Origin of the sequence: Oribacterium asaccharolyticum ACB7 (assembly GCF_000238075.1) — a bacterium.
Lineage (GTDB): Bacteria > Bacillota > Clostridia > Lachnospirales > Lachnospiraceae > Oribacterium > Oribacterium asaccharolyticum.
Genome location: NZ_JH414504.1, coordinates 955,190 through 1,070,532, shown reverse-complemented (window position 1 = coordinate 1,070,532; position 115,343 = coordinate 955,190). Strand labels below are relative to the sequence as shown.

Below are 115,343 nucleotides of genomic sequence, written 5' to 3'. Positions count from 1 at the left end.
CCGGGTTTGAGCCAAAGTATTTTGGCGTCAAAGGAAGAAGATTTATCAGAATGTACAAGTTACGATCCTAATGAGGAGTGGTAATGTATTTGATAAAGTTCAGTAAAAATGCAGATAAAGACAAAAAGCTCCTTAAGGGTGCAGGCCTGGAGAAAAAGACAAAATTTTTACTTGATATCATTGCAGAAGATCCATTTAAAAATCCCCCAGCTTACGAGAGTTTGCTGGGGAATTTAAGCGGATTTTATTCCAGAAGAATTAATATTCAGCATAGGTTAGTCTATACAGTATACGCAGAACAACTCATGGAAAATAATGTATCTTATGAAGGCATTGTACAGGTTGCCCGGATGTGGACGCATTATGAGGGAATCAGGTAATAGAATATTGCTTTGCATAAAAATCAATTAGCTTTAAAGGAAAAAGAAATTTCCTATCAATAGTCGTTTAAATGTATAGGAGAAATCATGAAACAATCATTAGAAGAAAAACAATCACTAGCTATGGAAGGCTTAGCGTCTGGAAAGAATTGCGGACAGCTGGTGCTTCTTGCCTATCAAGAGGAATTAAATCTGCCCGAGGAGCTTCTGCTTTCTCTCTCTGCGGGACTCATTGAGGGCTTAGGAACCTTAGAGGGGACTTGCGGTGCCTTAATAGGGGCAAATCTAGTTTTGGCGATGAAAAATAAGGGAAATCCAATGGTACAAGTGGAAGCTGCCCATCTTTTTCAGGACTTTGAGAAGTGTTGCGGAGCCAGTATCTGCAAAGACTTAAGAGGCATAGGTAAAGAAAAGCCTCTTTGCAGCTGTGAAGATTGCATCAAAGAGGCAATTGCCTTACTGTATTAGAAAGTTTTAGAAATCAAGAAATCCTTTCTTCCACCTCCTGATAAGGATAAGCCTTACGGAGTGCCTGATAACAGGGACAGTCTTCTTCGTGGTCGTTAATTATGCCACAGGCTTGTAAAAAAGAATAGACGATGACGGGGCCGGTATACTGAAAGCCCCGTTTTTTTAAATCCTTACTGATTTCTTCGGAGAGCATATTTTTAGCCGGCATTTCCCCCTTTTCATGTCCCCGGTAGCAAAGGCTCTTTCCACCGGAAAACTTCCAAAGATAAGCATCAAAACTTCCTTCTTCTTTTTGCAGGGCTAAAAATGCTTTGGCGTTTTGAATCATAGCTCTGATTTTCCGCTCCGACTTAATCATATTTTCCGTATGCATGATTCTTGTGATATCTTCTTCCGTAAATGCTGCGACTTTTTCCGGGGAGAAGCCGGCAAAAGAACTTCGAAAAGTTTCTCTTTTTCGAAGAATTAGGGCCCAGCTAAGTCCTGCCTGCATGGATTCCAAAAGTAAGTATTCAAAGAGCTTTTGATCCTCATGGGTGGGCACGCCCCATTCTTTATCGTGATAGGATATCATTTCCGCACTGCTGTTTTTCCATTGACAAGCCATAGCACCTCCTTTTTTAGTATTATAGCAGAAATTGTTTAGCAGAAAAAAATTTTTATCTCTGTGACCATTCCTTTCTTTTCTCCGTCTTAACAGAGGAAGGCGAAAGAAAAAGAAGCGAAAAAGAAAAGGGAGTAAAGAAGAGGAATAAAAGGAATATTCCAAGAAGAACAGAAAACAAGGAATTCGCCGGAAGAAAGGATAAGGAGAGAGATTATGATGAAGAAAATGAGGAAGAGCATGATAAACAAGAAGCTTTTAGCAGTGGTCTTAGGGCTGTCTATGGCTTTAGTGGCTTGCAATGGAGGGAAGGCTAGTACAAAGTCTTCTACTACAGCAGAATCTATAGTAGATGGTAAGGCCACAGAGATTGATTCGGAAAAGGACGGTACTGCGGCAGCAAAGGAAAATACGGAAGGGACTACAGTGGCTATGGAAGAGCAGTCTATTACAGGAGGCTGGAGTATGCATGAAGGACATTTTTCTCCAAAGGATAATCAGGAAGCAATGAAGGCCTTTCGGAAAGCAACGGAGGGAATGACGGGATATCGTTATGAAGTGCTTTCCGTTTTGGGTTCTCAGGCAGTTTCAGGAACGAATTATGCCTATCTTTGCAAGGGGGAGGTTGTTGTACCTGATGCAAGTCCTGTTTATCTTCTACTGTACGTTTATGAGGATCTTAGCGGCAATGCAGAGGTTCTTGGCAAAAAAGACATTTTCTCAGGAAGCGAAGAAGGAATGACCGGAGGCTTTACTCTAAATACAGGAAAGACGGAGCTTAAAGATAATGAAGAGGTAAATGTGGCTTTTAAAAAGGCTTTGGGAGGCATTACCGGTGTAAGCTATGAGCCGATTGCCTACCTTGGCTCTCAGGTGGTTTCTGGAACAAACTATGCAGTTTTATGTTTTGAAAAGGCAAGTACAGCATCTTCAGAAACGAAATTAAGTATTGTTACCGTCTATGAAGATCTTGAAGGACATGCGGAAATTTTAAGTACAGAAGAAGTGGAATTTGGCGTATAATAAGGAGGTATCGCGCCTTTGCCCTATCAGCGGCAAAGCAAAAGGAAATTTAGGAAAATAGAAGTAGGGAAAAATGCAGGTAAGTAAGAAGCTTAGTGACGATGCTACATGGATTAATATTGATTCTCAAGAAATTACAGAGAAGTTTAAAATCTACGAAGAGTATGATATTGATCCGAAAATTATTGACTATGCTTTGGATGAAAATGAGCATGCTCACATGGATTATGATCGGGAGGACGGAACTGTAACCTTTATTTACAGCGTTCTGGAGTCAAAAAAAGACAAGGAATACTATGAAACGGTTCCGATGACTTTTATTGTACAGAAAAATCGTCTGCTGACCATCAGTAACGAGGATAATGACTATATTATTCAGAAAATGTGTTCCTATGTGGATACGAACGAAGAGCTTTCTATTTACACCCTGCTTTTTGCAGGTTTGGAAATGATTTCCAATGCCTATTACCCCGTAATTGAGCGACTGGATAAGCAAAAGGATGAGATAAATCATTTGCTTCGGAAGAAAACAACGAAGCGGAATCTTTATGCCCTTTCCGATTTGGAGGTGGGGATGATTTACTTACATTCTGCGGCTACACAAAATCGCTTGCTTTTGGAACATATACAGGCTCATGCCATATACCGTAGCTTTAACGAAGAGGAGATAGCACAGTTTGATGATGCCATGGTGGAAGCCAGACAGCTGGTTTCCATGACGGAGCTTCTCTCTACCGTGGCTCGCCAGCTTTTGGATTCCTACAACAATATTTTGAATAATGACTTGAATAACAACCTGAGCACCTTAACGATTTTTGAAATTTTACTGAGTGTGCTTGCGGTAATTACCGGCTTCTTCGGAATGAATGTACCACTTCCCCTTATGAATGATCGAAAGGCTTGGATGCTGATTTGCGGGGTGAGTGCACTCATTTGGATAGCCCTAACTTGGATTATGCGCTGGATTATTAAACGAAGATAAAGGATGGGATTCAGAAGGATGGAAGACCAAAAAATTATCGCCTTGTATTTTCAAAGGGCGGAGACTGCGATTACGGAAAGCAAAAATAAATACAGCCGCTTACTCCTTTCCATTTCTTATGGCATTCTAAAAATCATGGCGGATGCGGAGGAGTGTGAGAATGACACGTATTTGAAGACCTGGAATGCTATTCCACCGAAACAGCCGGAAAATCTGCAAGCTTTTTTGTCGAAGATTGTTCGGAATCTTTCTTTAGATCGTTATGACAGCTTACATGCAGAAAAGCGTGGAGGTGGAGAAGTTCCTGTGGTACTGGAAGAACTGTCGGAAGTCCTTCCGGATAAGGGGGCAATTCCGGGAGAGAGTAATTAGATTTCGGAGCTGATAGACTCATTTTTATCAACCTTGAAACCGGAGAGCAGAAATATATTCATGAGAAGATATTGGTTTATGGATTCCGTATCGGAGATTGCAGAGGAATCCGGTTTTGGTCTTAGCAAGGTGAAAATGAGTTTAAGTCGTACCAGAGAGCAGCTTAAGCTTTTCTTAGAGCAGGAGGGATATCGTTTATGAAAGAAGACAGCAAACGACTGCTTCGAGGAATGACAGAGGTAAGTGAGCAATATATTTTGGAAGCGGAGGCATTTTACCAAAAGAAAGAGGAGCAGGACTTGGTAGGTAAAAACCGGGAAAGCCTCGAAAGAGAAGCTATAGAAAAAGATAGTAAAAACATAGAAAGAAATCTCGAAGAAAAAGGGAAAATTATCGTGCTTCCCCGGATTCTGGGCTTTACGGCTTCTATAGCGGCTGCTTGCTTTGTTCTTTTTGTCGGAGTGGGCATGCTTGCTCCCAAATCAAGCAGTCCTGATTCCTTGGCATTACAGGGGACACAGGGGGCGGATTTTGGCGACATAAAAGCGGGAGGGTGGAATGCGGAAGAAGTAGATTCTTTGCAGAAAGCTACAATACTTACAGGCTTTGCTATGCGTATCCCGGAAGGAAAAGAGCCTTTCACGAAAAAAATATTCACGGTTATAGGTGCAGATATGATTGAAGTACAATATCTGCAAGAAGAAAGCTCTGCCCCGGGATATTCTATCCGAAAGGCTAGAGGTGAAGGGGATATCAGTGGAGATTTTACGGAGTATGAGGAAGTAAAGGAAGTGAACTCCGAAGGAAGAAAAGTTACATTAAAGGGCGAAGCCGGAAGATATTCTTTAGCATTATGGGAAGAAAATGGCTTCAGTTATTCGATAGGCGCATTGGAGAAGCCAATGACGAAGGAGGAGATTCTGGAGTTGGTCAGTGCGGTGGAGTAAGAGATGGAGAGAAGAGTATAAGTCTGTTTTAATCGCGAAACTCCGTTAAATCCACAATTTCCGTTGCCACCTCCTGTAAATTTTTATTTGAATAGAATTTATAAATATAATATTAGCTTTATATAACTTTTAGACATTTCCCGTGGGGTTTTGCTATACTTGTAGCAGAGCATGAAATGCTTAGCGGGGTAAGCATTTTTGAATACGGATAGTCAGTTTTTTTAAGGAGGAAATAAGATGTTTGAACAAGTAAAATTAGACTACAGTTTTGATGCGTTGGAACCGCACATTGATACTTTGACGATGGAAACCCACTATGGGAAGCATCATGCCACCTATACGAAGAACTTTAACGATGCCGTAGAAAAGGCGGGCTTAAGCGGGAAATCGGTAGAAGAAATTCTTTCGTCTTTATCTTCCGTTTCAGATGAAGCGGTGCGGAATGCTTTACAGAATAATGGAGGCGGATATTATAACCATAATCTGTATTTCTCCACGATGAGCCCGAAGGAAAATACGAAACCGAGTTCGGAACTGGAGGAGGCCATCAAGAGGGACTTCGGATCACTCGAGAAGCTGCAAGAGATTTTACAGACTTTGGCACTGGGACAGTTCGGCTCCGGATGGGCATTTTTAGCTGCTGATAAAGAGGGAAAGCTCTATGCCACGAAATCGCCTAATCAAAATAACCCGCTGATGGAAGAGGGACATCACACACCAATCCTCGCGATTGATGTATGGGAGCATGCCTATTACCTAAAGTATAAGAATTTGAGAGGAGAGTACTTGCAAAACTTCTTTGCCGTTTTGGACTGGGAGAAGGTAAGCGAAAATTACAGAAACAGATAATGCATCATATTACAGAAATAGAGCATACTGCATTATATAAAGAAAGTTTTAGAAAACTTAAAATTGGCTATTGTATGATTCACAAGCTTATAAAAAAAGGGGGATTACATTCCCCCTTTTTTAGCGCCTAGATATCTATAGGTTTGAGTTCGTTGATTTTCTTTTCCCTCCAAAGTAAGAGAAGAAACAATAACGACATCATTAACCAATAGATGAATTTCAAAGTTTTCCACATAGTTTTATTCGATTCTTACGTGATGCTTCAATTGGAAATTCTCATCATTGGAACACAAATAGATGATTCCTTCGATGAAACCGATAATCGCAGGGATTCCTGTCCAGCAGAACAGAAGATACAAGATGCCCATGCCGATTTTTCCCAGATAAAACTTGTGTACCCCAAGACCGCCTAATAATAAAGCCAATATGCCGGCTACAACTTTGCTCTTTACAGGCCAAGCGGGATTGATAGCACTATAATATACCGGTTGCGGCGCAACCTGTTGAATCACTACCTGTGGCTGTACCTGTTGCTGATATTGTTGCGATTGTTGTTGAAATTGCTGTGCTGCCTGTTGTACAGCCAATTTTTCACCACAAAACTTGCATTCTGTAGCCTGTGGATCAAGTGGTGCTCCGCATTGTGGACATTTGTTTTCTGCCATTGTGATAATCCTCCTAAAATTTTATCTTCTTCCCATTATATACATAGGAATCGATATTATACAATAAATAAACAATAGAATTAAATGTACCAAGACAAAATAAGCATTTGGCATGGTTACAATAAAGGCGATATTGAGTCCGTCCAGAAGAACGGTATAAGCCACAGTTGTAATCAATAGAGGAATATAAAAACCTGTTTTAATCGGCTTTAGGATGATATTTCCAAGTATAAAATAGAGTAGCAGAATGAAGCCTATGAGCTCAAAAGCCAGAGCGGTTTCAAAATTTTTCAATGTATCAATATGAAGGATAGCAAAGAAAATATACAGAATGATTACAAAATAAAAGATTGTTGCAAAAGCGGATAATCCTATCGTCAAAGCTTTTTTCTGCATTATTCGACCTTCTTTCCGCACTCGGGACAGAACTTTGTCCCCGGTGCAAGCTTATTTCCGCATGAACAGATTATCTCACTGTTGTTGAATCCGCACTCAGGGCAGAATTTGGATTTTATAGGGATTTGCGCTCCGCAAGAAACACAAGTTTTGGTTTCCTCCCGACGTATGGGATTTCCTACGGTTTGTCCCATGGCTGCTCCCATATTCAAGGCTGCTCCAAGACCTATACCCCCGGCTGCAAAAGCACCGGCCACACCGCTTTTATTGTTGGCGGCTCCTTCATAAACATCGAAGGAACGCTTGGTTACGTATCTTCCCTCGCCCATAATCTCAAAAGCGGCCTTATCTTCCAAAATCTTATTGATCTTTTCGAAATCTTCATCAGGGAAATTAATGGATTGAACAAAGAAGTTTATTACCGTAAATCCATATTTTTCAAATTCCGGAGCAATCTGATTTTCTACCTTTAAGGAAATTTCCTCAAGTTTTGCGGAAATTTCGAGTGCGGATATCCCGTTATTAATGATGGTCTCGGCAATGGCCGACTTTGCTTTGATAACCAATAATCCTCTATAGTACTCCTTGATTTTATCAAACTTAACAATATCCGCCTGTTGCATGCCACCGATTAATTCTTTGAACAAACGAACGGCATCTAAAACACGTAAGCCCATTTGCCCAAAAGCGCGTATCCGGAGCTTTACATAGTATTTAGGGTCAATCAATTGAATAGGATCATTGGTTCCCCAGTGAATATCTAAACGCACAGTTGTGTTGACAAAGTATATCTCTGCACTAAAGGGGGTCCTCCCTCCGAAGGGAAGATTGATTAATCCTTTTAAAAGGGGTAAGTTTTCAGTCGCAAGAGTGTAGGTACCCGGATAAAAAACATCCGCGACAATACCGCTTTTTACAAAAATAGCTGCTTGTCCTTCCTGAACAATTAACTGAGTACCAAGCACCAAATCTTCTGATGGATATTTGTAAATCAGCCAATCCCTACTTTTTAAACCGTCAAAACGAACAAGGTTGATGAATGCCATAGCTTAGTCTCCTCGTATAAAGCAAGAATAATGCTCCTAAAAACATAAAAGAAAAACCTAAAATCACAGAAAAAAATAAAAAATAATGTCAAGGTGAATTTAGCAAAAAGAGGCTTTAAAGTCAAGGAGACACTGTTGTTTAGTCCCTTTTTACCGAATTCACTTTTAGCTAGATTCAAGCTTAAAAGGGAATCGATCAGGAAGAAAGAGCTTTCTCTTCTTTTGATTATATGCTACTATTAATTTGCTTGTACGATGCTTATTTCAATAAGCATGGAAAAGTTTGTTTTTCGATTGTTGATTCTGAATCCACATTTCTTTTTCGATTCGATTTTTTATTTTTCCATCATGTTTCAACTTCATTTTTATCTATCTCACAGCTTTATTTTTAAATTTAATTTCAGCTTTTTTCGGCGTTGTTTTTTATGTATTTTCAGTTTTGTTTCAATCTATTTTCAGTTTTGTTTCAATTTATTTTCAACTTTGGATTCCCTCTTTTTATAAATAATTTCAGGTTCATACCAATTAAGGATTATCTTTCTTTAGAAAGGAGCGATTATGGTTTCGAAAGACAAAAAATGGATAAGAAAGGGAAAGTTTTGTATACTCCTTTTTCTTCTCTGCAGCGCACTGTATCTTTTTCTTTCCGTAGAGGAGAGGGGTGCAAAAGTGCTTTATCGGGGAAAGGCAGGAGAACAGAGTGAAACTGCAGAAGCTATGGAGAATGAGACAGATGCCATGGAGAATGAGACAGACGCCATGGAAAATGAGACAGAAACCATGGAAAAGGAGAAAGAAGCCATGGAAAAGGAGACAGAATCTGCGGCTGAGAACCGTTCGCATGCGATACAAGATTCAAAGGATGAAACCGAAAATAGCACAGAAAAAGAGCAGGTGAAAGAACTTGTTTCCGAGAAGAAGAGCGGAAAAATCAATATCAATACTGCAAATTCCGAAGAACTGCAGAGCTTGAAGGGGATAGGGCCTTCCACCGCAAGCAGTATCATTGCCTATCGGGAAGAATATGGCGGCTTCTCCAGTATCGAAGAAATTATGAATGTGAAACGGATAGGAGAGAAAACTTTTGCCAAGATAAAAGATCGGATTTCGGTGGAATGAATCACGGAGATGTCTGAATCGTCTTTTTCTATGTCAATTTAACATAGAATTCGATTTCTATAGAATTCGTTCGCGCCTCTTCTTTGTCATTTCTTCTTTGTCCTTAAATCTATAGAATATTGTAAGCTTTATCTCTTGTGCTTTTTCGGATGGACGATTATCATCTTAAGATATGGTTAGGCTACAAAGAGCAGAGCTATTGCTAATTTGCTTTAAGATAAGATGAAATTGAGGGAACAATGGATAAAGGAAATCAACAAGATATCGCACGCTTTGCGCACGATACTCGTTATGAATTAAACGAAAGCACTTTGCCGGAGAAGAGGACAGGGAAGTCCTTTTTGAAGAGGAAAAGGATAGGGAGGAGTGTCTCTATTCTTCTTAGCTTGTCCCTACTTCTTCCTTTTGCGTCTTTTTCCGAGGAACGGGTTTACGGAATAAGTGATTACGGTCCTGTTTCCGTAAATGGAAACGGAGTAGGTAGGGGCAATGACCCGACTTATCGTTATATAGAGGACATTTTGTATGGAAATGGGAAAACGGCTACCGGAGGAAACGTTTCTCCCGCAGCCAACAACGGAAATGGCAATACCTCGCCTTCTGCAACACAGACACCGACACTTCTTCGCAATCTCGCGCAGCTTTCCAACACGAGTGCAACAAAAAACTTAAGCACGGAGATTGATGCGGCTTATGCTGTCGTATTTGATTTGGATAACGGTAGTATATTGGGAGAGAAAAATGCTTCGCAGGTGATGAATCCCGCTTCCATGACCAAGGTGATGACCTTGCTGCTTTGTGCGGAAAAGCTTTCGGATAAAAACAAGAAATTAACGATTACGCAGGATATAGTCAGTTATATTCAGCAGAGAGGAGCCAGTAATTGCGGATTTGTAGTAGGAGAAGAGGTTCCGGTGAAGGATCTTCTTTACGGCGTGATTCTCCCCTCCGGTGCAGATGCCGTGCTGGCACTTTGCAAAGAAATTGCAGGCTCGGAAGCCGCCTTTGCGGATCTTATGAATAAACGGGCGAAGGAAATGGGCTTATCCAATCAGTGCCATTTCCAAAATGCAACCGGCCTTTATCACAGCACACACCATATGACGGTAAAGGATATGGGACAGATTATGGCGGTTGCCATGCAAAACCCGACGGCGAGAGAAGTTCTTATGACGGAGAATTACCAGATTGCGCCTACGAATAAGCATCCACAGGGACTGAAGTTTACAAACCTTTTCTTACAAAGAATCAAGACCCTGGACAGCGGCGGAGCGAATGTCCAAATGGCCAAAACCGGTTATGTCAGCCAGTCCAAGTTCTGTGTTGTAAGTAGCGGAAAAGGAAAAAACGGGAAGAATTTGCTGGTGGTGACGGGAGGAAGTTCCGCTACCTGGCAGGCAGTACGAGACCAGGCGGCATTATACAAACTTTTTGGATTATAGGATTTAAAGCAGCTAGAACATAGGAGGGAATTATGCCAATTAAGGTTCAAAACAATTTACCGGCAAAGCCTATTTTAGAGGCGGAAAATATTTTTGTCATGGATGAAAATAGGGCGATTTCCCAGAATATTCGTCCTTTAAAAATTGTGATTTTGAACTTGATGCCGTTAAAGGAAGATACGGAGCTGGATTTGCTTCGTGTACTTTCCAATTTCCCGATTCAGACAGAAATCAGCTTTATGAAGGTGTCCACCTATAAATCCACCCATACCAGTTCTACCCATTTAAATGCATTTTATTTGGAGTTTAAGGACGTACAAGAAGATTATTTTGACGGATTCATTATTACCGGAGCGCCTGTGGAGAAAATGGATTTTTCCGAGGTGGAGTATTGGAAAGAACTGGAAGAGATCATGGATTGGTCTAAAACACATGTATTTTCCACCTTCCATATCTGCTGGGGGGCACAGGCGGGACTGTTCCATCATTACGGAATTCGGAAGGTCCTGTTAGAGAAGAAGCTTAGCGGGGTATATAAGCATAGAGTCTTGCACCGAAAGAAAATGCTGATGCGAGGAATGGATGACGAGTTTTTTGTACCGCAGTCTCGCTATACCGGGCTGGATGAGGAAGCACTGAAAAACAATAAGGAGCTCTATGTTGTGGCAGACAGTGAGGAGTGCGGGAGTTACATCATTTTAGCTTGCTCCTCCAGACAGATTTTTGTCACGGGACACTCGGAGTATGATCGCTATGACCTCGATAAAGAATACAAGAGGGATCTCGGAAGAGGATTAAATCCGGATGTGCCCGTAAATTATTATCCGGATAATGATCCGGAAAAGAAGCCGATTTTATCCTGGCGTTCAGGCTCAAACTGTATTTATAGCAATTGGCTGAACTTTGTTTATCAGGAAACCCCCTATGTTTTGGAAGATTTACGCCCGGTTTCCGAGGACAGTTATTTAAGAGAGGATCATTGGAGTGAAAGAGACGGTACTGTAAGCAGTACTTAAGTCTTTCACTATTTGCAGAAGGGAGAAAATATGGATGCAGTAGAACGTTTGATTTCGTATTTAAAAATTGATACGGAGTCTGTACCGGACAGGGATGTGATTCCCTCCAGTGAAAAGCAATTTGACCTTGCCAAAGTTTTGGAAAAGGAATTAAGGGAAATGGGAGTTTCCGATGTTCGTCTGGATGAGCATTGCTATGTCTACGGAAAATTACCTTCCAATCTGAGTGGAGAAGAAAAGGCGAAAACTCCCGCCTTGGGGCTTATTGCCCATATGGATACTTCTCCGTCAGCAAGAGGGAAAAATGTCAATCCCCGTATTGTAAAGAACTATGACGGAACGGATATTGTACTAAATGAGGAAGAAAAGCTTTCTCCGAAGATTTTTCCAAGGCTTTTGGAGCAGGTCGGAGATGATTTACTGGTAACAGACGGAACAACACTTCTCGGCGCGGATGATAAGGCCGGTGTTGCTGAAATTATGGCGCTTGTAGAGTATTTGCAGAATCATAAGGAGATTCCACACGGAGACATTTGTATCGGCTTTACACCGGATGAGGAGGTAGGTTGCGGAGCGGATATCTTTGATGTAAAAGGTTTTGGTGCGGATGTTGCCTATACGGTTGACGGTGGAAAGCTTGGCGGCGTAGAGTACGAAAACTTTAACGGGGCTTCCGGAAAGCTGAAGATTCACGGTGTCAATGTACATCCCGGTTCCGCAAAGGATAAGATGTTGAATTCCTTACTCCTGGCTATGGAGTTTAACAGCATGCTTCCGCAATTTACTCCTGCGAATACAGAGGGCTATGAGGGCTTTTTCCATTTGTGCGATATGGCAGGGGACGAGAGTCTTACGGAGATGAATTACATTATCCGTGATCATGATAGAGAAAAATTTGAAGAGAAGAAGAGGATTTTTCTGGATGTAGCGGAAAAATTAAATCAAAAATATAATGCAAAGGGGGCTTTTTTTGAGCCGGAGGTAAAGGACAGTTATTTCAATATGGCTGAGAAGGTAAAAGACCATATGTACCTTATCGATGTTGCGAAGACCGCTTTTGAAAAAGAAGGGGTTACCCCAATCGTCAGTCCGATTCGCGGAGGGACGGACGGAGCAAGTCTTTCCTACAAGGGGCTTCCTTGTCCGAATCTCTCTACCGGAGGAGATAATTTTCATGGAATTTATGAATATCTGAACTTGAATGCTTTTCATAAGATGATTGCCGTACTGATTCGGATTACCCAAGAGATGATTGGGAAGAAAGCTTAATGAGATGTCGTAGCCATTGCGCTACACTCTCGCTTTGCATAAAGAAAGGGGTGTAGCCATTCGGCTACACCCCTCTATCGTTTTTATTATCAAAATTCACTTTGATTTTTTAAGACTCATCTTATGAACTTATTTTCTGATAACTTACTTCTCGATACTCTTTTTTATGAGTTTCTCTCTTTATTGCGAGAGTTGTTCCTAGCGAACTTTGTTTCTCGCTTTTAACTCATTCTATATTCAATTGTTATTCTGTAGCCATTGGTTTGTACCACCTTTTATATTTCAGCCTTTTTATATTTTAAAATGGACTCGCACCATATATTTTCTAAAATACAAATGGTTGATGGGGTATCCTTTTTTCTTTTTGGAGATTTCCCTTTGTCTTTGAAAAATAAGAAGAAAGCCTTCTACAAACCGATAGCACTCAGCTACGCAATAAATTCGTTTTTCTTTAGCTCAGGTTTTCCTCCAAAAAGAAGTACTGTTTTGGCTCCATTGGACCGTACCTCTCTTTCTTATTATCGTTCGCAAGCTTTCCGCTTGCACTTTGCTGAACTTCACTCCTTTCTCTTCAGAGTTGAAGCTCTTCGCATCGCTTTTTTCTTTGCTTGTCTGTACTATAGCATAAGAAATTTCTTTTGTAAATAGAAAAATAAAAAAATATTATTTTTATTTTTAATTGTTTTTTTCTAAAAAATGGAAAGATATTTCAGAGTAAAGGAAATGGAATTTTATGCTATAATCAGACAACATCTTTACATTTTTTGGAGGAGGACCGGATGTTTTCCGTTTTTAAAAATAAAGAAGAAAAACAGGCATTGCGTGAACAGGTAAAAGAACTAAGAGCACATTTTACCGGAGAAGAGATGGAAAAGGCTAATGTGGAAATACAAACTCGTCTTCTTCTTTTTCCCTATTTTCAATCTGCTGAAAGTATTTTTTGCTATGTCAGTATGGACAATGAGCCGAGCACCGGGGAAATCTTGTCGACAGCCTTCAGCAGCGGGAAGAGAGTATATGTTCCCCGTTGTATTCCGGGAAAAGAGAGAATCATGGAGGCGGTGGAGATTCATGCTTGGGAGGATTTGGAAAGGGGAACTTTGGGGATTTTAGAGCCGAAGAAAGAAATAAAAGGGACGGATAAAAGAGACTTTTCTCTTATGCTGATTCCCTGTCTTGCCGCGGATAAAAGAGGCGGAAGACTTGGACACGGCGCCGGTTATTATGATCGTTTTTTAGAAGGTACTGCGGGAAAGAAGTTGTGTCTATGCTTTGATTCCCTGCTGTTTCCCAAGATTCCCATGGGAAGGCAGGACATTTTCATGGACTATGTGCTAACGGAAAAAGAACTGATTCCCTGCGGGAAAAGATAGTTTTTCGGGCATCAGGATTTTACTCCTTTTCTGCAAGAAAGTCTGCCATGTCTTTTGGGAGCGGGATTTCAAAATGCATTTCTTTTCGGTTTTCGGGATGAAAAAAAGAGATGGATTGAGAGTGCAGAGCCTGTCTATGGAGCGCATTTGTAAAAGCATCCCCGACATTGTTTTTATTCTTGATGAGTATCGTGGACAGAGCGGGCGATATCTCGTTTGGCAAGGCTTCTCCGTAGAGGCTGTCTCCGAGAAGCGGACAGCCGATATAGGAAAGGTGCACTCTGATTTGATGAGTTCTTCCGGTCTCAAGTTCTAATTGCAGTAAGGAAAAATTTCTATCCGGATTGTATTTTACGGAAAGAATATTGGTGACGGCATCCTGCCCGGACTCGAAGTCTACTTTTCTTCGCATTTTTCCTCTTTCAATCCGTTCAATGGGAGCCTCGATTCGGAGAAATGTTCCAACCCGAGTAAGTCCGGGGAGAAAGCTACTTTTTTCTCCAGTGTCTCCTTCCGGAAGATTCTTATCGGGAAAAGCGGACAGGGGATTTCCTTTGCAGAGTGCCGCATAGGTTCTTCTTATTCTTCCGGCTCGCATTTCTTCGTTTAAAAAGGAAGAGGAATACAGATTCTTAGCCACAAGAAGCAGACCGCTTGTGTCCAGATCCAAACGGTGAACCATGCGACAGACAAACGATGCTTGCTTTTTTTCTTCTATATAATAATGGGTAATGGCACCGGCAAGCGTTTTCTCATAGTGTCCCGGAGAAGGATGGGAGGGCAGAAAAGCCGGTTTGTTAAGCAATAAGATGTCTTCATCCTCATAAACAATATCCAGAGGGAGCGGAAAAGCGGGCGCAGAGACTTCGCTTCCTGTCTCTAAAACGGAAATGTCAAGTCGGTCTCCTTCTTCCAGTTTATCAATGGTAAAGGCCCATTTGCCGTTTTTTTCGATTCCGTAATGCTTTTTTCCGACTTCTTCATAGGTGATTTTTTTGAGACCGGTAATGAGACTTTTTGTATAGCCTTCGGCACGTAAAAAAGCTTCTACGGTTTTCCCGTGGAAGCTTTTATCAATTGTATAATGCAGCTTTCGTAAATTGTCTTGCATTTTAAAAGGTAAAGCTTTCTTTTAGAGGAAGCCAGAGTTCATCCTTTTCGGAAAGAAGAAGAGGACTGCCGTCTTCCATAGTGTATCCGGCGCTTCCGGCATTTCCCTTGTAGTCTCCTTTGAGTTCCGGCCATGTGATGGCGATTTCCGGATCATTCCATGCGAGTCCGCCCTCGTCGCCGGGATGATAGAAGTCGGTTACCTTGTAAGCAAACTCCGCCGTATCGGAAAGAACCAGGAAGCCATGGGCAAAGCCCTCCGGAATATAAAACATCTTCTTATTTTCTTCTGTTAAAATGATGCCGAAATGCTTGCCGAAAGTAGCGCTGTGTTTTCTCAGGTCTACAGCTACATCATAAACGCGTCCCTTAAGGACCCGAACCAATTTACCCTGAGGATATTGCTTTTGAAAATGCAGACCGCGTAAAACACCCTTTTGAGACATACTCTGGTTATCCTGTACGAAGCGAAGGTCCAGGCCGGCCTCTTGAAAATCTCTTTCATTATAACTTTCCATAAAATAGCCGCGACTATCCTTATGTACAGTAGGTGTAATAATGCACAGACCCTCAATATTTGTTTTTTCAATTTGTATCTGTCCCATGTCAAACCCTTTCTTATAGACGAAATTATCCGCTAATTGCCTGTATACTATAGCACAGCAAAGAAAAAATAAAAATAATTTAAAAAAGTCTTGACAAAAATAATAAAGATAATTATAGTATGCAATGTTGATAGTGATTATCAATTTTGTTTTAAGAAACTAACTTAGAACAAAGCTAGGTAGAAAGGAAGGTCGATGAACTATTCCAGACAGCGAGCAGAAGTCTTGGATCAGATTCGTGAGCATAAGGATCATCCCACGGCTGATACGATTTTTGCAGAACTAAGGACAAAGGATCCGAGCATCAGCTTGGCAACCGTATACCGTAATTTGAAGCTTTTATCCGAGCTGGGAGAAATCCGGAGATTGACTTTCGTCTCGGGAGCGGATCGCTTTGATCCGACTGTGCAAACACACTACCATTTTGTATGCGAGAGATGCGGAAGAGTGTACGATGTTCCCATGAAAGTTGCGGAAGCGTTGGATTCCGATGCGGAGCAGTATATCCGAGGAACGGTTACAGGGCATGACTTGGTATTCCGAGGAATCTGTGATGAGTGTAGGGCTTTGGAGGGCGCTAAACTTGCCACGGAAACAGAGGTAAAGGAGCACACTGTGTAAAACAGTGATTTTGCTTAGAGCAAGTGTCGATACAGGGTCGACATTAAGTTGAGTGAGCCGAAAGGCAGAAAAGGAGAAGATTATGAAGACTTGGGTTTGTTCAGTATGTGGTTATGTATTTGAGGGCGAGGCTGCTCCGGCACAGTGTCCGGTATGTAAGGCCGGTTCCGATAAGTTTGTAGAGCAGAGCGGAGAGCTTACATGGGCAGCAGAGCATGTAATCGGTATTGCAAAGGACGTTCCGGAGGATATTAAGAAGGATTTAAGAGCAAACTTCGAAGGCGAGTGCAGTGAGGTTGGTATGTACCTTGCTATGAGTAGAGCAGCTTATAGAGAGGGATATCCTGAAGTTGGTGCTTACTACAGACAGGCAGCTTTTGAGGAGGCAGATCACGCTTCTCGTTTCGCTGAACTTCTTGGCGAGGTTGTTTCCGCATCCACAAAGGAAAACTTGGAGGCTCGCGTAAAGGCGGAGAACGGTGCTACTGCAGGTAAGGTAGACCTTGCTAAGAGAGCAAAGGCTCTTAATTTGGATGCTATTCATGACACAGTGCATGAGATGGCCAGAGATGAGGCTAGACACGGTAAGGCTTTCTACGGTTTGTTAAAGAGATACTTCAATAAATAATAACTTGATTTTATAGTTTCTATTTCATAAAATAGTACTGTCGACATCAAGGTTGGTTCTGTGGGAATAGAGGAAGGATGCTTCCTCTATTTCTACTTTACGAGATGTGCCGATTGTGAAAAATTCGGCCTTTCATTCATTTAGGCAGGATAGAAATTCTGTTGATAGGATTTGTTTCTTGACGAGTGTTGCTGCGTTCTTTTTGCAGCATTTCGTTATGGTTGCTGTTTCACAATACCGGATACAGCTTGGTTATAGAGGAGGATTAACTTATGGCAAACTACAAGGGTACAGAAACGGAAAAGAATTTATGGACAGCGTTTGCGGGAGAATCTCAGGCAAGAGCGAAGTATACTTACTACGCTTCTCAGGCAAAGAAGGACGGGTATCAGCAGATTGCGGCCATTTTGGAAGAAACTGCCGCAAATGAAGAATATCACGGAAAGATGTGGTTTAAAGAACTTGCAGGACTTGGTGGCGGAATCGGCAACACAGCGGAAAACTTAAAAGCGGCATCGGAAGGGGAACACTATGAGTGGACCGAGATGTATAAGAATTTCGCGGAAGTAGCGGAAAAGGAAGGCTTTAAGGAGCTTGCGGCAAAGTTCCGTCTGGTAGGGCAGGTTGAGAAGGAGCATGATGCCCGTTTCCAGGAGCTTCTGCAGAGAGTTTTAGACAATACGACCTTCAAAGAAGAGAAGCAGACACTTTGGCATTGCAGAAACTGCGGATTCATTTATGAGGGAGAGGAAGCACCGGAGGTTTGTCCTTGCTGTAATCATCCGAAGGCTTACTTCGAAAGAAAAGCGGACAATTATTAAAAAGAAACGCCGATGGCTCTGCCGGGAGAGTCTTTTCCGAGTGACACGGCATGTGCCATGTGTATGATTGTTAAAATAGGAGATGCTGCATTGTGGATTTCTGCAATGCAGTATTTTTTTCTTAACAAGTATTGTGCGTATAGGTGCGGTATCTCATTAAAAAAAGTGTCATGCATTAGCATACAATATTTCGTTCGTTGAGAGTGTCATTAGCATACAATAATTCATTTAACAAATTATACTCCGAAGAATTGACGTATTCATGAGTTTGGGATAGACTTTTTGAAGGGTTTTATGCCTTGCTTTTTATAGTTGTTTTACCTGAGTAGAGGAGGAGAGATATAGATGAAGAAACCGACTGTATTACTGATTCTGGATGGATACGGAGAAAGAAAAGAGAAGGACGGGAATGCCATTGCCCTTGCGAACACTCCGGTTATGGACAAGTTGAAAAAAGAATTTCCTTATGTGGAGGGACAGGCTTCCGGACTTTTTGTAGGACTTCCGGACGGACAGATGGGAAACTCCGAAGTCGGCCATATGAATATGGGTGCCGGCAGGATTGTGTACCAGGAATTAACACGAATCACCAAGGCAATAGAAGATGGAGATTTTTTTGAAAATAAGGCCTTAAAAGAGGCTGTAGAGCATTGCAAGAAAGAGAACTCCGCATTGCACTTTATGGGGCTCGTTTCCAGTGGAGGAGTACATTCTCACATTGGGCATATTTACGGGCTTTTGGAGCTTGCAAAAAGAGCGGGCTTAAAGAAAGTTTACCTGCATGCTTTTCTGGACGGTAGAGACACTCCTCCCGATTCCGGAAAATCCTTCCTTATGGAAGTGGAAAAGAAGATGCAGGAGCTCGGTGTCGGGGAGATAGCCACGATTTCCGGCAGATACTATGCCATGGATAGAGATAAGAACTATGACAGAGTAGAGAAGGCTTATCGTGCCATGGTAGACGGCACGGGAGAAAAGGCTTCTTCCGTAGAGGAGGCGATAGACGCTTCTTATGCGAAGAAGGTATATGATGAATTTGTGCTTCCGACGGTGATTGAAAAGGACGGGGCAGTGCATACCGTTTCCGACGGCGATGCGATGATTTTCTTTAACTTCCGTCCTGATAGAGCAAGAGAAATCTGCCATGCTTTCTGTGACGATGAGTTCAACTTCTTTAATAGAGGACCGAGAAAGAAGGTATTCTTTGTCTGCTTTACAGACTATGATCCGACGATTCCGAACAAGCGTGTCGCTTTTGAAAAAGAAGAGATTCACAATACCTTGGGAGAAGTGGTTTCGAACTTGGGAAAGAATCAACTTCGTATTGCGGAGACGGAGAAATATGCGCACGTTACCTTCTTCTTTAACGGAGGAAAGGAGGAACCTTATGAAAATGAAGACCGAATTCTGGTTCCCTCTCCGAAGGAAGTTCCGACCTACGATTTAAAGCCGGAAATGAGTTGCTATACGGTTACGGAAAAGCTGACTGAAGCAATCCGGTCCGGAAAATATGATTTGGTGGTGGCTAATTTTGCCAATCCCGACATGGTGGGACACACCGGCGTTCTTTCCGCTGCAATCAAGGCGATTGAGGTAGTGGATGAATGCATGGGAAAGGTTGTTGATGCGGTAGAGTCCATGCATGGTAATCTCTTTATTTTAGCGGATCACGGCAATGCGGATATCATGATTGACGAAAAGACCGGAGAGCCCTATACGGCACATACGACGAATCCCGTGCCTTTTATTCTGGTGAGTGATGAGAAGCACAAGTTAAGAGAAGGAGGATGTCTTGCAGATGTTGCACCGACTCTTTTGGAACTCATGGGGATTCCACAGCCTAAGGAAATGACAGGAAAAAGTCTTTTAGAGAAATAAGTCGGGTATTTTTAAGTAGTGGGAAAGCAGGGGAGGAAAATATCTTCCTTTGGGCAGTAGAGAGGAGTAGGCATGAAGATCGGAATCTGCACCGACTCGGGTTCGGGTATTACCCCGGAAGAGGGAAAGCGCTTAGGAATTACGGTAGTTCCTATGCCCTTTAGGATGGGGGAAGAAGAGTATTTTGAAGACATCAATATGAGTCGCGAGGAGTTTTTTAAAAGACTTCTTTCCGGAGAATCGGTCTCAACTTCTCAACCTGCTATGAAGAGTGTGTTGGAAGCGTGGGATAGGTTACTGGAGGAAAATGAAGAAGTAGTGCATATTCCGCTCAGTTCCGGCTTATCCGGTTCTACCCAGACGGCAATTATGCTTTCTCAAGATGAACCGTATCTTGGAAGAGTATATGTGCCGGACAGCAGGGGAGTTTCTGTAACACAACGGATGCACTGTGTTTTTGCGAAAATGCTCGGGGAAAAAGGATATAATGGACAGCAGATTCGAGATATTTTGAATCGTGCACCCGGAGAAAACGGGATTTACATAGGGGTACAGAACTTAAGCTATTTAAAACGCGGAGGAAGGATTACTCCCGTGGCGGCGGCAATCGGAACCTTGCTGCAGATTAAACCCGTGCTTGCCATCAATGAAGGCGGGAAGCTGGATTCTTATAAGAAGGTCAGGACGGAGCGACAGGTTCGAGAAGCGATTATGGAAGGGTTGCATCAAACTCTTAGCCGTCTGGATGATCCGGAAGCGAGGCAGAGCTATATTGCAGTAGCTTATACGGATAATAGGGAGCAGGCGGAGAATTTCAAAGAACAGTTGATGGCGGAATTCCCGAACCGCTATGATCCGGAAATTGTTGTCAATCCCCTTTCCCTCTTGATTTCTTGCCACATCGGAGAAAATGGGCTGGGTGCCGCAGTCATTAAGAGACCGAAGGAACTCCTGGACTAAGAGAAAAGACTAAGGGGAAAGACTAAGGGGAAAGACTAAGGGGAAAGACTAATAGAAAAAGTCTAATAGAAAAAGAGCAAGAGTAAATAGTAGGAGAAAAGGCGGAGTTTTAGGCTCGGACTATGGTGGAGTGCAGGGGGTAATGATTTGATAGTCTTCTCCATCTGTTCGGATCAGAATCTCACCCAGTTTTGCGGTTTCCAATGGGATAAGTCCGAAAGAATTGCATTTTTCCAAAGTGATTTTATGGGGATGTCCGTAACGATTCTTTTTGCCATAAGAAAAGAGAGCAAACTTTCCTTTTGTTTCCGAAAGAAAGAGCGGAGAAGAGGAAGTTTTGGAGCCGTGATGCGCCAGCTTTACAATATCGACGGAGGGGCTTTGCCCCTCCTTTTTGATGGCATAAAGCATTTCTTTTTCCGCTTCCGCCGGCATGTCGCCGGTAAAGACCATCGAAAAATTCCCATAGCGAAGAATACATCCAATGGAATGCGCATTGGCTTCCTCCATAGGGAGGTCGCTGACCGGATAATAGCAGTGAAGGGAAAGACTTGTTTTTTCCTCTGCTTTATGGTTCATAACATGTAGGCTATGCATAGCCGGTAGAAACTTGCTTGGAGACGAATCTTCCGAGTATACATCTCCATTCTTCCAGTAGAGAAGCTTTGCGCCATGACGTAAGGCGAGTCGTTTTAGAATATCATAGCGATGATCTTCCCGTGCCTGAATCGGGAGGATCAAATTTTCAATATGGAGTCGATTTTCCGAATAAAAAAAATTTGTAGCAGTAGAGGCGGGATTTTCTTCCAAAATGCGTTGAATACCGCTTGTATGGTCGATATCGGAATGCGTAATCAGAGCATAGCGGATGCGACGAATACGCTTTGCCTTGCAGTAAGGAATCAGGGTGTTTTTTCCAAATTGCTTATCGGAGGAAGAACCATTATCTATTGTGAAAACGAAGTTTCCTTTTTGAATGAGAAATCCATCTCCCTGTCCGACATAAAGTGCCGTAATTTCGAGTTTTCGGGAAGGTGTATGGAGAAAAAACGGAACCGATAGGAGAAATAGAAGGTAAGACAGAATCCGGATTTTTCTAAGATTCTTTTTGAAAATCGGCAAATCCAAAATGATGAAAAAGGGGAGGGGATTATTGATCCTCTTAGAACAATCTGTAGCTCGAAAGAATTTTAACCGACGCTTGAAGGGGAATAAAAATAGAACATAATAAAAAAAGAGGTAGAAGAAGAGAGAGGAGAGCTTCATTTTTCCCAATAGAATTGAGGAATAAGGCAGTTGCAAGCTGATTTCTATCAGACGGTGAAAAAAGGTAAGAAGAACAGAGAGGGCATGGGCAAAGAAGCCGGAAAGAAAAGCAACGGAGGGGAGATGAAGAAAAAGAACGGATAGAAAGCCCAGCAGAAAAAAGAAAGGCAGGAGGGGGAGAAGGAGCAGGTTTAAAAGAGGTGCAAAGGTGGGAAAAGAATACTGTAAAATAGCGAAAATAGGGAATAAGCCGAGGTAAAAGAGGAAAAGCGCTTTGGAGGCCTCAAAGCATTTACTTGGAAGAAGGAGAATGAGGGATTGAAATTTCCTTTTTTTCACTGCCTTTTCCCATTTTTTGGAGAGTAATTTTCTCTCCTCTTTTCCCTCTCTCTCGGAAAGTAAAAGGAGAAGAAACAAGGTAAAAAAGGAACATTGAAATCCCGAGGAGTAGAGATAGAGAGGATGAAAGGATAAGAGCAGGAAGATTGCCAGTGAGAGGGAAGATATTCTATCCTGTCCTCTTCCAATGCATTTTCCGAAGAGGGAAATAAAAAGCATAATTGCAGCACGAAGGGTGGAACCTGATGCTCCGGTAAAGAGTGCGTAGGATAAAATGAAGAAAGAGGATAGAAGAGAAGCGCTGCTGATTTCCATGCCTGAAAAACGAAGCAAAGAAAAACAGGCGCCACCGACCAGAGACAGATGTAATCCGGAGACGGCGAGGATGTGACCGATACCTGCTTCCTGATAGAGGTTTCGTTCCTCTTCCGGAAGAGTGCTTTTTTCGCCGAGAAGGAGACTCTTTAGAAAGGCGCTTTTGTTCATAGGTGAAGAAACAGAAGAGCGGTCTGTAGACTCCGGATCGGGATAGAGATGTTCCAGATCTTTCGATATTCGCCACCGAATTTCATAGAGAAGCTTTAAAAAAGGAGAAGAATCGGAAGCAATCGTCTTGCTGCTTTCTGCCAGGAAAATGGCTTCGATTCCCTCTCCTTTTGCATATTGCAAAAAAGAAAATTCTCCCTCATTCATGGCGGAATGGATTTCTAAACATTTTCCATGAAGAAGGATAGTCTCTCCCGGATAGAAGGGGGGCTTCGCCGCAATATCATCCTTTGCCTCTCCTTTTCCTTCGGCAGTTTCCGATTTTTTGAGGTAAACTTGTATCTTTTGAAAGGGAAGATGATTCCGCGCCTTCCACTTTTTGGATTGTTCCTCGTTTAAATTTTTCGGTATCGCTCCAAAAGAGCTGTCTAAAAGACAATTTTCCAGAGAAATTTTGTAGTTTTTCTCATTTTCCGAAATATAAGAAATCGTACCTTTCAGTGCACATCGAAAAGGGAGAAGCTGTTCAATTGCTCTTTGCTGCCGTTCAAAACGGGAAAGTACAAGTTGAAAATGGAGGGATGAAAAGAAGAATAGGAAAAGGGAGAGAAGCAGTAGAATTTGTTTTTTCTTTTGGAGGATTAGTTTTAGATAAAAAAGGTAAGAAAGTAGAAGAATAAAGCGAAGGGAAAGCGGGATTTCGGGACAGAAGAGTAATTCCCCGAATAGAACGGATAAGGCGAGGGAAAATAAGGGACGGGCAGTAAACATGGAGAACTCCTTTGAGAAAAGAAAGAATATGGAATGGAAATTACTGAAGAGTGGAAATTGCTAAAGAATGGAAATTATTAAAGAATGGAAATTACTGAAGAATGAAATCGTTAAAAAGGGAAAATGAACCTGCTATAGGATTGAAATTCTAAAAGGATACAAGAGAAATCATGAAAGAGAATAAATTCTTTATCCAATCATAGTGCAAGCTGTAAAAAAAGACAAGAAAAAACTCCCTCCGTAGAGAGAGTTTTGAAATCTCAATTCTTAACAAGTGGTGCAGGCGAAGCCTGAGACATCTTGTTCATAACGAGTATCGTTCGCAAAGTGTGCGATATCTCGTTTAAAGTATTTTATTCTGTGCTTTATGCCGTTAAAAACAGGATTAAGCCATCTTATTAATTGCGTTGTAAAGCTGAGCAGTCTTACGGGAAGCGTTGTTTGCCTTGTATACACCCTTGCTGCGAGCCATAGCAATCTTCTTCTGTGCCTTTACAAGCATTGTATTCGCTGTTTCCTTGTCTCCGTTTTCACAAGCCACGAAAACCTTCTTCATATAGGTTTTAACCTCGGAACGGATAGCCTTATTTCTCTCGTTTCTCTGTGCTGCAACCTGGATTCTCTTCTTTGCAGATTTGATATTTGCCATTTTTACACCTTTCTTTCCATAAAATCTTCCAGCCGCGGAAATCCGACTTTATGAAACCCTTATTTTATATGCGTTGAGTTATTATCAAAAGCTTGCTTTCAAATACCTGGACACGGACAGTTTGAAAACATACACGGAGATAATAACGGAAATGCCTGCTTCTGTCAAGAAGTTAAGGCTTTTTGCAAGTAGAAATCAGAAATAGAAAATAATTAAATATCACAAAAACTTGCTACAAATTAATAATTATGTTACGCTAATCTAAATAGAAATATCAAAATATTATGCAGTATAGGTGAGGAGAGAGATGAGAAAAAGTATAAAAACAGCATTGGCATTCCTTCTGGCAGTATCTTGCATCTGTTCTACTGTTGTTTCGGCAGCGACTTTGGCAGGAGAGACGGCATTGTCTGAAGGGATAGATCGTAATTTTCCGAAGGGAGAGAGCACAGCATCTTCCGAAAAAGAATTTGCAGAAAAAGAGACCGGAGAGTCTTCTAAGGAAGAGGAGGATTTGCAGAAGAAATTATTGCAGGAGGCAGAGCCTACAGAGGGGAGTGAATCCATACAGGAGGCTGAGCCCGCAGAAGAGGCTGAGTCTACAGAAGAGGCTGAGACTACACAAGAGGATGAGGCTTCAGAAGAAGCCTTTTATGCAGAAAAAGAACTTTCCGGTGTGCTTATTACGGTGCAGGCTGATTCCGGGGTATTTCCAAAGGGCGCGACTTTACGGGTAAGAAAGCTCTCTAAAGTCGAGGAACAGAAAGTGGATTCCACTGTAAAAGAGAAACTTGAGGAGGATAAGCAAAATCTTCTACAGAGCATCATTTTTGATATCAGTGTGCTGGATCAGAACGGAGAAGAAATACAGCCGGATACTGCAAAAGGGGAAGTGAAGGTCAGCTTTTCAAAGCTTCCCTTTCTAGAGGAAAATGCGGAAAAACAGATTTCCGTATTTCATCTGGATAGTGTTGATGCAGCTGCAGAGAAGTTAGAGACGGAAAAAATAGAGGAGAAAGAAAATGCAGTAGAAGTATCGGCAGAGCATTTCTCTTTATTTGCTGTTTCTTTGGTTAAAAAAGAAAATACTTTTTCGGATACGGTAGCGGTGGAGTTAGGAGACACAATCAGTCTTTATAAACTGCTTAGGCGGGATGTTTTGCGTTGTGAAGCGATGAAAGAGACGGATCCCGCTGCTGTTCGCCTAAAGCATGACGGAGATGGGCAGGTCGCTATTGAGGCCTTGCACGAAGGAACAGCCAGATTGCTTATAACCATAAAAGATGACCTGGGGGAGAAAAAAAAGAATACCGGATTATCGTACAGAAAGCATCTCTTAGTGGAAGAGCAGGGAAGGAGATTGAATATAGTTTAACAGGTCCCGAAAATGATATGACTCTGACACTACGTGGAAGAGGGGAAACGGATGCATTTGAACTGGCTCCCTGGGAGCCCTATAGGAATAAGATTCGGAGAGTCATTATAGAAGAAGGGATAGAAAAGTTGCATGTGGAGATGGAAGCCTTTGGCAGCATGGAACATCTGGAGATGGTGAGCCTTCCTTCTACCCTGAAGGAAATACCGGACCATGCCTTTTATCATTCAGAAAACTTAGGAGATGTCACCATTCCTGCTTCCGTACGGAGGATTGGAGAGAAGGCATTTTACAAGTCTAAGGGAAATGAAAAGAAAAATACGATTATCAATCATTCTCCGGTATTTATGAGTGAAAAAGGAAGCATGCAGTATAATCCCAAGTTTACTTCCGTACAGCAAACTGCCGGGGAAGAAAAACAGGAAGTAAAAAAGTGGAACATTTCCATGAAAAATGTGCAGTTTTATACACTTCCGGAAATCCATAAATGTTTCTTTGAGCTGGAGACGGAAGGAAATGAGTATGCAAACTTTTATCTGTATACGACAGAAGATCCGAGCGAAGCGGTTACGGTAAAGAACTTTATAGATAACAGCGGAAGTTTCAAGAGAGACCTGAGACTGATCTTTTTTTCAAGTGGAAACGGATGGCGGCTTCCCGGAACAAATAAGAAATTTACTTCTTATCTATTTGATTTTAGGAATACAGACCTATTTTCCTTTTTACCGGGGCACACCTACTATTGTACATTTTTAATGAATCCGGGAGGCAGCACCAAACCATATAGTGAGACGCAATTGTTGCAAAAAGTGATTACGGTATCAGATGCAGCACGCTTGCCTCGCAGCGACGGGAATTTTAGCTGGCAATTAACAGGAGAAAAGAACCCCTATACGCTTACCATAGAAGGTAGCGGACGGATGCAGGGTCTTACTGCAAACGGAGAACTTCGCTCATGGAATAAGCTCTTGCATGCTCTCGGAAGACAAGCGCATCTGGAATTAAAGGGGAATATTACAGCACTGGATCCCCATGCCTTGGAAGGTATCACTTACATTAAGAAGGGTTTAGTGTTGCCGGATTCTATCGTAGAAATAGGGGATTCTGTTTTTTCTAAGAAATCGATAGTGGGCAATCTTGTCTTCCCGAAGAATTTAAAGAAAATAGGGAATTCCGCTTTTCGTAATCTTTCTTACAAGGGAGATTTATCCTTACCGGACGGACTGGAAAGTATCGGGGAAAGCGCTTTCCGTGACTTAAAAGAAAGCAATACCATCACGATTCCCGCCTCCGTTACGCATATTGGGGCAGGTGCTTTCTATAAAGATAGGATGAGTTATAAGGGAAAGAATCGTATAGAAAATCACTCTTCCGTGAAACTTGGTACACGATATGTAAACCCGCTTTTTACAGAGTACACAACCGATGATTCCGGAGAAGCGCCGATTCCTTCTTATTCCGGAAGTGGCAATGGCGGCTCCGGTAGAGGCGGTAGTTCCGGTGGCAGTGGCGGTTCCGGTGGTGGAAGCAGTTCAGGCGGTAACAGCGGGACGCCGATGGTGTTAGGGGCAGACCGCAATCTGCCATCCAATGTAAACTGGCAAAGAGACACAAAAGGCTGGTGGATTTTAAATCCGGATGGAAGCTACCCGAAATCACAGTGGTTATGGATTAATAATCGTTGGTACTATTTTAATCAAGAAGGCTATATGTTCACCGGCTGGCTTTTCTATAACAATGCCTGGTATTATTTTGAAGAAAAGGAAGGCAGTGATCAGGGAAAGATGTGTCTTGGCTGGAAAGAGCTTCATGGCTTCTGGTATTACTTTAGCGAAGAAGTAGGAGCAGAAAATGGTAAGATGCGTACCGGCTGGCAGGAAGTGAAGGGTAAGTGGTACTATCTGAATCCGAAGTCCGGTGCGGAAAACGGAAAGATGCTTTTCAATACTAAAGTTGAGGGCTATACCCTTGGAGCAGATGGTGCTTGGCAGAAAATATAGAAAAGTTTCTCTTCTTATGGTATAGTTCCGAAAGATTGTTTGCTTGGAAATACCTGTAGGCAGGACTGCTCTTGAATACAGTTTGTTCCATTTTAAGGAGTAGGATATAGGAGCTACGATGGAGAAGATACAGCAGGACAGAATTCGGAACTTTTGCATTATTGCGCATATTGATCACGGGAAGTCCACTTTGGCAGACCGTATTATTGAGAAGACCGGGACACTGACGGAACGGGAGATGCAGGCGCAGGTTCTGGACAATATGGATATCGAACGGGAACGCGGAATCACGATTAAGTCGCAGACTGTCCGCATCGTCTATAAGGCGAAGGACGGGAAGGAGTATATCTTTAATCTGATTGATACACCGGGGCACGTAGACTTTAACTATGAAGTGAGTCGTGCTCTTGCGGCCTGTGATGGAGCCATTCTTGTAGTGGATGCAACGCAGGGGATTCAGGCGCAGACGTTGGCCAATACCTATCTTGCACTGGATCATGACCTCGAAATCATTCCCGTTATTAATAAGGTAGATCTCCCTTCGGCAGACCCGGAACTGGTTGCCCATGAAATTGAAGATGTAATCGGTCTTGAAGCGATGGATGCACCGCAGATTTCCGCAAAAACCGGTTTGAATGTGGAAGAAGTACTGGAAGCGGTGGTGCATCGTCTTCCCGCACCGAAAGGGAGTCCGGAGAATCCCCTTCAGGCATTGGTATTTGACTCCCTCTATGACAGCTACCGCGGAGTTATCATTTTCATGCGCATAAAGGAAGGTCGTGTAAAGAAAGGTGATGCCATCCGCTTTATGGCAACCGGCGCGGAATTCACGGTAACGGAAGTGGGAACCTTTGCCCCCGGGCAGTTTATTCCGGCAGAGGAGCTTTCTAGCGGAATGGTAGGATATCTCACGGCATCCATTAAGAACATTCGGGATGCCAGAGTGGGAGATACGGTGACGTCCGTTATGCACCCTGCAAAGGAAGCCCTTCCCGGCTATAAGAAGGTGCTTTCCATGGTTTACTGCGGAATTTATCCCTCCGACAGTCAGAAATATCCGGATTTACGGGACGCCTTGGAAAAGTTGCAGTTAAATGATGCGGCACTCCAATATGAGCCGGAGACTTCCGCGGCACTCGGCTTCGGCTTCCGCTGCGGTTTTCTGGGACTGCTTCATCTCGATGTGGTGCAGGAAAGACTGGAAAGAGAGTATGACCTGGACTTGGTCACGACGGCGCCCTCCGTTATTTACCATGTCTATAAAACGGACGGCTCGATGATAGAGCTGACGAATCCGTCCAATCTTCCGGATCCGGCGGAGATTCTTCGCATGGAAGAGCCGATTGTAGAAGCGGAAGTAATGGTAACCTCTGAGTTTGTGGGCGCGATTATGACCCTTTGTCAGGAAAGACGCGGAGTGTATAAGAGCACGGAGTATATTGATAAGACAAGGGCGCTTCTGAAATACGATTTGCCCCTAAATGAAATCATCTATGACTTCTTTGACGCCTTAAAGTCCAGGAGTAAAGGTTACGCAAGCTTTGACTATACGCTGAAAGGCTATCAGGAAGGAAAAATGGTGAAGCTGGACATTCTGGTGAATAAGCAGCAGATTGATGCACTGTCCTTTATCGTTCATGCGGATTCGGCTTATGAGCGCGGAAAGAAGATGTGTGAAAAGCTGAAAAATGAGATTCCGAGGCAGCTCTTCGAGATTCCGATTCAGGCAGCCATCGGCGGTCATATTGTGGCAAGAGAAACGATTAAAGCGCTTCGGAAGGATGTGCTTGCGAAGTGCTATGGCGGAGACGTATCCCGTAAAAAGAAGCTTCTTGAAAAACAGAAGGAAGGAAAGAAACGGATGCGTCAGTTCGGAAACGTAGAGATTCCGCAGAGTGCCTTCATGTCCGTGTTGAAACTGGATGAGGACTAAAAAAGAGATTGTAGATAAAAAGAAATAGGAACTTAGTCCTGTCTTTTATCTACAATCTCTTTTTCTATCCTCTTTTTCTTATTCTACTTGTACTTGTAGAAGCCCTCTCCGGCACTGATTCCGGTCTTTCCCTGATCGATTTTTTCTTTCAGTGTTGCAGCAATCTTTCCCTGTACGCTGTTCGGATCCTTTGCAGCAGGGTTTAAGATGACGATGTTGTAAGCGGTCGTTAAGCCTACGATATCCAGAATCTGGAAGGGACCGTAGGGAGAGCCTGTTCCGAGCTTCCAGGTTTTATCGATGGTCTCAAAGTCCGCAACACCGAGTGCCAGTAAGGATTCGGCGGCGGTCAGGAAGGGAACCAGCATGGAATTTAAGATATAGCCGGGCTGTTCCTTTAAAACTTTGAGCGGGACCATGTTGATCTCATCTGCAAAGGAAACGACTGCGTCATAATATTTCTGCTCCGTACCGGCGTGTCCCATGATCTCCGCTGTGTTACTCTTGTAAATATTGTTTGCAAAGTGGAGCGCCAGGAATTTCTCCGGGCGTCCTGTATATTTTGCGAAGGTACTTGGGAGAAGAGTAGAGGAGTTCGTAACAAGTACGGTCTTCTCGGGGAGATGTTTTGCCAGTTCCGTATAGAAGCTCTCTTTCTCTTCTATATTCTCGGCAATGGCTTCAATCACAAGGTCAGTATCCTTTGCCGCTTCTTCATAAGAAGTAGTTAAGATAATATTCTTGTAGGCCTCTTCCACTTTCTTTTTGCAATCTTCAATTTCCGCTTCGGAAAGGGGATATTTCTTTGATAATCCGCGGGCATAAGCTGCCGGATTTCCGCTTTTCATTTCATCCAAGATACTAAGGTAAATGACTCTTAATCTATCGAGTTTCGGCTTACAACGTTCAATGGAAGCCTCCGTTCTTAACCAGATTTTTACCTGAAAACCGCAGTAAGCCGTCTGAAAGGCAATTTGACTGCCCAAAACGCCGCCACCGGCAACCGTTACATTTTTAAACATAATTTCCTCCTTTTTTGAACGAGAAGTATTCATTTTTCTCCGTTTCTCGTTAAGAATAAAGACGGCAGGAAGGAAAAACTTCCCACAATTTCAATTCTAATTTTTTCTAGCTTCTATAAGCTGAATGCATAGTATAGAAATCGATAATTCTTATCGATATTTTTAGTATACTCCTTTTTTTGAGGAATACAAGTAAAATAAATTTTGCACAATCTTTTTGTGAAAAAGAGAGAAAAAAGATAAAAAAGCAGTGAAATTACTGAGGTAGAGAGAAAGGCGGAAATTTAGTTGAAAGGGAAGAGTAGAATTCTTGAGAGAAGACGGGTATACTGTTGAAATCAGTTTTAAGGTTTAATTCTTGTGTAGGGGATTTTAAGCAGGAGGAAATAAAATGGCGGAGAAATTAGATTATTCAAATTTGGGGTTTGCCTATCATACACCGGAAAAGCGCTATGTTTCGAACTATAAAGATGGTTCCTGGGATGAGGGCGGATTGAGTAGCGACAGCAATGTTGTCCTCAATGAGTCGGCAGGCATTTTACAGTATTGCCAACAGGTTTTTGAAGGGCTTAAGGCTTATCGTTGGAAAGATGGATCTGTCGTTTGCTTCCGTCCGGATTTGAATGCGGAAAGAATGTTTCATTCGGCGGCCTTTTTGGAAATGCCGAGCTTCCCTGTAGAACGTTTCCTTTCCGCATTGGATGAGGTGGTGAGAGCCAATGTCGATTCGGTTCCTCCATATGGAACGGGAGGGAGTCTTTATATCCGCCCTTACCTTTTTGCATCCGGAATTGTAATCGGTGTACAGCCTGCAGAGGAGTATCAGTTTCGTATCTTTACAACCCCGGTAGGACCGTATTTTAAGGGAGGTGCAACGCCGATAGCGCTGATGGTATCCGACTTTGACCGTGCTGCACCGCATGGAACGGGAGCAGTGAAAGCCGGTTTAAACTATGCGATGAGTCTTCATTCCCACGAAATTGCAAAGAAAAAAGGTTTCGCGGAAAACATATATCTCGATGCGGCCAAGCGAGAGTTTGTGGAAGAAACCGGTGGAGCCAATATCCTTTTTGTAGATAAGGAAGGAAAACTCGTGATTCCGAAGTCGGATTCCATCCTTCCTTCTATTACAAGACGTTCCTTAATCTATGTAGCGGAGCATATCCTGCATATTCCGGTAGAAGAAAGACAGGTTCGTTTCTCGGAAGTTCCGAACTTTGTGGAGTGCGGTCTCTGTGGAACAGCTGCTGTCATTTCTCCGGTAGGAAAAATCCGGGATCATGAAAGAGAAATTCTTTTCCCGAGCGGTATGGAAAAGCCGGGAGAAGTTACGGCGAAGCTTTATGAAACACTTTCCGGAATTCAGAACGGAGAAATTCCGGCTCCGGAGGGGTGGATTAGAAAGATTTTGTAGAGAAAAATAGCCTTCTACAAAAAACGTACAAGCAATTGATTGGATAAATCCAGTCCTTCTTCGGTAAAATAGTAACGCGAATTCTTATGAATGAGATAGCCTTCTTTTACAAGCTGTGAAAGAACCTCCCCGTAAAGCTGATGCATATCCACGGAAAATCTTGCAACGAAATCCATTTCCGTAATACCCTCCGTGCGGCGGAGTCCTAAAAAGAAGAACTCTTCCATCTGCTCTTTTTTGCTCAAAGCATGCCTGTCTGCCGTGAGTTCTTTTTCAATTTGATTCTGTTTTTCTGGGGAGGATTCGATTTCTTTGCACATTCCTGTGACTGTACTTGAAGTCTGTGTGATTTTAAGCCCTCTATCCTCTTCCGAGGGGAAGGCAATTTCCATGTATTTTCTTAAATTGTTGCAATTCTTCCAACGGGATTTTTGAAAATAGGAAGAGGCGCCGATGCCGAAGCCCAGGTAAGGGACATCCGACCAGTAATTGAAGTTGTGAAGGGAAAAATAGTCCGGTTTTGCAAAATTGCTGATTTCATATCGCTCCATCCCCATTTTTGCCGCCCATTCCAGCGTCAGCTTATCCATATTGACAAGCTCGTCTTCACTTGGGAGAGGAAGCTTTCCTTCCTTTTGCAAGTGATAAAATCTTGTTCCCGGTTCTACAATTAAATTATAGACGGAGAGGTGTTCCGGACGAAGCATATGGATGTTTTTCAAGGTTCTGGTGTAGGATTCAACAGTCTGCAGGGGAATTCCGTTTATCAGGTCTATACTGATGTTGTCAAAGCCCGAAAGGCGTGCATCCTGGTATGCTCTTAGGAAGTCATTATAGCGGTGCGTTCTCCCTAAAAATGCCAGTTCCTCATCATTCGTGCTTTGCAGACCGAAGGAGATGCGGTTGATGCCGGCTCTTTTGTAGGAAAGGAGTGCCAACTTCATCGTGGAGGAGGGATTGCATTCTATCGTGATTTCCGGATTTTCAGCCAAAGGATAATGTTTACGAACCATTTCCATCGTTTTCTCTATTTCGGAAAAAGGAACAATGCTCGGTGTACCTCCACCGAAAAAAATGGAAACAATTTCATACTGTGAATGGAGCAAATATTCCGTATCATCGCTGCAATCCGCTCCCGGCTTTCCGGCACGAAAAAGGAGTTCTCTTCGGAGCTGTTCCATATAGGAACGCATTTTTTCTTCCGTGGAAGGAAAGGAGAGAAAGTCACAGTATCCGCATTTTCTTGCGCAAAAGGGAATGTGTATATATAATGCAAGTGGCTTTTTCCCTCGTTTTTCAAGGGAATCCGTTAATCTTTTGAATTTGTCCATGGGAAAATCCTCTTCGTTTTTTCCCACTTTACCATAGAGTATTTTTTTCGGCAAGGAGAGCAAAATGGATGTAAAACGGGAAGAAAGGGAAGCCTTTGCCAAGGCTCAAAAGACCCTTTTGGAAGAATTGAAAAGCGGTGAATTTCATCCTCTTTATCTTCTCTATGGGGAAGAAAGATATTTGCTGTCCTATTATAAGAAGCTTTTTTTGAAAGCTTTTTCCGAAAATGAGGGCATTAATATTACCCAAATCGAAGAGAATTTGGAAACAAAGAATCTGATTGAAACAGCCGAGACGCTTCCTTTTTTTGCGCCGTATCGTCTAATGCTGTTTGACGGGAAGATAGGAGGAAAGAAAAAACTTTCCGATGATTTTGTGCAATATTTAAAGACCAGTCCCCGGACTACGGTAATGCTTTTTCTGGAAGAAAAAGTGGACAAGCGGAGTTCCTTTTATAAGACTGTAAAGGACAGGGGACTTATTCTTCCCTGTACAGTGCAGGATGCCGATTTTTTGGAGCGCTTTGCTTTTCAATTTTTTAAAAAAGAAAAAAAGCAGATTACCAGACCTCTTTTGCAGAAACTCCTGGAGCGCACAGGCAATAATATGTATCGGATTGAAGCGGAGTGCCAAAAAGTCATTTCCTTTTTAGGAGAGGAGATAGAGGTCACGGAAGAAAGCATAGAGCTTAGTGTAAAAAAGCTTCCGGAAGATAAAATATTTGACCTGATTGAAGCTTTGGGAAGAGGAAATCGGGAGACGCTTTTCCGTTATTATGGAGATCTTCTGCAACTGGAGGAAAGCCCTACTAAAATTCGAAGTATGATTAAAAACAATGTAACGAAGCTTCTGATTGTAAGGGAAATGCTAACTGAGGGAAAAGCTGAACGGGATATTGCGCAAGCACTTTCTATGGAACCCTGGAGAGTAAGACGCTTTTGCAGTGAAGCCAGAAGCTATACTCTGGAAGCGCTGGAGGATTTGATGCATGCCTTACTGCGGCTGGAGGAAGAAATCCGGCAGGGGAAAATTGCGGAGCAATTGGCCTTGGAAGTTCTTCTGTGCGGAGAAGAAAAAGACTATTTTTCATAAATAAATGTTCTGAAAAACGGAAAAATTAGTTTATACAGATGTAAGAGAAATGAAAGATACTTTCTTAAAAATTGTGCTAGAATCCAAAAAATAAGGAGGATATCTATGTTAAAAATAGGAAAAGAAAAGTTGAGCTTGTTCTTTGCTCTGGCTTTTATGCTCTTCTCTTTCCCCATAACCTCATTAGCAGAAGGACAGAGCGCTCCTCAGGGAAAGGGAGAAATCATTGAATATGATTTGAATCCGGAGTCTACTACGGCAAACGAAGCAAGTTCGGAAAGTCAAGGATATACGAAAGGAGCTTCCTTAGGGACGTTCCAGCTTGTAGGATACAGTGGAGACGGAATGACCTATTCCGGAGCACCGACAAAGGCGAACCATACTGTTGCTGCAGATTTGAAGGTTTTACCTTTGGGAACTAAGATTTTTATCGGGGATACCGTTTATACAGTAGAAGATATCGGTTCCGGAGTTAAGGGAAAAATGGTGGATATTTATTTTTCTACTATGGAGGAAGCAAGAGCGCTTACCCGTTCCGGAAGAGTGTACAGTGAAGTCTATGTAGCTGTGCCAAAGAGTGAGTAGAATCAATTTTACCGGTGTTTAACCGGATAAGAAAGAGGGTTTTATTTTGTACATTGAAAAAAGAAAAATGCTTGTGTCTGCTGTCCTTTTCTGTTTATTCACCCTGTGTTCCTTTAAAACGGTGAAGGCGGAAAGCGTTATCGGAAGCTACACAACGGAAAGTTTGGGAGATGTTTTGTATTTTTCCACGGAAGGTACTGAGAAAACGGAAGTGGAAAAGCAGGCTGAGAAGGCTGTGCTTGAAAAGGACAGCGGAACGGACGGAAGCGGTGTAGCCGGTACCGCCTTGACTCCGCTCGGAACCTTTAAAATTACCGGCTACTGCCCCTGCTATAGCTGTTCTGAGGGGTATGGAAGAAGAACGGCTTCCGGAAAGTTGGCTAAGGCGGGCAGAACGGTTGCAGTTGATCCCAGGGTGATTCCGCTGGGAACCAGGCTCTTGATTGATGGACAGGAATACATTGCGGAAGATGTTGGAGGAGCGGTAAAGAACAACCATATCGACATCTTTTTTGATAGCCATAAAGTGGCGCATCAGACCTTGCGTTATACGCAGGTTTATCGAATAGGATAAAGCATTTTAAGAAAAACAGCTATTTCAGGATATGTGGAATAGCTGTTTTTTTTATACTATAATAAGAAAAAATCCATGAAACAAAGAGGAAGGACAGGGAAATGGCATTCACCAAAGAACAGGAAAAAGCAATATCATCTCAGGCAAGAGCTGTTCTTGTTGTTGCGGGACCGGGCTCGGGAAAGACCACGGTACTGACTGAAAGGCTTGTCTATCTTTTAAAAAATGCCACTGATTCCGGGTCCTGTTTGTTGCTTTCCTTTACAAGGGCTTCCAGTAAGGAAATGGCTTTGCGCTTTCGAAAGAGAGGGCTTTCCGGGGTGTCTCCCCATTTTTCAACGATTCATGCTCTTTGCCTGTCACTTTTGAAAGAAGGAAGAGGAGTGGGAAAAGAGAATCTTGTCGACCTCTATGAAAAAATGGATTGGATTAGTCGGTATTTTTTGGAGCAGGGAATCGCAAGGGAAGAGGTGGAGGAACTGCTTCCAAACTACTGCAATCAGATATCCTACTTTAAGTCAATTACAGAAGAAGAAAGACTTGCTTTTCTGCGGGAAGAGAAAAATGAAAACTTTCTTCCATTGTTTCAATATTATGAAATGATGCGAAAAAAGAGAAGTAAGCTGGATTTTGAAGACCTGCTTATAGAAGTTCTGCTGGAACTTCAGAAAAATACCGATTTGGCGGAACTTTGGAAGAGGCGGTATACCCATATTCTGGTTGATGAGTTTCAGGATCTTTCTCTAATCCAATACGCCATTTTAAAGGGGCTTGCCGAGAGGGGAGCATCTTTATTTGTAGTGGGAGATGAAGACCAAAGTATTTATGGATTCAGAGGAGCGAGTCCGGATATTCTCTTTCGTTTCGAAAAAGATTTTCCTTTCTGCGAGAAAATATTTTTACAAGATAATTTTCGCTCTAAAGAAGAGATTGTTGAGCTTTCCTCCAGGCTTATCGGGAAAAATAAGGAACGATTTCGGAAAAACCTGTTTGGAAGACAAGGTAGAGGAGGAAGAGCCAAGTATTATATTGTGGAAAGTACGGCGGAGGAAGGCAGGCTTATTGCAGAGCATGTTGAGACATGCTTAAAGGAAGGATGTCGTCCGGAAGAAATCGCCATTCTGTTCCGGAGTAAGAATCAGATCCCGGCTCTTCTTCCGGAATTTCTGGAGCGAAACATTCCTGTTGTGGTTTATGAAGAGGTCAACAATGTTTTTCAGCATTTTATCGGAAAAGATATTTTAGCTTATCTGCGCCTTGGGATGAATCCGGAGAACGGATCGGATTTGATTCAGATTCTCTCCAAACCTTACAGAGGACTGAGGAGAGAAAAGATTTTACATGAAAATGCAGGATTAAAGGATTTGTGCGATTCGGTAAAAACAGGCAGAGAGCATAGGGCGGTAGCCGCTTTGGAGATGCAGTTACGGACTCTTTCCAAGCTTCCTCCCAAAGAAGCCGTTCTTTTTATTCGAAAGGAAATCGGCTATGAGAAATATCTGGAGGATTTTGCGAAAAAGAAGAACAGAGACTTTACGGAATGGTGGGACAATCTGGAGGAAATTACGTCCATGAGCGAGAATTATCCGGATTTGGAATCTTTTTTCCGCTTTATAACGGAATTTAATCGGAAAGCGCTGGAGAAGAGGAGGAGTGAAGAGGGGAAGGGAGTCCGCTTCATGACCTACCACAGCGCAAAGGGACTGGAATTTGATGAGGTATTTTTACCGGATTGTATAGAGGGTGTCATTCCGGATGGCAGAGCCAAAAAACAAGGGGAATTGGAGGAGGAACGACGAAGCTTTTATGTTGCTCTTACTCGGGCCAGAAAAGGAATTCACATCTATGTCACAAAGACGAGGTACAGTAAAAAAACAGTGCCTTCCAGATTTATTCCGGAATTACTGGAGGGGAGCTAGATTAAGGGGAAAAAGGAACTGCTCAGAGAGAATGAAGCAAGGAGCGGAAGGAAGGCTCCGAAAAACGGAGTTGTTTAATAGGAGAGAAAGAGATGGAAAAACGGAAGATTTTGGTTGTAGATGATGAAGAACGAATGCGAAAGCTGTTACAAGATTTTTTAAAAATGAAAGACTATGAGGTTTTACTTGCCGGAGACGGTGAAGAGGCTATCGATATATTCTTTAAGAAAAAGGATATCGCTCTTGTTATTTTAGATGTGATGATGCCGAAAATGGATGGCTGGGAGGTATTAAAAACCATACGGGAGCACTCCAAGGTTCCGGTGATTATGCTTACTGCCCGTTCGGAGGAGAGTGATGAGCTTAAAGGGTTTGATTACGGTGCGGATGAATACATTTCCAAGCCTTTTTCACCTAAGATTCTGGTAGCGAGAGTGGAAGCGTTACTGCGACGGACAGGGGGAAACAAGGAAGAGGTGCTGGAAATCGGCGGGATACGCATGGATGCCTCCGCGCATAGTGTCAGTGTGGACGGTAAGGAAATTGAACTCAGTTTTAAGGAATATGAACTTTTACAATATTTTATTGAAAACAAGGGGATAGCTCTTTCTCGTGAGAAAATTTTGAACAATGTATGGAATTATGATTATTTCGGGGATGCCAGAACCATCGATACCCATGTAAAAAAGCTTAGGGCTAAGCTTATGGATAAAGGAGATTACATCAAGACCGTATGGGGAATGGGTTATAAATTCGAGGTAGACTAAAAATGAAAAAACACTACTTGAGGGGAAGGTTTGCCCTGCTTTTTGCAGGGGTTTTCTTTGTCTTAATTGTAATCATGCTGGTAGGAGACAACTTCTTTTTAGAGCGTTTTTATGAAAAAAGAAAAGAGAAAGTGCTTCAAAACGCTTATCAGGAGATTGATCGGTATTTGCAACTAAGCGGCGGATTTTCAGCCGCATTTCCGGAAGAGGAAGGAACGAACGGGGAAGCACAGACCTCTGCCATGCGCTATGTTTCCCGTCTGACGGAGACGGAAAATATTTCCGTAATTATCATGGACAACAACAGTTCACGTTCGTACACATCTTCCGCAAATCCGACCATGCTTCTGCAAAGACTTTCCTCCTATATTCTGGGAAAAGACGGAGAAAAAAGAAAATCTCTCTACAAAGGAGATAATTATACCATCATCAAAACACGAGGAAGAGGAGAAGAAGGCGGGTATATGGAGTCCTGGGGGTATTTTTCGGATAACAGCAGCTCCTTCATCATGTCTATGCCTCTTTCCAGTTTGAGTGAGGCAGTCTCCGTATTTAACAGCTTCCTGCTTTTTCTCGGCGGGATGACCATGGCCTTGGGCGTGATTATTGTCTATATCGCAAGCTATGAAGTGACGAAGCCGATACAGGAGCTTGCACAATTGTCCTTAAAGATGAGTCGTTTGGATTTTTCTGCCCGCTTTCAAGGGGATAACACCGACGAGATTAATACCTTGGGAAATTCCATGAACATCCTTTCGGAAAGACTGGAAGAGACCATTTGTGATTTGAAGAAGGCCAACAATGAGCTCCAGAGTGATATTGAAAATAAAACCCTGATTGATAAAAGAAGGCAGGAGTTTGTTGCCAATGTTTCGCATGAGTTAAAGACACCGATTGCACTTATTATGGGGTATGCCGAGGGTCTTTCCGAGGGGCTTTGCGAGGATAGTGAAAGTCGGACCTATTACAGTAACGTCATTCTCGATGAGGCTAAACGGATGAATCATATGGTGAAGGATTTGATGAATCTTTCCGCCATCGAGCAGGGAAAGGATCTTCCGGATTTCACGTTACTGGATTTCCCGAAGCTTTTACAGGGAGTCATTGCGAATATGGATATTCTCTTAAAACAAGAGGGAATACAGCTGGAGGTGGACATTCCGAAGGAGCTCTATTTATACGGAGATGAGTTCAAGATTGAAGAGGTCTTAATGAATTACCTGCAAAATGCGATTCACCATGTGACAGAGCCAAAGCAAATCGGCATTTATACCGAGTATCGCGGAAAAAATCTGGTAGAGGTGCATGTTCGCAATACGGGGAATCCTATCCCGAAAGAAGATCTGCCTCATATTTTTGAAAAGTTTTATAAGGTGGATAAGGCGCATACCAGAGCTTATGGCGGATCCGGTCTCGGTTTAAGCATCGTAAAGGCAATTATGGACAGCCATCACCAGGAATGCGGTGTGAAAAATACCCTCACGGGAGTGGACTTCTGGTTTACCCTCGAGAGGCGAGAAAAATTATTTTAATGAAAAAAATGTAAATATATGATAGAATAAGCAAAATGCTTTTGGATTTGAAAGGAGCGTATAAGATGAACGAATGGAATGAAATGAATAATAGAGAAGAGAACGGAAGCGGCCTTTCCGCATATACACAGGGGACGCTTTCTCCCGCGATGTACAATGTCTCCATCGGCGTACACCTTTTGGTGGGGCTGGTTATTACCTATTTTCTGGCGCTGAGAATGCCCTATGTTTTGCCACAGATTTATTCTGTGCATCCGCTTATTTTTTCCATCGGATTTTTAGTGGTAGGCGTTGTCGGAGGAATGATTGCGGCTAAAGGAAATTATGTTCTATCCCTTATCGGATACGGTCTGAATATTCTGGCTTTCGGTACCTTGTTGTCCTTTGTGGGACTCATCTATCCGGCGCAGTATATTGTTTTGGCTGCAGTTTTAACTACCGTGGTGGTTATAACGATGACCGTTGCGGGCATGCTCTTCCCGAATGCCTTTCTCTCCATGGGAAAGACGCTTTTTATTGCTTTGATCGGTCTGGTGGTTGCTGAATTTGTTACCATGCTCTTGGGAATTTTTTACCCGAATATCTTTGCGATAATCGGCATTTTTATTTTCTCCCTCTATCTCGGATATGACTGGGCAAGAGGGCAGCAGTATCCGAGCACGGCAAGTTATGCCTGCTTTACGGCCTTACAGCTTTACATGGACATTATCAATATTTTCATCAGAATCTTAAGACTCATGGCAAGCAGAAGAAGATGATTTTATAAGGCCCGGCCGGGGATTGATTGCGAATGAAAAAAAGGAGGCTTCGACAGCTCCTTATCATTTTTCTATAAGAGGGGATGCGGAGAAGAGATTTTTTCCCGTCCCCTTTTATGAGGGAAAGAGATGGAAGACTTAAGAATTGCATTACGAAACTTGATGCAGGAAATGCTTTTGAAGAAGAATCTGTCTTCAGACGAAGAGTTTCAGCATTGGTGGATTGACGAGGGAAACGAAAGACGATATTTTGCACTGCAGGGACGCTTGGAAGAGTTGGAGGAAGAAGAGCGAAGACGAAGCTTGCTTTCCTTTTCTTATCTGACAGAGGCATTGGAAGACCTGAATGGGTCTTCCGAGGAGGAAGGAAAGAAAGCATGATTTGTAAGCATTGCGGGCGAGAAATTGAAGATAATTTGGAGAGATGTCCTTACTGTAAGACACCGCTCATTCGTATAAAGGTAAAAAGAATCTGCGCCTATTGCAAGACGGAAATAAAAAAAGGAGATACCGTTTGTCCGGGTTGCGGGAAAAATGTACCGGAAAAAGTTAGAGAACTTCTGGAAAAGGATGAGCTGAACGGAAGTGTTCAGGATGATTTGGAGGAGAAAAAGCACTGGAAAGAAAAGATGGACGCTCTATCTTTTGCGAAAAATGAAGAAAAAGATTGGGATAAGTATATTTTGGATTTTAGACTTCTGATTTTAAGTATTATGCCACCGATTATTGCTATATTCTTTAAAGTCCTTGTTGCGAAAAGCAGTTTTCTTCCTTGGTATTTTACGGTATTGCTCGTCTATTTTGTGATTGCCATGATTGTGTCGTACTTTTTGGATGGAGAAATTCATCGTCTTTGGAGCATAGATAAGAACAGAAAGCTTGGTGAGGCGGAACACCTCGCCTTCTATATCTGTCCCCCCTATACCCTTTACTTCATTTTAAAAAGGAGGAAGGAAAAAAATAATCCGCTACTCTTTTTCATGGCAATGCATCTGGTTTTGTTTGTAACTTGTTTTTTTATTTAAAAAGGGTTTTGGATTTAGTAAGAAAGAAGAATATGGAGAATTGTTCTGCAAACTTAAAGCATGCAATAAAATGGTCGGAACTGTGTTTTCCGGAGGAGATTTCTCTGGAAAAAATAGTTAGGAGCGGGCAATGTTTTCGCCCCAGGGAAATATTTCCTTCCTGCTTTCGCTTTATTACCAAGGATTCTATTCTGTATCTTAAGCAAGTTTCTGCAAAGGAGCTTGCTTTTTATATCAATATCACGGAAGAAGGGGATGGAGAAGCTCGGGAAATTACGGAAAAACAATGGAAGAAGATCTGGCTTCCCTATTTCGACGGAAAGAGAAAGTACGGGAAGATAGAAAGAAAGAGTCGAGAAGATGATTATCTGCAGAAATGCATTGCTTACGGAAAGGGATTAAGAGTGTTGAGGCAGGATCCGTTTGAAACCCTGCTTACTTTTATTTTATCGCAAAGAAAGTCCATTCCGGCAATTCGTTCCTCGGTGGAAAAGCTTTGCGAGCGGTTTGGAGAAAAACAATATAGTAAAGTGGAGGAAAAAGAGGTATATTTGTTTCCCCGTGCAGAGGCTTTACAAGATGCCGATTTTTCCGAATGTTCCTTGGGGTATAGAGCCCCCTTCGTAAGGGACGCGGTAGAACGGGTACTCGAGAAGCGACTGGATCTCTATGCTTTGGATAAAGTGCCCACCGAAGAGCTTCTGTCTAAACTTATGGAAGTGCATGGAGTGGGCATTAAGGTGGCGGCCTGCGTGGCTTTGTTTGCCTATTCCAGGATGGATATTATCCCGGAGGATGTTTGGATGAAGCGAATTTGGGATAAGGCTTATTGCGGCGCAAACCCCTATCTAAACGATCCCGACGGAGGGATTATTCAACAGTATCTTTTTCATTACGCAATTCATCATAAGGAGGAATGGTAGTGTCACATTCATTTTTTGCTTTACTGTCCAGAATGAAATATATTCATCGTTGGGCGTTGATGCGAAATGCCAGAGAGGAAAATCTGTCCGAGCATTGTCTGGAGGTGGGAATTCTTACTCATGCACTGTGTTTGATTGGCAACAAAAAATTAAATAAAAAACTTTCGGTGGATAGGGCGGTTCTTCGGGCGCTTTATCATGATGCTGCGGAAATTCTTACCGGAGATATGCCTACCCCTGTAAAATACCGGAAGGAGGAGTTGAAAACAGCTTATAAAAAAGTGGAGAAGGAAGCAGAGGAACGCCTGCTTTCCACACTCCCCGACTACTTGGAAGAAGAGTACAGAAAGGTATTTTTTCCGGAAGAAGAGGAGAATACGGCTTATGAAAACAAACTGATTAAGGCTGCAGATAAGTTGTCGGCTTTGATTAAGTGTGAAGAAGAGCTCCGTAGCGGAAATCAGGAGTTTGCCACAGCGGCGGCTTCTACCAGAAAAAAAATAGAGGAAATGGCGGAAGAGCTTACGGAATTGAAGATTTTTATGGAGGACTTTCTGCCTGCATATGGAAAGACTTTAGATGAACTTACGGAGTAGAAGATGGCTTTTTTAGTGGAAGAAAAGGAACTGCAGGGAAGAAAGGGGTTTGTAATTACAGGTTATGAGGGCAATGCTCGCGTTCTCCGCATTCCGGAGTACTTGGAAAATGCGTCCGGAGAGAAGCTTCCGGTAGTGGAAATTGCGGCTCATGCCTTTGACGGAAGAGGAGATTTGGAAAGGGTGGAACTTCCGAAATCCATTCGCACACTCAGGGCTTTTTCCTTTTTTAACTGTAAGAATCTCAGAGAATTCCTTCTTTGGGACAGTGTGGAGGACTATTATGACGGTTCTCTTCGTCAGTGTCTTTGTTTATCGCATATCTTTGTTTATTTTGAAAAAGATGGCAATTTCCAAATCGTTCGCGATATCCTGGGAGACAGTGACAGACGCTTGCAGTTTCACTTGTATCTAAATGGCGAGGAAGAGCTTTCCCTGCTTTTTCCCGGTTATGTTGATCGGGTACGAGAAGATACCATGGCCAGGCAAATTCATGACACGATTGACGGTTGCGGCTATAGCTATCGCCAGACAGTGGGGAGAGCCCGCATTGATCTTAGACTTTATGACAAGCTTTTTGAAAGGGTGATTCATGATGCGAAAGGAGCCGCTGTCTATATTGCGCTGGGAAGACTGCGCTATCCGTTGGAACTTTTGGACAAGGCAAAGGAAGACTACCTTCACTTTTTGCGAGAAGAAGACAGCTTTGCGTTGAGGCTGCTTTTATTGGATTGTGAGACGGAGTGGGTGGAATTTTATATGAGCCTGCGGCTTTTTTCCGAAGCGGGAGTAAAGACTGCGCTGGAGCTTCTGGCTCAATATGGGAATGCGGAACTCACGGCAAGATTTTTGGATTACCAGGAGCGATATTTAAAAAAGGAGAGAGAAAAGGTGTTCTTTGACCCGGACAGTTTATAAATCGGAGAAAGATGGAAGAGAGAAGGCAAACGGCGCAAGGGGCACTGAATAACCTTGGGCTTAGGATTTTAAATCAGGCAAAAATAGAACTTAGTTTATCCATGCGTTATCTTAGTAGGGCCTTGGATAAGCTTTCTTTTCAGATGGATTTTAATACAAGACGAATCGGAACGGAGGGGGAGAAAATTCATTTTCATCCCGAGTTTGTTTTTCAACTTTATGTGGAAAGTCCGCAAAAGCTGTATCGATTGTATATGCACAGTCTCTTACATTGCCTTTTTCGCCATATGTTTAAAACGGAGGGAAAGGAAGAAGAGCTGTGGAATCTGGCAACGGATATTCATGTGGAATATGTACTGGATTCTATGGATATAGAGCTTCTTTATTGTCCGGCTTATCCCTTTCGGGAGTCTTACTTTCAAAAACTGGAAAAAGAAGTGAAAAGCTTAAGTGCGGAGCGTATTTATGCCTATCTTTCAGAACAAAATTTAAGCTATTCGGAAAAGGAACGCTTGGAGCAGGAGTTTGTAAAGGATGATCACTGCTTTTGGAAAAAGCTCGGAGAGGAAGAAGGGAAGTCCGGGACAGAAGAAATGGAGAGTTCCGAAGCCGGGGAGAGTAGAGAGAGTACGGAGAACCCCGGGGGAAGAGAGAACAGAAAAGAGACGGAGAGTTCCGAAAGAAGAGGAGATGAAGAAAGGGAGGAGAGCTTCGGAGGGGAAAAGGATGGAGAGAAGAATGATGGCTTAGAAAGCCCAAATAATGAAAATCCGAAATCACAAAGAGAAGGAGACAGCCAATCTGAGAGGGTAAAAGACGAAGAAGGGATTGAGAAAGAGGAGAATGCAGCGCAAGGCTCCGGAGATTCTAAAATTACGGAAGAGGAAAAGCAGAGAAAAAAATCCGAGCGGAAGCCGGGGAATGAGAATCGGACGAAAGAAGAGGAAAGGCGTAAGGAACTGGACAGGGATTGGGAAGATATCGGAAAACGCACGGAAGAGGAGATGAAGGGAGAGAGGAATAAGGAAAAGGGAGAAATACTCTCTTGGTTTCTTCGGTTAGAGCATAAAAGCTATACGCCTTTTCGGGAATTTCTTCGAAAATTTTCCGTGGACAGAGAGGAGCTGAAAACCGATCCGGAATCCTTTGACTACGGCTATTATTGTTTTGGACTTTCTCAGTACGGCAATATGCCGCTTATTGAAGAAAATGAGTATCGCGAGAAGCGAAAGATTCCGGAACTTGTCATCGCAATCGATACTTCTTATTCCACCAAAGGAGAGATGGTAAAGCACTTTTTGGAGGAGACGCTGGCTATCTTAGAGGATAAAGATGCTTTCTTTAGTAAGTGTCGAGTGCATATCCTGGAGTGTGATGATAGAATTCGAGAGGATATCTTGATTGAAAATGCGGAAGAAATGGAGCGATATCGGGAAAGTTTCGAGGTGAACGGCGGCTATGGAACGGATTTTCGTCCAGTTTTTCACTATATAGAGGATTTGCGGAAGAAGGGGGAGTTGAAGGAATTAAAAGCCCTCCTCTACTTTACGGACGGGAGAGGAAGATATCCTAAATATGCGCCAAACTATACGGCTGCTTTTGTTTTTCCGAAAGGGGAAGATATTGACGATGAAAATGCCCCGTTCTGGGTGATGAAACTATATATTTAGACTAAGCATTTTGCGCGGGAAGAATAAGGCGCTGTATATCAATTTTAATGGAGTAGGAGAAAATGAACATACAAGAAGCAAAAGAAGAAATAAAAAGGACCGTTGAGGCCTATCATAAGAGAGATGAGGACGGAAGCTATAAGATTCCGGTAGAAAAGCAAAGACCTCTTTTTCTTATGGGACCTCCCGGAATCGGGAAAACAGCAATCGTGGAACAGGTGGCGGAGGAACTCGGTATCAACCTAATTTCCTATACAATCACGCACCATACGAGACAGTCTGCCATCGGTCTTCCTTTCATTTCCCGGAAAATCTATGGGGAGAAGGAGTATTCGGTAACAGAGTATACGATGTCCGAAATTGTGGCATCGGTCTATGAACAGATTGAACGGACCGGGATAGAAGAGGGAATCCTTTTCTTGGATGAAATTAATGCGGTTTCCGAAACCTTATCTCCGACCATGCTGCAGTTTTTGCAGTACAAAACTTTCGGCATGCATCGTGTTCCGGAGGGATTTATCATTGTGACAGCCGGAAATCCTTCCGAATTTAATAAGTCTGTACGGGATTTTGATATTGCAACTTTGGATAGACTCAGAAAAATAGATATTGAAGAGGACTTTCAAAGCTTTAAGACTTATGCCTATCAGGCGGGAATTCATAGTGCTATTACCTCGTATTTAGAGATTAAGAAGGATCGATTTTACTTTGTAAAGCAGGATATCGAGGGAAAGCGATATGTGACAGCCCGTTCCTGGGAGGATCTATCGAAGCTCTTACAGGTTTATGAAGAATTGCATTATCCTTTGGAAAAAGAGCTTTCTTTGGAATACCTTGCAGACCCGGAGGTGGCGGAGGACTTTACACTTTATTATAGTCTTTATAGGAAATATAGAGAAATCTATCATGTTCCTGATATCCTGGCGGGAGTGGAAGTGAAGGAAAGCAGACTCTTCCTGGAAGCTCCCTTTGATGAAAAATTGAGCCTTCTTTCTCTTTTAACGGATGCACTGCAAAACAGTTTTAGGAACTATGGGAAAGAGAAGGAACTGTTTTCCCGTATATTCCAATTCTTGAAAAATACCAAGGAGGGATCGGCAGAAATTCCTGTGTCTCAAGCGTTGGAAGAGGAAGTAAAGAGACAGCGGAAGAGAATGGCGAGTTTAAAAGAGGCGAGAATGCTGTCCAAGAAAGAAGAGAGCATCCGCTTGCAATTCATGCAAATGCTCGGCATGTTTAACGCATCCTTAAAGGAGGAAATATCCATGAAGGATGAAATGCAGGGAGACAATGAGGCGGCTTTTTCCTTCCTCAAAGAATGTTTTAGGAAAAAGGAGGAAGAGAGACAGGAGGAAATCCGAAAAACCGGTGAAATGCTCAGCAATGCTTTGAATTTTCTCGGCAATACCTTCGGAGAAGGGCAAGAGCTTCTGCTGTTCCTGTCAGAAATCAGTAAGAGCCGTTATGCCCTGGAGTTTCTTTCCGATATCGGAAATGAAACGTATTCCCGCTATAACCAATATTTGCTCTTGAAGGATAAGCAGAAGTTATTACAGGAGGAAGCTGAGCAGGCTTTAAGGAACTAGATTCCCAAGCTGATTTTGTCTTCCGAGAAAGGGCGGAAAACATGAAAAGACTGTAAGGTCATTAAAAAATCGTCATTTCGAAGAGCTCGAAATGACGATTTTTGTCTTTAGTACGTATAGCCTTCAAGGCGTACAAGCTCTCTGTTTTCTTCCCTTACTTTTTATTCTCCGCATTTCGCTTCTTTTGCATCATAACAAAGGCAAAAGCTGTAAGAGAAAGGAGGAAGAAGCTGAGATAAAGATATACAGCACTGCTATCGGATGTTTTGGTCCATCCTCTTCCCTGATGGGGTACTTTTTCCGCTCTATCTGCTCCAAGTACCTGAGGGGCGAGCTTTGTTTCGCCGGAGGAAGGAGTTCTGTCCGCCCCTAAAACCTCACCGGGAGTTTCTACAGAGGGGGGAGTTGTGCCACCGGCAGGAGGTGTTTCTACTACTCTTGGAGGAGTACTTCCGCCAACGCCGGGATTTCCGGGAGTATTACCGCCTCTCCCCGGGATAGGAGGAGTGCCTCCGTTACCATTGGGGTTAGGAGGAGTATTCTCATTTCCGCCGGGAGTGGGAGGATTGTCATTTCCCTTTGGCGGATCCGGGGTATTTTCTTCTTCCGGAGGAGTATTACTTGTGTTTGTTATGATGAAGCCACGTCCGGAATCCAAAAGATTCTCTATAGCAGTGTCGTAGCCTTCTACTTTTACTTCTTTCACTTGGTACTCTATTTTTTCTCCGTTCTTTTCTTTCAGTACAAAGAAATTGTGTTGCCAATCGTTTGCGGCATTTAAAGTAGCTGAGTCAAGGTATGAATCATTTCCCCCTCCGCTCTTACTAGGGAATAGCCCTGCCAAACCATAAGCACGGAGAAAAGAAAAGCTAAAATTCTCTTTTTTGCGTTCAAAGTCAATTACCTCCATTTTTTGAAATATAATTGCGCAAAATCTATTGTCTACATTTAACACAGATTTTAAGATTCGACAAGCAAGTTATAGAATTTTTAGCAATAAAATAAAAAGTTGATTTTAGAGAATAAAAAACAGAGGCACAGCCCCAGCATCTCTAAGCCTGGTCTTACCCGCAACCTCTGTCATTAGATTTGTTTTAGCACGCTTTCAAATGGATGTCAACAAGAGTATTCAAAGCTTGTTCCCATTTTTTATTCAAAGCTTGTTCCCATTTTTTTTAGACCTTTGCTAATACGAAAAATTTAAAAGGCTTATTCTTCCTCCACAATCTCTGCCTTAAATACCATGATGGTATCCGCATCGGAACAGCAAAATTCTGCTGTTCCTTCTTCTTGCCCGGGAATCTTTCCACCATAGCGTAATATATCAATATAGGGAAAGGCGCAGTGCATAGCCATGGGGCAAAGCTCTCCCCGTTCTGTATCAAAGTCAAAAGTCTGGCCTATATGATGCCCTCTATGGCAACCCATCTTTCCTCTTCTGTCCGTAACCGTTAATTTGATTCTTGGTCTCTTTCCCATAGCGCCCTACCTACTCCTTCTCAACAAAAATGTATATAAAACTGCATCTAAACAGCTTGGTTTATCTTCTTTATATTATGACAAAGAAAGAAAAAAGGCTAGGAAAAGAAGCTGATGGGTAGTAATGTTGCGCTGTCAATCAGTTTTTGAAAAAACGGTAAATTGCAAACACTACATCAGTTGGATATTTCCGAAGAATACTATAATAGTCTTGACACCATTTTCATGCTGACCGGCCTTGGCATAGGCTCTAGAGGACTAACTGCAGTAATATCCTTCTTATTTTTTCATTAATAAAGGACAATGTTCAGGTTTCCATTTTCGTATTCAGCCAAAAATACATCTGATACAGATTCAACTCCCTGTTCCTTTATTCTTTCCAAAAGCCATTCCTCTGTCTTATCAATACTATCCAAAGCCTGAGCCTGAATTGTTCCATCCGTAATCAGAGGATATCTTGGGTTTTCTTCCCCCGACATTACTACGATTAGCTGTCCGTTCTGCTCCAGTACCGCTTGCTTAACGTTTCGAATACTATAGATATTATTGCTTCGTAACTTAAACATAATTTCGTGAGCAGTAAGCCCTGCCTTTCTACAAGCCTCTGTATCCAGTTTCCCTCTGCTAATCAACAAACTCGGCTCCCCATCTATAGCTTTTTTGAAAAAAACATTATTGGTTTTTAACCATCTTAAGCTCAAAACAAGGCAAAACCAAATCAATAAAATAATAAAATATTGTAAAAGCCCTATGTTCTCATTATATATCATACCACCGATAATGCCACCAAGAACGTAATTCTGTACTTGGTCGCTGGCAGAAGAAGGGGCTAAATTTCCTTTTCCGGTAAAATTTATGACCATTACAATGGACAAAAGTCCCAATGCCAATTTAATGGCAATATTTATATAAGACACAATCATCTACTTATCCTCCAAATTACATCAATACTTTATGACCCTTTAATTCTGCATATTACTTTGAGATACTATTCTCTACTTCTCCACATCCACAATTTCTATCTGAGGATTATACAGATCCATTTTTTCCAAAAGTACATTTCCATCCACAGAAATAATACGGTAAAACTGATCTTCTTTGGTCTTAATAATCGCTCCATCTCTTGCCGCCTGGGTATTGATATACAAGTCCGTTTTATCTTCATCCAATAGAACAGATACCTGCTCAATCACTCTTAGAGCAGTGCTGTATTGATCATCAATTCTTTTATGGCTTTGATAGTTATTAATATGTACAGCAATTGTCACAAGCACCAAAAGTAAAGCAATTAAGGATAACTCTCTATACTTAGTGGTTTTTTTGTCTCGAAAAGACATAATAAGTGCAAACAACAATAGAAGTACAACAACGGCTGCGAAAAATATTTGCAGCCAGTTGGTCGCTTCTATCCTACTTAATAGATATTCATAGGAATAAAATTTCATATCATTATACCCCCCCGCAATAGCCTCGATTACAGCCTTAACATTCTTGCAGCTCTGCTCTGCCTGTGCTGCGATATCCGGTCCTGCAACTTCTCCTGTAGCAGGATCTACCGGAATCTGTCCGGAAGAAAAAAACCCAATTTCCTACAACATAGCCCTGAGAATAAGGTCCGATGGCTACTGGTGCATTTGTTGTTGATACGTTTTCATTGTATATCTCCTTTTCTGTAGAAAACAATTGAACATCTTTGATATTATCGCAAATCTTGTATAAAAATACAAGAAATACTCATCGGCTTATCCGTAATTTTTCCCAGAAAATGCCAAAATCTATGATGAGATGGAGGCAAAGGTAAAGGTGTATAGTGCAGAAATTGGGAGACTGCAGGAAATGGAAGAGATGGATAAGGAGTTATCAAAACCGATGACGAATGCCATTGTCACAAGACCTATGAAGATGGAAGGGATTGACCATATGAACTACAAGAAAAAAGCATGATTTTAAGCCATTTCCTAGTGGTTAAGGTTTAAAAACGTGCTTTAAGTTTTTGCATAAAAAAATCGAGGTGACAAGATTCGAACTTGCGACCCCCTGGTCCCAAACCAGGTGCTCTACCAAACTGAGCCACACCTCGGAAGTTTCTCGATTTTTGGCGAAAAACTTACCGATTAACTATACAGAGAAGGCCATTCCTTGTCAAGAAAAAATTGATTGACTTTTGGCCTCAACTAGCCTATAGTGTTCTGGCGAGCAAAAAGCTCGTCTTTCTTTATGTATACCTATAAGCAGGGTGGTCACATAAGAAGGAGAAAAAATATAGGAAAGGAGACCAAAATGCCAACATTTAACCAGCTCGTTAGAAAGGGCAGAGAAACTTCCAAGAAGAAGTCTACAGCCCCTGCTCTTCAGAAAGGATTCAACTCCTTAAAGAAGAGAGCAACTACGAACAGCGCTCCACAGAAGCGAGGTGTATGTACAGCAGTTAAGACTGCTACACCGAAGAAGCCGAACTCAGCTCTTCGTAAGATCGCCAGAGTTCGTCTTTCCAACGGAATCGAAGTTACATCTTACATTCCCGGAGAAGGACACAATCTTCAGGAGCACTCCGTTGTTATGATTCGTGGTGGCCGTGTTAAGGATTTACCCGGTACAAGATACCATATCATCCGTGGAACACTGGATACCGCAGGCGTAGCAAACCGTATGCAGGCTCGTTCCAAGTACGGTGCAAAGAAGCCCAAAGCAAAGAAGGCTTAAGTAGTTGAAGGAGCGCGTCGTACAAACGACAGCGTAAAACATGGTTTAGACATGGTTATGACGGAAGCATTTGGTCACAATTTCTTTTCAATAAAGTAGATGTGTCCAATTCCGCATGAACTCAAACGGATTAAACCGAAAGAGAGTACCGTAGATCTAAATGCAATATTTAAGGAGGGAAGTAACGTGCCACGTAAAGGACATACTCTACACAGAGACGTGCTTGCAGACCCGATTTACAATTCCAAGCTTGTAACAAAGCTGGTAAACTCCATCATGTTGGATGGAAAAAAGGGCGTAGCACAAAAAATCGTTTATGGTGCATTTGAGCGAGTAACCGCTAAGGCGGAGAAAGATGCACTGGAAGTATTTGATGAGGCTATGAACAACATCATGCCTGTACTTGAAGTAAAGGCAAAGAGAGTTGGAGGAGCAACTTATCAGGTACCTATGGAAGTAAAGCCGGAAAGACGCCAGACTTTGGCTCTTCGTTGGCTGACAGAGTTCTCCAGAAAGCGTTCTGAGAAGACACAGGCTGAGAGACTTGCAAATGAAATTATGGATGCGGCAAACAATACGGGTGCTGCAGTAAAGCGTAAAGAGGAAATGCATAGAATGGCTGAGGCTAATAAGGCGTTTGCTCATTACAGATTCTAATAGGAGGAAAGACATTGGCTGAAAGACAGTATTCCCTTGAGCATACAAGAAATATTGGTATTATGGCGCATATCGACGCTGGAAAGACTACTCTTACAGAGCGTATCCTCTTTTACACCGGTGTAAATCATAAGATCGGTGAGACACACGAAGGTAGTGCTACCATGGACTGGATGGCACAGGAGCAGGAAAGAGGTATCACGATTACCTCTGCCGCAACGACCTGCCACTGGACACCGGAGAAAGAACACAAGAAGATTCCGGGTGCACCGGAGTATAGAATCAACATCATTGATACCCCGGGACACGTAGATTTCACAGTAGAAGTGGAGCGTTCTCTCCGTGTACTGGACGGCGCAGTAGGTGTCTTTGATGCGAAGAGCGGAGTTGAGCCGCAGTCTGAGAACGTATGGCGTCAGGCGGACACCTATCATGTACCGCGTATCGCTTTTATCAATAAGATGGATGTAGTGGGAGCGGATTTCTTCCACTCCGTACAGACCATTGTGGATCGTTTGGGCAAGAACTGTATCATTACCCAGGTTCCGATGGGAAGAGAAGATACCTTTGTAGGAGTAATCGATCTCTTCGAGATGAGAGCTTACTTCTATAAGGATGATAAGGGCGAGGTAATTGAGATTACCGATGTACCTGATGAGTACAAGGATCTTGCAGAAGAGTATAGAGAAAAGCTCGTAGAAGGCATCTCTGAACTCGATGACGACCTTATGGAGAAGTATCTCGAAGGAGAGACACCGACCGAGGAGGAACTGAAGAAGGCGCTTCGTAAGGGAACCATCGAAGGAAACGCAATTCCCTGCCTTTGCGGTACTGCATATCGTAACAAAGGTGTTCAGAAGCTTCTGGATGCGGTTATCGACTTCTTACCGGCTCCGACCGATATCCCGGATATTCAGGGTACCGACATGGACGGAGAACCGGATAGCAGACCGTCTTCCGACTCTGCACCGTTTGCGGCACTCGCATTTAAGATTATGACGGACCCCTTCGTAGGAAAGCTCGCTTATTTCCGTGTATATTCCGGAACACTAAAGACCGGTTCTTATGTATTGAATTCTACGAAGAACAAGAAGGAAAGAGTTGGACGTCTCTTACAGATGCACGCAAACAAGCGTCAGGAACTGGATGAAGTGTTCTCCGGTGATATTGCCGCAGCAGTAGGTTTTAAGCTTACTTCTACCGGTGATACCATCTGCGACGAGCAGCATCCGATTATTCTGGAATCCATGGAGTTCCCGGAGCCTGTTATCTCTGTGGCTATTGAGCCGAAGACGAAGGTTTCTCAGGGAAAGATGAGTGATGCTCTGGCTAAGCTTGCGGAAGAGGATCCCACATTCCGTGTAAGAACCAACGAGGAAACAGGACAGACCATTATCTCCGGAATGGGAGAGTTGCACCTTGAGATTATCGTAGACCGTCTTCTTCGTGAGTTTAAGGTAGAGGCAAATGTAGGTGCACCGGAGGTTGCTTACAAAGAGACCTTTACTAAGCCGGTAGATGTAGAAGGAAAGTATATCCACCAGTCCGGCGGTTCGGGTATGTACGGACACTGTAAGGTTAAGTTTGAGCCGATGGATGCGAACGCGGAAGAGACTTTCAAGTTCCAGTCTACGGTTGTCGGCGGTTCGATTCCGAAGGAATATATCCCTGCTATTGAAAAGGGTATTCGTGAGGCTGCCAACTCCGGTGTCCTTGCAGGTTTCCCGGTTCTCGGCGTCAGTGTAAACGTTTACGATGGATCGTACCACGAAGTCGACTCCAACGAGCGTGCCTTTGAGTTTGCCGGTTCCATTGCATTCAAGAATGCGATGCAGAAGGCGGATCCGATTCTTCTTGAGCCGATTATGAAGGTCGAGATTACGACACCGGAAGAGTACATGGGTAATGTTATCGGAGATGTAAACTCTCGTAGAGGTAAGATTGACAGCATGGAGGATATCCCGTCCGGAAAGCAAATTAACGCTTATGTTCCTCTGGCAGAGATGTTCGGCTATGCAACCGATCTTCGTTCCAAGACGCAGGGTAGAGCAAACTACTCCATGTTCTTCGAAAGATACGAGAAGTGCCCGAAGAACATTCAGGAGAAGGTCCTTGCGGACGCAAAGAAGTAAAGCGAAATCGCTTGCTTAATGCATAAACTGATGATAAAATCATGAACACTGGGTTCCTTTTTCAAGAACTTGGGATGTACTGCAATTCGCATGCTATGCATGCGTCGGTGCTTGGCATGATTTTTGTTGTATTACATTTATTAGGAGGGTATTGAAATGGCAAAAGCGCATTTTGAGCGAACCAAACCACACTGTAACATCGGAACTATCGGACACGTTGACCACGGTAAGACAACTCTTACAGCTGCAATTACCAAGGTTCTTGCTGATCGTGTAGCTGGTAACACAGCAACTGATTTTGCTAATATCGATAAAGCTCCGGAAGAGAGAGAAAGAGGAATTACCATCAACACCGCTCACGTTGAGTATGAGACAGAGAAGAGACACTATGCTCACGTTGACTGCCCGGGCCACGCTGACTATGTTAAGAACATGATCACCGGTGCTGCTCAGATGGATGGTGCTATCCTTGTAGTAGCTGCTACCGATGGTGTTATGGCACAGACAAGAGAGCATATTCTTCTTGCTCGTCAGGTAGGTGTTCCTGCTATCGTTGTATTCCTGAACAAGTGTGACATGGTTGACGATCCTGAGCTTCTTGAGCTCGTTGAGATGGAAGTTAGAGAGCTTCTTTCCGAGTATGAGTTCCCGGGAGATGACATCCCTGTAATCAAGGGTTCCGCATTAAAGGCTCTTGAGGATCCGAAGTCCGAGTGGGGCGATAAGATCATGGAACTTATGGATGCAGTAGACAGCTATATTCCTGAGCCTGCTCGTGAGACTGATAAGCCGTTCCTTATGCCTGTTGAGGATATCTTCACTATTACAGGTCGTGGAACCGTTGCTACAGGTAGAGTAGAGCGTGGTGTTCTTCATGTATCCGATGAAGTTGAAATCGTTGGTATCAATGAAGAGACTCAGAAGTCTGTTATTACCGGAATTGAGATGTTCCGTAAGCAGCTTGATGAGGCTATGGCAGGTGATAACGTTGGTCTTCTTCTTCGTGGTATCAACCGTGATCAGATTGAAAGAGGACAGGTTATTTGTAAGCCGGGTTCTGTAAAGTGCCACAAGAAGTTTACCGCTCAGGTTTACGTATTAACAAAGGATGAAGGTGGACGTCATACTCCTTTCTTCACAAACTATCGTCCGCAGTTCTATTTCAGAACAACTGACGTTACCGGTGTCTGCATGTTACCGGATGGTGTAGAGATGGTTATGCCCGGCGATAACACTGAGATGGAAGTTGATTTGATTCATCCGATCGCTATGGAAGAGGGACTTCGTTTCGCTATCCGTGAGGGTGGAAGAACTGTAGGTTCCGGAAGAGTTGTTAAGATTCTTGAGTAATTCTATATAGACTTTTTCAAAATGCTGCTTGCTTTGCAAGCAGCATTTTTTTGTCTGCAAGGGAAATATGGGATTGTAAATCTATTTGTGCTACAATAAAATAAATATGCTGTACGGAAGTAAAAAAATATTCAATAAAATCAGTGATTTGCTATTGGACTCTTTGGCTTTCATTTGTAGCCCGGATAAGGGATTACGCAAGGAGGAGAACTGTATGAATGGATTTAAGGAAGTTATGGAAACATTACAGGAACAGAATATCGAGGTGCAACTTGTAGAACACGAAGCTGCCTTTACAATGGAGGATGCCGACAGAGCGATAGAGGGTATTCCGGGAGTTAGAACCAAGACCTTATTTTTAATGAATAAAAAGAAGACTAAATTTTATTTGTTAATTATGGATGAAGATAAGCGTTTGGACATGAGTGCCTTTAAAGATTTGGTGGATGACCGCCAGCTGAAAATGGCTTCTGAGGAGATGCTCTATGAGAAATTAGGTTTGCAGCCCGGTGGGGTATCCCCCTTCGGACTATTGAATAACAAGGACGGCGATGTGGAAGTGTATATTGATAAGGATATTGCGGAAGAAGAAAGAATGAGTTTTCATCCGAATACAAACGAGAAAACCGTCTTTATCAAGACAGTGGATTTATATCCGTTTTTGGAGCATATCGGACATCCTGCAAAAACAGTATTGCTATAGGTTTTTAGAACCATTTATTGCTGATTTAAAATCTGGAAGTAAGAATTCATTTTTAAAACTCTATTTCAGAAGATTTATAATCTCACCCTACATTTTACAATATTCCCCTACATGAAGAAGTTCATAGCAGACGAGAGATTGCACGCTACCCGTAGGATACTCGTTAAGAATAAAAAATCCCATTCGCAGAATTCTAACACAGAATTGCGAATGGGAAAATCTCTTGATTCAATTCTTTATTATATCTTTCCAACTAAGTCAATTCCGGGCTTTAAGGTCTTTTCTCCCGGTGTCCATCTTGCAGGGCAAACTTCATTGCCATGCTCAGCTACAAACTGGCAGGCCTGAACCTTACGAAGAAGCTCATCCGCATTTCTTCCGATATTTCCGGCACTTACTTCATAGGTTACAATCTTTCCTTCCGGATTCACAATGAAACTTCCTCTTTCTGCAAGGCTTCCGTTCTCCGGAAATACTTCAAAGGCCTTGGAAAGGCTATGGCTGGGATCGGAGAGCATCGGAAAGCTTAATTTTCCAATCTTGGAAGATGCATCGTGCCAAGCCTTATGCACGAAATGGGTATCGGTAGATACGGAATAGATTTCACAACCAATCTTCTGAAACTCCGCATACTTGTTCTGCAAATCTTCCAGCTCTGTAGGACAAACAAAGCTAAAATCCGCGGGATAGAAAAAGAATACAGACCACTTTCCTAAAATGTCCTTCTTCTCCACAGTGCAAAAGCTGTCCTTGTGGTAAGCGTTAACGGAAAAATCCTCCACTTCCTTGTTTAATAATGACATACTACCTCCTTTTTCTATAAGCTGTTACTACTAATAAGTAACAGAAGTTTTAAAACAATAATTATTATCATTATTCTATAGGGGTATTCTATCATTGTCAATGCAAAAATACAGCCGACTTTTTATTTTTGCTGTTGCTCTTTTATTTTTTAAATATAAAGTCGAGAAATCATAATTTGATAGTATTAAATAAATAAACTTTGAACATGGCGAAGGAAAATATTCCTTGGTCTTGTTTTTTAATGAATATTGCTTACGAAGTATGCCATACCTTTAGGGAACTGTCATACAGAGAATAAAGAAGTAATAACATCTTTTTTAAGAATCATAGCCATATCGGACGTTTTCTTGACATTATGCTTTCTGCATTCTATGGTACAATGAAAGAATAAAAAGAAATATTAGAAAGGGCGGGTGAGTTAAATACAAAGATTTAAGGAAGTCATGGAAAAATTGCAGGAGCAGATTATCGAGGTGCAACTTGTAGAACACGAAGCTGCCTTTACGATGGAGGATGCCAACAGAGCGATAGAGGGTATTCCGGGGGTTAGAACTAAGACCTTATTTTTAATGAATAAAAAGAAGACTAAATTTTATTTGTTAATTATGGATGAAGATAAGCGCTTGGATATGAGTGCCTTTAAAGACTTAGTGGATGACCGCCAGCTGAAAATGGCTTCGGAAGAGATGTTGTATGAGAAGTTGGGACTACAGCCCGGAGTTGTATCTCCTTTCGGTCTTTTAAACAACAAGGATAAGGATGTGGAGGTCTTTGTGGATAAGGATATTGCGGAGGAGGAAAGAATGAGTTTTCATCCGAACACGAATGAAAAAACAATCTTCATAAAGAGCCCGGACTTATATTCTTTTCTGGAAAAAATAGATCATCCGGCGAAAATTGTGTTATTGTAATGAGATTTCTTCAGATTTTCAAGAATAAAAGGCAGAGAGGTAAAACTCTACTGCCTTTTTTGTGTTCTTAACAAAATCAATATTGAATCATGCTTCCAGAAAAATAAAGGATATTCATATTCATGATAGGAAAGTGTAAGTCGGATATCTATATTTTTTCCCTAAAATAAGGTAATATAGAACAGTTAATAGAACGAGAAAAGGATAGCTATATGGGGAAGATTGTAGATAATTTAGATGATGTGGCAAAGCTTCTGTCAAAGAAGTCCGAGCAAAAAATAATATTAAAAAAAAGGAATCAAAGTCAGCGTATCTTACGTAATAAAAGAAATAAGAGAGAACACAATGAAGATAGGAAAATCATGCTTATTCCGGTACTAATCATTGTGTTGATTCTTCTCATCAAATTTCTGGAAGCATTAGGCTTGGGAGTTCCTCTTACACCAAAGAATAAAATAATAGCATCTGCTTCAGAGATGCAAAGCCCTTCCAATTTAGAGGAAGAAAAAAAGGATGATTCCCTGAAAGAATACAACGATGATGTTTTGGAAAAATTTTTCCGAGAATATTTTCAGGCAAAGCTTACTGCAGACGTAGAGACTCTGTATCGTTTGAGTGGTGTCACCAATCAAAGTACAGAGCAAACGAATAAGCTAAAGGCCCAATTGAAAACCCAGTCCGGTTATATTGAAGCGTATGAGGATATCAAAACCTATGCCGTCCCGGGAATCGGAGAGAATGAGAAACTTGTATTTTTACAATATAAGGTCCGCTTTAGAAGAGCAAAGACAGCTGCACCGGCGATTATGTATTGTTATATTAAGGTTAATGAAGCCAATGCCTTTGAATTAGTTGAAAATAAGACACCGGAGCAGACAAAGTTTGTATATGATTACATACAGACGCATCAAGAGGTAAAAGACCTGATTAATGCAGTGGATTCTCAACTCTTGGAAGCTTTGTCGTCCGACTCTCGCCTTGCCGTGCTTTATGATGCGTTTCAGACCGGAAGAATTTACAAGGAAGACCAGGCATCCATTGATTCGGAAGTTTCTCTTATTGAAATGGATGAGAATGGACCGACCGTATCGGAAAGTGAAAGTAGCAGTGAAAGCGATGGAACATCATCACTTTCGACCGAAAGTGAGGGTAGTGAGCAAAATGCTGCATCGGAAAGTAGCGAAACTGCGGTGATTGAGACGAGTGCAGGAACAGCGGCAACGGAAACCTCGGGAGGAGCGTAGAAACAGCTATAGCGGAAACCGCAAGAGGAGAGTAGAAAATGCGACTTGCTTTCAGTGATTTTTAAATATAGAAATTTAGAAGAAGAGTAGGGAGCGGAAAGAGATAAGATGAATACCAAAGATTTTTATTATGATTTACCGGAGGAGCTGATTGCGCAGGATCCCTTATTGAAGCGTTCGGCTTCCCGGCTTCTTGTGATGGATAGAAAAAGCGGTAAGATAGAACATAAGCATTTTGAAGATGTGCTTTCCTATCTTAGAGAAGGGGATTGTCTGGTTTTAAACAATACGAAGGTCATTCCTGCGCGCTTACACGGTGTAAAGACGGAAACCGGAGCACATGTGGAAGTTCTGCTCCTCACAAGGCTCACGGATAAGAGTTGGGAATGCATTGTAAGGCCGGGAAAGAAGCTCCGTGTCGGTGCTGAAATTATCTTTGCGGAGAATTTGCTATCGGGAACGGTTATCGAGTGTAAGGAAGACGGGAATCGAGTTGTAGAGTTCCATTTTGAGGGCATTTTCGAAGAAATCTTGGATAAACTTGGCGAAATGCCGCTTCCCCCTTATATCACAAAGCAGTTAGAAGATAAGACAAGATACAATACCGTCTATGCAAAGGAAGAGGGCTCAGCAGCGGCACCGACTGCGGGACTTCACTGGACAAAGGGGCTTCTTGAAAAGGTGCAGGAGAAGGGCATAAAAATTGCCTATGTCACGCTCCATGTGGGACTCGGGACCTTTCGCCCAGTGAAGGTGGAAGACGTGGAAAAACATCACATGCACTCGGAGCTCTATATCATCGATAAAGAAACCGCAGACTTAATCAACAGCACGAAGAAAGCCGGTGGAAGAATTATCTGCACGGGAACAACCTCCTGCAGGACAATTGAATCGAATGCCGATGAGAACGGCGTTCTCCATCCGGGAAGTGCATGGACGGATATTTTTATCTATCCGGGCTATCGTTTTAAAGTCATGGACGGGCTTATTACGAACTTTCATTTGCCGGAGTCGACACTCATTATGTTGGTGTCCGCCTTTTCTACGCGGGAAAATGTTTTGCATGCCTATCAGGAGGCGGTAAGGGAAAGGTACAGATTCTTCAGTTTTGGCGATGCCATGCTGATTAACTAACCGAGTTTTCGTGTTTTGTAAACAGAATCTCTCCGGCAACGTCTGTATTCCTATGTAAAAGAGAGGAGCTTAGCATGAATAATAATGCAATAGGGCGATCTTGGGATGATTTTGAAAAAGAGTTCTATACCGAAGAAAAAATTGCAAAGAGCGATTTGAGAGTCGCTCTGATGGGGAAGCGTATCCAAGTCGGAAACGAGAAGGAACTACCGCTAGGACAGAAAGTTGCTATAGTTCCAAACAAACAAGAGTAAATTGGAGAGAAATATGCGAATCAATAAATGGCTATCCTCCATGGGGATTTGCTCAAGAAGAGAGGCGGACCGTTTAATTTCCGAAGGGAAAATTAAGGTGAACGGAGAGGCAGCAAGTCTTGGGCAGGAAATCAGCGGAGAAGAAGATATAGAAATGGACGGAAAGTTCATTTCCGGACAAGGAGAGAAGCGGGAAAAGCCGAAAGAGGTTCTTCTTGCCTATTACAAGCCGCGCGGAGTGATTTGCACGACAGGAGAGAAGGACAGAGGGAAAAATGTCATAGAGGATATCCATTATCCCGAGCGTATTTACCCGATCGGACGGCTCGATAAGGATTCCGAAGGGCTCCTCCTTCTTACCAATCAAGGCGAGCTGGTTAATCAAATCAACAAGTCCAGGAGCGAAAAAGAGAAGGAATATATCGTGACAGTGGAAGAGGATATCACAAAGCATTTCCTGCGGGAAATGCGAGAAGGTGTCTATCTTAAGGAGCTGGATAGAACGACGAAGCCCTGTGTAGTTTTTCAGGAGGAAAATATTCCGGTTATGCAGAGAAAGAGGCAGTTTCATATCATTTTAACAGAGGGGCTTAATCGTCAGATTCGGAGAATGTGTGAGACGCTCGGATACAGGGTAAAACGTTTAAAAAGGGTACGCATCATGAATCTGACTGTGGACGGGCTAAAGCCCGGAGAATATCGGGAGATTCGGAAAGAAGAGCTGGGGCTTAAGTAAATGCTACCCTGCTTTTATAATGAGAGAATGATGAAAAGGACATGTGAAAAAGGATAAGGAAGCGTAAAAAAGAGCAAGAAAGAGTAAGTAAGAGTAAGGTATTCATCCTATAACTTTAAAAACAGAAAGAGAAACTATGGATAAGAGAAAACGGATAGAGGAGCTTGTCGAGCTTTTAAATCAGGCGGGGAAGGCGTATTACCAGGAAGGAAAAGAGATTATTTCCAACCTGGAATATGACAAAGCCTACGATGAACTGGTGCGTCTTGAGGAAGAGACAGGAATTGTCCTGTCTGCAAGTCCCACGCAAAATGTCGGATACAGCGTAGCTACGGCCCTTCCGAAGGAGGAGCATGCGAGCCCAATGCTTTCTCTTGATAAAACAAAGTCCGTAGAGACTTTACAAAGCTTTCTCGGGGAGCAGAAGGGGATTCTTTCCTGGAAACTCGACGGTCTTACGGTTGTGATAACTTATGAGAAGGGAGAGCTTGTCAAAGCGGTTACCCGCGGAAATGGCAGAATCGGAGAAATTGTTACGGAAAATGCAAAACGTTTTCGGAATCTTCCTTTACGGATTCCCTTTAAAGGAAGGCTGGTTCTTCGCGGAGAAGCGTTGATTCGCTATTCCGATTTCGCAAAAATCAATGAAGAAATTCCGGAAGAAGGGGCAAAATATAAGAATCCAAGGAATCTTTGCTCCGGTTCCGTTCGGCAACTGGACCCGAAAATCACCTGGGAAAGAAGAGTATATTTTTTCCCCTTTACGCTTGTATCGGTAGAGGAGGGAGAGGACAGGTCCTCTCGTGAGAGTGGAGGGCTTCCCGACTTTCATAACAGTCATGAAGCGGAATTCGAATTTTTAGAGCAACAGGGCTTTCAGGTTGTGGGACGCAGGACGGTAAACAAAGAGGAGCTTCCCGGGGCTGTTTCGGACTTTTCCGAACAGGTCAAGAAAAATGATTTTCCCTCCGACGGTCTGGTACTCCTTATGGACGATATAAGCTACGGAAAGAGTCTCGGGACTACGGCCAAGTTCCCTCGAAATGCCCTTGCTTTTAAATGGGAGGATGAGGAAGAAAAGACCATTCTTCGTGAGGTGGAATGGTCACCCAGCAGAACCGGTCTTATCAATCCCGTGGCGATATTTGACCCGGTCGAGCTGGAGGGGACCGTGGTGAGCAGGGCGAGCCTTCACAATATCAGCTACCTGGAAGACTTGAAGCTCGGAATCGGAGATGAAATTACGGTTTATAAGGCCAATATGATTATCCCGCAGATTGGGGAGAATCTCACGAAGTCGGGGCAGCTCCCGATTCCGGAGCATTGTCCTGCCTGTCACGAGGAAACGAAGATTGTACAGGATAAGGAAGCAAAGATGCTTTACTGTGAAAATCCCCATTGTCCGGCAAAGCGGATTAAGCAATTTGCTCTTTTTGTAAGTCGTGACGCCTTAAATATTGAGGGACTTTCCGAAATGACTTTGGAGAAATTTATCGGAAAGGGATTTATTCAGGAATTTCCGGATTTATTTTCCTTAAAAGAGCATAAGGAGGAGATTATCGCTATGGAGGGCTTCGGACAGAAGTCCTATGATAAGCTTATTGAAAATGCGGAGAAAGCAAGGGAAACGAGCCTTGCGAGGCTCCTTTACGGTTTAGGAATCGGGGGAATCGGAGCAAGTAATGCGAGAGTCCTTTCGGAAGCCTTTCATGATGATGCGGAGGCACTTTCCCGAGCAGAGCTCAGCGAGGTTGTGTCCATCAAAGGGATAGGACCAATACTGGGAGAAAGCATTGTCCGTTATTTTAAAGAAGAAGAAAATTGCAGGCTTTTCCGGAAACTCTTATCCATACTGCATCTCCATAAGGAGGAGAGAGCGGAAAATACTGCACTTTCCGGCAAGGTTTTTGTAATTACGGGCTCTTTAAACCATTTTCAAAATCGAAAGGAGCTGGAGGAGGAGATTCGAAAGGCTGGGGCAAGCACCGCTTCTTCCGTTTCGAAAAATACTTCTTATCTAATTAACAATGACAAGAATTCTACCAGCAGCAAGAATAAGAAAGCACAGGAACTCGGCATTCCGATTCTTTCGGAGGAGGATTTCTTAAAGCTCTTACAAGGCGAATAGAGGAGTACAAATGAATTTTCAAGGCTATGATTTATATTTTCCGCATCTGCAGATTGGCATCAAACATCTCGTAAACCACATCAGCCCCTTCGGTTTTACCATTGCCTTTTATGGAATCATTATCGGCTGCGGAATGTTGCTTGGGATGCTTGTGGCAAGTAAAGAGTATGTGAGATGCGGGTATAAGGCGGATGATATCCAGGATTTCGCGCTATTTGTTATCATTTTAGGGGTAATTGGGGCAAGAATTTACTATGTCATCTTTGAATGGGACTATTATTCTCAGCATCTTATGGAGATTCCAAATATCCGGCAGGGGGGACTTGCGATTTACGGAGGAGTTCTTACTGCAATTGCGACCTGTATTGTTTTTTGTAAGAAAAAGAAGCTGGATTTCTTTCCTATGGCGGATGCCGGTGTACTGGGACTTATTCTCGGACAGGCTATGGGACGCTGGGGAAACTTCTTTAATGCGGAGGCCTTCGGAGGCTATACAAACTCTCTCTTTGCCATGCGGATAAAGGAAGCGATTGTGAATCCTTTGATGATCAATGATAATGTGGCGGCTCATCTGCAAAATATAGATGGAATCAGCTATGTGCAGGTGCATCCCACCTTCCTGTATGAGAGTGTATGGGACCTTTGTGTTTTCTTCTTTCTCCTATGGTTTTCGAGAAGAAAGAAGTTTAAGGGGCAGATTTTCTTCCTTTACTTAGGGCTTTACGGCTTGGGACGCTTCTTTATCGAGGGGCTTCGTGCAGACTCTTTGATGCTTTTCGGTACGGGAATTGCGGTTTCCCAGGCACTTTCTCTTGTCCTTGTTATTGTGAGTATTGTCCTGCAGTATCTTTTTCTGAAAAGAGTGAAGTACGAGGAAATACAGAGGGGAAAGAAATACAGCGACGAAAATAGGAAAAGCAGCGAGGAAAGGAATAGAAGAGGATAGGGAAGGAATAGAATAATCGTCAATAGAAAAAAAGGGGCTGTGAAAAATCATTTTGATTTTTCACAGCCCCTTAAATATCTATCGTGACGTGAGCTGGCTTAATATCTTATTAGCCTTCATTTTCTATTACTTGGAACCTGGATACCAGTTCATTCATAATGTTTGCCTGTCCGGAAAGCTCTTCCGATGCAGCTGCTGACTCTTCAGCGGTTGCGGAGTTGGTTTGTACAACGGAAGAAATCTGGTCTGCACCGATGGTTAGTTGTTTAATGCCGGCTGCCTGCGCTTCGGAGGCACTGCTGATTTTTTCAATAATTTCCGTAATATCCTTAGCCTTGGTCTTAACCAGTTCCATGGACTCTGCAGTTTCATTACTGATTTGCGCTCCTCTTTCTACCGCATCAATGGTTTCCGCGATTAAAGAGCTGGTATTTTGTGCGGCTTTAGCGGATTTCTGTGCAAGATTTCCGACTTCATCCGCAACCACCGCAAAGCCCTTTCCGGCTGCTCCGGCACGTGCTGCCTCAATTGCGGCATTTAAGGAAAGAATGTTGGTCTGGAAGGCAATGTCATCAATAGTCTTAATGATCTTACTGATTTCATTGGATTTGTCCGTGATTTCCTGCATGGCAACGGACATTTCTTCCATCTTCTTATTACTGATTTCTACAGCTTCTACAGATTCCCGACTTAGCTTATTTGCTTTTAAGGATTGTTCGGCAGTTCCCTTAATCTTTTCGGAAATATCGTTCATTGTAGCACCAAGCTCTTCTATGGAAGAAGCCTGTTCCGTAGCACCTTGAGAAAGTGCCTGTGCACTGTTGGAAACCTGCTCCGCTCCGGAATTGACTTCCTCTGCGGAATTTTTAATTTCCGTCATGGTATGGGATAAATCTTTTGTAATATCTCGTAAGGAATGAAGCAGAGGCTTATAGTCTCCGGGATAGTTTTCTTCATTGGACAAATCCACACGGAAATTTCCCTGAGAAATGGCGCTGAGCTTTTCATTCAGTTCCAGAATGATTGCCTTTATCCTTGTCGTGACATTTTTAAAGGAGTCTGCCAGATGTCCGATTTCGTCCTTCTTGTCATATTTTACTTCCACGTTCAGATTACCGCTTGCAAGCTGGTCTCCGACTTGGGCAATCATCTTAAGCGGATTCAAGGTTTTCTTGACCAGAAGGTAGGTTGCTACGATAAGAATGACGGTACCGGATAAACCAATGAGCAGTGCTAAGGTAATTAACCTGCGGGTTACTTGCTGATAGTCGCTGTCCGCAATACTCATAAGACTCCACCAGGTGGTATTTCCAAACTCCGTAGGAGCGAGATAAACGCGTCTTTTCACACCGGAGCTATTGATGACTGTCATGTGGAAGGGATTACCTTCCTTCATTTTTTCGCTGATTGCAGAAAAATCTTCTTTTGTTACGGCATCTGTGAGGTTCTTTCCCTTTAAACTTTCGTTGGAGACATACATAAAGTTTCCGTCACTGTCTATTACGGAAGTGAAAAGACTGGGGAAACGGGAATCCTCATGCTTTAAAGCATCAAAAGAGGCTAAATCCATCTCAATCGTGATAACCCCTTTAAAGTCATTGTCGGCAATAATGGGATCACAAATGGAAATCACGGTTTTACTGGGATCCTCATCCAAGGTATAGGCAACTGTGAGGGTCGGTTTCTGTGTGCTCTTTGCAGTGGTGTAATAGCTTTTATCTTTGTAGTAATCAAATGGATAGTTGATGATGTCTCTGGTTTCTACACTTTTAAAGGTTGTATAGGGACCGTAGTCTTTTACACCGTCGATTACTTTGTTTGCTTCAAAGAAATATCCAACACCTGTAATATTGGGGTTACTTTTGAGGGTGGAATACATGGAGTTCATCATCACAACTTCCGCATTGTATCGGCTCGCGGGCACTTCTCGGTCTAAGATACGAGAGCGAAAAGTCGTACCGGACATCGGTGTAATCTGCTCCGGAATCAATTGATTGTCTTTTTTCTCATTGATTTTCCAAGGATTTGCCGGAACTCCGCCGATTTCATCCTTTTGTCCCCATACAAAGCTGATTGATTCTTTCATGCTACCGGAGAGAGTCGTGATTTCACCAAGAATATCCTCGGTTTTTTCTCCTGTTAAAGTGAGCAGGTCATCCATGTTTTTATCTAGATTTTTTTTCGTGGATTGGCTTCCCAGGTCAACAATAAAGTAGCTTAATCCGAGTATAATGAGAAATCCCAATAGACCCAGGGTGATAGACAAACGGGTACTTAAACTGAGCCCCTTTGCCTCCTTTTGTCTTGCCGCTTTTTTCGAATCCTTCGTTTTCATACAGAAATCCTTCCTTGCTTTTTACGTAGAGTAATCTTCTTCTCCAAAGATACTCCATAGAATAAGAATACATTTATCTTTTATCTATAAAAGATACCTAGAGCATTCATCGACCTATTTTGTTTTCCTATAAGAAAAAAATAGAGCAGAATGCAATAAATAGAAGAAAAATTTTGATCTATAACGAATACCGTGTATTTTAGATATAACATCGTATTTTCAACGAGTTTTGCTCGTGAAGCCTGCGGTATTTCATTTGAAAAAGGGAAGGAAAATGATAGATAAAAATATGGAAACTATGCTATACTGTGCTTGTTGCAATCATCTATATAGATGAAGAAATTGGTAAAGTTTTTATGCTGTTTTGCCAAATGAACAAAAGAAGTGCGAGAGGAATCTCACAAATTGAGTAGAAAAAGAGTTCTTTATTTGAGAATATTTTCGCACAAGAAAAAAGGAGGAAGATTATGAAGAAAATGCTCAGTGTTGCCTTGTCCGCTATTATGGCAGCATCTCTTATGGCCTGCGGTGGCGGAAGCGCCAAGGGCACAGAGACAAAGGCGGCGCAAACAGAGGCCGGAAGCGAGGCAAAGGAAGCTGCAGAGACGGAAAAAGCGGGTGAAAAGACCGATGCGGGTGAAGCGGTATCTCTGGAGGGAAAAACAGTTGGCTTTGCACAGACCGACAGCATGTCCGCATGGAGAACAACAGAGACGGACAGCATTAAGAAGGCAGTAGAGGAAGCCGGCGGAAAGCTGGTAGTCAAGGATGCCGGAGGAGATATTGCTACACAGGAATCCGATATTCGTGACCTGGTTGCCGCAAAAGTGGATTATCTGGTGGTTGCTCCTTTAGAGAACAATGGTTTGCAGAGTGCCCTGGAAGAGGCTATGGAGGCAAAGATTCCGGTTATTCTCGTTGACCGTGCCATTGACGGAGAAGCGGGAAAGTATTTTACAACTTCCATCCGTTCCGACTTTGTTTGGGAGGGAGAGCAGTGCGCCAAGGCTTTGGAGACTGCTTTACCGGACGGCGGAAACGTTGTAATCATCAACGGCGGTTATGATTCTTCCACCTCCACAGATAGACAGGACGGCTTTGTAAATACCCTGGATTCTTCCAAGTTCAAGGTAGTTGCCGAGCAGGACGGACAATGGCTTATGGATAAGGCACAGGCCGTTATGGAAAATATACTCCAGGCTCAGGGGGGAGAGAATATTAATGCGGTTTACTGTGTTACCGATGATATGGCGCAGGGTGCCATGAAGGCAATCGAAGCAGCCGGACTGACTCCCGGTAAGGACATTCTGATTCTGGGAATTGATGGAACAAAGGCGGCATTTAAGGATATTGAAGCCGGAAGACAGCTGGCTTCCTGCACCTGTTCTCCTTATTTCGGACCGATTGTTGTGGAGACCATCGGAAAGATTGCTAAGGGTGATACCGTTCCGGAAAACATTACCAATGAAGATACCCTGTACACAAAAGAGAATGTACAGGTTGACTTAGGATTCTAAAGAAGTATTTGGGGCTGTGAAAGAAGAAAATTATGTCTTCGTGCTTTTTGAGCCGTAGTTTTCCGCTCTTTCACAGTCTTTTTTTCAGCAAAAAACGCCGAAGTTTCCAAGAAATATTGGATGGTAAGGAGGGGAAATGAGCGTGCTGTTAAGGATGGAAGGGGTGGAAAAATCCTTTCCCGGAGTCAAAGCGCTAAAAGGAATAAGCCTTGAGGTGGAAGAGGGCGAGGTTCATGCTCTGATGGGAGAAAACGGAGCCGGAAAGTCCACATTGATTAAGGTATTGACGGGAGTATACGGAAGAGATCAGGGGAAAATTTATTTTGCAGGGGAGGAAATCCATTGTAAGTCTCCTGCCGAGGCGGGAGAAATCGGGATTTCGACTATTTACCAGGAATTAAACCTGATTCCGTATCAGACCGTTTACGAGAATATGTTTTTGGGAAGAGAACTGAAAAAAAATGCCTTTTTCCTGGATAGAAAAGCAATGCAGGATGAGGCTGAAAAGGCGCTGTCGGACTTGGGGCTGGAGATTGATGTGACGAAAAGTCTGAATCATTATTCTACGGCAATTCAGCAAATGGTGGCGATAGCCCGGGCTGTGCGTTCCAAGGCACGTCTTGTGATTATGGATGAGCCGACGTCCTCCTTGGATCAAACTGAGGTGAGGGTATTATTTCGCATTATTCGACAACTGAAAGAAAAGAAAATCAGTGTTTTATTTATCAGTCATAAATTGGATGAAGTGTATGAAATCTGCGATAATTTGACCATTTTCCGAGACGGAGAAACGGTGGGACGTTATGCAGTGCAGGATATAGATCAGTATAAGCTCATATCTCTTATGATAGGAAAGGAATGGAAAGAGAGAGAACGAGAGGATAAAAAAAGCTTTTCCGATGCGGAGACATTGCTGTCCGTTAAGAATGCCAAGCTTGCCATGCGCCTTTCCGGAGTAAACCTTTCCATCAGAAAAGGAGAAATCCTGGGGCTCGCCGGTCTTCTCGGATCGGGAAGGACGGAGCTTGCCGAACTGCTTTTCGGAACGGAGAAGGCAGGGGAAGGAGAGGTTTTTTGGATGGACGAAGCCTATTTCCGGAGAAATCCATCCAAGTCTATTGAAAAAGGAATGGGATTTTGCACCGAAGACCGGAAGACGGAGGGGATACTGCCGAATCTTTCCGTAGAAGAAAATATGACGATTGCCATGCTTCCAAAGTTGCAGAAACATGGTTTCATCGACTTTAAAAAGCAGAAAGAACTGGCTAAACGCTATGTGGAACTTTTCAATATTAAAACGCCTTCCCTTGCGCAAAAGATTCGCAATCTGAGCGGAGGAAACCAGCAAAAAGTCTTGCTGGCACGTTGGATGTGTATGAATCCGAAGCTGATGATTCTGGATGAACCGACCAGAGGAATTGATGTCGGTGCAAAGGAAGAGATAGAGAAGTTGATACAGGGCTTATCCGCGGAAGGCATTTCCGTCTTGATGATTTCCTCGGAGCTGAGTGAGCTTGCGAGAAACTGTCACAGAGTGGTAGTACTTCGAGACGGAAAAGTCAGGGGCGAGATAGAAGGAGATGCCATTTTTGAAGATTCCATCATGACGCTGATTGCGGAAGATGCAAAGGAGGGAGAAGAGGATGAAGCAAAGTAAAAACAGTCGTTTCTCTGATTATGCCTCCTTACTTTTTTTGGCGGGTCTTTTGCTTTTTAACAGTATATTCACACCGAATTTTTTCAGACTCGGAACCTTGCAGAACTCCATTACGCAGCTTTGCCCTACCATTCTTTGCGGGATGGGAATGACTTTGGTCATATCAACGGGAGGAATTGATATCTCCGTAGGGTCTCTCATGGCTTTATCCGGTGTTGTTATGGCGAAATGTATGGAAAGGATCGGCATCTTCCCGGGAATTCTTCTCGGTATAGGTTTTGCGGTCCTTATCGGAATGTTCACGGGAATCATGGTTGGAAAATTGAAATTGCAGGCCATGGTCATTACCCTCGGGCTGATGCTCGGTGTTCGCGGTGCGGCACAGGTACTTTGTGACGGAAGAGACATTTATTTTAATACCTTAGGAGAGAGAGGAGAGCTGCTTTCCGACTTTGGTACGCTTAAGTTTTTTAATCTTATTCCTGTGCAGCTGCTTCCCATTTTCATTTCCGTGCTTTTGATCTGGATTCTGATTAAGAAAACAACTTTGGGTGTTCAAATTCAGGCGGTAGGAGACAGCATCAAATCCAGTAATCTGGTGGGAATCCATACGAACAGGGTATTTGTCTTCGTCTATGGCTTAAGTGGCTTTTTTGCGGCTATAGCGGGAATCATGCAAGCTGCCAAAGTTTCTGTTGCTGCCGGAAGTTCGCTGGGTCAACTGGCAGAGCTGGATGCCATTGCGGCGGTAGTTATTGGTGGTACCCCGATGAGCGGAGGAAGAGCAAGAGTGCTTGGCACAGTGCTGGGAGCAATGATTATGCAGTGTATCACGTTGACCTGTGTTATGAACAATATTCCGGATCAGTATGCACAGGTGGTAAAGGCCATGATTATTGTTTTTGCCGTTTACATTCAAAGGGAAAGGAGCTAGGGATGGAAAAAGAGAGTAAGGCTTTGTCCGCTGTTCGAACGGATAAAGCGGTTTTTAAGAAAATGGCATTAAATAAGACCTTCCTGGCCTTTCTGCTTCTTTGTATTTTAAGCGGCTTGATTTTTCGGGATAAACATTTTCTTTCCTTGGAAAATGCAATGAACATTCTTTTGAAGGCGTCTAAAAACGGAGGGCTCTTGGCTTTGGGAATGACGTTCGTTATTTTGAGCGGGGAAATCGACCTTTCCGTGGGAGCGGTGTTCGCCTTAAGCGGAGTAGTAATGGGACTCGTAGGGGAGGTGAATCCATTTCTTGGAATTTTTGCCGGAATCATGGTCGGTGTCCTTACCGGAGCAATGATTTCATTCCTGGTCTGCAAAATGCGAATTTCTTCCTGGATTGCCTCTCTTTCGATGCTCTTTGCTTTAAGAGGAATGGTACAAATATTAGCAAAAAAGTCTGTTGCCATTAAAGATCCGGTTCTGCTCTTTGCCAAGGCAAAGCTTTTTTCCAATCTTATTCCCGGCGTTACGGGCGGTATATCCGTCCTGATTGTATTCTTCTTTGCCTTTTTCTTTCTTTGTCGTTATTTGGCGGAAAATACAAAATTCGGGATGCGACTTTATGCCAGCGGCGGAAATGAAGAAGCTGCAAAGCTTATGGGAATTCAGGTGAAGAAAATCAAGAGCATAGCTTTCTTTCTGTCCGGTTTTATTGCCGCTCTATCCGGTGTCTTTTTGACATCCAGCAGCGGGAGTGCTACATTGAGTGCCGGAAATCTCTATGAAACCTATGCGATTGCCATGTGTGCAATCGGAGGCATCCAGCTTAGCGGCGGGCAGGGAAAATTTTCAGGAACTTTTTTCGGTATTTTGATTTATTATATTATTAATACCCTGTTCACTTACCTGCCATCCTCCATATCCGTGCATTGGCAGTCTATTATCATGGGCATTTTGGTTATTCTGTCTGTAGCAATGCAGTCGGAAATTTTCCATCAAAAGAAGTAGGAGAGACGGAAATGAGCGAGTTAAGAAACAAATTGTCTTCCGTGTTTGGAGAAAAACTGAATAGAGAAAATCCTCTCCCGGAGCATCCTCGTCCTCAGTTTAAGAGAGCTGCGATGCAAAGCTTAAACGGAGAATGGATTTATCGTGTAGTGCAAAAAGAAGATAGGAAGGAAGTTTTTCGCGGAAAGATTCTCGTTCCCTTTTCTCCGGAAACGGAGCTTTCCGGAGTGGGACGAATGCTGAATCCCGATGAAGTCTTTGAATACAGAAAGAACTTTGTTTCTGCTTTTCAACCCGAAAAGGAAAGGCTCCTTCTGCATTTCGGTGCGGTTGACCAGGAATGCGAGGTCTTTGTAAATGGAGAAAAGGTAGGAGAGCATAAGGGAGGATATACCGGCTTCAGCATGGATATTTCCGAACAGTGCACGGAGGAAAGTAATCTTTTACTGGTGAGAGGAACAGATGGAAGCGAGACGGTTCCCCATGCCAGAGGAAAGCAAAGGTGGAAGAAAAACTGTCGTTATTCTTCTATTTTCTATACCGGACAAAGTGGAATCTGGAAGTCCGTTTGGCTTGAGAAAGTACCGAAAAATTATTTAAGGTATGCGAAGATGACAGCGGATTTGGATGAGGAGGGAGTTCGTTTTTCCTTTGCGGTAAATTCCCCTGCAGAAGAGGAGAAAATCGAAGAAAGTGTGCATGTTCGGATTTTTGAGCCGCAGATTTTTGCTTCAAAAACAAAAGAAGGGGAGAAAGGTGCCGACCCTGTAAAGGAAGCGGAAGAAAAGCCCATTCATACGGAAGGAATGCATTTACTCTATGAAGGAGAAGCAAGGCCGGGAGAGGAATTTTTCTGTAAACTTGCCCTAATAAAGCCTTGGAGTACGGAAGAACCCTATTTATATCCGGTCCAATTTCAGTATGGAGAGGACAGCGTGGAATCGTATTTTGCGTTTCGCAAGCTTTCTCTCGGGAGAGATAAAAAGGGGATCTTGCGCTTCTTCTTAAACAATAAGCCAACCCTTTTTACCGGCCTTTTGGATCAGGGTTATTGGCCTGAGAGCTTAATGACGGCTCCTTCCGATGAGGCATTACTTTACGACATCCGTAAGACCAAGTCCTTTGGCTTCAATACCATTCGGAAACACATGAAAGTTGAGCCGGATCGTTTTTATTACCACTGTGACAGAGAGGGGATTTTTGTTTGGCAGGATATGCCGTGCGGAGGCGGGACCTACAATCATTTCTTTGTGACGGATTTTCCGAATGTTTGGGATAAGGGTGCCAGAAAAATCAAGGACAGTCACTATAAACTCTTTGCAAGGCAGGACCAGGCGGGAAGAGAGCAGTATTATAAGGACTTGGAGGAAATGGTGGAAGAACTGTACAACCACCCCTCCATTGTACTTTGGACGCCCTTTAATGAGGGATGGGGACAGTTTGATGCGCGTGTTGCCACCGAAAAACTTCGAAAATGGGATAAGACAAGGCTGATTAATGAGGCCTGTGGATGGTTCGATCAAGGGGGAGGGGATCTCTTTTCTATTCATAATTACCGTTATGCTTTAAAGATTAAGCCCGAGAAGAACAGAGTCGTGGCACTTACGGAGTTCGGAGGGTATGCTTTTCCGCTAAAAGAGCACTTGTGGAGCAAGAAAGAGTTCGGCTATAAATTCTTTTCTTCGGAGGAAGAAGTAACGGCGGCCTATGAAAAACTGTGGGAGAGGGACATCTTCCCCAATGTGGAAAAAGGCTTAAGTGCGGCAATTTATACGCAGACCTCGGACATTGAGGAGGAAATTAACGGACTGATGAGTTATGATCGAAAGGTGGATAAGCTTACGAAGGAGATACTCAAAAAGCTGAATAAAAAACTGATGGAGGCGTATCATTCCTGCTTCTAAGGCGGAAAAAGACCTCGCAGCAACAAGATTGGTTAAAGAAAATAAGATGGAAAGGAACGGGAAGAATTGTGGATGGAGAGAATAAGCAAGCTGTAGAACAGGAAATGGTACATACGGAAAATGCTCTGGCGGAAGGAATAGACCTTCATTCCTTGGAGGAAGAGGTTTACCTCCTTACCGGTGAATTTATAGAAAAGGCAAAATTGAAGAAGGGGCAGCTTTTTGTGGTAGGCTGTTCCACTTCGGAGGTTTTGGGCGAAAAAATCGGAACGGCATCGAGTTATTCCACGGCCGAAGCTTTATTTCGGGGAATTTACCGAGCTGCAAATGAGTCGGATCTTTTTCTCTGCACCCAGTGCTGTGAACATTTGAACCGTGCCATTATAACGGATAAAGAGGCCGCTTTGGCACATGGCCTTATGCCCCATCTTGTGAACGTGATTCCGAAAGAAAAGGCAGGAGGCTCCTTCTCAACAGTGGCATACGAGAACTTTGCGAACCCCGTTGCTCTGGAAAAAGTTCGTGCAGACGGCGGAATCGATATCGGAGATACTTTTATAGGAATGCATTTAAAGGAGGTGGCGGTTCCGCTTCGCTTAAGCAAAAATACGCTCGGCTCCGCCCATCTTACCGCGGCAAGAGTCAGACCGAAGTTTGTGGGAGGAAGCAGAGCGGTATATGATGAAAACTTACTCTAGGGTTTTTCTGTGATTGCATTACATAGATAGGGAAATAGGGGCACGCTCTCGCTAACCTAGATATGAATCGCGTCAGATCGATTTCCGCTTAGTAAGCTGTCATGCTGGAGGTCACTTCTATGGATGCGGTTCTCTCTTTTCAGCATCCATATTGGAAGAAGGAATACTTTAAAAAAGTAGCAAAGTATCCATAGGATAAAAGATTTCAATTGCAGACCCCGGAAATAAAAGAGGTAGCCTTCCAAGAGAAAGATAGCGTTTAGGCCAATATTGAATAAGGTGGCCGGACTTGCAAAGGACAGATTTGTGGGCATTTCCGGTCGATAATATTTTACGGCATAGAGGGAAAGAAGCGAGATGTTATAAACGCAGATTGGCTTCTTTTCTTTTCGATAGAAAACGATGGATTTTCGGTTATAAAGAAAGACGCCTCCTTTTTTAACGAGGCATGCTTCGGAAATCCAGACATGGCTTACCGCATTGATTTCTTCCCAGGGCACGAAAAGTTTAATAGAAGGGAGATAAATCCCTTCTCTTCCCACCTTCAGTTTTTTATAAAAATAAAAAGGGAGAGAGACGAGGAGCAGGATGCCGTTTCCGTAGAGGGCAAACTCCCCCGGGCTTAACTTTAGTTCATAACGAGTATCGCACGCAAAGCGTGCGGTATCTCGTTTGACAACCGAAAGATCCACATCTAAGCTGTCAAAGCCCTGTCTCTTTCCGACAACATAAAAAAATAGAATGAGAAGGGCGAAGATAAAGGTAAAATAGCGATAATAAATACTGTGAAAGGAAATCCCTTTTTCCATCTGTTTTACTCTGCCTTTTCTCTTGTCTTATTTTTCTTTGCTATACACTTGCAAATCGGGTTTCCCTTGGCGGAGAACTTTTCTTCATACTCTGTCATAATATTTCCCTCGGAAAGAGTTTCGTCATGATGGAGGTCAAAACTTTTTGCGAGGATGTCCCAGCCATTTTCCTGAAAGCTCTCCAAAGAATAATCGAATAAATCCCGGTTATCCGTCTTAAATTCAATATGTCCGTCCCCGGAAAGAACTTGCTCATAGAGTTTTAAAAACACCGGACTTGTGAGTCTTCGATTGGCCTGTCTCTTTTTCGGCCAGGGATCGGAAAAGTTCAAGTAAATCGTATCGACCTCCCCGGCAGAAAAAACCTCCGAAAGAAATCTTGCATCCATGCTCATATAGTAGAGATTTTTCAAGACCGTTCCGGCCTCTTCTTCCTTTTCCCGCCTTTTTATGGCCTTAAAGAGCACACTGTCATACCGCTCAATGCCGATGAAGTTCCGTTCAGGATTTCGTTTTGCCATTTCAAAAATAAATTTTCCCTTTCCCATACCGATTTCCAGGCAAAGCGGCCTCTTATTCTTAACGAGTATCGTTTGCGTAGCGTGCGGATTTTCGTTGGAAAAGAGTTTTTCGGAAAAATGTCCTTTTAATGCCTCCGGATTCTGAATCACAAAGGGGGAGTCGGAGACGAATTCCTCCGAACCGGTAATATGTCTTAATCTCATAAATCTCCTTATTCCAAAAGTATGCGGTTCATTTTTTCTCAACTTATCGTACTAGTATGAGAAATCAGAAAAAATAATTTTAAGATTTTCTTTATAGGATGAGAAACGCTCTTATGTTATCATAGAACCGCAATTTAAACTAGAAATATATGGGAAAGAGCGAGTATATTTTCCCTTTTTTAAATCCGGAGAATCGAATGATTAAGAATAAAATGATAAAGCGAGGTATCTCTCTCGTTCTACTGTCCTCCATAGTAGGTTTAAGTGCCTGTGAAAAGAAATTGGGGACGGAGCAGGAACGAGCTGCCGCCTCTTCTTCCGATATTGTTCTCACTACGGAAGACAGTGGAGAAGAGTCCGTTGCCATTGCGGCACTCGGCCTCAATGCCAATGTCCTTCCATCTATAGAAGGCGTGACTATTGACGGGCAGGCAGAGGAACTTGCACCGGTTAATTTGACCGTGGGTGTGATTAACTCTGTGGTAAAGGATTTGCAGGAACGACTCATGCAGCTTGGTTACATGGAAGATGATGAGCCGACTACTTACTATGGAGATGCAACTTCCAAGGCCGTGCAGTACTTCCAACGACAGACGGGACGATCCATGGACGGAATCACCGGGGTAGATACCTGGGATGCACTCATGGCGGATAATGCCCCCCACTATGCCGCAAAGCTCGGCTTTAAGGGTGACGATATTACGAAGATTCAATATCGTTTGTATAATCTCGGGTATCTTACCGAAAGTGGACAGATTAACGGTACTTTTGATGCGGATACCGAAACGGCTGTAAAGAAACTGCAGGAAGTAAACCATTTGACTGTGGACGGGACAGTAGGGGCCGCTACGGTGGATTTGCTTTATTCCGAGGATGTTAAGGCGAATATTATTGCTTTGGGAGAACAGAGTGAGATTGTTAAGAAATATCAGAACAGACTGATTGCTCTTGGCTATCTGTCCGGAGAGGCGGATGGAAACTTCGGTTTGAGCACCCAAAACGCAATTCGTGCTTTCCAATCCAGAAACGATCAGGTGGTGGACGGTTATCTCGGTCCGGATACCAGGCATATTTTGGATTCCGAATCGGCTAAACCCTTCGGTATGCGTCTCGGAGAGCAGAGCAGTGATGTACAGAACATGCAGAAGCTTCTGGCAAAATACGGATATTTGCCGAGTGACAAGGCTTCCGGGTACTTTGGAGAGCTGACTAAAGACGCCGTACTTTCCTTCCAGAGGACAAACGGTCTTACTGCTGACGGCACGGTCGGCGCAAAGACCTTACAGATTTTGCAGTCGAATTCCGCAAAATCCAAACCGAAAAACAGCAGGAACGGAAATAACGGAAATAGCAGAAGAGGCGGAGGGAATACCGGAGGCGGCGGAAATGCCGCTCCATCCGGAGGATTTTCTTCCGGTTCCGGCGGTGCTACCGTATCCGGATCAGCATCGGCGTTGATTTCCATTGCATCCTCTAAAATCGGTTCCCCTTATGTCTGGGGTTCCAAGGGACCGAATTCCTTTGACTGTTCGGGCTTTGTATATTGGTGCTTAAACCAGGCAGGAGTAGGGACTTCCTACATGACTTCTTCCGGATGGCGAAGTCCCGGCCGTTTTAAAAAGGTCGGTGCATCCGAGTTGCAAGAAGGAGACATTGTCGTGGTTCGCGGACATGTCGGTATTTATGCCGGCGGAGGTTCCGTAATCGATGCATCCTCTTCCAACGGCCGAGTGGTGCACAGAAGCTTTTCCGGTTGGTGGTCCAAAAACTTTATAACAGCTTGGAGAATTTTCAGCTAGGTTACAAATTGTCCCCGATTTTTGGATAATCGGGGATTTTCCATATCTATATACTGGACGAAAGCGTTTTTTTCTCGTATGGTAAAGGAAATTGCTTTTCTAAGGAGAGTGAAAGATGAAGAAAACAGCATTAATTGTTATGGCGGCAGGAATTGGATCTCGTTACGGTGCAGGCATAAAACAGTTGGCGAAAATCGGTCCCTTCGGGGAAATTATTATGGACTATTCCGTTCATGATGCTTTGGCTGCAGGTTTTGATAAGTTGATTTTTGTGATTCGAAAGGATATCGAAGAGGAATTCCGGGATATTATCGGAAAAAGAATCGAGAAAATTGCCGATGTCCATTATGCATTCCAGGAGCTGAATGCCTTACCAAAGGGCTATAGTCTTCCGGAGGGAAGAAGCAAGCCTTGGGGGACTGCGCATGCCCTTATGCAGGCCAGAAATATGGTTGACTGCCCCTTTGCCGTAATCAATGCGGATGATTTTTACGGAAAGGAAGGCTACAGACTGATTCATGATTTTCTGGTGCAGGAAAGACCTGAAACAAAAATGTTGGAAATGTGTATGGCGGGCTATCATTTAAAGAATACACTTTCCAAGAACGGTTCCGTGAACCGCGGTATCTGCAATGTTTCGAAGGACGGTTATCTTTTATCTATCGAAGAAATCTACGAAATCAAGAGAGAAGAGGACGGTGTTTTAAGAGGACTGAACCAGAGAAAAGAAACCGTTTGCTTGGAGGAAGAGGCCATTGCCTCGATGAATATGTTCGGTCTTCCGGAAGAATTCCTGGATCTTGTCACGGAAAAATTCCCTGCATGGCTGGACAAATATGGTAAAGAAATGAAATCGGAATATCTGCTTCCGAGAGAAATCAATAATTTGATGTTGGAAGGAAGAGGAAGAGTCGAAGTGCTTCCAGACCATGATCGCTGGTTTGGAGTAACCTATCATGAGGACAAAGCACTTGCTGAAGAGGCCTTAAGAGAGTGCATTGCGGAAGGACTGTATCCGGAGAAGCTCTATAATTAAAAGATAGTCAAAAATGGTGTTTTGTTTTAAAATAGAGGGATATTGGTTCCCTCTATTTTTTTATGAGGCGATGTAAAAATCGAAGGAAGATATTTTCCGGTATCGCTTACGACCGGGAGATAGAGAGGTTATAAAGGTGTCGGATCAGGAAAGAGAATCTCGCAAAAGAAAATTAAAAGAGAATGTCATTTTCGGAGAAAAGGAAAAAGAAAATCCGGAGGAGGAAGAGCAAGAAGGGAGAAGCAGGGCATCGGTTCGCAAGAAGCTTTCTTTACCGCTTGTCTTTCTTCTGCTTTTCTTCTTGGGACTTCTTTTTTTCTTTTACAGTAAGAGACGCTTTTCTCGTATTTCTACCCGCTGGACAACGGCTTTTTCGGATAAAGAGGGCAGTTCCCAAGAATATTTTTCTTTTGCAGACGGTGTAGTAAAGCTCTCCAAGGACGGGGCATCCTATCTTTCCAAGACGGGAAAGCTCATCTGGAATCAGGCTTATGAAATGGGAAGTCCGGTGGTTTCGATTAATGGAGACTTTATGGCTATCGGAGAGAAAAGCGGATCCAAACTTTTTATTCTGTCGACATCCGGTTTGGTAGGACAGGGAGAAAGTCCTCTTCCCATTGAAAAGCTTTCTATTTCCGGAAAGGGTGTGGTGTATGCTCTGCTATCGGACAAGGACAGTACGTATATCACCGTGTTTTCCAAAGAGGGGAGAAACTTGGACATCGGTATACGTTCCGTAATGAGCGGAGACGGTTTCCCGATGGACTTTTCCACATCGAAAGACGGAGAGGAACTTTTAGTAGCATTTTCCTATTTGGAGCAATCCGTTTTAAAAAGCAGGGTGGTTTTCTATAACTTTTCTTCCTTGGGAAAAAATGTCGGAGCGGATCGAGTGGTAGGCGGCTTTACAGACAATTTTTCCGGAAAAATAGTGGGGAGAGTACATTTTTTTACCAATGAGGAGAGCTTCGTCGCTTATAACGGCGGCTTGAGTTTTTTCTCGACAAGAGTGAAGACGAGTCCGGAAGAGAAAAAACAGGAAGGGATAGAAGGAACAATCCGGATGATTTGCTATAATGACAGTTATCTTGCCGTATTCGCGGATAATACAAAGGATGCGGACAAGGGGAAGGGGAATTATCGTCTGCTTCTTTTCCGTAAGAGCGGAGAAAGGCTTTTTGATAAGCCGATTTCCTATATGGGAAGTAAAATGGAAATCAGCGGAGATAAGATTTTCCTATATCAGGAGAAAACCTATCAGGTTTATGACTTTAGCGGTCGTCTACGTTATAATGGAACCACGGAGGACAGTTTATACTATCTCCGTTCCGCGTCTGATTTTAATCTTGGAGGAACGGAACTTATGCTCTGCTTTCCGAATAAGGTGGAACGGGTCAGAATACAGTAGAACGCCCTACGATTGAGTGTTACACCATTGAGTGTCACATATAGAGCGTCACACCATAGAGTGAAAAACAATAGAGTACTGAAATGAAGCGATTCATTATGAAAGAGAATACAATAGAGGGGGACGGACATGAATCAATATTGCGTGGGAATCGATGTAGGAGGAACAACGGTAAAGTGCGGGATTTTCACCTATAACGGGGTGCTTCTGGATAAGTGGGAAGTGATGACCCGGAAGGCGGAAAACGGAAAATATATCCTTCCCGATGTGGCGGAGGAACTGAAGAAGCACCTGGAGGAAAAAACCATTGCCTATGAAGATATCACGGGAATCGGCATTGGTGTACCGGGGCCGGTTGAACCGGACGGTCATGTCAGAGTGGCGGTGAATTTGGGTTGGAAAGACATTTATCCCGCCCGGATTATGCGAGAACTCATGGGGGCAGAATTCCCTGTGCAGTGGGAAATGATGCCAATGTAGCCGCTCTTGGAGAAATGTGGCAGGGCGGCGGCAGAGGCTATCAAAATATGATGATGGTCACTCTCGGAACGGGAGTCGGCGGCGGCCTTATTTTAAACGGGAAAATCGTAGCCGGTGCACACGGTGCCGGAGCGGAAATCGGACATATCCATGTTAGAGAAGTAGAGGGTGAGCGTTGTGCCTGCGGTGGAATGGGTTGCCTTGAGCAGGTGGCTTCCGCGACAGGAATCGTGAAGGAGGCGGAGCGTTTCTTAAGGATGTTTAGAGAGCCTTCTTCTCTACGCATCTATGGAAAGGCTTTGACGGCGAAGATTGTCTGTGATGCGGCAAAAGAAGGAGATCAACTTGCCTATTTAAGCCTTGACTTAAGTATGCGTTCCTTGGGGATTGTGCTTGCGCAGGTTTCCATGGTTGCCGATCCGGAGATTTTCGTCATCGGCGGCGGTGTGTCGAAGGCGGGAGAGTTTCTTCTTGACCTTATTCGGAAGCACTATGAAGAGTACACGCCGATTTTAGAGAAAAAGGCGGAACTTGTGCTGGCAACACTCGGAAACGATGCGGGGATCTATGGTTGTGCAAGACTCATGCTCGAAAAAGACTAAATAGAAAGTAAGAAAATGAATCAGAAGGTTCTAAAAACAATAGAATATACAAAGATTATTGCCATGCTTATAGAGGAAGCGGAGTCCTCTCTCGGAAAAGAGAAGGCGGAGGCGCTCCTTCCTTCCTCCGATTTTTATGAGGTGGAGCGGAATCTTTTAGAAACGGAAGAGGCGGAGAGCCGTATTCGGGTAAAGGGGTCGATCTCCTTTCGGGGGATTATGGATATACGCCCCTATTTTCCGAGACTGCAACTCGGGGCTTCTCTTTCCGTATTCGAACTGTACCAAGTGGCAAGAATGCTCGAAAGCAGTAAAAAAGTAAAGGAGCAGGGCGGAGAAATAGAGGATAGTCTACTTGCTTATTTTGAGGAAATAGATTCCTTAGAGGAAATCAGACGTGAGCTTGCCCGCTGTATCGAGTCGGAGGAGCGCCTCTTTGACGATGCCAGTAAAGAGCTTTCCGATATCCGAAGAAAAGAAAAGGGAATAGAGGGAAAAATCACGGAGGAGTTGAACCGGATTTTAAACGATAAGCGATCCATGTTGCAGGAGGGCGTCATTACCCTTAGAAACGGTCGCCATGTTTTTCCGGTAAAGGCGGAGTATAAAAATGCTTTTCACGGCATAGTCCATGATGAGAGCAGCACGGGTGTTACGCTCTTTATGGAACCCTTAAGCATTGTACAGCTCGAAAACAATCTGAGTGAGCTCTTTTCGCTGGAAAAAGAGGAGGTGGAGAAAATATTACTTTCTCTCAGTCTTAAGCTGTCTCCGAATCTTCCGGTTTTAGAAAGGAATCTGGAGCTTCTTTCTCACTTGGACTTTGTCTTTGCGAAGGCAAAGCTGGGAAAGAAGATGGACGGGGTCAGACCTGGCTTAGAGAAAGAAAAAAAGTTGAAGCTTTTGGATGCACGGCATCCTTTGATTCCGAAGGATAAGGTTGTCCCGATTTCCATTCATATCGGAGAAGCCTTCCGGCTTTTGGTGATTACCGGTCCGAATACCGGCGGAAAAACGGTCTGCTTAAAGACCCTCGGGCTTTTGCAGTTAATGGGACAGGCCGGCCTCCTGATTCCGGCTTTTCAGGGTTCTTCCATCACGGTTTTCAAGGAAATTTATGCGGATATCGGGGATGAGCAAAGCATTGAGCAGAGCCTTTCCACCTTTTCCGCTCATATGACGAATACGGTAAAAATCCTTTCGGAGGCGGATTCCGACTGCCTCTGCCTTTTTGATGAGTTGGGAGCCGGCACGGATCCCACGGAAGGGGCGGCGCTGGCGCTCGGTATTTTGCATGAGCTTTACGAAAGAGGAGTGACTACGCTTGCAACGACCCACTACGCGGAGATTAAGCTCTATGCCCTGTCCACGGAGGGAGTAGAAAATGCGGCCTGCGAGTTTGATGTGGAAAGCCTTCGCCCGACCTACCGTCTGCTTATCGGTGTACCCGGTAAGTCCAATGCTTTTGCCATTGCAAAGAAGCTCGGCTTAAGCGAGAAAATCATTGAGGACGCCAGAGGCCGTATCGGAGAAGAGGACCTGCATTTTGAAGATCTGATTTCGGACTTGGAGGACAGTAAGAGGCTCGCCGAGCGGGAAAGACTGGAAATCGAGCAGTATAAGGAAGAAGTGGAGCGTCTGAAAGCCCGGGCGAGAGAGTCCACAAAGGGCATTGAGAAAGGCAGAGAGAAAATCCTGAATCGCGCAAGAGAAGAGGCGGCAAAGATTCTTTCCGATGCGAAGGAAACGGCAGACAGCATAGTAAAGGAAATCAGAAAGCGCGAAAACGGCGGAGGAAGCTCTCTGGAAGTGGAGCAGATTCGCAGTAAGCTGAAAAAGAAGATGGAGGAGACACAGGCCTTTTCCGGACAAAGCGTAAAGGGGCCGATGCAGACTATTTCTCTGAAAAACCTTAAGCTCGGGGACAAGGTCAGACTGCTCAATATGCATAGTGTCGTAGGAACCGTTACCGAGCTTCCGGATAAGAACGGGATGTTTACTGTAAGCGCGGGCATTCTCAGAACCAAGGTTTCGGCAAAAGAGGTGGAATTTATCCAGCATAAGGAAAAGGAAGCCCCCGTTCGAAATCAAGGAAAGACAGCAGGACTCGGAAGGTCCAAGGCGATGGGCATTTCCCCGGAGATCAATTTGATTGGAAAAATGACAGCGGATGCGCTTCCGGAGCTGAATAAATACTTGGATGATGCTTTTCTTGCCAAGCTTCCGCAGGTCAGAGTGGTTCATGGAAGAGGAACCGGTGCACTTCGAAAAATGGTGCAAGACTGTGCAAAGAAGAATAAGCATATTGAATCCTTCAGACTGGGAGAATATGGTGAGGGGTCTGACGGAGTAACGATTATCTATTTTAAGAAATAGAATCGTTAGACCGGCAGCATTGTTTTGTAGACAGATTTGTTATAACGACGAAATTGTTTTGTAGACAGCATTGTCAGAACGGCGAAATTGTTTCGTAGATAGCATTGTCAGAACAGCGAAATGGTAAAGGAGGTACTGTGGCAGAAAAGCAAAGAATCCTGATTGTGGATGATGACAGCTCCATTGCGGAGTTGATTTCTCTCTATCTTGAGAAGGAATGCTTTTCCACAAAGATTGCGGAAGACGGGGAAGCAGCGCTGAGTCTTTATGAGAAAGAGGGGGCGGACCTGTTGATTTTGGATCTGATGCTTCCGGGAATCGACGGCTATGAGGTTTGCAGACGGATTCGGGCAAGTTCGGATGTTCCCATTATCATGCTTTCCGCAAAGGGAGAGACCTTTGATAAGGTACTGGGGCTGGAGCTTGGAGCGGATGATTATATCTTAAAGCCTTTTGACACGAAGGAACTTGTGGCAAGAGTGAAAGCGGTTCTTCGCCGCTTCCAACCGGGAAGAAAATCAGCCTCTCGGGAGACAACAGACAATGGAGCCGGAGAAGAGCAACTGCAAAAGGGAAAACACATCTCCTATTCCGATTTGGTTGTGAATTTAACGAACTACGCGGTCCACTATAAGGGAAAAACGGTAGATATGCCGCCTAAGGAATTGGAACTTCTCTACTTTTTAGCAAGCTATCCGAATCAAGTCTTTACCAGAGAACAGCTTTTGGACCATATCTGGGGCTATGAATTTGCCGGAGATTCCCGTACGGTGGATGTTCATATTAAACGTTTAAGGGAGAAGCTTCCCGGTGGGGAAGAATGGGAAATTTCCACGGTTTGGGGCATTGGTTATAAATTCAGGGTAGGGTGAAGAGCTTGAGAAGGCGATTATTCATTAAATTTTTACTGGGTTATTCCATTTTCTTCCTTCTTTCCCTCTTTTTTATGTATCTATATGGCGGGAGACTGGTTCAACGCTATTTTTACAATAGAGAGGGGACGACTTTATACCAAGAAGTGACAAGACTTGCCAACTATTATTCCAAGGAAGAATACGGAAGTTTATCCATCGGTAAAATCACTGCGGAAATGGAAGGAAATATTCATCGAAAAGCTTTGGGCTGGACATTGGTAAGCCCTAAGGGAAAGATTCTTGCCTTCCAGGGAAGGGAAAATATTCAGGGTGAGGAAATCCGGAATTTTGATCCTACAAAAAATGGAGAAAAAATTTATTATACCGAGAATTTCCAAGGCCTTTTAACGGAGACCATGCTTGTTGCCAAGGCTCCGATTCAACGAAATTTTCAGAATATTGCGTATTTGTATCTTTTGCTGCCCTTGTCGGAGATTGAACAGAGAAAGGCGGATATCATCGATATTTTCTTTGTCCTTTTGCTGGCTATATTCTTTTTTTCTCTTTCTATCTTTGGGGTGTTTTACACCTTCGTGTATCGTCCTTTAAGGAAAATCACGGCGGGAGCGGTGCGCTATGCAGGAGGAGAGTATCAGCATCGCATTACGGTTTCCGGCCAAGATGAGATGGGCTATCTTGCGGATACGTTGAATTACATGGCGGAGGAGATTCAGAAGTCGGATGATTATCAACGACAATTTATTGCCAATGTTTCTCATGACTTTCGCTCCCCGCTGACTTCCATAAAAGGATATTTGGAAGCGATGCTGGACGGTACGATTCCGCGGGATATGGAAGAAAAATACCTGGAACGACTCATTGCGGAAACGGATCGATTAAGTAAGCTGACGCAGTCTATGCTGAGTTTAAATAAGCTGGATGAGGAAGGCATGCTGAATCGCAGCAATTTTGATATCAATCGGATGATACGGCAGGTTTGCAGCAGTTTTGAAATGCAATGTGCCAAGAAAAGCTTACAATTCTCTCTTATCTTTGCGGAAAAGAAGGAAATGGTCTACGGTGATTATCCGAAAATACAACAGGTTCTTTATAACCTGATTGACAACGCGGTGAAGTTTTCCAAAGAAGGAACGGAGATTTGTATCCGAACGGAAAAAAAGGGGACAAAGGTATTTACTTCAATTAAGGATCAGGGAATCGGAATTCCCAAGAAGGATACCCAGAAAATTTGGGAGCGTTTTTATAAGACGGATCTTTCAAGGGGAAAGGATAAGCGGGGGACCGGACTTGGTCTTTCCATTGTAAAAGGGATTATCAGTGCACATAAGGAGCACATAGATTGCATATCCACAGAGGGGGTGGGCACCGAGTTCAGCTTTACACTCCCTATCTCGTTAAAAGAGGAGGCATAATCCTTGGACGAAAAAAATTTCATCAAAGAAAAGATCGTTGGACAGAAGGTAAGCTGGAAAAAGAGGACTGTAAAAGCTCTATCCCTTCTTTTTTCCGGTGGAGTTTTCGGCTTGGGCATTTTTTTAGTCCTGTTTTTTCTAGTTCCTCACCTTCCGGTAAAGAAGGAAGGGAAAGAAAAGGAAACAGTAGCCTTTACGGAAGAGGCAAGTACGGAAGCGGAAAGCAGCACGGAAGAAACCGAGGCAATAGAGGATGTGGTACAGTCCGAGATTCAGAAATTTGATTTCCCGATTTCGGCCTATGAAAGCATGATGGGAAATTTAAAAAGCATCATCCAGGAAGGGGAAAAATCTCTGGTGGATGTTGAGGTTTCTACGGGAGGAGAGGATTTACTCACGGAGGGAAAAACGAGGGGAAATGGAATCATTTTAGAAAAAACCGCCGATAATCTGCTTATTTTATACTTGGGAACCGGAAAGGGGGAAGAGGCCTATCGGATCCGTTTCTTCCGTGAAAAGGAAGTAGAGGGAAGACTCTTATCTTCGAGTAAAAGGGACGGGGTGATGATTCTTTCCGTTCCGCTTTCCGCCTTTACGGAAAAAGATATGGAAAGGCTCAGTGTGATGCCGAGAGGAAATTCCCGTCTCATTCAAAGAGGAGAAACCTTAATCGGAATCGGTTCGCCAAGCGGGGAACTGTATTCGACGGAAATAACCTATGCTTCTTATCTTTCTTATGATGTACCGGCTGTGGACGGCTTTAGAGAGGACATTGCCGTACAAGGGCCGAAAGAGGGAGAAGGAAATGTATTTTACCTTAATACTGCAGGGGAGTTTGTGGGATTTTGTTCGGGAAAGCAGGGCGGTTTTCCACATATGACAGGAATTTCCGATTGTTTGGACATGCTGGAACATCTCAGTAACGGAAAAACTTTGGCTTATTTGGGCCTGAAGATACAAAATACGAGTAAAAGTATGATAGAATTAGGCATTCCGGAAGGAGTATTTATTTCCGAAGTGGAAGAGGGAAGCCCTGCCTATGCTGCCGGTGTGCAGGCGGGAGATGTTATAAAAAAGGCGAACGGAGAGGAACTTACAGGGGTAAAAGACCTGCAGGCAGCCTTACTGAAAGAAAGTCCCGGAAATCCTTTTCAAATCAGCCTCCTTCGCAATAACGGAAATCAGTATGTGGAAATGGAGTTTTCTTGTCCGCTCGGGACAAGGTAGGAAGGAAGTTTTATGAGTGAACATATCCCTAACCCTAATCGCTTTATCGAGAATTTCAGGGATGGCACAAGAGTGAATAATGTGTATTTGGTAAAAACAAAGAACACGGCACTCACGAAAAATGGAAAAGAATACCTGAATGTGACCCTGCAGGACAGGACCGGGACGATTGACGCCAAGGTCTGGGATCCTTTTTCTCCGGGGATTTCCGAATTCTCCACCTTAGACTATGTCTATGTGGAAGGGAATGTCGCCATCTATAACGGAGTCAATCAATTGAGTATTCAGCGTCTTTCCGTGGCAAGAGAAGGCAGCTTCTTTCCGGAAGATTTCTTACCGGTTTCCAAACGAGACAGAGAGGAAATGAAGAAAGAGCTGCTCGGCTTGGTTTCCGCTTTGGACAATCCTTTCCTGAAAAAACTTCTGGAAAGTATTTTTGTGGAAGATAAGGAATTTTTACAGGAATTTTCCTTCCATTCCGCAGCAAAAACAGTGCATCACAGCTATGTGGGAGGACTCCTCGAGCATACTTTGTCCGTTGCGAAGCTGTGCCGTTTCTATGCTGAGCAATATCCGGATTTGAACAGGGATATCTTGATTTCCGCAGCACTTTGCCATGATATCGGAAAAATGAAGGAACTCAGTGAATTTCCGAGAAATGATTATTCTGACGAAGGACAGCTCCTTGGCCATATCATGATCGGTTACACCATGCTTTCCGAGAAAATTGCCTTAATTCCCGATTTTCCGACAGCGCTTCGCTCGGAATTTTTGCATTGCATCCTTTCCCATCACGGGGAACTGGAATTCGGTTCTCCCAAAAAGCCCGCTACCATGGAAGCTCTGGCCCTTGCCTTTGCGGACAATACTGACGCGAAGCTCCAGACTATGAGAGAATTTATTGAGCAGGGTGAGAAGTCCGGAAAGGCTAAGGAAGGGAACGGCTGGATTGGCTTTAATAAACTTCTGGAGAGTAATGTAAGGAAGAGCATGTTTTAAGTAGGACAGAAGATAATAGGGAAAGGAAAAACTTTGATTCAGATTTTCTTAGATGAGGCTCTCCTTCCGTTTGAGAGTGATATTCGGGAGCTTTGTAAAGCCTTTTATCCGGGAGAGGATTTCCAGATGCATACGCCGGAGGGCGTACGTCTTATGGAGACTACGCAGGAGGAGAAGAATGCCTTAAAGCGTGCGAAAGAGCAAAAGTCTGCTGTTCCCGTAAATAAGAAGAGTTTAAAACGGAAAGATACGGAAAAGCAAAATCGAATTCTGACTGAGGAGGGGATTTCCGACCCTTCTCTTTTCCGTCTGTCCTTGGATTTACGAGGTACTAAGCTTTCTTTTATCGGCAATCGTACAAAGGATAAATCTACGGTTAAGGCTTATCTTTATAAAATTCTGCAGAAAAAATGTGGGCGAAGTCTGCCCTGGGGAGATTTAACGGGGATTCGCCCGGTCTCTCTTGCCGGAAAGCTGTTGAAAGAATTAAAAAATGAAAGCATGCAGACTAAACAGGAAGAAATAAGATTTTATCAGGCCTTAAAGGATGAATATTGCCTGGAAGGAGAGAAGGCGGAGCTTTTACGCTTTTTAGCACTACGAGAAAGAGATATTTTGCAAAAAGCGGAGGAACGAAGCGGTGTTAAGATTCAAGACGGTTTCAGCATTTACATTCATATTCCTTTTTGCCCCAGTAAATGTGCTTATTGCTCGTTCTTATCTTCTCCAATAGGCCCCTTTTCAGATCGTATTTCAGATTACCTTGAAAAAGTTTCCGAAGAGCTGGATTTTGCGCTTTATGAAATGGGAGAAAGACGGGGAAAAACCCTGCAAAGCGTCTATATCGGCGGAGGAACGCCGACGGCGCTTCCGGAAAAAGCGTTGGAAGACCTGCTGGTTCTGGTAGAGCAAAAACTTTTATCCTCTCCTTACGCAAAAGTTTTGGAATACACGGTAGAGGCTGGAAGACCGGATTCTCTGGAGGGCAATAAACTGGCTCTTTTAAAGGCGCACAGTGTGGGGCGCATTTCCATTAACCCGCAGACCTTTCGGCAGGAAACTCTGGACTTAATCGGCAGGAAACACAGCATAGAATCTGTGATTGAGCGTTTTTATGAAGCAAGGGAACTGGGGTTTGACAACATCAATATGGATCTTATTCTGGGACTGCCCTCGGAGAGGCTTTCCGATGTGGAAGAAAGTTTACTCAAGATTCGGGAGCTTGCTCCGGAGAATTTGACGGTACATTCTCTTGCCGTAAAGCGTGCCGCAAAGTTAAAGACAGAGGAAAATAAGTACAGAGGAGCCTATCAGGCAGGGGCTTCTTCCGAAGAATTTCCGCTGGAAAGAGATTTTTCCCTCTCTTATATTCCCTCTTGGAAGAAACGAGAGAGTCGAACCGAGATGGAGTGGATGATGCTTTCCGCTATGCAGACAGCGGAAGAATTATCCTTATATCCGTATTATCTTTATCGTCAAAAAAATATGGCGGGAAATCTGGAAAATATCGGGTTCAGTAAGGAAGGGAAGGAGTGCCTCTATAATATTTTTATGATGGAAGAAAAGCATACGGTTTTCGGAGTTGGCGCGGGAAGCTCCTCTAAAATTCTCTTCGGAAACGGAAGGCTGGAAAGGGTGGATAACGGAAAAGACTTCCGCTCTTATATGGAGCATTTTACGGAATATCAGGAGAAAAAGCGGAGAGTCTTGGAAGAACTGAGCCGGATACAAGAACAAGGTAAGGATTAAAAAAATAACAAGCAAAAAAAATAAATTTAGTGTATACTAACTCCTAGTGGGACTGTATGACAAAAACGTTTCATCTTCCATGCTTCTGTTTTTTCCATGCTTTCCACTACAATCAACTAAAATAAGGGAGCTTGAAGCTTTGGAAAAAGAATCAAAGCAGATGATAAAGATAGAGAAGAAAGGGAAAGGAGAAGAGATGAATATTCAGGAAAGAAAAGTGGGGGTTATCGGTTGCGGTTTTGTGGGATCCAGTTCCGCCTTTGCCCTCATGCAAAGCGGTCTTTTTTCGGAAATTGTTTTAAATGATGTGGATAGGGAAAGGGCAGAGGGAGAAGCACTCGACATCAGCCACGGACTTCCTTTTGCTAAGCCCATGAAGATTTATGCCGGAGATTATGATGATTTGATGGACTGCTCCATCATCGTGATCACTGCCGGTGCCGGGCAGAAGCCGGGAGAAACAAGGCTTGACTTGGTCAAGAAAAATGTAGGAATTTTCAAGAGTATTATTCCGGAGATTGCAAAGAGAAAGTATGAGGGAATCTTACTCATTGTGGCAAATCCGGTGGATATTTTAACGTATGTGTCGGTGAAACTCAGCGGTTTTCCGGAGAACAGAGTCTTCGGTTCCGGAACGGTGCTGGATACGGCAAGACTGAAGTACCTTTTGGGAGAGCATTTGTCTATTGATAACCGTTCTGTCCACGCCTTTATTATCGGAGAGCACGGAGACAGCGAAATTGCCGCATGGAGCAGTGCGAATGTTTCCGGTATTCCTTTAAATGATTTCTGCGAGCTTCGAGGTCACCTGGAGCATGATGCTTCCATGAAGCGAATTGCAGAGGATGTAAAAAACAGTGCCTACGAGATTATTGCAAAGAAGAAGGCGACCTACTACGGAATCGCCATGTCCGTTCGAAGAATCTGTGAGGCGATTATTCGTGACGAAAAATCCATCCTTCCCGTTTCCAGTATGCAGCACGGAGAATACGGAATTTCCGATGTCTCCTTAAGTGTGCCGGCGATTGTCGGAAGACAGGGTGTGGAAAGAGTGGTGCCGATTGATTTAAACGAGGAGGAGAAAGAGGCACTTCAAGCTTCCGCCGATACCTTGAAGAAGGTTATCGAGGATGCGTTTAACTAAGTGAATAAAAAAACAATATAGAAAAAAGCAATATAGAATAAAGTAAGATGCAGCTTCCGGAGAATAATCCGTTAGTTGCATTTTTTATTCTTAGCGAGTATTGATTGTAAGCGTGCGATATCTCAAATGTCTAATAAAGAGATGGAAAAATTTAGAGGATATCCAATAATAATATATTTTTATTGAATAATAACATAGACTCTGTTATTATTTAATAAAAATAGTTATCGAGGTTAAATCCATGGAAATCTTAAATAAGAATATTTTTGGCTTGAACTTTCAAGCTGAGGAAATAAATACTAAAGGGCTTCCTGTGTTTATGACAGCACAGAGAAGCTTTTTTAGGATGTCATATAAAGAGACCGCCTTTCTTTTTGTGTACCTTTCGAAAGAAGAGAGGTTTGGGATTGTTGCTTTGGAGAAGCAGTTGTCATTTTTATCTGATAAATATGGCATCCCGATAGTTTTCGGATTTTCTGCAGTAACTAAATTACAGCGTGATAAGCTACTTGAAAGGAATATTCCATTTATCACGGATAATGGTCAACTATATTTACCGTTTCTTGGCATGATGCTGAATAATACATTTAAGAAAGAGAAAGAGACTAGACGGGATAAAATGATGCCGGTAACACAGCTGCTTTTTCTCTATATGTTCTATAAAAGCAAAGGACAGGCTGTAATGAAAAAAGATGCTGCGACTGCTATAGGGGTCACTAGGACTTCTATTACAAGGGCAAGTGAGCAACTGGCTGCAATGGGACTTATATCCCAGGAAATGCACGGTAAAGAATACTACATGAGAACTGATATATCAGGCTTTGCACTTTATAAAAAAGCGAAGCCATATCTAATCAACCCCATTCAACGTATATTGATAACGGAAACTAAAAATAGATATAGCGAATATGTATATTCCGGGGAATCGGCTCTTGCAAAGGTAACTATGTTAAATGAACCCAAAATACCGGTTCGGGCTGTATATAAAGCGGATTTTAAAGCAGATAATATAAAAGAGATTGATCCAAAATGGATAACAGAAGAGAAGTCGCTCTGTCTTGAGCTGTGGAAATATAATCCGGCAATGTTTGCAAATGATGGAATTGTGGATCCTGTTTCTCTGTCAAATTGCTTTGACGGAAATGCAGATGAAAGAATTGAAGAGGCAGTCGAGGAATATTTGGAGGGGCAGATATGGGGACAGAAATAAACAGCTTCATAGAAAAATTCAAGGATTATGCTGATTGCTATACGGTAATTGGCGGAACTGCATGCGATATACTTATGACGGAGGCAGGGACAGATTTTAGGGCGACAAAAGATATTGATATGATTTTGATTATGGAAGCAAGGTACAAGGAATTTGCTCATATATTCTGGGAGTTTATCATGGAGGGGGGATATCGCTTTGGCTGGAAAAACAGTGAAAAGGCACATTTCTACAGATTTACTGAACCGCGCTCCGGTTACCCTGCTATGATAGAACTGTTTTCCAGAGAGCCTAATTATATCAATTTTATTCCAGATGGAATTATTCCGATACATATTGATGAAGATACTTCAAGCCTTTCTGCAATTTTGCTCAATGATGACTACTATAAATTTATGCTCACCGGAAGAAGGGTTGTTTCGGGAATAAGTGTTCTTGATACGGAGCATCTGATTCCATTTAAGATGTATGCTTGGCTGGATCTGAAGGACAAAAAAGCAAGAGGTGAACATGTGAATGAACGAGATTTGAAAAAACATAAATATGATGTTTTTCGGCTTCTACAGATAGCTCGTAGAGATAATAAAATCGAAACGAATGGTATTGTGCGTGAAAATATAATCAGATTTATGGAAGAAATCAGAATGGAAAATATTCCATTTATACAGTTGTTATTGCCATTTGAAATGCAAGAGGCATTAGCTTATCTGGGAGAAATATACAGATGATTATTATTCGTAAGATTATTTTGCTTGACAGCTCTTATACTTCCGTGTAAAATCCGTTCTCAACAACTGAATATTGTAAACCGTTGAGGTGGAGATAACGGCAACGATGCCTTTACAGAGAACCCGCGATGCTGAGAATCGGGTAAGAAACAAATTGTCAAATGGACCACTGAGGGTGCAGGGAAACGGATTTTTCCGGAGTATTCTGCAACGTGTAGGGATACGTGAGTTCCCGGGGATATGTTGGTATCCTGCTAAGCGGCGCAGCGTAAGCTGTGAATCAAGGTGGCACCGCGGATAGATTATTTGTTTATTCGTCCTTGGCAGAGAAACTTTCTTTGCCGGGGACTTTTTGTATTTACCGAGACATAAAAGTCTAAGATGTTTTGCAAGCTTGCTTGCATGAACATCGCAGACTTTTATGGATCGCCCCTGACATGAGCACGAAGAAGCACAGATGTGCTTTGGGAGTGCGAATGGCAGGCAGGAATCGTAAAAGCACGCAGTGCGAACGATTCCGTAAATACTATCATCTCCTTGGTAAAGAACATCACATTTACCGACCCCGGAAAAAGGCGGGGAAGAAAAAGGAGGAAAGAATTATGCAGCTTAACAATGTGGATTTTGAGACTTATTTAAAGAACTACCCGGATGCAAACGGCTATTTTGGAAAGTATGGCGGAGCGTATATCCCCGAGGAGTTAAAGAAGGCGATGGAGGAGATTAACCATGCCTATGAAACCATTTCCAAGTCCAGAAAGTTTATTGCGGAGTTAAGAAGAATCCGTAAGGAATTCCAAGGTAGACCGACTCCCATTTCTCACTTGGAGAGACTCTCCGAGAAAATCAATACCGGTGTACAGCTTTATGTAAAGCGGGAGGACTTAAATCATACCGGTGCCCATAAGTTAAATCACTGCATGGGTGAGGTGCTTCTTGCGAAATACATGGGAAAGAAGAAGGTTATTGCAGAGACCGGTGCCGGACAGCACGGTGTGGCTCTGGCTACCGCAGCAGCATACTTCGGCATGGAGTGCGACATTTACATGGGTGCGGTAGACATCAAGAAGCAGGCACCGAATGTAGCCAGAATGAAGATTCTCGGTGCAAGAGTAGTAGAGGTAAATGAGGGTCTTGCCACGCTGAAAGAGGCAGTGGATGCCGCATTCCTCGCGTACATGAAGGAATACAAGGATGCCATTTACTGTATCGGATCCGTAGTGGGACCGCATCCCTTCCCCATGATGGTGCGAGATTTCCAGAGCGTAGTAGGCATCGAGGCAAGAGAGCAGTTCCTCGATATGACCGGAGAGCTTCCGGACGCTATCGTAGCCTGCGTGGGAGGCGGATCGAACGCCATGGGACTTTTCTCGGGCTTCCTCAATGATCCGGTGGCGATTTACGGCGTAGAACCCTTGGGAAGAGGCACCGCACTCGGAGATCATGCGGCAAGCCTTACCTACGGAGAAGAAGGAATTATGCACGGCTTTAACAGCATTATGTTAAAGGATGAAAAGGGAGAGCCGGCACCGGTATATTCCGTAGCGAGCGGTCTCGATTATCCGTCTTCCGGTCCGGAGCACGCCTTCTTACATGATATCGGAAGAGTAAAGTATGATGTGGTAAATGATGACGAGACCATTGATGCATTCTTTACCCTTTCCAGAATGGAAGGCATCATTCCGGCGATAGAAAGCTCCCATGCAGTGGCGTACGGTATGAAGCTCGCAAAGACGATGAATAAGGGCTCCATCCTCATCAACCTCTCCGGAAGAGGAGACAAGGATATGGACTATATCCTGGAAAAATACGGAATAAGAGAATAAGAAAAAATAAAGGAATGAAGCTCAAACGGTAAGTGTAGAGCTTCGAATAAAGAGACTGTAAAATATTAAAAGCACTTTATGCTATGCAGGTTTACTGCGAGACACGCTCTCGCTAACCTCGCCTGACTGAGCAGTAGTCTTGTTGACTACTGCTCACTTTGCTTTGCAAAGCAACTTCTTAAAGAAGTTGGTCTTGTACAGGACAACTTTTCTGATGAAAAGTTTGTCCTTACGTAGGGGATACTAAGCGAAAAACAGCATTTCATTTGTTTTTCGCAAGTACCCACGGGCTCAGATTGTCCCGCAGCAAACCTGCATAGCAATAAATAGCACTGCTTTCATTTTTACAGTCTCTTTTTTATTCATAACAACAATCGCTCGTAAAGCGTAACTTCTCATTATAAACCGATTGCATAAGTTCTATAGTTTTGACTTTTTATCTATTCCTCTTTAGCTTGTGGTGCATGATTTTTTTCTAAGTTAGAAAAAAGCTATTGACTATAACGTAATGTAATAGTTTATAGTCTTCCTTGTTAGGAGGTGCCTAGATGTATTTGATCAAATATGTTAGTGAAATTAGTGGTGTATCGGTGCGCACTTTACATCATTATGATGAGATTGGGTTGCTGTCTCCTCAAAAAAAAGAAAATGGTTATAGGTATTATTCCGAGGAGGATATATCATTCCTGCAAATGATATTGTTCTATAAGTACTTGGGATTTTCCTTAAAGAAGATAAAAGAATTGTTAAAAAATGAGGATGAGGAAGTACTAAATCATCTAAAGGCTCAGCTCAAATTAATGCAAAAAGAAAAACAAAAGCTCCTAACTTTGATAGAAACATTGGAAAAGACAATAGAATCAAAAGAAAGGAAGGTTTCCATGCCTACAAAAGAGAAATTTAAAGGGTTTACCTATCAAGATAATCAAAAATATAAGCAAGCTGCTATAGACCTCTATGGCCGAGAAGTGATTGAAGAGGCAATTCAAAAGCAAAAAGGAAAAGAACAAGAATTAACCAATGGATTTAATAGAATATTCTTTGCTTTTTCTGAAAATAAGTCAAATGGATTGAGAGCCACAGCGCAAGAAAATATACAATTAGCGGAAGAACTTCATAAACATTTATGCAGATATGCATTTGATTGCCCAATGGATGTGTTTTCAAGCATCGCTTATGGGTATGTTCAGAATAAAGAATTCAAAAACAACTTAGATCAGTTTGGGGATGGAACAGCACAATATGTATGCGATGCCGTCCAACAATATGTAAAAGAGCAATATTAAAAACTTCTTTTCACTCCTTCAAATTGCGGCACTTCTTCTTGAAGAATAAATACGGTATAATACTCTATAGATTAGAAAAATCATACGCAAAGCAGTAGGAATATAAAGCATAAAAAGAAAAAGGAATGTAAAGAATTGTTATCAAAATCAGCACATTCATCTTGTACATTTATCCTAAGCTTCTTGGGATATTAGGCTGTCTTATAAAAGGAGGAAGAGTTATGCGTTTGAAGAAGTGGAAACCCGGGCTATGGATATTTTTACTCTGTAGCCTTATTTTAGTGCAGTTGGAGGCTTTTGCCGGAATCAGGATGCCGTTGGCGTCTCCTGTTCTCATTGCCACTGTATCCGGCACTGCAGGAGCTACCGCAGAAGCACTGAGTGCGAAGGTTACGGAAGTGGAGAAATTCGGGAATGTTGTCCTTGATTTATCGGAGGAAAGTCTCTATCAGGCAGGCTATCAAGTGGGAGATCTCTTGAGCCTAAAGCTGAAGGATGAGGAGCTTACCCTCCCCCTTTGCACCTCTTACAGCGATGTGGATACGGGAAAGCTCTTATTCCGTGATGATACGGGGAAGAAGAGACTGCTTGTAGCCATCAATATGGGAAATTTTGCGAAGAATTACCATGTTTCCGTAGGGGATGAGCTTCGGTTTTCCTTAAAGGAAAAGGGGGGCTATCAGGATGAACTTATGATTCGAAAGCTTACGAGAACGAATAATCGTGCAGACTATTCCTCTGACAGCGTATTTGCAAACTTCCGGGCGGTTGTCGGAAAAGGGATGCCTCTCGGCATTTTATACAGAAGCTCCAACCCCATTGACAATCAATTTGGAAGAGCCGCCTATGCGGATAAGCTCTGTGAAGCCTTCGGGATTCAGACGGTTCTAAACCTTGCGGACAGTGAGGAAGAGGCGAAGGCTCTTACGAAGAAGGACGGTTTTGCCTCCCCCTATTACAAGAGCTTGATGGATAAGGGAAATGTGATTTACCTGAACATGGGCGTGGATTTGGACAGCGAGGACTTTGGCAATAAGCTTGTGGAAGGCCTTCGTTTCTTAAGTCAACATGAGGGGCCGTATCTTATTCATTGTACGGAAGGAAAGGACAGAGCCGGTTTTGCAACAGCTATCGTTTCCGCCTTTATGGGCTCAGACCTATCCGAGCTGGAAAAAGATTATATGTTAAGCTTCGAGAATTTCTTCGGCGTAGAGGAAAACAGTGAGAAATATACAAGAATTTTCAACAGCAACCTCTACCAGTCCTTAAAGAAAATGGCAAAGGGAAAGGATCCGAAGAGCACGGATTTAAAGCTTGCAGCGGAAGAATTTTTAGCAGCACACGGCATGAGCAAAGAAGAAATGACGGCTGTTCGGGAAAAACTTGCTAAAGAAGCGACTCTTCCAAAGCCGAGCGTTTCCGGAACGGTGGAAAGTGTAGAGAAATACGGCCACTTGGAGACGGACATTTCCATTTCCGACTTTAATGCTCTGGGCTTTACACTCGGAGATATGGTTTCCGTACAAATGGATAACGGCTATTCCTTCTACGCACCTTATGTAGACGGATATCTGGTCAATGCGGGCGATCCCCTTGTTCGTGCTTATCCCGGAAAAGAAAAGATTGCGCTTTGCATTAACTATGGAAAATTAAATCAGGTGGCAAAGGCGGATAAGGGTACAAAGGTAAGGCTTTTCCTGCAGAAAAAAGGAGCTTATCTTGAACAGTACGCTATCCGAAAACTGACAAGGAGTAATAACAGGGCAGATTATGCCAGTGACGAAATCTTTGCGAACTTTAGAAATATCAAGACTAGCGGCATCAAAAAGGGCGTTCTCTACCGTTCTTCCAGTCCCATAAACAATGAGCTCGGTCGTGCGGCAATTGCGAATAAGCTTATGGAAAAGCACGGAATCAAGACGGTTGTGAACCTGGCGGACAGTCAGAAAAATATTGACACCTATCTTTCCAAAGAAGATTTTCAGTCTCCGTATTATAAGAGTCTTTTAGACAGCGGAAATGTGGCGCTTTTAAATCTCGGGCTAAATTTCCGTGCGGTAGAGTTCAGAAAAGGCATTACGGACGGGGCAAGGTTTATCCTGGAGCATGACGGTCCTTATCTTTTCCATTGTACGGAAGGAAAGGACAGAACAGGCTTTATGGCCGTATTCTTAGAGTCCTTAGCCGGAGCCGATGCAAAGGAAATCAAGGCGGACTATATGGAAAGCTATACGAATTTCTTCCATGTGAAAAAAGGAACAAAGCAGTATAAGCTGATTGAAGAAGATGTTATCGGCATGATGGAATCCATTTCCGGATCCAAAGACGTTTCGAAGAAAGCCTTACAGGAAGGTGCGATGAATATGCTTCGGGATTATGGCTTTACGGAATATGAGATACAGGGCTTAAAGGATCGGCTTGCCGGAAAAGCCTATGTGGAGCCGACAGTAGACGGTAAAAACGCTGCATAAACGAGATATCGCACGCTTTATGCACGATACTCGTTATGAACAAGATGTCTCAGGCTTCGCCTGCAGCACTTGTTAAGAATGGGATGATAAAAGTAAGGTGTCATAGGATTATGACACCTCTTTTCTTGCACATTTTCCGAACTTTCTATATACTCTACAAAATAAAAAAGAGAGGAGTAAGAGGCTATGGGATTTACATTGTTACATCAATTACCGTCCGCGGAAGAGGTTAGAAAAGAGTATCCCCTGTCAGAGAAGCTGACAGAGATAAAGGCGAAAAGAGATGAGGAAATCAAGGCGATTTTTAGAGGAGAAAGTAAAAAGTTTCTTCTCGTTATCGGGCCCTGCTCTGCAGATCACGAAGATCCGGTGCTGGAATACTGCCATAGATTAAAGGAAGTGGCCAAGGATGTAGAAGATCAGATTTTTATTGTGCCACGAATTTATACCAATAAACCCAGAACCACGGGTGAGGGTTATAAGGGCATGCTTCATCAGCCGGATCCGGAGAAACGTCCCAACCTAACCGAGGGAATTTATGCAATTCGGAAGCTTCATATGAAGGTTTTGGAAGAGACGGGATTTTCTACTGCGGATGAAATGCTCTATCCGGATAACCTCACCTATCTTTCCGACATGATGATCTATGTTGCAGTCGGTGCACGTTCGGTAGAAAACCAACAGCACAGACTCGTGGCGTCCGGTATCGATGTGCCGGTGGGGATGAAGAATCCGACCTCGGGAGATCTCGGCGTCATGCTGAATTCCATTTATGCGGGACAGCACGGCTATGAATTTATTTTCCGCGAATGGGAAGTGAAGACGGACGGAAATCCCTATACGCATGCGATTATGCGAGGTTCACAGAATAAGCACGGGCAAATGCTTGCGAACTACCACTATGAGGACTTAAAGCTCTTACATTCTCTCTATGAGAAGAAGGAACTTTTACATCCCGCGGTGATAGTGGATACAAACCATTGCAATTCCGGAAAGAAGTATAAAGAGCAGCTTCGTATTGCGCATGAGGTCATGCACTCCAGAAAATATTCAACGGAACTGGCTCACTTTGTAAAGGGGCTTATGGTAGAGTCTTATCTTCTGGAAGGCTCCGCGAAGGTGGAGGAGCATATTTTGGGAAAATCGATTACCGACCCCTGTATCGGTTGGGACGACACTCTGCGCTTGATTTCCAATATTTACGACTACCAGAGTCAGACGAAGTATTGATTCTTAACGAGTATCGTGCGCAAAGCGTGCGATATCTCGTTTGAGATGCCCCTTTCTTGCACTTTTATGGCTCTTCCTATATACTTTTAGGAGCTTAAAGAGAGGGGGAAATCATGGGATTTTCGTTCTTAAATCAATTACCGACAACGGAAGAAGTGAAGAAGCAGTATCCCTTGTCTAAGGAACTCATTGAGCAAAAGGCAAAGAGAGATGCGGAGATTAAGTCTATTTTCAGGGGAGAAAGTAAGAAATTTCTCCTTGTCATCGGACCTTGTTCCGCAGACCATGAGGATCCTGTGCTGGAGTATTGCCATAGGTTAAAAGAAGTGGCCAAGGATGTAGAGGATCAGATTTTTATTGTGCCGCGAATTTATACCAATAAACCCAGAACCACGGGAGAGGGCTATAAGGGCATGCTTCATCAGCCCGATCCGGAAAAACGGGCTAATCTTACAGAAGGGATTCTTGCGATTCGTCATATGCACATCAGGGTTTTGGAGGAATGCGGTTTTTCGACGGCAGATGAAATGCTGTATCCGGACAATCATACCTATCTCGATGATGTATTATCTTATGTGGCGGTTGGAGCTCGTTCCGTTGAAAATCAGCAACATAGAATGGTAGCATCGGGGGTGGATGTGCCTGTTGGAATGAAGAATCCGACATCGGGGGATTTGGGAGTCATGCTGAACTCCATTTATGCCGCAGAACACGGACACGATTTTATCTTCCGGGAATGGGAGGTACAAACCGGTGGAAATCCTTTTACACATGCCATTATGCGAGGCTCACAGAGTAAGCATGGGCAAATGGTACCGAATTATCATTATGAGGATTTGAAGCTTCTGCATTCTCTCTACACGGAAAAGAAACTGCCGAATCCGGCTGTGGTAGTGGATACCAATCATTGTAATTCCGGAAAAAAGTACAAGGAGCAGTTGCGAATTGCACAGGAAATCATGCACTGTAGAAAGTATTCCGAAGAACTGAGAAGCTTTGTAAAGGGACTGATGGTGGAATCTTATCTTCTTGAGGGTTCTGCCAAGGTGGAAGAGCATATTTGGGGGAAATCCATAACGGATCCCTGCATCGGCTGGGACGATACGTTGCGTCTCATTTCCACTGTATATGAATATCAGGCACGGAACCGATAAAGTTAATTTTTGAAAAAATGAAGAAGCGAGTTTATCGCATAGAAGATACGGAAGTATTTCATTGCATGAAAGAATGATATAGAAGAAAGAGATTTTTTGGGAGGAAAATATGGGTGTATACGAGGAACTGCAGGATAGAGGATTAATTGCCCAGGTTACGGATGAGAAAGAAGTCCGCGAGATGGTAAACAGCGGAAAGGCGATTTTTTATATCGGCTTTGATCCGACTGCGGATTCTCTCCATGTAGGCCATTTTATGGCACTTTGCCTGATGAAAAGACTGCAGATGGCGGGAAACAGACCGATAGCCTTAATGGGGGGCGGAACGGGTATGATTGGAGACCCTTCCGGAAGAACAGATCTTCGAAAGGTACTTACCGTAGAGGAAATTGATCACAATATCGCCTGCTTTAAGGAGCAGATGAGCCGTTTTATCGATTTTTCCGAAGGAAAAGCGATTCTGGTAAATAACGGAGACTGGCTTCGTAACTTAAATCTTATGGAATTCTTACGGGAGGCGGGACCGCATTTCTCCGTAAATGAGATGCTGAGAGCACGTTGCTATGTGAACCGTCTGGCAAACGGACTTTCCTTCCTGGAATTTTCCTATATGCTCATGCAAGGCTACGACTTCTACCGCCTCTATGAGGACTACGGCTGTAATATGGAGTTCGGCGGTGACGACCAGTGGAGCAATATGCTTGCCGGAACGGAGCTTATCCGTAAGAAGCTCGGAAAAGACGCCCATGCGATGACAATAACCCTCCTAACCAATAAGGAAGGAAAGAAAATGGGTAAGACCGCCAGCGGTGCGGTTTGGCTTGATCCGAAGAAGACGAGTCCTTATGACTTCTATCAGTACTGGAGAAATGTGGATGATGCGGATGTGGGAAAATGCCTTCGTCTTCTTACCTTTATTCCGATGGATGAAATCCGGGAAATGGACAAGTGGGAAGGGGCGGAGCTCAATAAGGCGAAGGCTGTTCTTGCCTTCCATTTAACGGAACTTGTGCATGGAACGGAGGAAGCAAAGAAGGCGGAAGAGGCGGCCAAGTCTCTCTTTGCCGGAGCAGGTGCTTCAGCCAATGTCCCGAGCTATACCCTTTCCAAGGAAGAATATGAGGGCGGTGTAGATGTCTTAACCCTTTTGGTTCTCACAGGCCTTGCGCCTTCCAAGGGAGAGGCAAGAAGAAATGTGCAGCAGGGCGGTGTAAGCTTTGCCGGAGAAAAGGTGACGGATATCGGAAGAGTTTTCCGTCCTGAAGAATTCTCCGGAGAGCCTCTTTTACAAAAGGGAAAGAAGAGCTTTGTAAAAGTACTGTATTGCTAAGTTTTTATCTTACAGAAAGTTTACGATTTATCTACAAAAAAGGACTTTTCTTGCATTGAAAAATAAATCCAGTTATAATTTTCCAGAGTTAACAAGTTGTTAACTCTGGTTTTTTGACGGAATTCATAAGAGTCGGGTGTTGTGGTATTAAGCCGTTTGCCGTTTTGTGAGGACTCTATTTCGCTATAATATAGATTTAGGAGAAAGTATGTTTAGAAAGCTAGTAATGACTTTTCTTCTTCTCAGTTTTTCCTGCTTTGGTCTGATGAGTTTTGCGGGAGGGAAGAATGTTGTAGAAAGCGATTTACCGTATGTTGACGGGAAAGTCAATGATCCGGTAAGCAAGTCGGCGCGTACCGCCTATATCTTTACCGAGAATCCTACCTTGTCTCTCAATCTTTCTGAGGGACAAAAGGTGGAAATCGTGAGCTACTGTAATTCTTATTTGAAATCGGAAGACAGAGGGATTCGTAATCGTCTGATGAAGAAGACTCTGACCGCCGGAGAAAAGTTTACGCTTCTTCCCGAGGAAGAGTACCAGGCGGCGAAAGAGGACGGTAGTCTGTATAATACGGCGGATCATTGCTATGTGCTTCGCGTATATGAGGATGGATCCGATCGCTATGAAGAATACTACTTCGGAATTGTAGAAGAAGATATTTTTAAGGATTATCAGGAGAAGGCGAAGGAAAAAGAGCTTCTCTTAAAGCAGAAATTGAATCAGTACGGACCGGCTGCCGTAAAAAAAGGCTAGAATGAGCAAGATAAACGAGATGCATAGAGCAGTACTCGTTGGGAATCGAGAAGGGATAGACAGAGTGTAGGTTTTCTACACTCTGTCTATTTTTTTCTTAACGAGTATTGTGCGCAAAACGTGTGGCATCTCGTTCTCCAAATTCCAGAAGACCTGCGGTAATGCTGGCTTTCAGATAGCGCAGAATAAATTGAATAAATTCATCCCTCTTGTAAGAGATTTCTTTTTGAAAATAAAGAAGGAGAAGACGCCAGATATCGCTAATGGAAAGCTCTGTAAGAATCTGCAGCTCTTTTTCCGAAATCGCAACGCCGGTCTCACAAATCCCGATTTTCATGGCCCACGAGGCAAGCTGCTCCAACTCCCGGTATAAGACACGTTCAAGAGTTACTCTACCGACGGAATCTTTAATACAGTTTAAAAGATGTCGGTGCTTTTCGATGGAGTCCAATACATCATTTAGGGCATTTTCATAATCTCGATTATTCTGAATTTCCGTAATAAGCTTATTGCTCTCTCTACTGATTACCCATTCCAAAAGACCGTAGATATCCGGAAAATAATAATAAAAGGTTTTTCGATTGACCTCTGCTTTTTCGATGAGTTCCTTCACGGTGATTTTATCCAATGCCTTCTCTTCCATTGCACTAATTAGGGCAGTGGCAAGCTTTTCCTTGGTTCTTTCTCGAAGTTCACAATTTTTCACAATTTACCCCACATTTGTCCGGTATTGTCCGTTTTCTTTCTTTTTCAAGCTGATATTATACTACTCGTTGTCTACAGTTTAAAGGAAGAGATGGCGGAATAAGAGGAACGCAAATAGAGAAAGGGAGGAAAGAAGATGAAAAAGAATACGATGAACAGAAATAAAGAAATAAAGATAGAAATGAATAAAGAAACAAAAGATGCAAAAAGAAAAATCGGTAAAAAGGAGAGACTTATGAAGGGTGTTGCCATTGTGCTGGTACTTTCGCAGGTGCTCCTGCTCCCGATGATGGCCCTTGCATCGGAAGAAAATCCTCGCTATCACGAAAACTATTATGCCCTCTTAAGTCCTACGGGAGAGCTGAAGCAGAGTTCGGTGGTCAGACAGTATGAAGCCAGAGGGATGCAAACTGTCACGGATTACGGAAAATACAGCAGTATTAAAAACTTAAGTAACGGCGTGGATGCGGAGTCGGACGGAGAACGCCATGTCTTTCACTTTCCAAACGGAGCACCGGAGACCTTATATATCGAGGGGGAGACAACCGAGCCTTTCGCTATTCTTCCTTGGAAAATCAATATTTCTTACGAGTTAAACGGTCTCACGGTGGATCCTTCCGTACTTCCCGGCGAAAAGGGCTTAGTGAAGATTCATGTTTCATTTACAAGAAATCCGAATGCACAGGACTATGCCAAGAAAAACTATGTGCTGATTGCCAGAGCAAACTTCTCCATGGAGGATATCCTTTCTTTAAAGGCGGAGAAGGCGGAGGTTGTAACCCTCGGAGAGAAAAAGGAAGTGATGTTTGTCCTTCTTCCGGGAGAGGAAGACAGCTTTGATATCGAGGTGGGAAGCAATTCCTTCAGCTTTGACGGCCTGCAGTTTCAGATGATGCCGCTTCGTTCCGCTCAGGTGGAAAAAATCAAAGACATACAGGATTCGAAGAAGGATGTGGAGGACTCCTATCATGCTTTGAAAGATGCCGGAAATGATCTTCTTTCGAACATGGAGTCTTCCCGAAAATCCCTTCGTGACATGGAAAAGAGTCTGAATGATGCAAATGCTTCTGTGAAATCCATACAGGAGGAAGGAAAAGCATTTCAAGAGGAAAGAGATAAGAGTTACGATTCCTTGGACAAACTTACGGAGAGCTTAACACCCGTAAACGGAAACCTCAGTGACTTAACAGCCACAATTGGAGACACCAAGAAGAATATTGACGGGAGAAAAGACAGCATTAATCGGATACAGAACAGCTTAAGAGACCTGGAAGAATCTCTTACAGAGCTTCGATCCGATGTGCCGAATACCGCGAAAATCGAGGAAGCAAAAGGAACAGTCAATGCTTTAAACGGCATGCTGGACAGTTCGAGACAGGAGACGACAGCGGAAGTGATTAGTGCTTTAGACCAAAAGCTTCAGGGAAATCCTCTGCATGATACCATTATGAATCTCGTGCAGGGTTATTCCGGGCTTTCCGAGAAGGAAGAAGCTACGAAAAAGCAGCTTCGTACCTTACTTTCCGATAAAATCACGCCTCAACTTGACGCCCTTTCTTCCGATACGCGTTCCGGAATGAGTACGGGGATAGACGGACTTTCCACTTTGGAAGATAGTTTGGAAGAAGTGAAGACTCTGCAGTCGGATCTGACAAAAGCGGCGACTACGGCGGAGGAACTCGGAAAAAATGCCAATGTTTTGCTGGAAAACAGCCAAATTGCGATGCAGGACCTTACAGGAGGGCTTCGTAGTCAAGACGATTATTTGAGAGGAAAGAGAGAGGAAGTCTATAAAAATCTGGAAAGGAACCTGGATTCTGCAAGCTCCGCTGTGCGCCAGGGAGAAGCAGCCCTCGGCTCCACAAAGAGCATGCAGACAGCGAAGGACACGATGGAGGATCTCATTGAGAGTAAGTGGGAAGAAAATACGGGAGAAAAGACGAACCTTTTTGAAATGGACCCGGACAGAGCGCCGGAGTCTCTGGTTTCCGGGGAAAATGAGAATATTGTCGATGTTGCCGTAACGCTTCGTACGGAAGAAATCAAGGTGGATAAATCCAAGGAAAAAACGGAGGAATCGGATGCGGAACCCGGTGTTTGGGAAAAAATAGCAGCGGTATTTGCAAAAATGTTTTCCGGACTCGGAAAGCTCTTTAAAGGAGGAAAGTAGATGTCCTTTAGTGAAAAATGTGCAAATTTTATCGTAAAAAAGAGAGAAAAAATCGGCTTGGGATTTTTGCTGATGCTTATTGTTTCTCTGTTTCTCTCCTTTTTCGTGGAAATCAATTATGACTTAAGTAAATATCTTCCGGATTGGTCTTTGACTGAGCAGGGAATTCACAAGATGGAAGAGACCTTTGGCTATCCCGGCACAGCGCGTGTGATGATTAAGAATGTCACAATGGGAGAGGCCTTAAACTATAAAAATCAGATTGAAGAGATTTCCGGAGTAGACCGGGTGAGCTTTCATACCGGGGAAAACGGTGCCTTTGCGCCGAACTATATGGAGGGAAAGACGGAGGACCTGGACTATAAGGACGGAAATGCCCTCTTTCATATCGTCTTTGTAAATGGTGACAGTGACTTAAAAACAAAGGCCGCTGTACAAGAAATTGAGGATTTACTGGGGGATAAGGCGGTTTATGCGGGACTTGCGGTACAAAGTAAAACCGTAGAGGAGCAGGTAAGCGGACAGATGGGCTTTATCCTTGGGCTCGGCATCACCTTCATTTTCCTGATACTTCTTCTGATGACCAATTCCTATGGGGAACCGATTCTCTTCCTGCTGACCATCCTTGTAGCGGTGGGATTAAACAGAGGGACCAATGTCTTTCTCGGAAAAGTTTCCTTTATCACGAACAACGTGGCGGCAATTTTACAAATTGCCGTATCCATGGACTATGCCATTTTCCTCCTGCACTCCTTTGAGCTTGGTCTTTCCAAGGGAATGGAGAAGGAAAAAGCTTTAAGTTTTGCGGTGGGGAAGTCATTAAATACCATTTTGGCTTCTTCCCTTACGACGGTAGGCGGTTTTCTTGCGCTTTGTGCAATGCAGTTCGGAATCGGTATGGACATGGGACTTGTACTGGCAAAGGGAGTTGTTTTGAGCCTTCTTACGGTTATCTTTTTTATGCCGGCGCTTCTTCTTAGGATGTGGAACTTTGTGGAGAAGACAAGACACAAGTCATTTCTCCCTTCCTTTCGAAGCCTTTCGAATCTTGCCTACCATGTAAGCCCTCTGGTTTTAGTGTTAACGCTTCTTTTGGCGTTTCCCCTAAATATCATGCAGGGCATGAATAATTTCCGCTTTAGCAGTTCCGCGGTAGTTATGGGAGAGGGAACGAAGATTTCCGAAATGGCGGAGGAGATAGATTCCGTCTTCGGGGAAGAAAATCTTCTCATTGCGATTTATCCTTCCGGAAGAAACGATATGGAATCGGCTCTGGGAGGAACACTCAAGTCTCTTCCCTTTGTGAAGTCCGTTCAATCTTTAAGCACTGCTCTTCCGGAGGGTGTTCCGGAGTTTATGACACCGAAATCTTCTCTTGACCTTGTTCGAAAGGACGGGTACAGCCGTATGGTCATTACCTTAAATCTTCCGGGAGAAAGTGAAGCCTCTTATAAGGCGGTGAATACGGTTCGGCAGATTTTAAAAGACTATACGGGATCGGACAGCTATTTGGTAGGAGATACGACGGCTACGATGGATATGGAAAATATTCTCCGCAGCGATAATGCCCGGGTAAATACCATTTCGCTTATCATCATTTTCCTTGTCGTGATGTTCTCCTTTAAGTCGGCACTTTATGCCTTTGTTGCCATGGTTCCCATAGAAATGGCGATTATGACCAATATGTCCTTCTCTTATCTGGAAGGCAGTCAAATGATTTTCATTGGTTTCGTAGTGGTGTCCAGTATTCAGCTTGGCGCAACGGTGGACTATGCCATTTTGGCCCTGGACCACTTTAAAGAGGAGAGGGAAAAGAAGGAAAGAAAAGAAGCGATTTCTGCAGCAATTCGGAAGAGCCTCTCTTCCCTCCTCGTTTCCGGCTCTATTCTCACCGTAGTGGGCTATGTCATTTACTTTATTTCTTCCGTGCCCGCAATCGGACAACTTGGAAAGCTGATTGGAAGAGGTGCGCTTTGTTCTCTCTTCTACGTGGTATTTCTCCTTCCGGGACTCCTTCGCGTTCTGGATAAGGCTTTAATACGAAAGGAAAAAATAAAGGAGCTTGTGAAAGAAAAGAGGGAGAAGTTAAAAGAAAGCGAAGAAATACAAGAAAAACAAGAAGTGCAAGAAATACAAGAGAAAAAAACGACTTAATCCACATTGCCCTTCCGGAAAAAATCTTTTATAATGGGTCTCCTTGGAGTAAAGGGAAGCTTATGCGAGGAAACTTTAACCTATACATGTTCTATTCTGTAGACTTTCTTCTATGGGAGAGAAGGAAAAGGGGAAGTGTTTTAATAAGATAAAGAAAGAAGGAAGGAAAATGTGGCTGATAGCGGGGCTTGGAAATCCGGAAAAAAAATATAACGGCACTAGGCACAATGCCGGTTTTGCGGTAATCGATGCTCTCTTGGAAATGCTGGGAGGGAAGGGGCTGGAAAGTACGAAATTTCACGGCGCCTTTACCAAATTACGGATTGGCACGGAGGAGGTCGTTATTTTGAAGCCTCTTACCTATATGAATCTCTCCGGAGACAGCATTGCCCCAATGGTGAATTTCTACAAGATTCCGGCGGAACAGGTCCTTGTGATTTCTGATGAAATCAGTCTCTCCCCGGGCAGTATCCGCATCCGAAAAAAAGGGTCTGCAGGTGGACATAACGGCTTAAAAAGCATTATTGCAAGACTCGGTACCGAAGATTTTCCGCGGATTCGTCTGGGAGTCGGAGAAAAAAAGGAAAGAGAAGACTTGGCAGCCCATGTCCTTGGACGTTTCGAAAAAGAAGATGAAAAGCGCATGGAGGAAGCCTATACAGAGGCTGCGAAGGCTTGCATCTGTATCGTGACGGAGGGGATTGAAAAGGCCATGAACCTCTATAATAAAAAAATATAGAGGTTCATAGTGCTAAACAATAATGAGATTAACAGGGAAGAATCCACATATACGAATCCTATAGAGGAAACTTTGCTTTTTCAGTCCATGCGGGGAAGTCTGGGCTCGGGAAAGCAGCTTTTTTATGCCGGAATAGTGGACAGCTTAAAGCCGCTTCTCGCACTTCCTTTTGCGAAGAATTGGGCGCTTTATCTATGTAAAAGTGAGGAGAGAGCGAAGGAGGTTTTACAGGACTGTAAGGCTTTTTCGGAAAATGTCTATTTCTATCCTCCGAAGGATTACCTTTTCTATAAGGCGGATACCAGAGGGCATTATATTCTTAGGGAAAGAGGCGAGTGCCTTCGTCATCTCCTGGAAGATTCGGGAGGGATGATTGTGACCACCTTTCCGGCTTTGATGGAGAAAATGGAAGGGAAAAATGCTTTCCGGGGTTCTCTCTTTACCGTGAAAGTCGGGATGAGCATAGAGCTTTCCGACTTGCAGGATAAACTCTCGGAGATGGGATATAAGAGAGCGGAGCAGGTAGAGATGCGCGGGGAATATTCTATCCGTGGCGGTATTGTGGATCTTTTCTCCAATCAAATGGAAGACCCGGTCCGTATTGAATTTTTCGGGGAAGAGGTGGACAGCATTCGTTCTTTTTCGCTGGAGAGCCAGCGCTCCTTGGAGCAGATTTCGGAAGCAAAACTCTATCCTGCAGGGGAGAGAGGTTTTTCTTCTTCTCTTAAGGCTTTTTCTCTTTTGGATTATTTTCCGAAAGAGACGGCGATTTTTCTGGATGAACCGCAGAGACTTCTGGAAGAAGCGGAGCGGGTAGAAGCGGAGTTTCTGAACTTCTTCGCAGCAGGTACCGGGACAGCTGCAAAGTCGATTTTAGGAGTGAATACAGATTCAAAGGGACTTTCTGGTACAGCTTTGAAAAGGGAGTCGGAAGAAAAGAGGCAAGCAGGAGAAGACGAAGAAGAGCACATTGATCTCTTTTCTCCGGAAACACTCCTGACGGAAATCGGGGGAAGAGTCTTTGCGGCTTTTTCCACTCTCGGGACAGGACTCGATTCTTTAGGCTCTGCAATCGATAGTGGAAGATTGATAGAAAAAACCTTCACGACGAAAGAAATTCCGGCTTATGGAAAGCATCCCGGCCTGTTTCAGGAGGATATAAAGCGTCTTTTTAAGGAGAAGTACAGAGTTCTTCTCTATTCCCCATCCGCGCTTCGTGCTTCGCGTCTTGCGGAAAAGCTCCGGGAAGAAGGGATTTCCGCTTACTGCCCCGATGCATTCAGCATTCCGAAAGAAGGGGAGAAGAGTATACAGGTTTGTACGGGCTTTCTTCGACATGGCTTTTCCATGGAGGAAGAAAAACTCTTTATCCTTACGGAAGCGGAGCTTTTCGGGCAAAGTCTCAGCTTAAAGAAGAAAAAAAAGAAAAAGAAGGCGGAAGGTGTGCGCATCGGCTCTTTGACGGAGATCGAAAAAGGAGACTATGTGGTACATGAAAGCCATGGCATCGGCATTTATCAGGGGATAGAGCGTATCACAACAGACGGCGTGAGTAAGGATTTTATCAAGATTCTCTACGGAGACGGGGGGAATCTCTATTTGCCGGTCACAAAGCTGGACGGCATTGAGAAATATGCGGGGAAAGAAGCGAAGATACCGAAGCTGAACCGCTTAAACGGTACAGAATGGCAGAAGACGAAGGCAAGAGTTAAGGGGGCGGTCAAGGAAATTGCGAAAGAACTTCTAAGACTTTATGCGAAACGTCAAAACGAGGAAGGCTATGCCTTTTCGGAGGACACGGTCTGGCAGAAGGAATTTGAAGAAGCCTTCCCCTATGAGGAAACGGGAGACCAGATTTTAGCCATTGAAGCGACCAAAGAAGACATGGAAAGTAAAAAAATCATGGATCGTCTGGTTTGCGGAGATGTGGGATATGGAAAGACCGAGATTGCTCTTAGAGCAGCCTTCAAGGCCGTGCAGGATTCCAAACAGGTTGCCTACCTTTGTCCAACGACGATTCTTGCCCAACAGATTTACAACAATTTTGTAGAACGAATGAAGGGCTTTCCGGTAGGAATTCGTCTTCTCTCCCGTTTTCAAAGCGGAAAGGAGCTAAAGAAGAGTCTGGAAGAGCTTTCCCACGGCAGGGCGGATATTGTAATCGGCACGCACCGCCTTCTTTCGAAGGATGTGCATTTTAAAAACTTGGGACTCCTTGTCGTAGATGAGGAGCAGCGCTTCGGTGTATCGGATAAGGAGCGGATTAAGTCTTTGAAGGAAAATGTGGATGTGCTGACGCTTTCGGCAACGCCTATCCCGAGAACACTCCACATGTCTCTCGTGGGAATCCGGGACCTTTCCGTTTTGGAAGAGCCTCCTCTCGACCGCCTTCCGATTCAGACCTATGTCATGGAGGAAAATGAAGCCTCCGTCCGGGAAGCGATAGAGCGGGAACTTAGACGAAACGGACAGGTTTATTATGTACACAACAGGGTGAAGAGTATCGCGGATACGGCAATGCGTGTGCAGAGGCTCGTGCCTTATGCCCGGGTGGCCTATGCTCATGGGCAGATGGGGGAGCGGGAGCTCGAGAAAATCATGCTTTCCTTTATTGCGGGAGAAATTGATGTTCTGGTTTCCACTACGATTATTGAAACCGGTCTCGATATTCCTAACGCGAATACGCTGATTATCCAGGATGCGGACAGGATGGGACTTTCTCAACTCTATCAGATTCGCGGGCGTGTAGGACGTTCCAACCGGATTTCCTATGCCTTTCTCTTGTATAAAAAAGGGAAAAGCCTTACGGAGGAGTCGGAAAAACGTTTGAAGGCAATTCGAGAATTTACGGAGCTCGGATCAGGGATCCGTATTGCGCTTCGTGACCTCGAAATTCGCGGAGCGGGAAATGTTCTCGGTGCGGAGCAACACGGACATATGGAAGCGGTGGGCTATGAGCTTTATACCAAGCTTCTTCGCCATGCGGTTCTCCTTGAAAAGGGAGAAAAGACGGAGGAAGAGGGCATAGAGTGCCAGATGGATGTGGATTTTGATGCCTATATTCCGGAAAGCTATATTCCGAATGAAGAACAGAAGCTTGAGGTGTATCAGAAGATTTCCACCATCGGAAGTGAGGAAGAAGAACTGGATTTAAAGGACGAACTGATAGATCGTTACGGGGATTTACCGGATAAGGTGGAAAATCTTTTCCTTGTAGCGATGCTGAAGCTTTCCCTCAGTAAAATCGGTGTTTTGGAATGTAAGATTAAAAGAGGCGAGATTCTCATGCAGTTTTCTCCGAAAGCGAAATTGGATACCGCAAAAATTCCTGTTCTTGTTCAGGAGTCACAGGGGGAAGTTCGCTTCCAAAACGGAGAACAACCTGCCCTTTTTTACAAAAAGAAGAATAGTCGAGTTCAGGAAAAGATAGAAGAGACGATGAACAAAGCAGGAGAAATTGCTGCGCTTCTTTCTTTAAACTGATTTATCTTTAAATGGATTTATTTAAATTGATTATGTTTGCAGAGCCGAAAAAGGAATAAAAATTCTTGATTTTTTTTAGAAAAGCAAGGGAAATACAGGGAAAAAACAGCCATTTCATTGACAGTATAAGGGGAGAACGATATAATGCTGTCGTAAAAGGGAGTTTGTCTCTATTTATGAGCTGAACCTTTGATGGATTGTGCTCCTTTTTCGCAGAAGAATACTGTTTTAAGCAGTACTCAAATTAATCACAATATGCCGCATATGCGGTAAACATGGAGGATGAAAGATGAACAAGAATGAGTTGGTTTCCGCTGTTGCAAAGCAGGCTGAATTATCCAAGAAGGATGCCGGTTTAGCAGTAGAAGCAGTATTTGACACCATTGCCAAGGCTCTGGAGAAAGGGGACAAGGTTCAGCTGATCGGATTTGGAACATTTGATGTTTCTGAGAGAGCAGCTAGAGAAGGACACAATCCGAGAACCGGTGAGGCTATGAAGATTGCTGCTTCCAAGGCTCCGAGATTCAAGGCCGGCAAGGCTTTAAAGGAGCGTGTAAACTAAGTCCATGCGCTTAGACAAATACTTAAAAGTATCTCGTCTGATAAAAAGAAGAACAATAGCTAATGAAGCCTGCGATACCGGTCGAATATCTGTTAACGGGAAAGTGCAGAAGGCATCCTATGACGTGAAGGTTGGGGATGTAATCAGCATTCGCTTTGGAGAAAAGCAGGTGGAGGCCAAAGTGCTGTCTACCAAGGAACCGATACGAAAGGATGAAGCAGAAGAGCTATTTGAATATTTATGAGAAGGCAAGGAAGAAAGAACAGAAGAATTTTTGGAAACGGAGTTACCATTTTAGGGCTAGTGCTCGTGGTAGCTCTCCTTGCTATAGTTATTTTTGTTAGAGGAAATACGCTACAGAAACAGAATAAGAATTACCTCGCCATGGAAGAAAGTCTCGAAGATGAATTAAGTAAAGAAGAGCTGAGAGAAAAGAATTTGGAGGACCGTAGGGTTTATAGCAAAACCAAGGAATACGTCATGGAAGAGGCAAGAGAGATTTTCGGCTTACAGATGCCTGATGAGATTATCGTAAAGCCGGAAAATTAAGTACTTGGAAACGAAAGAGGATTCTTCTTCTTTCGTTTTTCTTTATGAGGAAGCAAGTAGGGAAACCATGCAGAGCGGAACGGATACCAAACTATTCTTTTATATCAAAAAGAATCAATTGATTATGCCCGGAGAGCAGGTTCTTTTGGCCTTTTCCGGCGGAAGTGACTCCCTTTATCTGCTCTATTTTTTAAAGGAACTTCGGAAGCATATTCCCTTTTCTCTGGAGGCCATGCATATTCATCATGGAATCCGGGAGGAGGAAGCGGAGCGGGACTTGTTCTTTGCGAAAAGAAAAGCGGAAGAATGGGAAATCCCTTTTTCTTTTGTGAGAGTGGATGTTCCGGGCTTTTCCGAGAGAGAAGGACTGGGGCTGGAGGAAGGTGGAAGAATCCTACGCTATCGAGCCTTGGAGAGAAAAAGAGCAGAATGGGAAAGCAGAGAAGGCAGAAAGACCAAGCTTGCTCTTGCACAGCATATGGATGATCAAGCCGAAACCGTGATGCATCATCTTGTAAGAGGGACAGGAATTGCAGGTCTTTCGGGGATGCAATCGATAGAGGAAAATAAAATTCGCCCCTTACTTTGTCTCAGAAAGGCGGAGATTTTGGAACGTCTGCATGTCCTGTCCCTGGCAGGAGTAGAGGACAGCAGCAACTCGGACTTAAGCTTCACCAGGAATTACATCCGAAAAGAATTGATTCCCGTCTTGGAAAGGATAAACAGGCATGCGGTTCGGCATATTTTTGAAGAAGCTTGTTTTTTTTCCGAGCTGGAAGCATATTTTCGGAAAAAAGCTTTTCTCTTCATAGAGGAATTTGCGGAAAAAAAAGAAGGAGAAATAGCGCTGCCTTTAAAGGCTTTAAAAATGGAAGATGCGGTTTTAAGAAGAGAAATATACCTTGAGACCTTAAGGTTACTGCGGGGAAATACAAAGGATATTTCGCGTGCACATCTTTCCTCCGTGGATAAAATTATTTTTGCAGGAAACGGAAAGATGGTGGAGCTTCCCGGGAAAGCACTCGGGAAAATAAACGGAAAAACTTTGGTTTTTGCTTTGTTGTAAAACAAAGGAAGGATGAGATAGGCTTACGTCATGGCGAAAGGGGAAGATATGAAGGAAGAAATTGAGGTTCTTTACACGGAGCAAGAAATAGAAGACAAGGTAAAGGAATTAGCCGCTAAAATTGACGAAGATTATAAGGGGAAGGCAATTCATCTTATTTGTGTACTGAAGGGTGGCGCCATGTTTATGTGTGACTTGGCGAAAAGATTGAAAAATCCTCTTGTTACCATGGACTTTATGGCAGTCAGCAGCTACGGCAACAGTACGGAAAGTTCGGGTGTGGTACGTATCGTAAAGGATCTGGATGAGCCGCTCGAGGGAAAACATGTTCTTCTTGTGGAAGACATTGTGGATACAGGAAGAACCTTAAGTCACTTGACCAAACTTTTGCAAGAGAGAAATCCCGCATCTCTTAAGATTTGCACGCTTCTGGACAAGCCGGAAAGAAGAGAATGTGAAGTGGAAGTGCAATATACAGGTTTTCAAATCCCGGATATTTTTATTGTAGGTTACGGAATAGATTATCAACAGAAGTATAGAGGTCTTCCCTATTTAGGAGGAGTTCATTTTAAAGAGGAGTAAGGAGGAAAGATGGGGATCAACAGGGATGCCTTATATAGTATAGGGAAGGGATTTTACCGAGATCCGGAGGAGTCCCCTTCTTTTTCCAAGCTTACATTGCGCTTTCGTACCGCGCGGGAAGATGTGGAGAGTGTTTCTCTGATTCTTCCGGAGGACGGTCGTGAACTGTCTATGCGTTGGCACAGCAATGATTTTTACTTTGATTACTATGAAATTGAGACAGAAGTAGAAGATAAACCTCTATTCTATTATTTTAAGATTCGAAAAGGGGAGGAGTGTTTACATTACAACCGTCTTGGCGTTACGGAGGATCTGAGAGAGCAGTATGCTTTTTCCGTTTTTCCGGATTTTTTTGTTC

104 protein-coding genes, 1 tRNA gene and 3 pseudogenes (2 of these 108 running past the window's edge) are annotated in these 115,343 nt (G+C 43.4%); 86 read left to right on the top strand and 22 right to left on the bottom strand.

The genetic code is table 11. The features are described 5' to 3' along the window. From HMPREF9624_RS04785 to HMPREF9624_RS04775, 3 genes are all read left to right on the top strand, one after another. Positions 1-84, top strand: the final stretch of a protein-coding gene (locus tag HMPREF9624_RS04785) for a type II toxin-antitoxin system Phd/YefM family antitoxin (RefSeq protein WP_009536770.1). The gene continues 171 nt to the left of window position 1, outside the view; 84 of the gene's 255 nt are visible here — the last part of the coding sequence; the start codon falls outside the window, past its left edge; the stop codon is at positions 82-84. Beyond that, the gene (locus HMPREF9624_RS04780; protein WP_009536769.1) at positions 84-380 is read left to right on the top strand and encodes a Txe/YoeB family addiction module toxin; all 297 of its coding nucleotides are present in this window, start codon (positions 84-86) and stop codon (positions 378-380) included. Before HMPREF9624_RS04785 ends, HMPREF9624_RS04780 begins: the two co-directional genes overlap by 1 nt. Positions 381-467: 87 nt before the next feature. Continuing rightward, on the top strand, positions 468-848 hold the full coding sequence (locus tag HMPREF9624_RS04775) for a C-GCAxxG-C-C family protein (protein WP_009536768.1): 381 nt from the start codon (positions 468-470) through the stop codon (positions 846-848). A 13-nt stretch (positions 849-861) separates the two neighbouring features. On the opposite strand, the gene HMPREF9624_RS04770 is transcribed toward HMPREF9624_RS04775, so the two are convergent. After that, a complete protein-coding gene (locus HMPREF9624_RS04770) occupies positions 862-1,458 on the bottom strand; it encodes a DNA-3-methyladenine glycosylase I (protein WP_009536767.1) in 597 nt (198 codons plus the stop codon). Positions 1,459-1,671: 213 nt separating this feature from the next. On the opposite strand from HMPREF9624_RS04770, the gene HMPREF9624_RS04765 reads away from it, so the two are divergent. From HMPREF9624_RS04765 to HMPREF9624_RS04745, 6 genes are all read left to right on the top strand, one after another. Beyond that, the gene (locus HMPREF9624_RS04765; protein WP_009536766.1) at positions 1,672-2,478 is read left to right on the top strand and encodes a hypothetical protein; all 807 of its coding nucleotides are present in this window, start codon (positions 1,672-1,674) and stop codon (positions 2,476-2,478) included. A 73-nt stretch (positions 2,479-2,551) separates the two neighbouring features. Continuing rightward, complete coding sequence (locus tag HMPREF9624_RS04760; protein ID WP_009536765.1) at positions 2,552-3,460, top strand: magnesium transporter CorA family protein; 909 nt, start codon at positions 2,552-2,554, stop codon at positions 3,458-3,460. Between the two features lie 18 nt (positions 3,461-3,478). Then, entirely contained in the window at positions 3,479-3,832 is a 354-nt protein-coding gene (locus HMPREF9624_RS11395) for an RNA polymerase sigma factor (RefSeq protein ID WP_009536764.1), read from the top strand. After that, on the top strand, positions 3,833-4,033 hold the full coding sequence (locus HMPREF9624_RS11745; protein ID WP_154646741.1) for a sigma factor-like helix-turn-helix DNA-binding protein: 201 nt from the start codon (positions 3,833-3,835) through the stop codon (positions 4,031-4,033). Beyond that, positions 4,030-4,779, top strand: a complete 750-nt coding sequence (locus tag HMPREF9624_RS04750; RefSeq protein WP_009536763.1) for a hypothetical protein — start codon at positions 4,030-4,032, stop codon at positions 4,777-4,779. The genes HMPREF9624_RS11745 and HMPREF9624_RS04750 overlap by 4 nt, the downstream gene beginning before the upstream one ends. Positions 4,780-5,016: 237 nt before the next feature. Beyond that, positions 5,017-5,628 carry a superoxide dismutase gene (locus HMPREF9624_RS04745; RefSeq protein WP_009536762.1) on the top strand — a complete coding sequence of 204 codons (612 nt, stop codon included), beginning with the start codon at positions 5,017-5,019 and terminating at the stop codon, positions 5,626-5,628. 239 nt (positions 5,629-5,867) lie between these two features. Here the strand turns inward: HMPREF9624_RS04745 and HMPREF9624_RS04740 are convergent, their stop codons facing one another. Genes HMPREF9624_RS04740 through HMPREF9624_RS04730 form a run of 3 tightly spaced genes read right to left on the bottom strand, consistent with a single transcriptional unit; the run spans position 5,868 to position 7,735 of the window. Continuing rightward, the gene (locus tag HMPREF9624_RS04740) at positions 5,868-6,293 is read right to left on the bottom strand and encodes an NINE protein (RefSeq protein ID WP_009536760.1); all 426 of its coding nucleotides are present in this window, start codon (positions 6,291-6,293) and stop codon (positions 5,868-5,870) included. A 21-nt stretch (positions 6,294-6,314) separates the two neighbouring features. Beyond that, a complete protein-coding gene (locus HMPREF9624_RS04735; RefSeq protein ID WP_009536759.1) occupies positions 6,315-6,689 on the bottom strand; it encodes a hypothetical protein in 375 nt (124 codons plus the stop codon). Continuing rightward, positions 6,689-7,735: an SPFH domain-containing protein gene (locus HMPREF9624_RS04730; protein WP_009536758.1), complete on the bottom strand. Its 1,047-nt coding sequence runs from the start codon at positions 7,733-7,735 to the stop codon at positions 6,689-6,691. The genes HMPREF9624_RS04735 and HMPREF9624_RS04730 overlap by 1 nt, the downstream gene beginning before the upstream one ends. Positions 7,736-8,293: 558 nt before the next feature. On the opposite strand from HMPREF9624_RS04730, the gene HMPREF9624_RS04725 reads away from it, so the two are divergent. From HMPREF9624_RS04725 to HMPREF9624_RS04705, 5 genes are all read left to right on the top strand, one after another. Then, positions 8,294-8,854, top strand: coding sequence for a ComEA family DNA-binding protein (locus HMPREF9624_RS04725; protein ID WP_009536757.1), 561 nt, complete (start codon positions 8,294-8,296; stop codon positions 8,852-8,854). Between the two features lie 239 nt (positions 8,855-9,093). Then, positions 9,094-10,296, top strand: a complete 1,203-nt coding sequence (locus HMPREF9624_RS04720) for a D-alanyl-D-alanine carboxypeptidase family protein (RefSeq protein WP_009536756.1) — start codon at positions 9,094-9,096, stop codon at positions 10,294-10,296. 32 nt (positions 10,297-10,328) lie between these two features. Further along, positions 10,329-11,312 (top strand): homoserine O-succinyltransferase, encoded by a 984-nt coding sequence (locus tag HMPREF9624_RS04715; protein WP_009428719.1) that lies wholly within the window; start codon positions 10,329-10,331, stop codon positions 11,310-11,312. A gap of 30 nt (positions 11,313-11,342) precedes the next feature. Next, positions 11,343-12,581: a peptidase T gene (gene pepT / locus HMPREF9624_RS04710; protein ID WP_009536755.1), complete on the top strand. Its 1,239-nt coding sequence runs from the start codon at positions 11,343-11,345 to the stop codon at positions 12,579-12,581. A 779-nt stretch (positions 12,582-13,360) separates the two neighbouring features. Continuing rightward, positions 13,361-13,954, top strand: coding sequence for a 5-formyltetrahydrofolate cyclo-ligase (locus HMPREF9624_RS04705; RefSeq protein WP_009536754.1), 594 nt, complete (start codon positions 13,361-13,363; stop codon positions 13,952-13,954). 19 nt (positions 13,955-13,973) lie between these two features. Here HMPREF9624_RS04705 and HMPREF9624_RS04700 read toward each other — a convergent pair whose 3' ends face one another. Both HMPREF9624_RS04700 and rfbC read right to left on the bottom strand, forming a co-directional pair. Then, positions 13,974-15,065 (bottom strand): RluA family pseudouridine synthase, encoded by a 1,092-nt coding sequence (locus HMPREF9624_RS04700; RefSeq protein WP_009536753.1) that lies wholly within the window; start codon positions 15,063-15,065, stop codon positions 13,974-13,976. Position 15,066: 1 nt separating this feature from the next. Continuing rightward, positions 15,067-15,669 (bottom strand): dTDP-4-dehydrorhamnose 3,5-epimerase, encoded by a 603-nt coding sequence (rfbC, locus tag HMPREF9624_RS04695; protein ID WP_009536752.1) that lies wholly within the window; start codon positions 15,667-15,669, stop codon positions 15,067-15,069. Between the two features lie 195 nt (positions 15,670-15,864). On the opposite strand from rfbC, the gene HMPREF9624_RS04690 reads away from it, so the two are divergent. From HMPREF9624_RS04690 to HMPREF9624_RS04670, 5 genes are all read left to right on the top strand, one after another. Beyond that, entirely contained in the window at positions 15,865-16,290 is a 426-nt protein-coding gene (locus HMPREF9624_RS04690) for a Fur family transcriptional regulator (protein ID WP_009536751.1), read from the top strand. Between the two features lie 82 nt (positions 16,291-16,372). Then, positions 16,373-16,918, top strand: a complete 546-nt coding sequence (locus HMPREF9624_RS04685; protein ID WP_009536750.1) for an NADH peroxidase — start codon at positions 16,373-16,375, stop codon at positions 16,916-16,918. 272 nt (positions 16,919-17,190) lie between these two features. After that, on the top strand, positions 17,191-17,739 hold the full coding sequence (gene rbr / locus HMPREF9624_RS04680) for a rubrerythrin (RefSeq protein WP_009428683.1): 549 nt from the start codon (positions 17,191-17,193) through the stop codon (positions 17,737-17,739). Positions 17,740-18,084: 345 nt separating this feature from the next. Beyond that, positions 18,085-19,617 carry a 2,3-bisphosphoglycerate-independent phosphoglycerate mutase gene (gpmI, locus tag HMPREF9624_RS04675; RefSeq protein WP_009536749.1) on the top strand — a complete coding sequence of 511 codons (1,533 nt, stop codon included), beginning with the start codon at positions 18,085-18,087 and terminating at the stop codon, positions 19,615-19,617. A 72-nt stretch (positions 19,618-19,689) separates the two neighbouring features. Then, positions 19,690-20,577 carry a DegV family protein gene (locus HMPREF9624_RS04670; protein ID WP_009536748.1) on the top strand — a complete coding sequence of 296 codons (888 nt, stop codon included), beginning with the start codon at positions 19,690-19,692 and terminating at the stop codon, positions 20,575-20,577. A 120-nt stretch (positions 20,578-20,697) separates the two neighbouring features. Here HMPREF9624_RS04670 and HMPREF9624_RS04665 read toward each other — a convergent pair whose 3' ends face one another. The 3 genes and pseudogenes from HMPREF9624_RS04665 to rpsT form a co-directional block, all read right to left on the bottom strand. Then, the gene (locus HMPREF9624_RS04665; RefSeq protein WP_242822624.1) at positions 20,698-22,851 is read right to left on the bottom strand and encodes a ComEC/Rec2 family competence protein; all 2,154 of its coding nucleotides are present in this window, start codon (positions 22,849-22,851) and stop codon (positions 20,698-20,700) included. A 6-nt stretch (positions 22,852-22,857) separates the two neighbouring features. Next, positions 22,858-23,439, bottom strand: a pseudogene (locus HMPREF9624_RS12265) (DUF4131 domain-containing protein); the annotation flags it as partial. 385 nt (positions 23,440-23,824) lie between these two features. After that, positions 23,825-24,088, bottom strand: a complete 264-nt coding sequence (gene rpsT, locus HMPREF9624_RS04660) for a 30S ribosomal protein S20 (RefSeq protein WP_009429422.1) — start codon at positions 24,086-24,088, stop codon at positions 23,825-23,827. A gap of 307 nt (positions 24,089-24,395) precedes the next feature. Between rpsT and HMPREF9624_RS11960 the strand changes: the two genes are divergently transcribed. The 3 genes from HMPREF9624_RS11960 to lepA all read left to right on the top strand — a co-directional run bounded on the left by HMPREF9624_RS11960 (position 24,396) and on the right by lepA (position 29,396). After that, positions 24,396-25,463 carry a hypothetical protein gene (locus HMPREF9624_RS11960; RefSeq protein ID WP_009536746.1) on the top strand — a complete coding sequence of 356 codons (1,068 nt, stop codon included), beginning with the start codon at positions 24,396-24,398 and terminating at the stop codon, positions 25,461-25,463. 17 nt (positions 25,464-25,480) lie between these two features. Then, positions 25,481-27,463, top strand: coding sequence for a leucine-rich repeat protein (locus HMPREF9624_RS11955; protein ID WP_009536745.1), 1,983 nt, complete (start codon positions 25,481-25,483; stop codon positions 27,461-27,463). A gap of 118 nt (positions 27,464-27,581) precedes the next feature. Continuing rightward, on the top strand, positions 27,582-29,396 hold the full coding sequence (gene lepA / locus HMPREF9624_RS04650) for a translation elongation factor 4 (RefSeq protein WP_009429924.1): 1,815 nt from the start codon (positions 27,582-27,584) through the stop codon (positions 29,394-29,396). Between the two features lie 83 nt (positions 29,397-29,479). Here lepA and HMPREF9624_RS04645 read toward each other — a convergent pair whose 3' ends face one another. Continuing rightward, positions 29,480-30,418 (bottom strand): 3-hydroxyacyl-CoA dehydrogenase, encoded by a 939-nt coding sequence (locus tag HMPREF9624_RS04645; protein WP_009536744.1) that lies wholly within the window; start codon positions 30,416-30,418, stop codon positions 29,480-29,482. A 391-nt stretch (positions 30,419-30,809) separates the two neighbouring features. Between HMPREF9624_RS04645 and HMPREF9624_RS04640 the strand changes: the two genes are divergently transcribed. After that, on the top strand, positions 30,810-31,832 hold the full coding sequence (locus tag HMPREF9624_RS04640; RefSeq protein WP_009536743.1) for a branched-chain amino acid aminotransferase: 1,023 nt from the start codon (positions 30,810-30,812) through the stop codon (positions 31,830-31,832). Between the two features lie 14 nt (positions 31,833-31,846). On the opposite strand, the gene hemW is transcribed toward HMPREF9624_RS04640, so the two are convergent. Beyond that, positions 31,847-33,163, bottom strand: coding sequence for a radical SAM family heme chaperone HemW (hemW, locus tag HMPREF9624_RS04635; protein WP_009536742.1), 1,317 nt, complete (start codon positions 33,161-33,163; stop codon positions 31,847-31,849). A 64-nt stretch (positions 33,164-33,227) separates the two neighbouring features. Between hemW and holA the strand changes: the two genes are divergently transcribed. From holA to HMPREF9624_RS04565, 14 genes are all read left to right on the top strand, one after another. Then, positions 33,228-34,256: a DNA polymerase III subunit delta gene (gene holA, locus HMPREF9624_RS04630; RefSeq protein WP_009536741.1), complete on the top strand. Its 1,029-nt coding sequence runs from the start codon at positions 33,228-33,230 to the stop codon at positions 34,254-34,256. Positions 34,257-34,361: 105 nt separating this feature from the next. Further along, positions 34,362-34,841 carry a 3D domain-containing protein gene (locus HMPREF9624_RS04625; RefSeq protein ID WP_009536740.1) on the top strand — a complete coding sequence of 160 codons (480 nt, stop codon included), beginning with the start codon at positions 34,362-34,364 and terminating at the stop codon, positions 34,839-34,841. A gap of 46 nt (positions 34,842-34,887) precedes the next feature. After that, positions 34,888-35,415 (top strand): 3D domain-containing protein, encoded by a 528-nt coding sequence (locus HMPREF9624_RS04620; protein ID WP_009536739.1) that lies wholly within the window; start codon positions 34,888-34,890, stop codon positions 35,413-35,415. Between the two features lie 101 nt (positions 35,416-35,516). After that, on the top strand, positions 35,517-37,334 hold the full coding sequence (locus HMPREF9624_RS04615) for an ATP-dependent helicase (RefSeq protein WP_009536738.1): 1,818 nt from the start codon (positions 35,517-35,519) through the stop codon (positions 37,332-37,334). 92 nt (positions 37,335-37,426) lie between these two features. Then, positions 37,427-38,101, top strand: a complete 675-nt coding sequence (locus tag HMPREF9624_RS04610; protein ID WP_009428320.1) for a response regulator transcription factor — start codon at positions 37,427-37,429, stop codon at positions 38,099-38,101. A 2-nt stretch (positions 38,102-38,103) separates the two neighbouring features. Then, complete coding sequence (locus tag HMPREF9624_RS04605; protein ID WP_009428519.1) at positions 38,104-39,633, top strand: sensor histidine kinase; 1,530 nt, start codon at positions 38,104-38,106, stop codon at positions 39,631-39,633. 65 nt (positions 39,634-39,698) lie between these two features. Beyond that, complete coding sequence (locus tag HMPREF9624_RS04600) at positions 39,699-40,391, top strand: Bax inhibitor-1 family protein (RefSeq protein WP_009536737.1); 693 nt, start codon at positions 39,699-39,701, stop codon at positions 40,389-40,391. 129 nt (positions 40,392-40,520) lie between these two features. Further along, complete coding sequence (locus HMPREF9624_RS04595; RefSeq protein WP_009536736.1) at positions 40,521-40,772, top strand: hypothetical protein; 252 nt, start codon at positions 40,521-40,523, stop codon at positions 40,770-40,772. Further along, positions 40,769-41,416 (top strand): zinc ribbon domain-containing protein, encoded by a 648-nt coding sequence (locus tag HMPREF9624_RS04590; protein WP_009536735.1) that lies wholly within the window; start codon positions 40,769-40,771, stop codon positions 41,414-41,416. Before HMPREF9624_RS04595 ends, HMPREF9624_RS04590 begins: the two co-directional genes overlap by 4 nt. 32 nt (positions 41,417-41,448) lie before the next feature. Continuing rightward, entirely contained in the window at positions 41,449-42,339 is an 891-nt protein-coding gene (locus HMPREF9624_RS04585; RefSeq protein ID WP_009536734.1) for a DNA-3-methyladenine glycosylase family protein, read from the top strand. After that, a complete protein-coding gene (gene yfbR, locus HMPREF9624_RS04580) occupies positions 42,339-42,935 on the top strand; it encodes a 5'-deoxynucleotidase (protein ID WP_009536733.1) in 597 nt (198 codons plus the stop codon). Before HMPREF9624_RS04585 ends, yfbR begins: the two co-directional genes overlap by 1 nt. A 3-nt stretch (positions 42,936-42,938) precedes the next feature. Beyond that, positions 42,939-43,853: a leucine-rich repeat protein gene (locus HMPREF9624_RS04575; RefSeq protein ID WP_009536732.1), complete on the top strand. Its 915-nt coding sequence runs from the start codon at positions 42,939-42,941 to the stop codon at positions 43,851-43,853. An 11-nt stretch (positions 43,854-43,864) separates the two neighbouring features. Next, positions 43,865-45,523 (top strand): vWA domain-containing protein, encoded by a 1,659-nt coding sequence (locus HMPREF9624_RS04570; RefSeq protein WP_009536731.1) that lies wholly within the window; start codon positions 43,865-43,867, stop codon positions 45,521-45,523. Between the two features lie 62 nt (positions 45,524-45,585). Beyond that, a complete protein-coding gene (locus HMPREF9624_RS04565; protein ID WP_009536730.1) occupies positions 45,586-47,109 on the top strand; it encodes an ATP-binding protein in 1,524 nt (507 codons plus the stop codon). 154 nt (positions 47,110-47,263) lie between these two features. Here the strand turns inward: HMPREF9624_RS04565 and HMPREF9624_RS04560 are convergent, their stop codons facing one another. The 5 genes and pseudogenes from HMPREF9624_RS04560 to HMPREF9624_RS12260 form a co-directional block, all read right to left on the bottom strand. Continuing rightward, positions 47,264-47,851: a Cna B-type domain-containing protein gene (locus HMPREF9624_RS04560; RefSeq protein WP_242822623.1), complete on the bottom strand. Its 588-nt coding sequence runs from the start codon at positions 47,849-47,851 to the stop codon at positions 47,264-47,266. A 467-nt stretch (positions 47,852-48,318) separates the two neighbouring features. After that, positions 48,319-48,588, bottom strand: a complete 270-nt coding sequence (locus HMPREF9624_RS04555; RefSeq protein ID WP_009536728.1) for a TIGR04076 family protein — start codon at positions 48,586-48,588, stop codon at positions 48,319-48,321. 290 nt (positions 48,589-48,878) lie between these two features. Next, positions 48,879-49,511, bottom strand: a complete 633-nt coding sequence (locus HMPREF9624_RS04550) for a DUF421 domain-containing protein (RefSeq protein ID WP_009536727.1) — start codon at positions 49,509-49,511, stop codon at positions 48,879-48,881. Between the two features lie 72 nt (positions 49,512-49,583). After that, positions 49,584-50,033 (bottom strand): DUF3290 family protein, encoded by a 450-nt coding sequence (locus HMPREF9624_RS04545; RefSeq protein ID WP_009536726.1) that lies wholly within the window; start codon positions 50,031-50,033, stop codon positions 49,584-49,586. 3 nt (positions 50,034-50,036) lie between these two features. Continuing rightward, positions 50,037-50,250, bottom strand: a pseudogene (locus HMPREF9624_RS12260) (Rid family hydrolase); the annotation flags it as partial. 141 nt (positions 50,251-50,391) lie between these two features. Between HMPREF9624_RS12260 and HMPREF9624_RS11740 the strand changes: the two are divergent. Beyond that, complete coding sequence (locus HMPREF9624_RS11740; protein ID WP_009536725.1) at positions 50,392-50,532, top strand: hypothetical protein; 141 nt, start codon at positions 50,392-50,394, stop codon at positions 50,530-50,532. 62 nt (positions 50,533-50,594) lie between these two features. On the opposite strand, the gene HMPREF9624_RS04540 is transcribed toward HMPREF9624_RS11740, so the two are convergent. Further along, positions 50,595-50,668: transfer RNA gene (locus HMPREF9624_RS04540), tRNA-Pro, on the bottom strand. A gap of 200 nt (positions 50,669-50,868) precedes the next feature. On the opposite strand from HMPREF9624_RS04540, the gene rpsL reads away from it, so the two are divergent. From rpsL to HMPREF9624_RS04515, 5 genes are all read left to right on the top strand, one after another. Beyond that, positions 50,869-51,291 (top strand): 30S ribosomal protein S12, encoded by a 423-nt coding sequence (gene rpsL / locus HMPREF9624_RS04535; RefSeq protein ID WP_009429099.1) that lies wholly within the window; start codon positions 50,869-50,871, stop codon positions 51,289-51,291. A gap of 186 nt (positions 51,292-51,477) precedes the next feature. After that, entirely contained in the window at positions 51,478-51,948 is a 471-nt protein-coding gene (gene rpsG / locus HMPREF9624_RS04530) for a 30S ribosomal protein S7 (RefSeq protein WP_009428151.1), read from the top strand. A gap of 14 nt (positions 51,949-51,962) precedes the next feature. Continuing rightward, positions 51,963-54,080, top strand: coding sequence for an elongation factor G (gene fusA / locus HMPREF9624_RS04525; protein ID WP_009536724.1), 2,118 nt, complete (start codon positions 51,963-51,965; stop codon positions 54,078-54,080). A 156-nt stretch (positions 54,081-54,236) separates the two neighbouring features. Next, on the top strand, positions 54,237-55,430 hold the full coding sequence (gene tuf, locus HMPREF9624_RS04520) for an elongation factor Tu (protein ID WP_009429065.1): 1,194 nt from the start codon (positions 54,237-54,239) through the stop codon (positions 55,428-55,430). 214 nt (positions 55,431-55,644) lie between these two features. Further along, on the top strand, positions 55,645-56,133 hold the full coding sequence (locus HMPREF9624_RS04515; RefSeq protein ID WP_009536723.1) for a prolyl-tRNA synthetase associated domain-containing protein: 489 nt from the start codon (positions 55,645-55,647) through the stop codon (positions 56,131-56,133). Between the two features lie 239 nt (positions 56,134-56,372). Here HMPREF9624_RS04515 and ahpC read toward each other — a convergent pair whose 3' ends face one another. Next, positions 56,373-56,936, bottom strand: coding sequence for an alkyl hydroperoxide reductase subunit C (gene ahpC, locus HMPREF9624_RS04510; RefSeq protein ID WP_007157979.1), 564 nt, complete (start codon positions 56,934-56,936; stop codon positions 56,373-56,375). 444 nt (positions 56,937-57,380) lie between these two features. Between ahpC and HMPREF9624_RS04505 the strand changes: the two genes are divergently transcribed. The 7 genes from HMPREF9624_RS04505 to lgt all read left to right on the top strand — a co-directional run bounded on the left by HMPREF9624_RS04505 (position 57,381) and on the right by lgt (position 64,290). Next, positions 57,381-57,848 (top strand): prolyl-tRNA synthetase associated domain-containing protein, encoded by a 468-nt coding sequence (locus HMPREF9624_RS04505; RefSeq protein ID WP_009536722.1) that lies wholly within the window; start codon positions 57,381-57,383, stop codon positions 57,846-57,848. A 212-nt stretch (positions 57,849-58,060) separates the two neighbouring features. Continuing rightward, positions 58,061-59,092 carry a hypothetical protein gene (locus tag HMPREF9624_RS04500; protein ID WP_009536721.1) on the top strand — a complete coding sequence of 344 codons (1,032 nt, stop codon included), beginning with the start codon at positions 58,061-58,063 and terminating at the stop codon, positions 59,090-59,092. A gap of 108 nt (positions 59,093-59,200) precedes the next feature. Continuing rightward, positions 59,201-60,226, top strand: a complete 1,026-nt coding sequence (gene queA / locus HMPREF9624_RS04495) for a tRNA preQ1(34) S-adenosylmethionine ribosyltransferase-isomerase QueA (RefSeq protein ID WP_009536720.1) — start codon at positions 59,201-59,203, stop codon at positions 60,224-60,226. A 74-nt stretch (positions 60,227-60,300) separates the two neighbouring features. Next, positions 60,301-60,480, top strand: a complete 180-nt coding sequence (locus HMPREF9624_RS04490) for a hypothetical protein (RefSeq protein WP_009536719.1) — start codon at positions 60,301-60,303, stop codon at positions 60,478-60,480. 13 nt (positions 60,481-60,493) lie between these two features. Continuing rightward, a complete protein-coding gene (locus HMPREF9624_RS04485) occupies positions 60,494-61,216 on the top strand; it encodes a pseudouridine synthase (RefSeq protein ID WP_009536718.1) in 723 nt (240 codons plus the stop codon). A gap of 136 nt (positions 61,217-61,352) precedes the next feature. Then, positions 61,353-63,344, top strand: coding sequence for an NAD-dependent DNA ligase LigA (ligA, locus tag HMPREF9624_RS04480; RefSeq protein ID WP_009536717.1), 1,992 nt, complete (start codon positions 61,353-61,355; stop codon positions 63,342-63,344). A gap of 10 nt (positions 63,345-63,354) precedes the next feature. Continuing rightward, positions 63,355-64,290, top strand: a complete 936-nt coding sequence (gene lgt / locus HMPREF9624_RS04475; RefSeq protein WP_009536716.1) for a prolipoprotein diacylglyceryl transferase — start codon at positions 63,355-63,357, stop codon at positions 64,288-64,290. Between the two features lie 109 nt (positions 64,291-64,399). On the opposite strand, the gene HMPREF9624_RS04470 is transcribed toward lgt, so the two are convergent. Next, positions 64,400-66,625, bottom strand: coding sequence for a methyl-accepting chemotaxis protein (locus tag HMPREF9624_RS04470; protein ID WP_009536715.1), 2,226 nt, complete (start codon positions 66,623-66,625; stop codon positions 64,400-64,402). A gap of 467 nt (positions 66,626-67,092) precedes the next feature. On the opposite strand from HMPREF9624_RS04470, the gene HMPREF9624_RS04465 reads away from it, so the two are divergent. The 6 genes from HMPREF9624_RS04465 to HMPREF9624_RS04440 all read left to right on the top strand — a co-directional run bounded on the left by HMPREF9624_RS04465 (position 67,093) and on the right by HMPREF9624_RS04440 (position 74,345). Continuing rightward, positions 67,093-68,142 (top strand): ABC transporter substrate-binding protein, encoded by a 1,050-nt coding sequence (locus tag HMPREF9624_RS04465; RefSeq protein WP_009536714.1) that lies wholly within the window; start codon positions 67,093-67,095, stop codon positions 68,140-68,142. Between the two features lie 136 nt (positions 68,143-68,278). Beyond that, positions 68,279-69,799 carry a sugar ABC transporter ATP-binding protein gene (locus HMPREF9624_RS04460; RefSeq protein WP_009536713.1) on the top strand — a complete coding sequence of 507 codons (1,521 nt, stop codon included), beginning with the start codon at positions 68,279-68,281 and terminating at the stop codon, positions 69,797-69,799. Then, positions 69,786-70,733, top strand: a complete 948-nt coding sequence (locus tag HMPREF9624_RS04455) for an ABC transporter permease (RefSeq protein WP_009536712.1) — start codon at positions 69,786-69,788, stop codon at positions 70,731-70,733. The genes HMPREF9624_RS04460 and HMPREF9624_RS04455 overlap by 14 nt, the downstream gene beginning before the upstream one ends. A gap of 2 nt (positions 70,734-70,735) precedes the next feature. Then, positions 70,736-71,743 carry an ABC transporter permease gene (locus tag HMPREF9624_RS04450; protein ID WP_009536711.1) on the top strand — a complete coding sequence of 336 codons (1,008 nt, stop codon included), beginning with the start codon at positions 70,736-70,738 and terminating at the stop codon, positions 71,741-71,743. Positions 71,744-71,754: 11 nt separating this feature from the next. After that, positions 71,755-73,647: a glycoside hydrolase family 2 protein gene (locus HMPREF9624_RS04445; RefSeq protein WP_009536710.1), complete on the top strand. Its 1,893-nt coding sequence runs from the start codon at positions 71,755-71,757 to the stop codon at positions 73,645-73,647. Positions 73,648-73,751: 104 nt separating this feature from the next. Continuing rightward, on the top strand, positions 73,752-74,345 hold the full coding sequence (locus HMPREF9624_RS04440) for a TIGR01440 family protein (RefSeq protein ID WP_036594743.1): 594 nt from the start codon (positions 73,752-73,754) through the stop codon (positions 74,343-74,345). Between the two features lie 56 nt (positions 74,346-74,401). Here HMPREF9624_RS04440 and HMPREF9624_RS04435 read toward each other — a convergent pair whose 3' ends face one another. Then, a complete protein-coding gene (locus HMPREF9624_RS04435) occupies positions 74,402-75,154 on the bottom strand; it encodes a hypothetical protein (protein ID WP_009536708.1) in 753 nt (250 codons plus the stop codon). Positions 75,155-75,159: 5 nt separating this feature from the next. Further along, complete coding sequence (gene trmB / locus HMPREF9624_RS04430) at positions 75,160-75,879, bottom strand: tRNA (guanosine(46)-N7)-methyltransferase TrmB (RefSeq protein WP_009429879.1); 720 nt, start codon at positions 75,877-75,879, stop codon at positions 75,160-75,162. Between the two features lie 197 nt (positions 75,880-76,076). Between trmB and HMPREF9624_RS04425 the strand changes: the two genes are divergently transcribed. From HMPREF9624_RS04425 to HMPREF9624_RS04330, 20 genes and pseudogenes are all read left to right on the top strand, one after another. After that, positions 76,077-77,678 carry a C40 family peptidase gene (locus tag HMPREF9624_RS04425; protein ID WP_009536707.1) on the top strand — a complete coding sequence of 534 codons (1,602 nt, stop codon included), beginning with the start codon at positions 76,077-76,079 and terminating at the stop codon, positions 77,676-77,678. A gap of 115 nt (positions 77,679-77,793) precedes the next feature. Beyond that, positions 77,794-78,714, top strand: a complete 921-nt coding sequence (locus tag HMPREF9624_RS04420) for a nucleotidyltransferase family protein (protein ID WP_009428549.1) — start codon at positions 77,794-77,796, stop codon at positions 78,712-78,714. Positions 78,715-78,850: 136 nt separating this feature from the next. Continuing rightward, positions 78,851-80,122, top strand: a complete 1,272-nt coding sequence (locus HMPREF9624_RS04415; RefSeq protein WP_009536706.1) for a DUF5711 family protein — start codon at positions 78,851-78,853, stop codon at positions 80,120-80,122. A 129-nt stretch (positions 80,123-80,251) separates the two neighbouring features. Further along, positions 80,252-81,204: pseudogene (locus tag HMPREF9624_RS04410) on the top strand (ROK family glucokinase). Between the two features lie 15 nt (positions 81,205-81,219). Next, positions 81,220-83,580 carry an endonuclease MutS2 gene (locus tag HMPREF9624_RS04405; protein WP_009536703.1) on the top strand — a complete coding sequence of 787 codons (2,361 nt, stop codon included), beginning with the start codon at positions 81,220-81,222 and terminating at the stop codon, positions 83,578-83,580. A gap of 137 nt (positions 83,581-83,717) precedes the next feature. Beyond that, complete coding sequence (locus tag HMPREF9624_RS04400; protein WP_009536702.1) at positions 83,718-84,452, top strand: response regulator transcription factor; 735 nt, start codon at positions 83,718-83,720, stop codon at positions 84,450-84,452. Between the two features lie 5 nt (positions 84,453-84,457). Then, complete coding sequence (locus HMPREF9624_RS04395) at positions 84,458-85,867, top strand: sensor histidine kinase (protein ID WP_036594627.1); 1,410 nt, start codon at positions 84,458-84,460, stop codon at positions 85,865-85,867. Between the two features lie 3 nt (positions 85,868-85,870). Beyond that, a complete protein-coding gene (locus HMPREF9624_RS04390; RefSeq protein WP_009536700.1) occupies positions 85,871-87,094 on the top strand; it encodes a S1C family serine protease in 1,224 nt (407 codons plus the stop codon). Between the two features lie 12 nt (positions 87,095-87,106). After that, a complete protein-coding gene (locus HMPREF9624_RS04385; RefSeq protein WP_009536699.1) occupies positions 87,107-88,093 on the top strand; it encodes a 3'-5' exoribonuclease YhaM family protein in 987 nt (328 codons plus the stop codon). A 33-nt stretch (positions 88,094-88,126) separates the two neighbouring features. After that, complete coding sequence (gene hemZ, locus HMPREF9624_RS04380) at positions 88,127-89,842, top strand: coproporphyrinogen dehydrogenase HemZ (RefSeq protein ID WP_009536698.1); 1,716 nt, start codon at positions 88,127-88,129, stop codon at positions 89,840-89,842. Between the two features lie 196 nt (positions 89,843-90,038). Continuing rightward, positions 90,039-90,986, top strand: a complete 948-nt coding sequence (locus tag HMPREF9624_RS04375; RefSeq protein ID WP_009536697.1) for an L-lactate dehydrogenase — start codon at positions 90,039-90,041, stop codon at positions 90,984-90,986. A 241-nt stretch (positions 90,987-91,227) separates the two neighbouring features. Continuing rightward, a complete protein-coding gene (locus HMPREF9624_RS04370) occupies positions 91,228-92,196 on the top strand; it encodes a helix-turn-helix domain-containing protein (protein ID WP_009427989.1) in 969 nt (322 codons plus the stop codon). Continuing rightward, entirely contained in the window at positions 92,181-92,924 is a 744-nt protein-coding gene (locus HMPREF9624_RS04365; RefSeq protein WP_009428669.1) for a hypothetical protein, read from the top strand. The genes HMPREF9624_RS04370 and HMPREF9624_RS04365 overlap by 16 nt, the downstream gene beginning before the upstream one ends. Before the next feature lie 617 nt (positions 92,925-93,541). Then, positions 93,542-94,750, top strand: a complete 1,209-nt coding sequence (gene trpB, locus HMPREF9624_RS04360; protein WP_036594742.1) for a tryptophan synthase subunit beta — start codon at positions 93,542-93,544, stop codon at positions 94,748-94,750. 548 nt (positions 94,751-95,298) lie between these two features. Then, positions 95,299-96,036 (top strand): MerR family transcriptional regulator, encoded by a 738-nt coding sequence (locus HMPREF9624_RS04355; RefSeq protein ID WP_009536695.1) that lies wholly within the window; start codon positions 95,299-95,301, stop codon positions 96,034-96,036. 398 nt (positions 96,037-96,434) lie between these two features. Then, positions 96,435-98,507 carry a tyrosine-protein phosphatase gene (locus tag HMPREF9624_RS04350; RefSeq protein ID WP_408637218.1) on the top strand — a complete coding sequence of 691 codons (2,073 nt, stop codon included), beginning with the start codon at positions 96,435-96,437 and terminating at the stop codon, positions 98,505-98,507. A 186-nt stretch (positions 98,508-98,693) separates the two neighbouring features. Next, positions 98,694-99,737, top strand: coding sequence for a 3-deoxy-7-phosphoheptulonate synthase (locus HMPREF9624_RS04345; RefSeq protein WP_009536693.1), 1,044 nt, complete (start codon positions 98,694-98,696; stop codon positions 99,735-99,737). 113 nt (positions 99,738-99,850) lie between these two features. Beyond that, the gene (locus HMPREF9624_RS04340) at positions 99,851-100,891 is read left to right on the top strand and encodes a 3-deoxy-7-phosphoheptulonate synthase (protein ID WP_009536692.1); all 1,041 of its coding nucleotides are present in this window, start codon (positions 99,851-99,853) and stop codon (positions 100,889-100,891) included. A 109-nt stretch (positions 100,892-101,000) separates the two neighbouring features. Next, on the top strand, positions 101,001-102,221 hold the full coding sequence (gene tyrS, locus HMPREF9624_RS04335; RefSeq protein WP_009536691.1) for a tyrosine--tRNA ligase: 1,221 nt from the start codon (positions 101,001-101,003) through the stop codon (positions 102,219-102,221). A gap of 208 nt (positions 102,222-102,429) precedes the next feature. Beyond that, entirely contained in the window at positions 102,430-102,975 is a 546-nt protein-coding gene (locus HMPREF9624_RS04330) for a hypothetical protein (protein WP_009428987.1), read from the top strand. A 97-nt stretch (positions 102,976-103,072) separates the two neighbouring features. Here the strand turns inward: HMPREF9624_RS04330 and HMPREF9624_RS04325 are convergent, their stop codons facing one another. After that, positions 103,073-103,681, bottom strand: a complete 609-nt coding sequence (locus tag HMPREF9624_RS04325; protein ID WP_009536690.1) for a TetR family transcriptional regulator — start codon at positions 103,679-103,681, stop codon at positions 103,073-103,075. Between the two features lie 135 nt (positions 103,682-103,816). Here HMPREF9624_RS04325 and HMPREF9624_RS04320 point away from each other — a divergent pair, with 135 nt between their 5' ends. The 10 genes from HMPREF9624_RS04320 to HMPREF9624_RS04275 form a co-directional block, all read left to right on the top strand. Continuing rightward, positions 103,817-105,850, top strand: a complete 2,034-nt coding sequence (locus HMPREF9624_RS04320) for a hypothetical protein (protein WP_009536689.1) — start codon at positions 103,817-103,819, stop codon at positions 105,848-105,850. Next, positions 105,851-108,004, top strand: coding sequence for an efflux RND transporter permease subunit (locus HMPREF9624_RS04315; RefSeq protein WP_009536688.1), 2,154 nt, complete (start codon positions 105,851-105,853; stop codon positions 108,002-108,004). It abuts the gene before it with no gap. A gap of 169 nt (positions 108,005-108,173) precedes the next feature. After that, complete coding sequence (gene pth, locus HMPREF9624_RS04310; protein WP_009536687.1) at positions 108,174-108,743, top strand: aminoacyl-tRNA hydrolase; 570 nt, start codon at positions 108,174-108,176, stop codon at positions 108,741-108,743. Between the two features lie 9 nt (positions 108,744-108,752). Further along, complete coding sequence (gene mfd, locus HMPREF9624_RS04305; protein WP_009536686.1) at positions 108,753-112,226, top strand: transcription-repair coupling factor; 3,474 nt, start codon at positions 108,753-108,755, stop codon at positions 112,224-112,226. A 289-nt stretch (positions 112,227-112,515) separates the two neighbouring features. After that, positions 112,516-112,788: an HU family DNA-binding protein gene (locus tag HMPREF9624_RS04300; RefSeq protein WP_009428286.1), complete on the top strand. Its 273-nt coding sequence runs from the start codon at positions 112,516-112,518 to the stop codon at positions 112,786-112,788. 4 nt (positions 112,789-112,792) lie between these two features. Continuing rightward, on the top strand, positions 112,793-113,032 hold the full coding sequence (locus HMPREF9624_RS04295) for an RNA-binding S4 domain-containing protein (RefSeq protein WP_009427871.1): 240 nt from the start codon (positions 112,793-112,795) through the stop codon (positions 113,030-113,032). Further along, positions 113,029-113,337, top strand: a complete 309-nt coding sequence (locus HMPREF9624_RS04290; protein ID WP_009428408.1) for a septum formation initiator — start codon at positions 113,029-113,031, stop codon at positions 113,335-113,337. The genes HMPREF9624_RS04295 and HMPREF9624_RS04290 overlap by 4 nt, the downstream gene beginning before the upstream one ends. Before the next feature lie 4 nt (positions 113,338-113,341). Beyond that, the gene (gene tilS / locus HMPREF9624_RS04285) at positions 113,342-114,403 is read left to right on the top strand and encodes a tRNA lysidine(34) synthetase TilS (RefSeq protein WP_242822619.1); all 1,062 of its coding nucleotides are present in this window, start codon (positions 113,342-113,344) and stop codon (positions 114,401-114,403) included. Positions 114,404-114,451: 48 nt separating this feature from the next. Continuing rightward, positions 114,452-114,985: a hypoxanthine phosphoribosyltransferase gene (hpt, locus tag HMPREF9624_RS04280; RefSeq protein ID WP_195891126.1), complete on the top strand. Its 534-nt coding sequence runs from the start codon at positions 114,452-114,454 to the stop codon at positions 114,983-114,985. A 9-nt stretch (positions 114,986-114,994) separates the two neighbouring features. Beyond that, positions 114,995-115,343, top strand: the 5' end (the start) of a protein-coding gene (locus HMPREF9624_RS04275) for a glycoside hydrolase family 13 protein (RefSeq protein WP_009536683.1). The gene runs 1,727 nt beyond the window's last position; 349 of the gene's 2,076 nt are visible here — the first part of the coding sequence; the start codon lies at positions 114,995-114,997; its stop codon lies beyond the right edge, outside the window.

Excerpts from the sequence above, each read along its gene's own strand:
- HMPREF9624_RS04490 (WP_009536719.1), top strand. The coding sequence starts at position 60,301 with ATGAATAATAATGCAATAGGGCGATCTTGGGATGATTTTGAAAAAGAG.
- HMPREF9624_RS04425 (WP_009536707.1), top strand. The coding sequence starts at position 76,077 with ATGATTAAGAATAAAATGATAAAGCGAGGTATCTCTCTCGTTCTACTG.
- HMPREF9624_RS04355 (WP_009536695.1), top strand. The coding sequence starts at position 95,299 with ATGTATTTGATCAAATATGTTAGTGAAATTAGTGGTGTATCGGTGCGC.
- HMPREF9624_RS04370 (WP_009427989.1), top strand. The coding sequence starts at position 91,228 with ATGGAAATCTTAAATAAGAATATTTTTGGCTTGAACTTTCAAGCTGAG.
- HMPREF9624_RS04420 (WP_009428549.1), top strand. The coding sequence starts at position 77,794 with ATGAAGAAAACAGCATTAATTGTTATGGCGGCAGGAATTGGATCTCGT.
- HMPREF9624_RS04720 (WP_009536756.1), top strand. The coding sequence starts at position 9,094 with ATGGATAAAGGAAATCAACAAGATATCGCACGCTTTGCGCACGATACT.
- HMPREF9624_RS04685 (WP_009536750.1), top strand. The coding sequence starts at position 16,373 with ATGAAGACTTGGGTTTGTTCAGTATGTGGTTATGTATTTGAGGGCGAG.
- ligA (WP_009536717.1), top strand. The coding sequence starts at position 61,353 with ATGGATAAGAGAAAACGGATAGAGGAGCTTGTCGAGCTTTTAAATCAG.
- HMPREF9624_RS04375 (WP_009536697.1), top strand. The coding sequence starts at position 90,039 with ATGAATATTCAGGAAAGAAAAGTGGGGGTTATCGGTTGCGGTTTTGTG.
- rpsL (WP_009429099.1), top strand. The coding sequence starts at position 50,869 with ATGCCAACATTTAACCAGCTCGTTAGAAAGGGCAGAGAAACTTCCAAG.
- HMPREF9624_RS04775 (WP_009536768.1), top strand. The coding sequence starts at position 468 with ATGAAACAATCATTAGAAGAAAAACAATCACTAGCTATGGAAGGCTTA.
- hpt (WP_195891126.1), top strand. The coding sequence starts at position 114,452 with ATGAAGGAAGAAATTGAGGTTCTTTACACGGAGCAAGAAATAGAAGAC.
- HMPREF9624_RS04470 (WP_009536715.1), bottom strand. The coding sequence starts at position 66,625 with ATGAAAACGAAGGATTCGAAAAAAGCGGCAAGACAAAAGGAGGCAAAG.
- gpmI (WP_009536749.1), top strand. The coding sequence starts at position 18,085 with ATGAAGAAACCGACTGTATTACTGATTCTGGATGGATACGGAGAAAGA.
- HMPREF9624_RS04700 (WP_009536753.1), bottom strand. The coding sequence starts at position 15,065 with ATGCAAGACAATTTACGAAAGCTGCATTATACAATTGATAAAAGCTTC.
- HMPREF9624_RS04585 (WP_009536734.1), top strand. The coding sequence starts at position 41,449 with ATGGAGAATTGTTCTGCAAACTTAAAGCATGCAATAAAATGGTCGGAA.
- HMPREF9624_RS04500 (WP_009536721.1), top strand. The coding sequence starts at position 58,061 with ATGGGGAAGATTGTAGATAATTTAGATGATGTGGCAAAGCTTCTGTCA.
- HMPREF9624_RS04715 (WP_009428719.1), top strand. The coding sequence starts at position 10,329 with ATGCCAATTAAGGTTCAAAACAATTTACCGGCAAAGCCTATTTTAGAG.
- HMPREF9624_RS04340 (WP_009536692.1), top strand. The coding sequence starts at position 99,851 with ATGGGATTTTCGTTCTTAAATCAATTACCGACAACGGAAGAAGTGAAG.
- lgt (WP_009536716.1), top strand. The coding sequence starts at position 63,355 with ATGAATTTTCAAGGCTATGATTTATATTTTCCGCATCTGCAGATTGGC.
- HMPREF9624_RS04575 (WP_009536732.1), top strand. The coding sequence starts at position 42,939 with ATGGCTTTTTTAGTGGAAGAAAAGGAACTGCAGGGAAGAAAGGGGTTT.
- HMPREF9624_RS04435 (WP_009536708.1), bottom strand. The coding sequence starts at position 75,154 with ATGGAAAAAGGGATTTCCTTTCACAGTATTTATTATCGCTATTTTACC.
- HMPREF9624_RS04320 (WP_009536689.1), top strand. The coding sequence starts at position 103,817 with ATGAAAAAGAATACGATGAACAGAAATAAAGAAATAAAGATAGAAATG.
- HMPREF9624_RS04765 (WP_009536766.1), top strand. The coding sequence starts at position 1,672 with ATGATGAAGAAAATGAGGAAGAGCATGATAAACAAGAAGCTTTTAGCA.
- HMPREF9624_RS04550 (WP_009536727.1), bottom strand. The coding sequence starts at position 49,511 with ATGATTGTGTCTTATATAAATATTGCCATTAAATTGGCATTGGGACTT.
- HMPREF9624_RS04505 (WP_009536722.1), top strand. The coding sequence starts at position 57,381 with ATGGAAAAATTGCAGGAGCAGATTATCGAGGTGCAACTTGTAGAACAC.
- HMPREF9624_RS04750 (WP_009536763.1), top strand. The coding sequence starts at position 4,030 with ATGAAAGAAGACAGCAAACGACTGCTTCGAGGAATGACAGAGGTAAGT.
- HMPREF9624_RS04595 (WP_009536736.1), top strand. The coding sequence starts at position 40,521 with ATGGAAGACTTAAGAATTGCATTACGAAACTTGATGCAGGAAATGCTT.
- HMPREF9624_RS04730 (WP_009536758.1), bottom strand. The coding sequence starts at position 7,735 with ATGGCATTCATCAACCTTGTTCGTTTTGACGGTTTAAAAAGTAGGGAT.
- HMPREF9624_RS11960 (WP_009536746.1), top strand. The coding sequence starts at position 24,396 with ATGAGAAAAAGTATAAAAACAGCATTGGCATTCCTTCTGGCAGTATCT.
- pepT (WP_009536755.1), top strand. The coding sequence starts at position 11,343 with ATGGATGCAGTAGAACGTTTGATTTCGTATTTAAAAATTGATACGGAG.
- HMPREF9624_RS04545 (WP_009536726.1), bottom strand. The coding sequence starts at position 50,033 with ATGAAATTTTATTCCTATGAATATCTATTAAGTAGGATAGAAGCGACC.
- HMPREF9624_RS04745 (WP_009536762.1), top strand. The coding sequence starts at position 5,017 with ATGTTTGAACAAGTAAAATTAGACTACAGTTTTGATGCGTTGGAACCG.
- tyrS (WP_009536691.1), top strand. The coding sequence starts at position 101,001 with ATGGGTGTATACGAGGAACTGCAGGATAGAGGATTAATTGCCCAGGTT.
- HMPREF9624_RS04615 (WP_009536738.1), top strand. The coding sequence starts at position 35,517 with ATGGCATTCACCAAAGAACAGGAAAAAGCAATATCATCTCAGGCAAGA.
- rpsT (WP_009429422.1), bottom strand. The coding sequence starts at position 24,088 with ATGGCAAATATCAAATCTGCAAAGAAGAGAATCCAGGTTGCAGCACAG.
- HMPREF9624_RS04515 (WP_009536723.1), top strand. The coding sequence starts at position 55,645 with ATGAATGGATTTAAGGAAGTTATGGAAACATTACAGGAACAGAATATC.
- HMPREF9624_RS04600 (WP_009536737.1), top strand. The coding sequence starts at position 39,699 with ATGAACGAATGGAATGAAATGAATAATAGAGAAGAGAACGGAAGCGGC.
- hemW (WP_009536742.1), bottom strand. The coding sequence starts at position 33,163 with ATGGACAAATTCAAAAGATTAACGGATTCCCTTGAAAAACGAGGGAAA.
- holA (WP_009536741.1), top strand. The coding sequence starts at position 33,228 with ATGGATGTAAAACGGGAAGAAAGGGAAGCCTTTGCCAAGGCTCAAAAG.
- HMPREF9624_RS04365 (WP_009428669.1), top strand. The coding sequence starts at position 92,181 with ATGGGGACAGAAATAAACAGCTTCATAGAAAAATTCAAGGATTATGCT.
- HMPREF9624_RS04605 (WP_009428519.1), top strand. The coding sequence starts at position 38,104 with ATGAAAAAACACTACTTGAGGGGAAGGTTTGCCCTGCTTTTTGCAGGG.
- HMPREF9624_RS11955 (WP_009536745.1), top strand. The coding sequence starts at position 25,481 with ATGACTCTGACACTACGTGGAAGAGGGGAAACGGATGCATTTGAACTG.
- HMPREF9624_RS04405 (WP_009536703.1), top strand. The coding sequence starts at position 81,220 with ATGAATCAGAAGGTTCTAAAAACAATAGAATATACAAAGATTATTGCC.
- HMPREF9624_RS04455 (WP_009536712.1), top strand. The coding sequence starts at position 69,786 with ATGAAGCAAAGTAAAAACAGTCGTTTCTCTGATTATGCCTCCTTACTT.
- HMPREF9624_RS11395 (WP_009536764.1), top strand. The coding sequence starts at position 3,479 with ATGGAAGACCAAAAAATTATCGCCTTGTATTTTCAAAGGGCGGAGACT.
- HMPREF9624_RS04465 (WP_009536714.1), top strand. The coding sequence starts at position 67,093 with ATGAAGAAAATGCTCAGTGTTGCCTTGTCCGCTATTATGGCAGCATCT.
- HMPREF9624_RS04705 (WP_009536754.1), top strand. The coding sequence starts at position 13,361 with ATGTTTTCCGTTTTTAAAAATAAAGAAGAAAAACAGGCATTGCGTGAA.
- HMPREF9624_RS04555 (WP_009536728.1), bottom strand. The coding sequence starts at position 48,588 with ATGGGAAAGAGACCAAGAATCAAATTAACGGTTACGGACAGAAGAGGA.
- lepA (WP_009429924.1), top strand. The coding sequence starts at position 27,582 with ATGGAGAAGATACAGCAGGACAGAATTCGGAACTTTTGCATTATTGCG.
- HMPREF9624_RS04315 (WP_009536688.1), top strand. The coding sequence starts at position 105,851 with ATGTCCTTTAGTGAAAAATGTGCAAATTTTATCGTAAAAAAGAGAGAA.
- HMPREF9624_RS04345 (WP_009536693.1), top strand. The coding sequence starts at position 98,694 with ATGGGATTTACATTGTTACATCAATTACCGTCCGCGGAAGAGGTTAGA.
- HMPREF9624_RS04640 (WP_009536743.1), top strand. The coding sequence starts at position 30,810 with ATGGCGGAGAAATTAGATTATTCAAATTTGGGGTTTGCCTATCATACA.
- HMPREF9624_RS04645 (WP_009536744.1), bottom strand. The coding sequence starts at position 30,418 with ATGTTTAAAAATGTAACGGTTGCCGGTGGCGGCGTTTTGGGCAGTCAA.
- rbr (WP_009428683.1), top strand. The coding sequence starts at position 17,191 with ATGGCAAACTACAAGGGTACAGAAACGGAAAAGAATTTATGGACAGCG.
- HMPREF9624_RS04780 (WP_009536769.1), top strand. The coding sequence starts at position 84 with ATGTATTTGATAAAGTTCAGTAAAAATGCAGATAAAGACAAAAAGCTC.
- trmB (WP_009429879.1), bottom strand. The coding sequence starts at position 75,879 with ATGAGATTAAGACATATTACCGGTTCGGAGGAATTCGTCTCCGACTCC.
- HMPREF9624_RS04690 (WP_009536751.1), top strand. The coding sequence starts at position 15,865 with ATGAACTATTCCAGACAGCGAGCAGAAGTCTTGGATCAGATTCGTGAG.
- HMPREF9624_RS04770 (WP_009536767.1), bottom strand. The coding sequence starts at position 1,458 with ATGGCTTGTCAATGGAAAAACAGCAGTGCGGAAATGATATCCTATCAC.
- HMPREF9624_RS04485 (WP_009536718.1), top strand. The coding sequence starts at position 60,494 with ATGCGAATCAATAAATGGCTATCCTCCATGGGGATTTGCTCAAGAAGA.
- rfbC (WP_009536752.1), bottom strand. The coding sequence starts at position 15,669 with ATGGGACAGATACAAATTGAAAAAACAAATATTGAGGGTCTGTGCATT.
- HMPREF9624_RS04385 (WP_009536699.1), top strand. The coding sequence starts at position 87,107 with ATGAGTGAACATATCCCTAACCCTAATCGCTTTATCGAGAATTTCAGG.
- HMPREF9624_RS04300 (WP_009428286.1), top strand. The coding sequence starts at position 112,516 with ATGAACAAGAATGAGTTGGTTTCCGCTGTTGCAAAGCAGGCTGAATTA.
- ahpC (WP_007157979.1), bottom strand. The coding sequence starts at position 56,936 with ATGTCATTATTAAACAAGGAAGTGGAGGATTTTTCCGTTAACGCTTAC.
- HMPREF9624_RS04290 (WP_009428408.1), top strand. The coding sequence starts at position 113,029 with ATGAGAAGGCAAGGAAGAAAGAACAGAAGAATTTTTGGAAACGGAGTT.
- pth (WP_009536687.1), top strand. The coding sequence starts at position 108,174 with ATGTGGCTGATAGCGGGGCTTGGAAATCCGGAAAAAAAATATAACGGC.
- HMPREF9624_RS04565 (WP_009536730.1), top strand. The coding sequence starts at position 45,586 with ATGAACATACAAGAAGCAAAAGAAGAAATAAAAAGGACCGTTGAGGCC.
- HMPREF9624_RS04295 (WP_009427871.1), top strand. The coding sequence starts at position 112,793 with ATGCGCTTAGACAAATACTTAAAAGTATCTCGTCTGATAAAAAGAAGA.
- HMPREF9624_RS04440 (WP_036594743.1), top strand. The coding sequence starts at position 73,752 with ATGGTACATACGGAAAATGCTCTGGCGGAAGGAATAGACCTTCATTCC.
- queA (WP_009536720.1), top strand. The coding sequence starts at position 59,201 with ATGAATACCAAAGATTTTTATTATGATTTACCGGAGGAGCTGATTGCG.
- HMPREF9624_RS04670 (WP_009536748.1), top strand. The coding sequence starts at position 19,690 with ATGAAGATCGGAATCTGCACCGACTCGGGTTCGGGTATTACCCCGGAA.
- HMPREF9624_RS04570 (WP_009536731.1), top strand. The coding sequence starts at position 43,865 with ATGGAAGAGAGAAGGCAAACGGCGCAAGGGGCACTGAATAACCTTGGG.
- HMPREF9624_RS04735 (WP_009536759.1), bottom strand. The coding sequence starts at position 6,689 with ATGCAGAAAAAAGCTTTGACGATAGGATTATCCGCTTTTGCAACAATC.
- HMPREF9624_RS04610 (WP_009428320.1), top strand. The coding sequence starts at position 37,427 with ATGGAAAAACGGAAGATTTTGGTTGTAGATGATGAAGAACGAATGCGA.
- HMPREF9624_RS04460 (WP_009536713.1), top strand. The coding sequence starts at position 68,279 with ATGAGCGTGCTGTTAAGGATGGAAGGGGTGGAAAAATCCTTTCCCGGA.
- HMPREF9624_RS04450 (WP_009536711.1), top strand. The coding sequence starts at position 70,736 with ATGGAAAAAGAGAGTAAGGCTTTGTCCGCTGTTCGAACGGATAAAGCG.
- HMPREF9624_RS04330 (WP_009428987.1), top strand. The coding sequence starts at position 102,430 with ATGTTTAGAAAGCTAGTAATGACTTTTCTTCTTCTCAGTTTTTCCTGC.
- HMPREF9624_RS04625 (WP_009536740.1), top strand. The coding sequence starts at position 34,362 with ATGTTAAAAATAGGAAAAGAAAAGTTGAGCTTGTTCTTTGCTCTGGCT.
- HMPREF9624_RS04740 (WP_009536760.1), bottom strand. The coding sequence starts at position 6,293 with ATGGCAGAAAACAAATGTCCACAATGCGGAGCACCACTTGATCCACAG.
- tuf (WP_009429065.1), top strand. The coding sequence starts at position 54,237 with ATGGCAAAAGCGCATTTTGAGCGAACCAAACCACACTGTAACATCGGA.
- HMPREF9624_RS04725 (WP_009536757.1), top strand. The coding sequence starts at position 8,294 with ATGGTTTCGAAAGACAAAAAATGGATAAGAAAGGGAAAGTTTTGTATA.
- HMPREF9624_RS04590 (WP_009536735.1), top strand. The coding sequence starts at position 40,769 with ATGATTTGTAAGCATTGCGGGCGAGAAATTGAAGATAATTTGGAGAGA.
- HMPREF9624_RS04445 (WP_009536710.1), top strand. The coding sequence starts at position 71,755 with ATGAGCGAGTTAAGAAACAAATTGTCTTCCGTGTTTGGAGAAAAACTG.
- HMPREF9624_RS04760 (WP_009536765.1), top strand. The coding sequence starts at position 2,552 with ATGCAGGTAAGTAAGAAGCTTAGTGACGATGCTACATGGATTAATATT.